107 protein-coding genes and 5 pseudogenes (1 of these 112 running past the window's edge) are annotated in these 115,343 nt (G+C 34.6%); 62 read left to right on the top strand and 50 right to left on the bottom strand.

The genetic code is table 11. The features are described 5' to 3' along the window. On the top strand, positions 1 to 2,317 hold the end of the coding sequence (locus EAH81_RS22135; protein WP_140511175.1) for a T9SS sorting signal type C domain-containing protein. The gene continues 5,228 nt to the left of window position 1, outside the view; only the last 2,317 of its 7,545 coding nucleotides appear in the window; its start codon lies off the left edge, out of view; the stop codon is at positions 2,315 to 2,317. A 78-nt stretch (positions 2,318 to 2,395) separates the two neighbouring features. Beyond that, positions 2,396 to 2,611 carry a hypothetical protein gene (locus tag EAH81_RS22130; RefSeq protein ID WP_140511174.1) on the top strand — a complete coding sequence of 72 codons (216 nt, stop codon included), beginning with the start codon at positions 2,396 to 2,398 and terminating at the stop codon, positions 2,609 to 2,611. 402 nt (positions 2,612 to 3,013) lie between these two features. Here EAH81_RS22130 and EAH81_RS22125 read toward each other — a convergent pair whose 3' ends face one another. The 5 genes from EAH81_RS22125 to EAH81_RS22105 form a co-directional block, all read right to left on the bottom strand. Further along, positions 3,014 to 3,172 carry an IS3 family transposase gene (locus EAH81_RS22125; RefSeq protein ID WP_140511194.1) on the bottom strand — a complete coding sequence of 53 codons (159 nt, stop codon included), beginning with the start codon at positions 3,170 to 3,172 and terminating at the stop codon, positions 3,014 to 3,016. Positions 3,173 to 3,548: 376 nt separating this feature from the next. After that, complete coding sequence (locus EAH81_RS22120) at positions 3,549 to 4,565, bottom strand: chemotaxis protein CheB (RefSeq protein WP_140511173.1); 1,017 nt, start codon at positions 4,563 to 4,565, stop codon at positions 3,549 to 3,551. A gap of 1,129 nt (positions 4,566 to 5,694) precedes the next feature. Next, positions 5,695 to 5,862: a chemotaxis protein CheB gene (locus EAH81_RS28165; protein WP_410501118.1), complete on the bottom strand. Its 168-nt coding sequence runs from the start codon at positions 5,860 to 5,862 to the stop codon at positions 5,695 to 5,697. Between the two features lie 129 nt (positions 5,863 to 5,991). Then, entirely contained in the window at positions 5,992 to 6,444 is a 453-nt protein-coding gene (locus EAH81_RS22110) for a response regulator (RefSeq protein WP_140511172.1), read from the bottom strand. A 313-nt stretch (positions 6,445 to 6,757) separates the two neighbouring features. Beyond that, positions 6,758 to 7,174 (bottom strand): hypothetical protein, encoded by a 417-nt coding sequence (locus EAH81_RS22105; protein ID WP_140511171.1) that lies wholly within the window; start codon positions 7,172 to 7,174, stop codon positions 6,758 to 6,760. 504 nt (positions 7,175 to 7,678) lie between these two features. Between EAH81_RS22105 and EAH81_RS22100 the strand changes: the two genes are divergently transcribed. Continuing rightward, a complete protein-coding gene (locus tag EAH81_RS22100; protein ID WP_140511170.1) occupies positions 7,679 to 8,050 on the top strand; it encodes a hypothetical protein in 372 nt (123 codons plus the stop codon). A gap of 363 nt (positions 8,051 to 8,413) precedes the next feature. Beyond that, positions 8,414 to 9,427, top strand: coding sequence for an HAD family hydrolase (locus tag EAH81_RS22095; protein ID WP_140511169.1), 1,014 nt, complete (start codon positions 8,414 to 8,416; stop codon positions 9,425 to 9,427). A 105-nt stretch (positions 9,428 to 9,532) separates the two neighbouring features. Here the strand turns inward: EAH81_RS22095 and EAH81_RS22090 are convergent, their stop codons facing one another. After that, positions 9,533 to 9,820 (bottom strand): hypothetical protein, encoded by a 288-nt coding sequence (locus EAH81_RS22090; protein WP_140511168.1) that lies wholly within the window; start codon positions 9,818 to 9,820, stop codon positions 9,533 to 9,535. An 88-nt stretch (positions 9,821 to 9,908) separates the two neighbouring features. Further along, positions 9,909 to 10,127, bottom strand: a complete 219-nt coding sequence (locus EAH81_RS22085; RefSeq protein ID WP_140511167.1) for a hypothetical protein — start codon at positions 10,125 to 10,127, stop codon at positions 9,909 to 9,911. Between the two features lie 1,279 nt (positions 10,128 to 11,406). Between EAH81_RS22085 and EAH81_RS22080 the strand changes: the two genes are divergently transcribed. The 6 genes from EAH81_RS22080 (at position 11,407) to EAH81_RS22055 (ending at position 20,788) form a co-directional block, all read left to right on the top strand. Next, positions 11,407 to 13,050, top strand: a complete 1,644-nt coding sequence (locus tag EAH81_RS22080; protein WP_140511166.1) for a DUF6377 domain-containing protein — start codon at positions 11,407 to 11,409, stop codon at positions 13,048 to 13,050. A 313-nt stretch (positions 13,051 to 13,363) separates the two neighbouring features. Further along, on the top strand, positions 13,364 to 15,646 hold the full coding sequence (gene bglX / locus EAH81_RS22075; protein WP_140511165.1) for a beta-glucosidase BglX: 2,283 nt from the start codon (positions 13,364 to 13,366) through the stop codon (positions 15,644 to 15,646). Between the two features lie 14 nt (positions 15,647 to 15,660). Further along, positions 15,661 to 17,871: a glycoside hydrolase family 3 C-terminal domain-containing protein gene (locus EAH81_RS22070; protein WP_140511164.1), complete on the top strand. Its 2,211-nt coding sequence runs from the start codon at positions 15,661 to 15,663 to the stop codon at positions 17,869 to 17,871. 32 nt (positions 17,872 to 17,903) lie between these two features. Further along, positions 17,904 to 19,040 (top strand): acyltransferase family protein, encoded by a 1,137-nt coding sequence (locus EAH81_RS22065; protein WP_140511163.1) that lies wholly within the window; start codon positions 17,904 to 17,906, stop codon positions 19,038 to 19,040. A gap of 124 nt (positions 19,041 to 19,164) precedes the next feature. After that, a complete protein-coding gene (locus tag EAH81_RS22060; RefSeq protein WP_140511162.1) occupies positions 19,165 to 20,337 on the top strand; it encodes an MFS transporter in 1,173 nt (390 codons plus the stop codon). Between the two features lie 28 nt (positions 20,338 to 20,365). After that, the gene (locus EAH81_RS22055) at positions 20,366 to 20,788 is read left to right on the top strand and encodes a VOC family protein (protein WP_140511161.1); all 423 of its coding nucleotides are present in this window, start codon (positions 20,366 to 20,368) and stop codon (positions 20,786 to 20,788) included. A gap of 71 nt (positions 20,789 to 20,859) precedes the next feature. Here EAH81_RS22055 and EAH81_RS22050 read toward each other — a convergent pair whose 3' ends face one another. Both EAH81_RS22050 and EAH81_RS22045 read right to left on the bottom strand, forming a co-directional pair. Next, a complete protein-coding gene (locus EAH81_RS22050) occupies positions 20,860 to 21,726 on the bottom strand; it encodes a DeoR/GlpR family DNA-binding transcription regulator (RefSeq protein WP_206669102.1) in 867 nt (288 codons plus the stop codon). A gap of 375 nt (positions 21,727 to 22,101) precedes the next feature. Further along, positions 22,102 to 22,275, bottom strand: coding sequence for a helix-turn-helix domain-containing protein (locus EAH81_RS22045; protein WP_241676626.1), 174 nt, complete (start codon positions 22,273 to 22,275; stop codon positions 22,102 to 22,104). Here EAH81_RS22045 and EAH81_RS27935 point away from each other — a divergent pair. The 26 genes and pseudogenes from EAH81_RS27935 to EAH81_RS28160 all read left to right on the top strand — a co-directional run bounded on the left by EAH81_RS27935 (position 22,225) and on the right by EAH81_RS28160 (position 45,742). Beyond that, on the top strand, positions 22,225 to 22,728 hold the full coding sequence (locus tag EAH81_RS27935) for a recombinase zinc beta ribbon domain-containing protein (RefSeq protein ID WP_241676625.1): 504 nt from the start codon (positions 22,225 to 22,227) through the stop codon (positions 22,726 to 22,728). The genes EAH81_RS22045 and EAH81_RS27935 overlap by 51 nt on opposite strands. Positions 22,729 to 23,425: 697 nt before the next feature. Further along, positions 23,426 to 23,896 (top strand): RNA polymerase sigma factor, encoded by a 471-nt coding sequence (locus tag EAH81_RS22035; protein WP_140511160.1) that lies wholly within the window; start codon positions 23,426 to 23,428, stop codon positions 23,894 to 23,896. 2 nt (positions 23,897 to 23,898) lie between these two features. Further along, complete coding sequence (locus EAH81_RS22030; RefSeq protein ID WP_140511159.1) at positions 23,899 to 24,444, top strand: hypothetical protein; 546 nt, start codon at positions 23,899 to 23,901, stop codon at positions 24,442 to 24,444. Positions 24,445 to 24,770: 326 nt separating this feature from the next. Beyond that, entirely contained in the window at positions 24,771 to 24,977 is a 207-nt protein-coding gene (locus EAH81_RS22020) for a PTS sugar transporter subunit IIBC (protein WP_140511158.1), read from the top strand. 585 nt (positions 24,978 to 25,562) lie between these two features. Then, positions 25,563 to 25,967: a response regulator gene (locus EAH81_RS22015; protein ID WP_140511157.1), complete on the top strand. Its 405-nt coding sequence runs from the start codon at positions 25,563 to 25,565 to the stop codon at positions 25,965 to 25,967. Positions 25,968 to 26,354: 387 nt separating this feature from the next. Beyond that, positions 26,355 to 26,789 carry a GNAT family N-acetyltransferase gene (locus EAH81_RS22010; protein ID WP_140511156.1) on the top strand — a complete coding sequence of 145 codons (435 nt, stop codon included), beginning with the start codon at positions 26,355 to 26,357 and terminating at the stop codon, positions 26,787 to 26,789. A 324-nt stretch (positions 26,790 to 27,113) separates the two neighbouring features. Further along, positions 27,114 to 27,260: pseudogene (locus EAH81_RS22005) on the top strand (DDE-type integrase/transposase/recombinase); the annotation flags it as partial. Between the two features lie 616 nt (positions 27,261 to 27,876). Further along, positions 27,877 to 28,059: a hypothetical protein gene (locus EAH81_RS22000; protein ID WP_140511155.1), complete on the top strand. Its 183-nt coding sequence runs from the start codon at positions 27,877 to 27,879 to the stop codon at positions 28,057 to 28,059. Between the two features lie 300 nt (positions 28,060 to 28,359). After that, entirely contained in the window at positions 28,360 to 29,958 is a 1,599-nt protein-coding gene (locus EAH81_RS21995; RefSeq protein WP_140511154.1) for a hypothetical protein, read from the top strand. Positions 29,959 to 30,294: 336 nt separating this feature from the next. Further along, entirely contained in the window at positions 30,295 to 30,534 is a 240-nt protein-coding gene (locus tag EAH81_RS21990) for a hypothetical protein (RefSeq protein WP_140511153.1), read from the top strand. Positions 30,535 to 30,788: 254 nt separating this feature from the next. After that, entirely contained in the window at positions 30,789 to 31,847 is a 1,059-nt protein-coding gene (locus EAH81_RS21985; protein ID WP_140511152.1) for a transporter, read from the top strand. Between the two features lie 249 nt (positions 31,848 to 32,096). Next, the gene (locus EAH81_RS21980) at positions 32,097 to 34,451 is read left to right on the top strand and encodes an arylsulfatase (RefSeq protein WP_140511151.1); all 2,355 of its coding nucleotides are present in this window, start codon (positions 32,097 to 32,099) and stop codon (positions 34,449 to 34,451) included. A gap of 67 nt (positions 34,452 to 34,518) precedes the next feature. Then, complete coding sequence (locus EAH81_RS21975) at positions 34,519 to 35,652, top strand: hypothetical protein (RefSeq protein WP_241676624.1); 1,134 nt, start codon at positions 34,519 to 34,521, stop codon at positions 35,650 to 35,652. Positions 35,653 to 35,710: 58 nt separating this feature from the next. After that, on the top strand, positions 35,711 to 36,967 hold the full coding sequence (locus tag EAH81_RS21970; protein ID WP_140511150.1) for a BamA/TamA family outer membrane protein: 1,257 nt from the start codon (positions 35,711 to 35,713) through the stop codon (positions 36,965 to 36,967). A gap of 70 nt (positions 36,968 to 37,037) precedes the next feature. Beyond that, entirely contained in the window at positions 37,038 to 37,988 is a 951-nt protein-coding gene (locus tag EAH81_RS21965; protein WP_140511149.1) for a hypothetical protein, read from the top strand. A 94-nt stretch (positions 37,989 to 38,082) separates the two neighbouring features. Next, positions 38,083 to 38,847, top strand: a complete 765-nt coding sequence (locus tag EAH81_RS21960) for a porin family protein (protein ID WP_140511148.1) — start codon at positions 38,083 to 38,085, stop codon at positions 38,845 to 38,847. A 23-nt stretch (positions 38,848 to 38,870) separates the two neighbouring features. Further along, positions 38,871 to 39,641, top strand: a complete 771-nt coding sequence (locus tag EAH81_RS21955) for a DUF2490 domain-containing protein (protein WP_140511147.1) — start codon at positions 38,871 to 38,873, stop codon at positions 39,639 to 39,641. Between the two features lie 126 nt (positions 39,642 to 39,767). Continuing rightward, positions 39,768 to 40,388, top strand: coding sequence for an outer membrane beta-barrel protein (locus EAH81_RS21950; protein WP_140511146.1), 621 nt, complete (start codon positions 39,768 to 39,770; stop codon positions 40,386 to 40,388). Positions 40,389 to 40,418: 30 nt separating this feature from the next. Continuing rightward, a complete protein-coding gene (locus EAH81_RS21945) occupies positions 40,419 to 40,901 on the top strand; it encodes a hypothetical protein (RefSeq protein ID WP_140511145.1) in 483 nt (160 codons plus the stop codon). Positions 40,902 to 40,943: 42 nt separating this feature from the next. Then, positions 40,944 to 41,690 (top strand): DUF3667 domain-containing protein, encoded by a 747-nt coding sequence (locus EAH81_RS21940; RefSeq protein ID WP_140511144.1) that lies wholly within the window; start codon positions 40,944 to 40,946, stop codon positions 41,688 to 41,690. 49 nt (positions 41,691 to 41,739) lie between these two features. Beyond that, positions 41,740 to 42,522, top strand: a complete 783-nt coding sequence (locus tag EAH81_RS21935; RefSeq protein WP_140511143.1) for a DUF4239 domain-containing protein — start codon at positions 41,740 to 41,742, stop codon at positions 42,520 to 42,522. A gap of 45 nt (positions 42,523 to 42,567) precedes the next feature. Continuing rightward, positions 42,568 to 43,584 (top strand): hypothetical protein, encoded by a 1,017-nt coding sequence (locus EAH81_RS21930; protein ID WP_140511142.1) that lies wholly within the window; start codon positions 42,568 to 42,570, stop codon positions 43,582 to 43,584. 44 nt (positions 43,585 to 43,628) lie between these two features. Then, a complete protein-coding gene (locus EAH81_RS21925; protein WP_140511141.1) occupies positions 43,629 to 44,324 on the top strand; it encodes a hypothetical protein in 696 nt (231 codons plus the stop codon). A gap of 67 nt (positions 44,325 to 44,391) precedes the next feature. Next, positions 44,392 to 44,757, top strand: coding sequence for a hypothetical protein (locus tag EAH81_RS21920; RefSeq protein WP_140511140.1), 366 nt, complete (start codon positions 44,392 to 44,394; stop codon positions 44,755 to 44,757). 479 nt (positions 44,758 to 45,236) lie between these two features. Continuing rightward, complete coding sequence (locus tag EAH81_RS21915; RefSeq protein WP_140511139.1) at positions 45,237 to 45,437, top strand: hypothetical protein; 201 nt, start codon at positions 45,237 to 45,239, stop codon at positions 45,435 to 45,437. A gap of 5 nt (positions 45,438 to 45,442) precedes the next feature. Further along, complete coding sequence (locus tag EAH81_RS28160; RefSeq protein ID WP_140511138.1) at positions 45,443 to 45,742, top strand: DDE-type integrase/transposase/recombinase; 300 nt, start codon at positions 45,443 to 45,445, stop codon at positions 45,740 to 45,742. Positions 45,743 to 46,564: 822 nt separating this feature from the next. On the opposite strand, the gene EAH81_RS21905 is transcribed toward EAH81_RS28160, so the two are convergent. Next, a complete protein-coding gene (locus EAH81_RS21905) occupies positions 46,565 to 46,957 on the bottom strand; it encodes a hypothetical protein (RefSeq protein ID WP_140511137.1) in 393 nt (130 codons plus the stop codon). Positions 46,958 to 47,172: 215 nt separating this feature from the next. Here EAH81_RS21905 and EAH81_RS21900 point away from each other — a divergent pair, with 215 nt between their 5' ends. From EAH81_RS21900 to EAH81_RS21880, 5 genes are read left to right on the top strand one after another with little or no spacing between them, the layout of a single operon-like run. Beyond that, complete coding sequence (locus EAH81_RS21900; RefSeq protein WP_140511136.1) at positions 47,173 to 48,513, top strand: TolC family protein; 1,341 nt, start codon at positions 47,173 to 47,175, stop codon at positions 48,511 to 48,513. 11 nt (positions 48,514 to 48,524) lie between these two features. Continuing rightward, positions 48,525 to 49,586, top strand: coding sequence for an HlyD family secretion protein (locus EAH81_RS21895; protein WP_140511135.1), 1,062 nt, complete (start codon positions 48,525 to 48,527; stop codon positions 49,584 to 49,586). 3 nt (positions 49,587 to 49,589) lie between these two features. Beyond that, entirely contained in the window at positions 49,590 to 51,158 is a 1,569-nt protein-coding gene (locus EAH81_RS21890) for an MFS transporter (protein ID WP_140511134.1), read from the top strand. 11 nt (positions 51,159 to 51,169) lie between these two features. Continuing rightward, entirely contained in the window at positions 51,170 to 51,859 is a 690-nt protein-coding gene (locus EAH81_RS21885; RefSeq protein ID WP_140511133.1) for an ion channel, read from the top strand. Between the two features lie 41 nt (positions 51,860 to 51,900). Next, positions 51,901 to 52,206, top strand: coding sequence for a hypothetical protein (locus tag EAH81_RS21880; RefSeq protein ID WP_140511132.1), 306 nt, complete (start codon positions 51,901 to 51,903; stop codon positions 52,204 to 52,206). A 124-nt stretch (positions 52,207 to 52,330) separates the two neighbouring features. Here the strand turns inward: EAH81_RS21880 and EAH81_RS21875 are convergent. The 11 genes and pseudogenes from EAH81_RS21875 to EAH81_RS21825 form a co-directional block, all read right to left on the bottom strand. Next, positions 52,331 to 52,696: pseudogene (locus EAH81_RS21875) on the bottom strand (response regulator); the annotation flags it as partial. A gap of 81 nt (positions 52,697 to 52,777) precedes the next feature. After that, complete coding sequence (locus EAH81_RS21870) at positions 52,778 to 54,718, bottom strand: KUP/HAK/KT family potassium transporter (RefSeq protein WP_140511130.1); 1,941 nt, start codon at positions 54,716 to 54,718, stop codon at positions 52,778 to 52,780. 35 nt (positions 54,719 to 54,753) lie between these two features. Continuing rightward, complete coding sequence (locus tag EAH81_RS21865; protein ID WP_140511129.1) at positions 54,754 to 55,440, bottom strand: response regulator; 687 nt, start codon at positions 55,438 to 55,440, stop codon at positions 54,754 to 54,756. Then, a complete protein-coding gene (locus EAH81_RS21860; RefSeq protein ID WP_140511128.1) occupies positions 55,433 to 56,545 on the bottom strand; it encodes a DUF4118 domain-containing protein in 1,113 nt (370 codons plus the stop codon). The genes EAH81_RS21865 and EAH81_RS21860 overlap by 8 nt, the downstream gene beginning before the upstream one ends. Before the next feature lie 550 nt (positions 56,546 to 57,095). After that, positions 57,096 to 58,235, bottom strand: a pseudogene (gene chrA / locus EAH81_RS21855) (chromate efflux transporter). After that, positions 58,219 to 58,596 (bottom strand): DoxX family protein, encoded by a 378-nt coding sequence (locus EAH81_RS21850; protein ID WP_241676623.1) that lies wholly within the window; start codon positions 58,594 to 58,596, stop codon positions 58,219 to 58,221. Before EAH81_RS21850 ends, chrA begins: the two are co-directional and overlap by 17 nt. 213 nt (positions 58,597 to 58,809) lie before the next feature. Continuing rightward, positions 58,810 to 59,004 carry a hypothetical protein gene (locus EAH81_RS21845; RefSeq protein WP_140511127.1) on the bottom strand — a complete coding sequence of 65 codons (195 nt, stop codon included), beginning with the start codon at positions 59,002 to 59,004 and terminating at the stop codon, positions 58,810 to 58,812. Between the two features lie 244 nt (positions 59,005 to 59,248). Beyond that, a complete protein-coding gene (locus tag EAH81_RS21840) occupies positions 59,249 to 59,971 on the bottom strand; it encodes a superoxide dismutase (protein WP_140511126.1) in 723 nt (240 codons plus the stop codon). Next, positions 59,968 to 61,137, bottom strand: a complete 1,170-nt coding sequence (locus tag EAH81_RS21835) for a chromate transporter (RefSeq protein WP_140511125.1) — start codon at positions 61,135 to 61,137, stop codon at positions 59,968 to 59,970. Before EAH81_RS21835 ends, EAH81_RS21840 begins: the two co-directional genes overlap by 4 nt. A gap of 14 nt (positions 61,138 to 61,151) precedes the next feature. Then, positions 61,152 to 61,649, bottom strand: a complete 498-nt coding sequence (locus EAH81_RS21830; protein ID WP_140511124.1) for a hypothetical protein — start codon at positions 61,647 to 61,649, stop codon at positions 61,152 to 61,154. 80 nt (positions 61,650 to 61,729) lie between these two features. Continuing rightward, entirely contained in the window at positions 61,730 to 61,867 is a 138-nt protein-coding gene (locus EAH81_RS21825) for a helix-turn-helix domain-containing protein (protein ID WP_241676630.1), read from the bottom strand. A gap of 112 nt (positions 61,868 to 61,979) precedes the next feature. On the opposite strand from EAH81_RS21825, the gene EAH81_RS21820 reads away from it, so the two are divergent. The 3 genes and pseudogenes from EAH81_RS21820 to EAH81_RS28030 all read left to right on the top strand — a co-directional run bounded on the left by EAH81_RS21820 (position 61,980) and on the right by EAH81_RS28030 (position 65,880). Beyond that, positions 61,980 to 64,481, top strand: a complete 2,502-nt coding sequence (locus tag EAH81_RS21820) for an outer membrane beta-barrel family protein (protein WP_140511123.1) — start codon at positions 61,980 to 61,982, stop codon at positions 64,479 to 64,481. Between the two features lie 249 nt (positions 64,482 to 64,730). Then, positions 64,731 to 65,397, top strand: a pseudogene (locus EAH81_RS21815) (IS6 family transposase). Between the two features lie 360 nt (positions 65,398 to 65,757). Further along, positions 65,758 to 65,880: a hypothetical protein gene (locus tag EAH81_RS28030; protein WP_262711768.1), complete on the top strand. Its 123-nt coding sequence runs from the start codon at positions 65,758 to 65,760 to the stop codon at positions 65,878 to 65,880. Between the two features lie 203 nt (positions 65,881 to 66,083). Here EAH81_RS28030 and EAH81_RS27540 read toward each other — a convergent pair whose 3' ends face one another. Beyond that, a complete protein-coding gene (locus EAH81_RS27540) occupies positions 66,084 to 66,224 on the bottom strand; it encodes a hypothetical protein (RefSeq protein WP_161595842.1) in 141 nt (46 codons plus the stop codon). A 546-nt stretch (positions 66,225 to 66,770) separates the two neighbouring features. On the opposite strand from EAH81_RS27540, the gene EAH81_RS21810 reads away from it, so the two are divergent. Both EAH81_RS21810 and EAH81_RS21805 read left to right on the top strand, forming a co-directional pair. Next, positions 66,771 to 67,223 carry a response regulator gene (locus EAH81_RS21810; RefSeq protein ID WP_140511122.1) on the top strand — a complete coding sequence of 151 codons (453 nt, stop codon included), beginning with the start codon at positions 66,771 to 66,773 and terminating at the stop codon, positions 67,221 to 67,223. A gap of 62 nt (positions 67,224 to 67,285) precedes the next feature. Then, positions 67,286 to 70,651 (top strand): CheR family methyltransferase, encoded by a 3,366-nt coding sequence (locus EAH81_RS21805; protein ID WP_140511121.1) that lies wholly within the window; start codon positions 67,286 to 67,288, stop codon positions 70,649 to 70,651. 650 nt (positions 70,652 to 71,301) lie between these two features. Here the strand turns inward: EAH81_RS21805 and EAH81_RS27930 are convergent. From EAH81_RS27930 to EAH81_RS21760, 10 genes are all read right to left on the bottom strand, one after another. Beyond that, a complete protein-coding gene (locus tag EAH81_RS27930; protein WP_241676622.1) occupies positions 71,302 to 71,577 on the bottom strand; it encodes a Fic family protein in 276 nt (91 codons plus the stop codon). Positions 71,578 to 71,596: 19 nt separating this feature from the next. Further along, complete coding sequence (locus EAH81_RS27925) at positions 71,597 to 72,031, bottom strand: hypothetical protein (protein ID WP_241676621.1); 435 nt, start codon at positions 72,029 to 72,031, stop codon at positions 71,597 to 71,599. Between the two features lie 290 nt (positions 72,032 to 72,321). Further along, positions 72,322 to 72,564 (bottom strand): chromate resistance protein ChrB domain-containing protein, encoded by a 243-nt coding sequence (locus EAH81_RS21795; protein ID WP_241676620.1) that lies wholly within the window; start codon positions 72,562 to 72,564, stop codon positions 72,322 to 72,324. A gap of 110 nt (positions 72,565 to 72,674) precedes the next feature. Next, positions 72,675 to 73,136, bottom strand: coding sequence for a hypothetical protein (locus tag EAH81_RS21790; RefSeq protein WP_140511120.1), 462 nt, complete (start codon positions 73,134 to 73,136; stop codon positions 72,675 to 72,677). 87 nt (positions 73,137 to 73,223) lie between these two features. Continuing rightward, complete coding sequence (locus EAH81_RS21785) at positions 73,224 to 74,408, bottom strand: DUF3570 domain-containing protein (RefSeq protein ID WP_140511119.1); 1,185 nt, start codon at positions 74,406 to 74,408, stop codon at positions 73,224 to 73,226. 18 nt (positions 74,409 to 74,426) lie between these two features. Continuing rightward, positions 74,427 to 74,660: a DUF4266 domain-containing protein gene (locus EAH81_RS21780; protein WP_140511118.1), complete on the bottom strand. Its 234-nt coding sequence runs from the start codon at positions 74,658 to 74,660 to the stop codon at positions 74,427 to 74,429. Beyond that, positions 74,657 to 75,550: an FAD:protein FMN transferase gene (locus EAH81_RS21775; RefSeq protein WP_140511117.1), complete on the bottom strand. Its 894-nt coding sequence runs from the start codon at positions 75,548 to 75,550 to the stop codon at positions 74,657 to 74,659. Before EAH81_RS21775 ends, EAH81_RS21780 begins: the two co-directional genes overlap by 4 nt. Positions 75,551 to 75,590: 40 nt before the next feature. After that, positions 75,591 to 76,025 carry a thioredoxin family protein gene (locus tag EAH81_RS21770; RefSeq protein WP_140511116.1) on the bottom strand — a complete coding sequence of 145 codons (435 nt, stop codon included), beginning with the start codon at positions 76,023 to 76,025 and terminating at the stop codon, positions 75,591 to 75,593. Positions 76,026 to 76,137: 112 nt separating this feature from the next. Next, positions 76,138 to 76,827 carry a VIT family protein gene (locus tag EAH81_RS21765; protein WP_140511115.1) on the bottom strand — a complete coding sequence of 230 codons (690 nt, stop codon included), beginning with the start codon at positions 76,825 to 76,827 and terminating at the stop codon, positions 76,138 to 76,140. Positions 76,828 to 76,833: 6 nt separating this feature from the next. Continuing rightward, on the bottom strand, positions 76,834 to 77,250 hold the full coding sequence (locus EAH81_RS21760; RefSeq protein ID WP_241676619.1) for a hypothetical protein: 417 nt from the start codon (positions 77,248 to 77,250) through the stop codon (positions 76,834 to 76,836). Between the two features lie 892 nt (positions 77,251 to 78,142). On the opposite strand from EAH81_RS21760, the gene EAH81_RS28080 reads away from it, so the two are divergent. The 3 genes from EAH81_RS28080 to EAH81_RS21740 all read left to right on the top strand — a co-directional run bounded on the left by EAH81_RS28080 (position 78,143) and on the right by EAH81_RS21740 (position 82,707). Next, entirely contained in the window at positions 78,143 to 78,679 is a 537-nt protein-coding gene (locus EAH81_RS28080) for a BON domain-containing protein (protein WP_317130507.1), read from the top strand. Positions 78,680 to 78,904: 225 nt separating this feature from the next. After that, positions 78,905 to 79,222, top strand: coding sequence for a response regulator (locus EAH81_RS21745; protein WP_140511113.1), 318 nt, complete (start codon positions 78,905 to 78,907; stop codon positions 79,220 to 79,222). 113 nt (positions 79,223 to 79,335) lie between these two features. Next, positions 79,336 to 82,707 (top strand): CheR family methyltransferase, encoded by a 3,372-nt coding sequence (locus EAH81_RS21740; protein WP_140511112.1) that lies wholly within the window; start codon positions 79,336 to 79,338, stop codon positions 82,705 to 82,707. Between the two features lie 47 nt (positions 82,708 to 82,754). Here EAH81_RS21740 and EAH81_RS21735 read toward each other — a convergent pair whose 3' ends face one another. The 5 genes from EAH81_RS21735 to EAH81_RS21720 form a co-directional block, all read right to left on the bottom strand. Then, entirely contained in the window at positions 82,755 to 83,153 is a 399-nt protein-coding gene (locus EAH81_RS21735) for a hypothetical protein (protein WP_140511111.1), read from the bottom strand. 34 nt (positions 83,154 to 83,187) lie between these two features. Continuing rightward, positions 83,188 to 83,655, bottom strand: coding sequence for a DUF1269 domain-containing protein (locus tag EAH81_RS21730; RefSeq protein ID WP_241676618.1), 468 nt, complete (start codon positions 83,653 to 83,655; stop codon positions 83,188 to 83,190). Between the two features lie 83 nt (positions 83,656 to 83,738). Beyond that, positions 83,739 to 84,164: a BON domain-containing protein gene (locus EAH81_RS27770; RefSeq protein ID WP_206669101.1), complete on the bottom strand. Its 426-nt coding sequence runs from the start codon at positions 84,162 to 84,164 to the stop codon at positions 83,739 to 83,741. Then, the gene (locus EAH81_RS28155; RefSeq protein WP_206669104.1) at positions 84,122 to 84,421 is read right to left on the bottom strand and encodes a BON domain-containing protein; all 300 of its coding nucleotides are present in this window, start codon (positions 84,419 to 84,421) and stop codon (positions 84,122 to 84,124) included. Before EAH81_RS28155 ends, EAH81_RS27770 begins: the two co-directional genes overlap by 43 nt. A 207-nt stretch (positions 84,422 to 84,628) precedes the next feature. Continuing rightward, a complete protein-coding gene (locus EAH81_RS21720) occupies positions 84,629 to 85,027 on the bottom strand; it encodes a hypothetical protein (RefSeq protein WP_140511109.1) in 399 nt (132 codons plus the stop codon). 285 nt (positions 85,028 to 85,312) lie between these two features. On the opposite strand from EAH81_RS21720, the gene EAH81_RS21715 reads away from it, so the two are divergent. Both EAH81_RS21715 and EAH81_RS21710 read left to right on the top strand, forming a co-directional pair. Then, positions 85,313 to 86,503, top strand: coding sequence for a PAS domain-containing sensor histidine kinase (locus EAH81_RS21715; RefSeq protein ID WP_241676617.1), 1,191 nt, complete (start codon positions 85,313 to 85,315; stop codon positions 86,501 to 86,503). Continuing rightward, positions 86,500 to 87,552, top strand: a complete 1,053-nt coding sequence (locus EAH81_RS21710; RefSeq protein ID WP_140511108.1) for a response regulator — start codon at positions 86,500 to 86,502, stop codon at positions 87,550 to 87,552. The genes EAH81_RS21715 and EAH81_RS21710 overlap by 4 nt, the downstream gene beginning before the upstream one ends. A gap of 287 nt (positions 87,553 to 87,839) precedes the next feature. Here the strand turns inward: EAH81_RS21710 and EAH81_RS21705 are convergent, their stop codons facing one another. From EAH81_RS21705 to EAH81_RS21690, 4 genes are all read right to left on the bottom strand, one after another. Continuing rightward, positions 87,840 to 89,000, bottom strand: a complete 1,161-nt coding sequence (locus EAH81_RS21705; RefSeq protein WP_140511107.1) for a glycoside hydrolase 100 family protein — start codon at positions 88,998 to 89,000, stop codon at positions 87,840 to 87,842. Between the two features lie 12 nt (positions 89,001 to 89,012). Further along, positions 89,013 to 90,155 carry a glycosyltransferase family 4 protein gene (locus tag EAH81_RS21700; protein ID WP_140511106.1) on the bottom strand — a complete coding sequence of 381 codons (1,143 nt, stop codon included), beginning with the start codon at positions 90,153 to 90,155 and terminating at the stop codon, positions 89,013 to 89,015. Continuing rightward, positions 90,152 to 90,793 carry a PIG-L deacetylase family protein gene (locus EAH81_RS21695; protein ID WP_206669100.1) on the bottom strand — a complete coding sequence of 214 codons (642 nt, stop codon included), beginning with the start codon at positions 90,791 to 90,793 and terminating at the stop codon, positions 90,152 to 90,154. The genes EAH81_RS21700 and EAH81_RS21695 overlap by 4 nt, the downstream gene beginning before the upstream one ends. A 132-nt stretch (positions 90,794 to 90,925) precedes the next feature. Then, complete coding sequence (locus EAH81_RS21690) at positions 90,926 to 91,621, bottom strand: Crp/Fnr family transcriptional regulator (RefSeq protein ID WP_140511105.1); 696 nt, start codon at positions 91,619 to 91,621, stop codon at positions 90,926 to 90,928. Between the two features lie 161 nt (positions 91,622 to 91,782). Here EAH81_RS21690 and icd point away from each other — a divergent pair, with 161 nt between their 5' ends. The 5 genes from icd (at position 91,783) to EAH81_RS21665 (ending at position 95,596) form a co-directional block, all read left to right on the top strand. Continuing rightward, a complete protein-coding gene (icd, locus tag EAH81_RS21685; RefSeq protein ID WP_410501117.1) occupies positions 91,783 to 93,015 on the top strand; it encodes an NADP-dependent isocitrate dehydrogenase in 1,233 nt (410 codons plus the stop codon). 77 nt (positions 93,016 to 93,092) lie between these two features. Next, positions 93,093 to 93,479 carry a DUF983 domain-containing protein gene (locus EAH81_RS21680; RefSeq protein WP_140511103.1) on the top strand — a complete coding sequence of 129 codons (387 nt, stop codon included), beginning with the start codon at positions 93,093 to 93,095 and terminating at the stop codon, positions 93,477 to 93,479. Between the two features lie 209 nt (positions 93,480 to 93,688). After that, on the top strand, positions 93,689 to 94,045 hold the full coding sequence (locus tag EAH81_RS21675) for a BON domain-containing protein (RefSeq protein WP_140511102.1): 357 nt from the start codon (positions 93,689 to 93,691) through the stop codon (positions 94,043 to 94,045). 431 nt (positions 94,046 to 94,476) lie between these two features. Continuing rightward, positions 94,477 to 94,944, top strand: coding sequence for a transcriptional regulator (locus EAH81_RS21670; RefSeq protein WP_140511101.1), 468 nt, complete (start codon positions 94,477 to 94,479; stop codon positions 94,942 to 94,944). A 1-nt stretch (position 94,945) separates the two neighbouring features. After that, a complete protein-coding gene (locus EAH81_RS21665; RefSeq protein ID WP_140511100.1) occupies positions 94,946 to 95,596 on the top strand; it encodes a nucleotidyl transferase AbiEii/AbiGii toxin family protein in 651 nt (216 codons plus the stop codon). A 68-nt stretch (positions 95,597 to 95,664) separates the two neighbouring features. On the opposite strand, the pseudogene EAH81_RS28150 reads toward EAH81_RS21665, so the two are convergent. Then, positions 95,665 to 95,832, bottom strand: a pseudogene (locus EAH81_RS28150) (transposase); the annotation flags it as partial. A gap of 726 nt (positions 95,833 to 96,558) precedes the next feature. Between EAH81_RS28150 and EAH81_RS21655 the strand changes: the two are divergent. Continuing rightward, positions 96,559 to 97,719, top strand: coding sequence for an alpha/beta hydrolase-fold protein (locus EAH81_RS21655; protein WP_140511098.1), 1,161 nt, complete (start codon positions 96,559 to 96,561; stop codon positions 97,717 to 97,719). 644 nt (positions 97,720 to 98,363) lie between these two features. Next, entirely contained in the window at positions 98,364 to 98,594 is a 231-nt protein-coding gene (locus EAH81_RS21650; RefSeq protein ID WP_140511097.1) for a hypothetical protein, read from the top strand. A gap of 110 nt (positions 98,595 to 98,704) precedes the next feature. Here EAH81_RS21650 and EAH81_RS21645 read toward each other — a convergent pair whose 3' ends face one another. The 4 genes from EAH81_RS21645 to EAH81_RS21635 all read right to left on the bottom strand — a co-directional run bounded on the left by EAH81_RS21645 (position 98,705) and on the right by EAH81_RS21635 (position 101,948). Continuing rightward, a complete protein-coding gene (locus EAH81_RS21645; RefSeq protein WP_140511096.1) occupies positions 98,705 to 99,049 on the bottom strand; it encodes a hypothetical protein in 345 nt (114 codons plus the stop codon). Positions 99,050 to 99,216: 167 nt separating this feature from the next. Next, complete coding sequence (locus EAH81_RS21640) at positions 99,217 to 99,705, bottom strand: aminotransferase class I/II-fold pyridoxal phosphate-dependent enzyme (RefSeq protein ID WP_140511095.1); 489 nt, start codon at positions 99,703 to 99,705, stop codon at positions 99,217 to 99,219. 363 nt (positions 99,706 to 100,068) lie between these two features. After that, positions 100,069 to 100,233, bottom strand: a complete 165-nt coding sequence (locus EAH81_RS27535) for a hypothetical protein (protein ID WP_161595840.1) — start codon at positions 100,231 to 100,233, stop codon at positions 100,069 to 100,071. Between the two features lie 206 nt (positions 100,234 to 100,439). Further along, positions 100,440 to 101,948: an ATP-binding protein gene (locus EAH81_RS21635; protein WP_140511094.1), complete on the bottom strand. Its 1,509-nt coding sequence runs from the start codon at positions 101,946 to 101,948 to the stop codon at positions 100,440 to 100,442. Positions 101,949 to 102,274: 326 nt separating this feature from the next. Between EAH81_RS21635 and EAH81_RS21630 the strand changes: the two genes are divergently transcribed. After that, a complete protein-coding gene (locus EAH81_RS21630; RefSeq protein ID WP_140511093.1) occupies positions 102,275 to 102,466 on the top strand; it encodes a cold-shock protein in 192 nt (63 codons plus the stop codon). Positions 102,467 to 102,559: 93 nt separating this feature from the next. On the opposite strand, the gene EAH81_RS21625 is transcribed toward EAH81_RS21630, so the two are convergent. Beyond that, complete coding sequence (locus EAH81_RS21625) at positions 102,560 to 103,618, bottom strand: 3-oxoacyl-ACP synthase III family protein (RefSeq protein WP_140511092.1); 1,059 nt, start codon at positions 103,616 to 103,618, stop codon at positions 102,560 to 102,562. 299 nt (positions 103,619 to 103,917) lie between these two features. Here EAH81_RS21625 and EAH81_RS21620 point away from each other — a divergent pair, with 299 nt between their 5' ends. Then, the gene (locus EAH81_RS21620; RefSeq protein ID WP_140511091.1) at positions 103,918 to 104,343 is read left to right on the top strand and encodes a response regulator; all 426 of its coding nucleotides are present in this window, start codon (positions 103,918 to 103,920) and stop codon (positions 104,341 to 104,343) included. Positions 104,344 to 104,573: 230 nt separating this feature from the next. Here the strand turns inward: EAH81_RS21620 and EAH81_RS21615 are convergent, their stop codons facing one another. Together EAH81_RS21615 and EAH81_RS21610 are read right to left on the bottom strand one after the other, a co-directional pair. Next, a complete protein-coding gene (locus EAH81_RS21615; RefSeq protein WP_140511090.1) occupies positions 104,574 to 104,861 on the bottom strand; it encodes a hypothetical protein in 288 nt (95 codons plus the stop codon). An 848-nt stretch (positions 104,862 to 105,709) separates the two neighbouring features. Further along, positions 105,710 to 105,898, bottom strand: a complete 189-nt coding sequence (locus tag EAH81_RS21610; protein WP_140511089.1) for a hypothetical protein — start codon at positions 105,896 to 105,898, stop codon at positions 105,710 to 105,712. A gap of 246 nt (positions 105,899 to 106,144) precedes the next feature. Between EAH81_RS21610 and EAH81_RS21605 the strand changes: the two genes are divergently transcribed. Beyond that, positions 106,145 to 106,811, top strand: a protein-coding gene (locus EAH81_RS21605) for an IS6 family transposase (RefSeq protein WP_410501116.1) whose coding sequence is annotated in 2 segments (ribosomal slippage) — positions 106,145 to 106,348 and positions 106,350 to 106,811 — 666 coding nt in all. Because the reading frame shifts where the segments join, the coding sequence is not laid out codon by codon here. A 237-nt stretch (positions 106,812 to 107,048) separates the two neighbouring features. Here the strand turns inward: EAH81_RS21605 and EAH81_RS27530 are convergent. Next, positions 107,049 to 107,357, bottom strand: a complete 309-nt coding sequence (locus EAH81_RS27530) for a hypothetical protein (protein WP_206669099.1) — start codon at positions 107,355 to 107,357, stop codon at positions 107,049 to 107,051. A gap of 1,868 nt (positions 107,358 to 109,225) precedes the next feature. Between EAH81_RS27530 and EAH81_RS21600 the strand changes: the two genes are divergently transcribed. Then, positions 109,226 to 115,343 (top strand): PA14 domain-containing protein (locus EAH81_RS21600; RefSeq protein ID WP_140511088.1); only part of this gene is annotated, 6,118 nt, incomplete at its 3' end.

Raw genomic sequence — 115,343 nt, 5'->3', positions numbered from 1 at the left:
AAAAATGATAATAGCTGACGGTGTTGGAGAGGTTAGAAAAATTTTAACGGAACATATTCCTTTTACGTATCCAGTTGGAGACGCAAGTGGTACAGTCGAATATTCTCCCATAACAATAACGTTGAACGATGACAATAGTGCCAGTCATTATTTTGGAGTCAAGCTGGCCAATGCCAAACATCCGGATAATGCCAGTACTTCAAATTATTTAAACAGATATTGGATGGTGAGCCAATCAGGAGGAAGTTCGCATGTGGCAACCCTAAATGCAATTTATACGAATCCGGATATTACAGGAACTGAATCTGCTATTTCAGCAGCGACATTCAATGGTATTTTTAATCAGATAAATAATCCATGGATAAAGTACAATGCCTTATCTGCAAATGCTGTTATTGTAGACAATGCTACATTGATGCCAGGCCAGGTGACAGCAGTAACAGGGATATCTGGTGCCGACCCAACGGTTAGTATAACAGGGACAGGGGATACTTGTAGTGGCTCAAATGTTCCTTTAAATACAATAGTTAATGGTGATGCCAGTTTTATTTACAGTTGGACACCCGCCACTTTTTTAAACAATGCCAGTATCGCTAATCCGGTTGTGACGAACATTACAGCTTCTACATCCTATACCGTTACCGTAAAAGATGGTAACGGTATTAGTGCAAGTGCTATAGGAACTGTAAATATAGGCCCTACTACAACCTGGAACGGAGCATGGAGCAATGGTGCACCTACCAGTACAACATCGGTTATTATTTCAAGCAATTATACGCCGGCATCTTCTTTTGAGTGTTGTTCCTTAACGGTTAACAACAATGCAGTGGTTTTGATTCCGTCAGGGATAAATGTGACATTAAACGGAATACTTACCGTAGTTTCAGGCAGCAGCTTTACGATGCAGAACAATTCTAATTTGATACAAAATAGTAATCAGGCCAATTCCGGAAATATAACTGTTATTCGCGATTCTGCCCCAATTATACGTTTAGATCATACGCTATGGAGTAGTCCGGTGACGAGTATACAGACCTTGCAGCAGTTTTCGCCTAATACGCTCTCAAATCGTTTTTATGTGTATAATATTTTAAATAATACGTATACCGCAACTCCGGCAACAGGTAATTTCCCATTAGCAAAAGCGATTGCAGTGCGTGCGCCTAATAACTGGTCCACGACACAAACGGCATGGCCGGGAAGTTTTATGGGTGTTCCTAACAACGGAACTATCACAACACCGTTGGAAATGACCGGAGCGGCCTATAACGGTCTAGGGAATCCATATCCGTCTGCAATAAGCGGGACTACATTGGTAAATGCCAATAGTACCATGATTACAGGTACGCTGTATTTTTATGCACATACTTTGGCTATTAATGCCACAACGGGTCTTTTTCCTCCGGGAACTAATTATGCAGTTTGGAACCCTGGTATGGGAGGAACACCTGCAACAGTTGGCGGTGGCGGAACAGGTAATAGTCCGGTAACCCCAAACGGAATTATACAAACTGGTCAGGGATTTTTGGTAAAGGCTGTTGCTCAGGGAAGTATGGTTTTTACCAACAGCATGAGAACAATAAATAATGCTAATCAGTTTTTCAAGGGTAAAACATTAAAGGCTAATACGGTAGAACCTGATATTGAAAGGCATCGCATTTGGTTAATCCTGGGCAGTGGCAATGCAGCCTTAAATACAATATTAGTTGGGTATGCGGCAGGCGCAACAAACGGAATCGATTATGGTTATGACGGATTAAAGTTTGGAGGCACAGGCAGTGAGTTATATTCATTAATAGGAAGCACTTCTTATACTATTCAGGGGAGGGTTCTGCCTTTTACAGCTGATGATGCTGTTCCACTGGGTTTTAAAGCTGTAGAATCCGGCATCTTTACTATTGCTATTTATAAAACAGATGGTTTATTTACCGGAGATCAGGATATACTGATCAAAGATAATCTCACAGCAACCACAAGCAGTATCAAAACCAAACCCTATACTTTCAATAGTGAAATCGGAACTTTTGACAAGCGTTTTGAATTAGTCTATACAAAAGGTACGTTGGGCATTGATCCCCAAACGGTACTTGAAAATAGCATAATAGTATACACCAAAAGCACTACATTATTTGTTCAAAGTACCCGTATGATTACTGCGGTACGGATTTTTGATATTCTCGGGAGGCTGCTTTTCGAAAATAAAAATATAAATGATACCCACTTTGAGCATAACAAAGCAAGTCTGGCCCCTCAGGTTTTTCTTGTTCAGGTCACTGACAGCGAAAACAGAAAAGTTGTCAAAAAAATAATCTTTTAAATACCCTAAGGTCTTACAGAAAAGATCCGGATTAAATCTCAGGTGCCAAAATGTTTTGGCACTAATATCTCCTGCCATATGAAAAAGATAATCCATGTCGTTTTGCTGTTTTTTTTGTGCACCATTGCATTTGCTCAAGACAGCCCTCCACCTCCGGATTTTGAAGATCCAAATGATCCTAATCCAACAGATCAGTCTTCAGTTCCTATTGACAGTCATCTGATTGCACTTTCTATTGCAGCATTATTTCTTGGTTTGTACGTAATCTGGAGAAAAAAATACAACCACTTGTAATTTTAGTGATAATTTGTATTGTGTCATTTTTTTTAAAGAGTGTGATGATCATTATTTTTTAGAGAATATGCAAATAAAAAGAAAGGAAAAGTTACGGTAGATTCTCCAGAATCATTTCCTATTTTTTTGAAAGATTTGAATTTAGAATTTTCAATGTTAAAATTTAACCATAAAATAATCTAATGAAATTAGGATTTTTTCAGGAGGAGCTTAAATTACGAGTTGTAAGGTTATAATTCGTGTCTATAAATCATTCTTAAATATTTGTAATCCATTGGCTCGATAATCTTATTGCAAAACACAAAGATTCAATTTTTTTAAGCGAATTCTATACTTTACGAACTTTAATCATTTCTCTTTCGACAGTACAAATGTAAAAATAGTGGCAATGCCCGTAAATGTTTATTTTGGAGAAATGAGATACTGATTTTGAAATTCTACTATTGCTAGATTTCCAAGAGCAGAATGCCTTCTAAGAGTGTTATAAAAATTTTCTATATACCAAAAAAAAGAATTTTTAGCTTGTTCTCTTGTTTTATATTTATTCTGATAAACTAGTATTCTAAGCTTTGTTCACCTAGCCTTTTTTATATCCCTAAATTTAGAGATTGTTAACTTTTACCCACATCAAAAAGAAGATCTATTTTTTGTAGCTTTCTTTATTCACTTCAAAATAGACAGGCTTGACTTTTTGTGGCAAAAATGGTATCCACTCCAAATTTGTCAGAAGCACAATATACCATTGTTGGGTTTGAAGGGATTTGTCAGATTGTTTGTCTATAAAATCAAAAAACTCTTTCAGTACATTTTATTCTTTCCAGAGGTGAGCATTATTATAAAACTGCCTAAACTTGTTTTACAAATATTTTTGACATTTCATGAATCGATAATCGGAAATAATCCGATTATCGAAAAACGGTAGCAGATACTTGCGCTATTATATTGGAGAATCACTGATACTCGATTTATCATCAGCCAATAAAACTGCCCTTATCCTGTCTATATGAATCTGTGACATGTTTGCCCTTTCTCTGGCCGAGACAGCCATTGCGCCTTTTTGACCATTTGCGATAGTGGTGAGAAGATTTTTTCTTTCTTCGAACATTCTAAGGGCGGTCCACATAGTTTCTTCAATTTTTTCGGTTTGTTCCGCCAGTAAAGCAGCAGCAGTATAGGCATGGCCGGTATGACAGCGATATCTCAGGCCGGGACCCTTATCCATTTTCCATAAAACACCTCCACAGCCTGGGCAATTAAAGGGAACCTGCTCGCCAAGAGAATTAACCGAAGGAAGATCGCTTAATACTCGCTGGGCTATTTTAATCTCCTTTATTATGTCTTCTGGAATTGCCGGCTGTTTACTGGTTTTTCTTGTCATCAGAATAGAAAGAACACCGCCCATCTCTGCTATAGGTATACAATAATCCGGCTTCATTTGATTCAGTGCATTTTTCGGCATATCAGGATAATCCGCATCTGCTGGATCTTGAATTATACTGATACCCCCACATCTTTGAATAGCAATAAGACCGGCAGTCCCATCATCCAAATATCCAGTTAAAAGAAGTCCTATTGTCCTGTTTCCAAAAGAAGCTGCTGCTGATCTGAATAAAGGGTCGATTGCAGGGCGTGAGCGATTTTCCTGAGCACCTTTGGTTACTAAAAGAGTGCCATTGTTTTCAACCATCAAGTGATGATCAGAAGGAGCAAGATAAATATGACCAGATTCAATCCTATTTCCGTGCTTGGCGTGGATGCATTTGAGTTTTCCAATTTTATTTAGTGAATTTAGCAGTGCATCTCCTGTTGCATCAGCAGAGATGTGTTGAACAATCAAAAGAGGCGCGGGAAAATCCTTTGGAAGCTGTTCTAACAAAGTTATCAAGGCTTTCATGCCTCCTGCTGATGTACCTACTACAACAATAAAATTATTTTCTTCTTTAATTGCTTTCATCTTATAAATGTAAGAAAATAAATTTCAAAATATTGAAAATAAAAAGGAACAGAAAATTGCTATAGTTGTAAAAGACTCTTTCGATCTAAATATAATTTTATTACTAGTTTTTCAAATTCTTAGAGTCTTTCATTTGGTAAACATTTATTAAAAAAGGTCTAAGTGAATATGCCTTCTACTTTGAAGCATCAATTTACATAAATGTAAATAGTCTTATTCAAAAAAAAATATTTAAGATAAAAAACAGCAAGGGTAAATAATTATTCACTAGATAGCTGCAAATTGCGTTTATAGGTAATCTTAACATTAAGATAAACTAAAAGAAAAAATTTAAACAAAAAATGCACATTAACCTTTGTAGGACTATTTAAAAAATTCATTATTTATTTTATAAGATTATAATAAGATTTTTTTTTAGCACGTACCAATAAAAAATAGATTCTTCACGAGCATATATTCGAATCAAATAATAAAAAGTATCCTTAGGCACCAGTAACTAATTGGATTCTTTTATTTTAGGAGATTTATGCAGTATTTAAGTCACTAAATCTCCATTAGGCTCATATTTCAATCCTGTAGTTCTGTTTCCAATAGAATGTCTGTTGATTGGATTATTTACTAGATAACGACTTGGCAATTCGTAGAGCGTATACTCCAGAAGTATTTGTCAGGTGGCGTTTGTCCTTTTGGAAAATGAATAACATATTGATAAATCCGACCATCCAGTTGATTTCCTATTGACTAAACGAAAATAGCGGATGAGTGCTCGGTCATTTTTAATAAAGGCAATTGCTAATAATTATAAACCAGATAAAATAAATATTGATAAAAGCGGATCAAATATAAGTGCTGTTAAAGTTTATAATAAACGTTCGCTTTCCCAAATAGCAATCCGACAATGTAAATATCTCAAAAAATTGTCGAACAGGGCTATCGATTTATAAAATGGGGGATACAAAACGGATTAGGCGATAGAAGTTTTGAATCGGCCACTCGAACATTGAGCGGAATTGAAGTTGTACATATTTTGAGAAATAATCAGATTGTTATGCCAGTTATAACTATGTTTAAATCATTCTGTAAATTGGCAGTTTTAACTTTTAAATTACTTAAATATTTATATTTGATTCTAACAGATGCAACAGAACCCTTTGGTAACACGAGAAAGAAGTTCTGTCAGCATAGTATCATGTAGTGGATGCAAATGCTGTACAATAACATAGGCCATTTCAGAATCATAAGGAATTGTTTCTATAAACTGCCTAAATGCTTCCAGTCCTCCTGCGGAAGCACCAATACCAGTGATCGGAAAATCCTGGCGGGTTGCTTAGGTAAGTTTTTTTTCTGCAGATGCATGATTTTAATTTTTAGGTATTAAATAAGAGAAATCAATGCATAATATTAAAAGATATTCTTTCTTTGAATACTAAAGTGTAATCACAAAAGATTCAATTTTAGCATTTGCCGACTTTTCTATCCAGTCGATTTCAATCACTTTTTTGAGCATATTTTTTTGATCAGTAAAAGAAATAGGTTTCACTATATAAGCATTTGCACCTAATTTAAAAGTATTTTTAACCCCGTCGGGTGTTGCGGAAGTTGAATAAATGGCAATTATCGGAATATTTTTAAATCTGTTATCTTCCCTAATTTTCTGTAAAGTTTCAAACCCAGATAAGATGGGCATATTAAGATCTAAAAAAATGATATCAGGGATATCCGTATTTTTATCATAAAGTCGGTCTAGAAGTTCTACTCCATTTTTACAAAACTCAACTTGATAGTTAAGATGAAGATCTGCTATTGCCTGACCAAAAAACTCTCTTTCATCTTCATCATCATCAGTAAGTAAGATTCTTATATTCTCTTTATTTTCCATTTATTTGATACATTTATATCAAATGTACTATTTATTAAAATGTTAAGAGATGAATTAGATTGGTTACTTACAATCTATTACAGAATATTCTTTTGATTAGCCGTTTATATTAGAAATATTGCACTGTACTATTGATAATTTTGCATTTAAATTAATTATTTAAATAATAATTAATTTAATAATATTGTAATACTTTTACCACATAAAAGAATTAAACATGTTTATTTTGAACCCTTGGTAGTTTGCTTTTACAAATTTTATAAAAATAGGGCAGCCTATAGTATAAAGATTTTTTATTTTTATGTATAAAAAGCTATATCTTTTGTATACAAACGGATTTACCATTAACCATTATATCAACCAGTCCTAAATTTTCATTAAAAGTTGTTCTTACATAACTTTCCTTAACAACAACAACAGCACCATAAATTTTTCCATTTTTTTCTGATACAAAATCAAATACTACTCTTTTGTTATCAGGACTAATACTCAGCACGTAACTTGTAAATTCTGTGTTTTTTATAGAAAATTCCTGTTTCGTGTCAATTATTTTATCACCGACATAAAAATTGATAACCTTTTCGCTTAAGCTTATATCTGGATAATATCCATTAACTTTTTTTAGCAATTCATATTGTGCCACATTTGCATTCTCACTTTTAGATGTAATATTTTGTGAAAATGAAGCTATAGAAAACATAAAACCTAGTATTAAAATATACTTTTTCATAATGTTGATTTTTGATTTTTAAAAAAAACAGGTTTAAATTATTAAGCAATTTACGAATATTTTTTTACAATAAACTATAAAACAAGTGGTTATGTTTTTTTTGTTATGATATTATGATGCTCTCGCGTCGCGCTCTTATTCATACAAAACTAATACCTAAAATGGTTACCTATATAGCAAAGCATTGAAATTTTCTATCACTAGAACTAAATTACTTTCTTCTATAAATGCATGTAAGCCATGCATCAATGACTTTCTTACTATTTTCATTTATTGCATTCTCGCGTTTTTTCTGGTCTGTAATTCCATAGTTTACTAACTTTGCTTTTTTTTACTTTGTTTTCGACAAAATAATCTTAGTTTGAAGTTCATTTATTTTAAAAGACACGTTTTATAAAAAAAAATAATACATTTGAAATGTTTGAAAATCAAACTACTGAATTAAATTTTAGGTTTTGTTGGTATTTTATTTTTTTTATGCAGATTAATATAATTTAAAAATAAGTGGTAACAGAATTTTGGATAGAAAAAGCTTGGGGAGAATCAATAAATAATGCTTTGATTACTGATGCTTACAACGCACTCATAGAATTAATTAATGTGGATGATGAACATGGTTTTATCTGGATCGGTCATGTTGATGAAGAGTATGTTCTTGAAATTCAAAAAGATTTACAATTGTTTTTAATTTTTGGGGAAAATCAGGATAAACGCTTAAAAATGTCTATTCTGGACTGGGATAAGGTAGTTTTATTAATTAGAAGCTATTTTGATAAAGATTTTGGTGTCCTTAAAAATGAATTTACTATGAACCTGTTAGATAATATTAGAGAGATTTATAATATCAATAAAATAAACAACTTTAGTCTTAACTAATAAAAAAGGGACTAGAATAGTCTGTTTTTGTTTGATTTAATAAATATATTATAATTGATTATTCACCTTTGCTGTTTTTTTTAAATTTATTTATTGATTAATTTTTCAAGTCATCATTTCATCTTTCTCTTCCAACGTACTCTGGTCCAGGTCAAAAGAGTGGAACTATGAATTTGGATGGAGTTATGGAAATACTCTCTAATGGCGCCACCGGCGGTGGTAAATAAGAGCCGGTATTGCAGTAATTTATAATTTTTTAAAAAAAGTAATAGCTAAGCTACACGCAGAACATAAAAACATAAAACTATCAAAATGCTTGAGTTGTTCCGAACTCAGGCATTTCAATAAATTAAAAATAATATTATGAAAAGAATATATGTATTACCCGTATTTTTATTTTTCCTTGTTTCTTTTAATAAAATAGAAAAATATACAACTTTTAATGCAAGAGAAAGTATTGCAGTTGTTGCAACTAGCCAGGATCCGCTGCCAAGCTGGAATGATGGCCCTTTGAAAAAAGATATTATTGCTTACGTAAAAAAAGTCACAACAAAAGGAAGTCCGGATTTTATTCCGGTTGAAAATAGAATTGCCACTTTTGATAATGATGGAACGCTGTGGGCCGAAAAACCATATGTTCAGGAATTGTTTGCTTTCTTCCTTGTTAAAAAGATGGTAGAAGCAAATCCCGCATTAGTCCAACAACAGCCTTTTAAGGCAGTTGTTGAAAAAGATAAAGCTTTTTTTGAGAATGGCGGTGAAAAGGCACTGATAGAATTACTTGCAGCTACTCATACCGGTATGAGTGAAGACGAATTTGAAGCTTCTGTAAAGGAGTTTTTTGGTGCAGCAAAATACCCGAGCAAAAATGTAACATTGAAACAAATCAGATACCAGCCTCAATTGGAGTTATTAAATTATCTGCGGGCGAATGGATTTACAACTTATATCGTAACCGGTGGTACAATTGAAGTAGTGAGAGCGATTTCAGAGGGTTTTTATGGTATTCCAAAAAATCAGGTTGTTGGGACTTCTTTCAAATATACATTTGATGATGCTTCTAATAGTATAAAAAGAGAAGCTGCCTTAGACCATTTAAATGATAAAGAAGGAAAGCCGGTTGGAATTCAGCTTCACATTGGTCAGCGTCCTGTTTTTGCATGCGGCAATGAAGGCGGAGCTGGCGATATTGCCATGCTAAAATATTCTCAGGGAAATAAATATCCCTCTTTTCAATTGCTGGTAAATCACGACGATGCAGTCAGAGAATATAGTTATCAGGAAAAAGATAACCTGTCCTTAAATGCAGCGGCACAAAACAAATGGCATGTCATCAGTATTAAAGATGATTGGAAAAAAGTTTTTGCAGATAAGTAATTGCTTTATAGAGTTAAAAACGAAACACAATAGTTAAACAATAACACAGGAGTTCCCAGGATTTTGGATATTAAGACAGTTCAGTACCCCTTTTTAAAAAAAAACTTAATTGAAAAATACCGTATTATTTATTTTGATTAGGCCTTTTATGGTTATTGAACTTTCATCTGTAGCCGGATTCAGGACAATATACCCCTGATCCTCCAGCAGGATTAGGGCATCTAGTATTTTTGCATGGTTGTCTCTTTGCACGGAAATATTTTCGCTAAATATTTTCATAACATTGTAAGCTGGCATTACAAGTACTGCCAGGTCTTCTAATGCGCAGGTCCCGGGGTAACTCTGGGCAAGTTTACTCAGTATCCTATCAAAATAAACGGATGATTTTTCCAAGATATAATAGTTTAAATAAAGATACGAAAATTTGATTATTATTTAAATATATTCCCTGATCCGAATTGAAATTAGTATCATCCTGCTGTTATCCGTTTATTTTATCCTTATGATACTCCCTGAGCCATTTTTCCATTCTCTGCAACAGCTGCACTTCTTTAGGATCGCCTTTTGGATTGGAAAGCCCTGTAATGGTCCTTTGATAATTAAATCTTTTATCCTCAAACTGGCAGGTAAATTTTGGAACCTCGTTGTGCACGACAAGCCATTTGTCCTGGCCTGCCTTTTTAATTTCAAACTTCTTCATTTTTCTTAATCTACTTAACAGCTGCAGATAGTCAGATATTATTGTTGTTTTACGGCTGAATTTTAAAGGGCAAAATTAGGGGATTATTGCCCTTATTTTGTTACATAATTTACAGATCAGCAATATTTTTTTTGATTTAGGAGCTGTTCCCGCTATACGTTCCAATCTTTTGTGCCAAACCCCGGCACAAAAGGATTTCAATGCACACGAGCGAAGCGAACTGGCGAAGCAATCAGGGCTAAGGGCCGCTGAAGGTCCTATTTTGTCTTTGGAAAACTGCATATTCGAAGCCAATTTTTGTACTTCTAATCAATACTCAATTTTCGTTTTTTTTTAATACCATATGCCACTATTCTTTCACAAAAATAAATAGGTTTTGCGGCTGCAGAAGGAGAAAATCGATGAAGAACCTAAACACAGGAACTTTTCTTTCAGCTTTGATATACACTCACCTTTTTATAATGATGCAATAAAAAATAGCTTACTGTGGCTCTTTAGACTAATAAATAAGGTAAGGTTATAATAAAAAAAAGCGCCAATTGTCTTCAATTGGCGCCTTTTGGCAGTGTGGTGAGCTTGACTGGACAAATTTCTATAAATTTTATGGAAGATTTAAAGAGATTGGCTAACTATTATATGTAGATCCTGTCTTTAGATGGCTTAAGGAATTTGGTTTGGATGTCCTGTTGGGGATTGATGGAAAAAATATTTGATTTCAAAAATGATTTCTTTTTAAAGTCAGTTGTGTGACGTCTATGTATTTCTGCCATCTTATTGCGATTATTCTGGATTAGTGTATCTACGCTAAAATATTAAAATAAGGTTAATAGTTGCTTTAAAGTAATGATTAAATTATATTATTATAATAAAGTTTCGAACCTAAACTCTGCAGCCCTTGTATTTACTGAATTTTGTAATTTTGAAAAACAGCATGTGCCACGATTTTACCACAAAACTTAACGTATCGTTTTCTGCCTTTAGTAATGATCTATAAATTTGTATCTTATATGTACTTCAAAAGCAGTGTATGTACCTAATCGTAGAAAACTAATTTTTGGGAAGGGGGGAAATTAACATTATTGATTTTTATTACCTTCAAGTCCATTTATAAAACGGACTTTTTTATTCTTTTTTAGCACCATAGAGTTACCTTTACTATACAAATTACAAACTATTCTAAATTTAATTATAAAAATAATAATTTAAGTAATTTGCAAATTTGCATATATTTGCAAATACCCAATAAGAATTGGAATGTAGTAATTTAAATCATTAAGTTTTGTTCAAGAAAGTTCTATACTCACTTATACTAATTTCGTGTATCAATATCTGTTCTGGAAATGTAAAAGATTCATTAAGACTCAAACTTGATTTTGCGATACAGCATAAAGCAGATTATGCTGCTCTAAAAGATAAAAGAACTTCAAAAATCAGAAAAGCTATTAAAGAAAAAAACTCACCTGAGGCCGAGTATTTGCTAAATCAAAAATTATATACAGAATACAGAAAATATAAAATAGATTCTGCTTTGTATTTTATTACAAAAAATGTAAAGCTTTCAGATTCACTTAAGCAAAGTAGTTTCAAGACAGATGCTGTCCTGCAATTAGCGAATCTTTATTCAGCAAGCGGACGTTTTCTGGAATCTGAAAAATTATTGAAATCAATTGATACCGAAACACTTTCAAACAATCAAAAAAAGACCTATTTAGAATTTTATATTGAGTTTTTTGAGCATTATGCGACTAATAATCCCAGTAAGTATTACAATGAACAAATTGGGATATATAGAGATTCACTGCTGGCCATTTTAGATCCTCAGTCTTCAGAATATAAAGTAAATTTAGCTTTGCGTTCTATTGATAATAAAGATTACGCTGCGGCAAAAAAAAATCTCGAAGACTTGTTTTACAATCAGGAACTTAAAAAATCTCAATACGCAATGTGCGCCTATCTTTTAGGAAATATTAGTATGCGCAATAAAAAATATGAACAAGGAATTGATTATTATACCCTGGCGGCAATTACTGATATAGAAACTGCAACAAAAGATCAGGGAGCCATACAGAATCTCGCAATCTATAATTACTACAATGACAAGATTGATTTAGCCTATAAATATGCAAAGTCGGCTCTGGAAGATGCGGTTTTCTGCAATGTAAAATTCAGGACCCTGATGATGTCAGAGTTTTATTCGATTATAAATGCAGCTTATCAGAAAAAAGCAGAAAAAAATAAAAAACAACTTCAAATTTATATTGTATCTGTAAGTGTGCTCAGTTGCTTTCTTATTGTTTTGATTTTTTATGTGTATCGCCAGATGAGACGTTTGTCCCGAATTAAAAAAGAACTTTCAGAGTCAGCACAAGAACTTCAGGAATTAAATTCAGAATTTCAGGCGGCTAATGATCAGCTTAAAGTATTTAACGAACAGCTCAATGAATCTAATAATATAAAAGAAGAATACATCGCCCAGTTTTTTGATATCTGCTCGTCGTATATTAATAAAATGGAAGATTACAGAATAAAACTCTACAAAAAAGCCATCAGCAGACAATTTGTTGATCTTACGAATGTTTTAAAATCAAATGATATCATAGATCAGGAACTTTATGACCTGTACAGGAAATTTGATGCTGTTTTCATTAAGCTTTATCCTGAGTTTACTACAGATTTTAATGCACTTCTTGCTGAAGGAGAAAAAATCACACTCAAAGAAGGAGAAATACTCACTACAGAACTTCGGATTTTTGCCCTTGAAAGGCTTGGTATTAAAGACAGCGAGAAAATTGCTTCATTTTTGAGACTTTCTATGAGCACCATTTATAATTACAGAACTAAAATTCGAAATAAAACGACTTATTCTAAAGAAGAATTCACAAAAAAACTCGAAAAAACCGGCAGTAGATTCCACAGTTTGTAATAAGGATAATTATCTCTCTATATCCCTGTTTTTTCTACAGGTCACAAGGTATAAAGCTAAAGCTGTATAGGGAATGATGTAGTATTTCGGGCAGATTTGCTTTCTTTTTCTAGCTACTTTTTTTGAGTCCGTCAACTACTTTTTAATAGCTAACTTATTTATTTAACTATTTGATTTATAGCGATTTGTGTTCTTTTTAGTTCTACATTTTAATTTTACAATGCCGTGCGTGTACTATATCGTTATAGTTTTACAACATCAAGGTTTATTAATTTGAAAAATAAACCTGAGGTCGATAAAATTATAAACAGATATGAAAAAAAAATTAGCAGCAGTATTGTTTCTGGCAGCAACATTTCACATGAATGCCCAGCAACAAAAAGATCAAAAAATGGATGCGTTCGTCAGCAGTTTGATGAACCGGATGACACTTGAAGAAAAAATAGGACAAATGAATCTGCCTAGTGAAGGAGATATCATAACAGGATTGGGAAGCAATACTAACATTGCAGCAAAAATTCGTAAAGGCCTTGTAGGAGGAATGTTCAATATCAAGGGCGTTCAGAAAATCAAAGAAATTCAGAAAATTGCTGTCGAAGAAAGCAGATTAAAAATTCCGCTGCTCTTTGGTATGGATGTCATTCATGGTTATGAAACTGTTTTTCCTATTCCTTTGGGCATAGCTTGTACCTGGGATATGAAAGCGATTGAAGAGTCGGCCAGAATTGCTGCCAAAGAAGCCAGTGCTGACGGTATCAGCTGGACATTCAGTCCTATGGTTGATATTGCCAGAGACCCCAGATGGGGACGGGTTTCTGAAGGAAGCGGTGAAGACCCTTATCTGGGTGGGCAGATTGCCAAAGCCATGATAAGAGGTTATCAGGGAAAGGATAATACATTTTCGGAAAAATTTAATATTCTGGCCTGTGTAAAACATTTTGCATTGTACGGAGCCGGAGAAGCCGGAAGAGATTACAATACTGCAGATATGAGTCATATTCGCATGTACAACGAATATTTTTATCCCTATAAAGCAGCAGTAGAGCAAGGAGTAGCGAGTGTTATGGCTTCTTTTAATGTTGTAGATGCCGTTCCTGCCCATGCCAATAAATGGCTGCTGACCGATGTGCTTAGAAAAGAGTGGGGTTTTGAAGGATTTACAGTAGCAGATTATGGAGGAGTAGGTGAGATTGTCAATCACGGATTGGGTAATTTGAAAGAGTCTTCTGCCGCAGCGCTTAATGCAGGACTGGACATGGATATGGTTTCAGAAGGATTTCTAAATACATTGCCTGCTTCTATAAAAGAAGGTAAAGTTGATATTGCAAAAATTGATCAGGCCTGCAGACGTGTTCTTGAAGCAAAGTATAAATTGGGATTGTTTAAATATCCTTATAAGTTTTGCGATACTAAAAGAGCGCAGAAAGAAATATATACCAATGAAAACAGGGCAGTAGCACGTAAAACAGCTGCTGAAAGTTTTGTACTTCTAAAAAATCAGGGAAATATTCTGCCTTTATCCAAAGCAAAAACCATTGCCGTAGTGGGACCTATGGGAGATACAAAGTCAAATATGGTAGGTACCTGGAGTGTTGCTGCCAAACTCGATCAACCTCTTACTCTGGTTGAAGGATTGCGTCAGACCGCCGGCAGTAAAGCCAATATTATATATGCAAAGGGTTCTAATCTTTTAAGTGACCAGATAATGCAGAAGAATGCCACAATGTTTGGCAGAGATATCCCCTGGGACAACAGAACAGAAGATGAGCTTATTGCTGAGGCATTAAATGCCGCTTCGAAAGCAGATGTGATTGTAGCCGCAATGGGAGAGTCTTCTGAAATGAGCGGAGAGTCCAGCAGCCGTACAGATATTGGAATTCCGCCAGTGCAAAAAAGAGTTTTAGAGCAACTTTTAGCAACAGGAAAACCCGTAGTTCTGGTGTTATTTGCCGGAAGACCCATGACACTTGTCTGGGAGCAGGAAAATGTGCCAGCTATTTTGAATGTATGGTTTGGTGGTAGTGAAGCCGCTCAAGCGATTGGTGATGTGGTTTTTGGAGACGTAAACCCTGGCGGAAAACTGGTGTCGACTTTCCCAAGAAGCGTGGCTCAAATTCCACTTTATTATAATCATTTAAATACAGGAAGACCCGCATCTGACAAAGGCTTTGAGAAATTTAGAAGCAATTATATGGATGAAAAGAATGCACCCCTTTATCCATTTGGTTTTGGGTTAAGTTATACTACATTTCAATATAGTCCTGTAACGTTGAGCGCAACTGAAATGAGGGGTGACCAAACAATAACAGCTTCAGTAAATATAAAAAATACAGGATCGAAAGACGGTGCAGAAACAGTACAGCTTTATGTACGGGATATGGCAGGCAGTATTTCAAGACCGGTAAAAGAACTTAAAGGTTTTGAAAAGATTTTTCTTAAAGCAGGAGAGTCAAAAACGGTAAAGTTTGTAGTCACACAGGAGATGCTTAAATTCTATAACACTGCACTGGACTTTGTAAGTGAGCCCGGAGAGTTTCAAATCATGATAGGAAGCAGTAGTAATGATGTGCAGACCGCTTCGATTAATTTAAAATAAAAAACTAAAAAATTATGTTATATAAATTATTTACCGCTTTTATAATGCTGTGCGTGTGGAATGTCTCGGCACAGAAAAGTTTACCCGTTTATCTTGATGATACAAAACCTGTAGAGCAGCGTATTGAAGATGCACTTTCGAAAATGACACTAGAAGAAAAAATTGCCATGGTGCATGCACAGTCCAAATTTAGTTCTCCCGGAGTACCTCGTTTGGGAATTCCTGAAAACTGGATGACAGATGGTCCTCACGGGATTCGTCCTGAGGTAAAATGGGATGAATGGCAGCAGGCAGAATGGACGAATGATTCCTGTATTGCCTTTCCTGCTCTTACCGCATTATCTGCTACATGGAACAAGAAAATGTCACTTTTGTACGGAAAAAGTCTTGGAGAAGAAGCGCGTTACAGAAATAAAAATGTGATACTAGGCCCCGGCATTAATATTTACCGCAGCCCGTTAAACGGACGAAATTTTGAGTATATGGGCGAGGATCCTTTTCTTGCCGGCGAAATGGTCGTGCCTTATATCGAAGGGGTACAATCAAATGGGGTAGCTGCCTGTGTGAAACATTTTGCATTAAACAATCAGGAAACTAATCGCCATGGGGTAAATGTAATTGTAGATGATCGAGCGCTTTATGAAATTTATCTTCCGGCTTTTAAAGCAGCTGTTCAAAAAGGAAATGTCTGGGCCGTTATGGGATCATACAATAAATATAAGGGATTGCAAGGTTGTCATAATAACTTTTTGTTGCAGGATATTCTTAGAAAAGAGTGGTCTTTTGATGGTGCCGTAGTAGCAGACTGGGGGGGTGTTCACAATACAAAAGAGTCTATTTATAATGGTCTTGATATGGAATTTGGAACCTGGACCGATGGTCTTACATGGGGAGCAAGTAATGCTTATGACAATTATTATCTGGCTAAGCCTTATCTTGATTTGATAAAATCAGGCGAGGTCGGTACTAAGGAACTTGATGAAAAAATAAGAAACATTTTGCGTCTGATTTTCAGGACCAATATGGAAAGAAACAGGCCGTGGGGATCTTTTGGTACACCGGAACACGCAGCCGCTGCACGCAATATAGCAGAAGAAGGCATTGTACTTTTGAAAAACAAAGGAGCGCTATTACCTCTGGATATTAAAAAATATAAAAAGATAGCAGTTATTGGAGAGAATGCTATAAAGATGATGACAGTAGGAGGGGGAAGTTCTTCTCTTAAAGCAAAATATGAGATTTCGCCCCTTCAGGGACTTCAGGAAAGAATTGGCAGCGAAGCTGAGATAATTTACGCCAGAGGCTATGTAGGAGATGCCAGCGGAAATTATAACGGAGTAGTCTCAGGACAAAACCTTACAGAAAACCGTAGTGCTCAAGAACTTAAAAACGAAGCATTAAAAGTTGCAAAAGAAGCAGATGTAGTACTATTTGTAGGAGGGCTTAATAAAAGTGATTTTCAGGATAGTGAAGGTAATGATCGTAAAGAACTTGAACTCCCATACGGGCAGAATGAACTTATAAATGCGCTGGTAAAAGTCAATATCAATTTAATCTATATTAATATTTCTGGTAATGCTGTCGCTATGCCCTGGGAGAAAGACGTTCCGGCTATTGTTCAGGGATGGTTTCTGGGATCTGAATCAGGCACCGCTCTGGCAGCAGTATTATTAGGTGATGTAAATCCATCAGGGAAACTGACCTTTACTTTTCCTGTTGCGTTAAAAGATAATGCAGCCCACGCTTTTACCTCTTTCCCGGGTGGCGATGAGGTTACTTACAAAGAAAGCATTTTTGTGGGTTACAGATGGCATGAGAAAGAAAAAATAAAACCACTTTTCCCTTTTGGATACGGACTTAGTTATACCGCATTTCAATACAGTGATATAAAAGCAGACAAAATAAGTATTAATAAGGATGATACAATTTCTTTATCCATAAAGGTGAAAAACACCGGTAAACGTGATGGTGCAGAGATCGTTCAGTTATATATAACTGATGTAAAATCTTCTCTTCCAAGACCTATAAAAGAACTTAAAGGTTTTGATAAAGTTTTTCTAAAAGCCGGAGAAGAAAAAACGGTGACTTTCACGATCGAGAAAGATGCTTTGAGTTTTTTCAATGATAAAGAACATCAATGGGTGGCAGAACCCGGCGAATTTCAGGCTTTAATAGGAGCTTCATCAGCAGATATCAGAGCCAAAATTAGTTTCCGTCTAAAATAATTCAATTATTATAAATCAAAAACACAATATAAATGGAAATTATTTCTTCGCAAGGAAAAGGAACCGTTTTCAAGGATTCTAAAAAACATTATGAAATTCTTGACGGGCTTCGCGGTGTAGCCGCTGTTCTGGTGGTTGCCTTTCATATTCTCGAAGTTTTCTCAGGAGGTGATCATACTCAACAGCTTATCAATCATGGTTATCTGGCAGTTGATTTTTTCTTTCTTCTCTCAGGTTTTGTAATCGCTCACGCATATGATGACAGGTGGAATACAATGTCTATTACAGGATTTTTCAAAAGAAGACTGATACGTCTACATCCTATGATAATTGTAGGCATGACATTGGGGGCAGTTTGTTTTTATTATGCAGCCTCTTCTATGTTTCCCGCAATAGAAGGAACCTCTTTTTGGAAACTTATTGTGGTAATGGTGCTTGGGTGGTTCTTAATACCTGTACCGGGTTCACTGGATATTAGAGGATGGAGTGAAATGTATCCTTTAAATGGTCCTGCATGGTCTTTGTTTTTTGAATATATTGCCAATATTTTCTACGCATTAATTCTACGCAAGGTTTCTAATACAGTAATGTGGATCCTGGTTTTGATTTCAGCATTTGCACTGATACAGTTAGCCGTTTTTAGTCCGCACGGAGATATTATAGGAGGGTGGTCACTGGAGCCCGAACAGCTGCGTATAGGATTTACCAGATTAACTTTCCCTTTTTTGGCGGGTATACTGCTTCGCAGATTATTTAAATCAGGAAACATTAAAAATGCATTTTTATGGAGCAGTATACTTATTGTTGCAATCATGTCATTCCCAAGAGTAGGAGGTTCTGAGTATTTATGGTGGAACGGAATTTATGATTCGCTTACTATTATATTATTATTCCCTTTAGTGGTTTATATAGGCGCCAGCGGAAGTATTAAGAGTGCTGTTTCAAAACGTCTGTGCAGTTTTTTGGGTGATATATCGTACCCGATCTACATTACACACTTTCCAATTTTGTACATCTATTATGCATGGGTATCCAATAACAATATTCAACTCGAAGATTCGCCTGGGGTTGCATTCCTTGTTTTAATTCTCTGCATTGTAATTTCTTATATTTTTCTCAAATTATATGATATTCCGGTTAGGAAATGGCTCTCAAAGAAATATCAATAATATTTAAAATTCTCAATAATAGTAATAAGCTGCCTTTTAGGCGGCTTATTTTTTGCATAAAAAATAATTTGCATTATTTTGCAAATTTGCATAAATTTGCAAAATAAAAATAAGATTATATAGTATGACTTTAAAAATTAATAAAGCAGTTTGGGCAATACGGAGTATTTTTTTTGTTTGCGGTCTGGCGTTATCGAGTTGGGCTCCTATGGTTCCTTTTGCAAAAGCACGGTTAAATTTAGATGATGCTTCACTTGGCCTGCTCCTGCTTCTTTTAGGAACAGGGGCAATTATTATGATGCCGGTCAGCGGTTATCTCAGTCAAAAATTTGGAAATAGAATTATCATCATCATTTCTGCTGTACTTATTGCTTTTACGCTGCCTCTTTTAGCTTTTTTTGACGGAATTGTATTTATGAGTCTGTCTCTTTTGCTTTTTGGTGCAGGTATTGGAACGATAGATGTTGCAATGAATGCTTTTGGTATTCATCTTCAGAACTTGTATGGCAGACCTATTATGTCATCACTGCATGGTCTTTTTAGTGTTGGCGGACTTTTTGGTTCAATGGGGCTGGGAATTCTAATAAAAATTGGGTTGTCACCTCTGGTTGCGGCCATGTGTATTTCATTATTGGTTATTGTAACACTCAGCCTTCAGTACAATAATTTATTTAGCGCTTGTGAGGAGTTTGAAAATATGCCTGCTAATGATAGCAAATCTTCAGCATGGAGCTGGTCGTGGTTGAATAGAAGTGTTTTATTTTTAGGATTTTTATGTTTTATTGTTTTTATGGTCGAAGGAGCTATGCTGGATTGGAGCGCTCTTTTTCTACATGAAAATAAAGGACTTGATGAAAGCCTGGCCGGAGTAGGTTATGCTGTTTTTTCTATTGCAATGGCAGGTATGCGCTTGTTTGGTGATGGGATTGTCGAAAAATACAATTCATCAATAGTAGTTTCGGCAGGAGCAATTTTAGCATCCGCCGGGCTTTTATTGGGGATTTTCTCGCCGCTGGTCTCCATTTCTTTAGTGGGCTTTTTTCTTTTAGGCTGCGGGGCCGCTAATATTGTTCCTGTTTTTTTTAATGAGGCAGGAAAACTTAAAAATGTTAGCACAGCAGCAGCTGTTGCCGTTATAACTACAATGGGGTATTCAGGCCAGCTGTTAGGACCTGCAGGAATTGGATTCATAGCCCATGCATCATCGCTTTCAAAGGCATTGACTGTATGTGCAATTCTGATTTTTTTGGCAGCGCCTTTGTATTTGATGAATTTCTCTTCCGGAAAAAAATCATAAAGGATTTAAAATTTTAAAACAAAATGAAATGAAAATAGGACATATAGCATTCTGGACGACTGATCTGGAAAAAATGAAGGATTTCTACATAAAGTATTTTGGAGCAGTTTCAAATGATAAGTATACAAATCCAAAAACGGGACTCGAAACTTATTTTTTAAGTTTTAAAAGCGGAGACCGGGTTGAAATTATGAGCAGACCTGATGTTATTTTAGAAAGGCCTAGTTATTTGGAGCTTCGTCAGGGATTTGCCCATTTTGCTTTCGAAATGAAAAACAGCGGAGAAGTTGATAAAATGACAGAACTGCTACGCCAAAACGGATATATGGTGCACGGAGAACCTCGTATGACAGGAGACGGTTATTATGAAAGTGTAGTATTAGATCCGGAGTATAATACTATTGAGCTTGTTTATAATCCTTCAGAAAGTAAGAATTCTGCCTTTGGCTGAATTTAATTTGGTTTTCTGATATGATTGCTGCAGATCTTTGGTCTGCAGTAAATTTTTACGGCCATAATAGATTATACGATTTTAAGACCGCTCTTCCTGTAAGAATCTAACTGAGGATCTGTACTGGGAAGTTCTGTAATTAATACTGCTATCTCTTCCATTGGACAGATTCGGAAAGTTTCTGATGTATTGAGTTTTTCTTCCACGGCAAGTGCCAGAGTCTTTCTTGAAAATTTATGCATAGCTGTTTTAACATCCGCATCACCGGCGAAAGTAGCAGTTACACCAAATGTACTGTCGATTCCGCAGGTTCCCAGAAAATAGCTGTCTGCCACATAGTTGCTGATTTCATCACAGGCTTTCGCTCCTTCGGTAGTTTGAGTCTGAGTGTTGTATGAGCCTCCTAAGAGTATGAGTTTAATATTTTTATGATTTTCTAAAACAGATAGAAGTGCTGTGTTGTTGGTTACAATAGTGAGTTTGGATTTAATTGGGAGTTTTGCAGCGATACTACAGTTGGTAGTGCCTCCGTCCATAAATATAGTCTGGTCATCCTCTATAAACTGCTGCGCCTTTAAAGCAATAACTTCTTTTTTACCTGTTAAGTAAGCGGCTCTGTCAACAAAACTCAGAGGATTTTTAATCACCGGGATAGCGCCTCCACGAACCTTTGAAAGTAATCCGTTATTATGCAGTGCTTCGATGTCCCTGCGAATCGTATCTTCAGAGACTTTCAATAATACTGCCGTAGTATCAAATTGAACCCTGCCATCTTTCGAGAGTATTTCCAGAATCTTTGCAAAACGTTCCTCTTTCAGCATAAATGATAATATATATATGGCTGCAAAGATACATTTTTTACCTAAAGATATATTGTAAAGAAAGCTCTGTAATAAAATCAAATAATCATAAGCGTGACAGCGTAGATCTTGATTCATCGAAATTTAATACATGATCTCTTGGCTTCAGGGTAGCTCTATATCAGAAGGAGATTAAAATTATTCTTTTGCATAAATAGAATAGGGGCCTAACAATTGATTCTCTTAGATTCTCTAGTAATATGTTTGACTTTGTTGTTCGGTTTTAAATCACAATGAAATTACCTGACTCAAGCAAGCTCAATTGCCAGGCAGAGGGAGACCATCACGAAAATGTTCCGAAATTTGCGGTTCATTTTAAACCAAATTTCGGCGGTCAGTCGATTTTGATACAAGTAGTAAAAAGAATAAAAATTACAATTCCAATCATCCACTTTTCTTGAATGATATCGCTTTTTATCTAGGTTTGCAAATGTGATATAAAGTCCATTTTTTTTAAATTTGTGAAGTGGTTAAGTCAAACTTTTGTTTAAATGAAGTATAAAAATGAGATAGATTTTCGAAGCCTAAATCCAAATAAAAATCAGCTGGTTTTTGTTTTTTATGTTTGATTAGATAATGTGCCTCATCCAAACGCTTAGCCGGCAACCACGGGTTAATGGACAACATGATGCCATTATTAGCGAGGGTTTATTTTATCGGGTGCAGGACGTTCTCGATAGTAAAGCACGAACATATAGACCAAAAGTTAAAACAATTGAAAATTTCCCATTGCGAGGTTTCTTTCTATGTCCCCAATGCGGTCAGAAGTTAACAGGTAGCAAATGTAAAGGAAGGAATAAATATTACTACTATTATCATTGTCATAAAGATTGTAAATGGAGAGTTAACTCGGAGATTGCTAATAAAATATTTAAAGACCATTTAAATAAATTCAAGCCTTTACCGGAGGTTAAGAAACTATATGCAGCAGTTCTGCTTGAAGGGTACAGAGAGCATGGGGTAGTCGCTAGTGAAAAGAAGAAGTCGCTTGAACAAATTGCAGTTTATGAAAAGAAATTATCAGTTGCAAGAAATTTATTAGTTACAGAGAAATCGATCCTGAAGATTACAATCTTATGAAAGTTGAGTATAATGCAATTATCAGTAAGCTGGAAAAAGACATTGGAAATGTAGAGGATGACAGGGCTAGTATATAGCACCTAACGAACTCAGGACTGGAAAACCTCTTAAAGCTCGGTGAAACCTTTGAAAATGGCACTTAGCTGATTCTAGGGAGATGATTGGTTTAATTTTTCCTGAAAATTTTACATTTCGCGAAAGTAAAATCCAAACCGCTCGAATCAATGAAATGGGCCAGCTGTATCTATTTGGTAAACAATATATTACGAGCAAAAAAAACGGGACAAAAGATGATGTTTTTCTTTTGTCCCGAGTAGTGACCCGTAAAGGACACATTTCAAACCATTTTATGGAGGATTTAAAGAGATTGGCTTACTACAAGTAGAGGCTGTCTTTATATGTCCTCAGTATTTTGGTTTAGATGTCCTGTTGGGGATTGAAGCAAAAATGGATGTAATTTTATATCTGATTTTGCAATAAAATGTAATTTGATAATTTTTACTTTATTAATTTAATGCAAGAAGAGACAGCCTTAATTTTTTGTGGCAAAAAAGGTCTTAACTTCCGTCTAAATAAGGACGTATTATTGTTTGTTTAAAATAGTGATTTCGAAAAAAAACAAGACAATTGTAAGTTTTTCAAATTTTTATCAACCAATGAATGAAATAGAAATTATGAAGAAAGTAAGCAATCAATTATGAAAGATCAATTTACAGATTTAATATTTCCTCATCAGGCATTGATTCATAAGATTTGCCGGATGTATAGGGATACACCCGAAGATCAGGAAGATCTTTTTCAAGAGATAATCTATCAACTTTGGAAATCCTATCCCAAATTTCAAGAAAAGTCTAAAATATCGACATGGATGTATCGTATAGGATTAAACACTGCCATGGCATCATTCAGAAAGAACAAAGTCAAATTATTGTATTCTCATACTGTTCCGGATAAAAATATCCTTTCGGAAACCACAGAACATTGGCGAGAGGAACTACTATTTTCGGCGATTCGCCAACTGAGTGAAGACGAAAGAGCACTTATTGGACTTTACCTAGACGATTTTAGCTATTTTGAAATTGCAGAAATCATTGGGATTTCAGAAAACCACATAGGAGTTCGTTTGAACAGAATTAAGAAAAAATTAAAAGTAATTTTAAATACATAATTATGGAATTAGAAAACTTAAAATCAGAGTATCAAAATACAGGAAAAGTAGTATTGAGTAAAACAGACATTGAAAAAATAATTTTGGAAAACAATCATCCTGTATTAAAAGGTATAAAAATACAACTGCTAATAGAAACGGTTCTTTGGGCTATTTTCCTGGCGGTATATTATAATATTTTTGATGGACACTTAAAATCCCCTCTTTGGAACTTCCTCCTTGTTGTATCTATTATTTTTATATTAATACATAATGTATTGGGATTTCAAATCATAGGCAATCCCATAAATGGAGAAACCATTCTAGAATCATTAAAAAATTACTTAATCAAAATTAAAAACTATGCTGTTATTTCTATTGCTACACGAGTATTTGCAATTCTAATGCTTTTGGGCTATTTTATTTCAACTATATCATTAACCAATGAAAAACTTGTCTCCTTAAGTTTTATTTCTCTTGTTATTCCTGTTCAAATTTACTTATTGTACCGAGTTTGGGCTAAAAGAAAAAGGAGAATAAATAAGATGTTTCAAAGGCTGAAAGAATAAACTAATAGTCGCTTAGATCGCAAATAATTATCTTAGCCCGATGAAATATATTTCAAGGAGCGGATTCGATAAAATTTCATAATAAATTTAACGTGATATTGTTGTTAAATTAAAAGCTATTGATAAAAAAATGAAATAGAAAATAAAGCATTAGTCGAAATCTTTCAAAGATTTTCTGAATTTGACGCCTCAGATAAAAGGCATTTAGTAAATCTTATTCCACCGACTGATATTGATTTTAAAACAGGAGTTCTTTCTTTAGATTTACATCAAGCATTTTTAAAAATATTATCAAAAAAATAAGTAGCCAAAAACTAATAAAAAAAATGAATTTCATTGAGAAGAATGTTTCAGTAGAAAAAGCCGTTATTATTCTTTCCAAAAACGGCATTCAGGTAAATGAGAAGGAAGCTAAAATTATTTTGGAATTACTATATTTAGTATCAAAAAATTACGATAAACCAAGAGAGAAAAAAAACACTATATCCTTAACGGGACTTCGAACCATTGTTCAGCTTCGATTAAATCTCTAATATAGCTACTTTTAGACTGTTTATTTCAAACAGACTAAGGATTCCTCATGAAAAAATCGAACCATAAAACATCACACTTTAAATACTTGATAAGTAACTGTTTACGGTTAAAAAAAAGGAGATAACTATCATGTAGTTGTCTCCTTAAGTGACGACGGGACAAATTTCTATAAATTTTATGGAAGATTTAAAGATATTGGCGTACATATCTAGTGTCTGTCTTTCATTGGCTTTATAAATTTGGTTTGGATGTCCTGTTGGGGATTGATGGAAAAATCTATTTGATTTCTCAAATGATTTTTAATAAAATGCTCTTGGATAATTTACTAAAAGTAAAATAGACAGTCTTAAAATTTTGTGGCAAAAAAGGTATCCACTACAAATCTTATGCACCACGGTTCTGCCACAAAACTGAGAAAATCAACTTTAGAGGACTGTAAGTTATTACAAAGTTTTTCAGAGTTATTACAAATTAGCATTATTGCTCTTTGATATAGTTTTATTTTGTAATAAAATTGCACTGAATTTAAATACAATAACTGGCTTAAATTAGAATTTTTTTGCTAAAAAAAAAATAGTTTGGGAATGAAATACAAAAATATATTACTAGTCAACGATATTAACGATGATGCAGAGACTTTTGTATTAGTGGTGAATGCAATTAATCATAAAATTAGATCATCAGTAGAAGGTAGTGCACTTGAAGCTTTAAAAAAGCTTCAGAATTCAAAATTATCACCCGATATAATTTTCTTGGATTATAACATGCTAGATCTTGATGGAACAGGATTTCTTAAATTACTTCGAGATATTAAAGGTCTAAAAAGAATTCCAATTGTACTTTATTCTCGAAATTCAGGATATATGCTACAGGAAGCGATGACCAAATTCAAGAAAGTACAGTTTTTGAAGAAGCGTACGAACTTTAGAAAGCTTTTTAAGTCCCTACAAGAGATAATTATGCTTGAAAAGTCTGAAAAAAAAGTATAATGACTTGAAATTATTGCTTCTAACTTCACCCCTCAGCTGGAGCGGGCGTCCCGTTTGTAAACGCAAAAACAAAAAAACTCCAAATTTCTCAAAAGCTTTTTGTCTTAGTAGCGGGTATATTTGAAAAATCTAACGAGTTTATCGATGATTTTTATAGAATTGTTAGTATGAATGATAATCTTAAAAAAAAAATCCTAATATTGAAATGAAAAGGTAAGCACAAAAAATATTATGATAAATTAAAAGTCCTTTTAATGATTTGTAAGTGTGCTTTTTTTGAGAAAATAAATAAAGAGAATCAAACGTTCTCCAATATACCCATAATTGGGTGTATAAGCGAAGGTTCGTTTCTTCTACAAACAAGTTAGTGGTAATTGTAAATCCAATATGAATCTATTTTTAAGACAAGCGGAACTAAAGGATGTTGAATTTATAGCCGAACTATCTAGTCAATTAGGTTATAAAACATCACTTGAAAAAATTCAGAATCGGATTTCTGAAATCTTAAACAATGCTGATAATTGCGTTTATGTAATTATTGATAATGAAAATATTATAGGTTGGATTCACGGCTTTTATTCCCTTAGAGTTGAATCCGATTCTTTTGTGGAGATTGGAGGTCTAGTAGTAGATGAAAACTACCGAAGAAAAGGAGTTGGGAAAATATTAGTTACGAAAGTAATCGAATGGGCTTGTTCAAAAAAGAGTAATAAAATTAGAGTAAGATGCAATACACTTCGCAAAGAAACTCATGTGTTTTATGATAGAATTGGTTTTATTGAAACAAAAGAACAAAAAATATTTGACATGGAATTAGCTTAACAAAACAACTCCCGCTAATAGCTACACGAATTTGGGCAATTGGCTTAATGGAAAGTTGGTTTAGTATCCATAACTAATCAACTAAAAACCATTCAAACTAGAGTGTTTTTGGCTTTTTATAACATCATGATATCCATGTAAAGCGTACCAAAAGACTAAATTCATGTACTCAGATTATCCTGCAATCGCTGGGAAATCCTAAAAAGAATCCAAATTAGGATTTAGATCCCTCCTTCTTCTTGAATAGGCTATTTCAATACTAAATTCCTCGATTTAATTCCTCAAATTACCTCCTAGCTATGCTATATAAATTGTGTACTAAACCGTAAATATCTCAACAATATTGTAGAACAGGATCATCGTTTTATCAAGTGGCGTATACAAAACGAATTAGGCTTTAAAAGTTTTGAATCGGCCAGACGAACATTGAGCGGAATTGAAGTTGTACATATGTTAAGAAAGAATCAGATGGTTAGACCAGGGATATCTATGTTTAAATCATTCTGTAAATTGGCTGTATGTAGGTAAGTGATTTGAAAAGATTGATTAAAATCCTTCTATTTTTTAGGAGCTGTTCCCGCTATACGCTACAATCTTTGCGCCGGACCCCGCCACAAAGGATTTCACTGCTATCGGGGCTATGGGCTGCAACGGGCCCAATTTTGTCTTTGGAGAAATGTAAATTTGAACCCAATTGTTGTATTTCTAATTTACAGGCGGTGCAAAAAATAAATAGGTTTTACGGCTCTAGAGCAACAATCAATGTAAAACCTAAACACAGGGCTGTGCCTTTTCAGCTTTGCTAGACAATCACCTTTTTAGGCTCATGAAACAATACATAGCGTACTGCGGTTCTTTAAACCAATAAAAATATTGAAGGTTATAATAAAGAAATGGCGCCAATTGTCTTCAATTGGCGCCTTTTGGCTGTGGTGACCTCGACTGGACAAATTTCTATACATTTTATGAAAGATTTGAAGAGATTGTCTTACTACAAATAGGAGCTGTCTTTAGATGTCTTCAGTATTTTGGTTTGGATGTCCTGTCGGGGATTAATGTAAAATATATCTAGTCTTAATATGTGATTTTGTCAAAAAATGTAATTAAATTAAATAAAAAGAACAGCCTTATTTTTTTGTGGCAAAAAAGGTATCAACTCCATTTTGATAATGGTGTTTTTGATGCCGATAACCTTGATCCGATTTTTAAAGATAATGGCAAACGAATTCCTCTTACAGGAGAAGAAAAAATAATCTTATTGCGTTTATGAAAAACGGTAAGTGACACTAAGTTTTTAGGAAATTAATTCTAATCATTTTACAATATTCCATAGTCATTCTGGTAAGAAGAAAAACAGTTAACAATTCTAATGTTGCAAAAAAAACAGTTTCTTACACAAACTTTTTTTTTGTTTTATTTTATAATTTTATATAATAATGATAATCAAAATGTTAAGGCTTTTAATTTTTTTAATATCTTTACCAAATTAGTTTTTTAAGATTACAAAATTATATATGTAGATAGCCAGCCTCCCCATACGTTTAGATCACAACCAATTGAAATCAATTATATGGAAACTCAGGAAGTTTTCTCCTCTGAAGAAATTAATCAAGAACTTCGGCGGGCACTAAATTTTTCATTATTTAAAAATTCGCCAACACTGTCTAGGTTTTTGGAATATATTGTTATGGAATCCCTCAACGATAGAGATAAGCACATTAAAGAATACAATATAGCGATAAATGTTCTTAAACGTCCTTCCAGTTTCAATTGTAATGATGATGCTATTGTGCGTATTCATGCTGGAAGACTAAGAAGAGCATTAAGCTTGTATTACAGTTCTGAAGGAAAAGATAATGAGATCTATATTGAAATTCCCAAAGGACGCTATGTACCACAATTTAAGCAGCGGGAAAAAATTATTGTAAATAACAGCTATACATATAAAACTTTATCTAATATTGCTGTAAACCCAACTGTAGCAATATTTCCTTTTAAATGTACATCCGAAAAAAAAGATGAAAATATATTTGCGCTGCTTTTAGGGGAAGGGGTTAGTGCTGAACTTGCCAGATTTCAGGATATTTCCGTGATAGGATACTATTCCATGGAAATGACAGCTAAGATCAATCAGAATATTTTGGAAGCAGGCAAACTTGTAAATGCAGATTATATAATAAATGGGACAATTAATTTCACTGACGAAAGAGTACGAATCAGGATAAACCTTTTAATTACTTTAACAGGCGAAATCATCATGACAAAAACATTTGATAAGGAAATTAAATATGGAATATTCGAAATACAAGATGAAATTATTCAAAGTTTTATTGCAACGGTAGGCGGGTATTATGGAACTATTTTTCAGGAAATTGCAAATGCTTCTCCTTCAAAGGCCTTAAACAATTCTAAAGTTAGAGAGGGCATATATAATTATTATCAATTACAGCGTTCATTTTCTGTCAATAATTTTAATGCTGCAGTTTCAACACTCCGTGATGCCTTGAATTTACACCCTAATAATACAGTGGTAATGGCTATGCTGAGCGAACTATACTTAGATGGAATAGTGCTGGACATACCTACTGTGCCCAATCCATTAGAATGCGGATATAATTACTGTATGGAAGCGCTAAAGATTGACCCTCTTTGCCAGTTTGCCTGGCATAGCCTTGCCTGGGTATACTTATTTAAGAAAGAAAAAGAGTCCTGTCTTCGTGCAGCCCTCAGATGTATTGAACTCAATCCTAACTGTTCAGTTATGGCCTGCGGTGCTGGATTTGTCTTAATTTGTATAGGTTATTTTGAAGAAGGTTTCCATCTCATGGACGATGCTATTAAGTTAAATCCTTATTACCCGTGGTGGGTGAACGCCGGATTTAGTTTTTATTATATACAAATTGAAAATTATAATGTGGCTTATTTCTGGGCGGAAAAAATGAATTCAGCAGAAACTTTCTGGTATCATTTGCTGAAGGCAGTATCGCTTTCGTATATGAGTGACCCTACAGCTGAAAAATATCTGTCAAATCTGCTGGAAATGATGCCAGAAGCTCCAACACAAATAAAAGAAGTGGTTTCAGGCCTTATACTGTCGGAGGAACTAGTATCACAAATCATTCTTGGACTGGAGAATGCAGGCTTACAACTTCTAAAGGCGGATTTTTAAACTCTTTCTAATAATTTTTATTTTTTTTATTCACTATCCATACAACACTTGTTATGGCTGGATTTATCGTTTGTAATCTGAAGATTTGAGTGGTTTATTCCTTTTTATTTAACGGCCGTTTAACAGTTAATAACGTAAATAAACAATTGCAATTTTATAATTTTATAAAGCTCTAATTAACAGTATTTTATGATTTGTGATTTTGCGTAATTTTGATTATCAATTCATAAACTATTGAATTATAAAAATGTGCTAATGGTAGTAATTTGATAAACTGTTAAAATAGATCTCAGTGAAATATTGTTATTAAAGTTTAACCATCTTAACTGACTAAAAATGACTATTCCAAAAGCCTTAAATAATGAGAAATTTTCGAAGTACATGGAGTCAATTATTGTCTTGTATTTAGCAGACGATGAGTTTAAGACAATCTGTGATGATTACTGTACAAGTAAAATGAATATCGAAAAGTATACTAAAAAATCAGAGGAAAACACACAGTGTAAGTCGGATTATGAGGCGTTGTCATTAGAACTGGAAGAAGAAATAATAAGATTTATAACAAAGATTAAATAATTGTAAACGTTCAGCAGTCATTAAAATGGATTAAGGCAGAAATTAAAATATAAAAATTGTTTTAATTGATATGTTTACTGTTGACGGAAGCACTTTATAGCCCAACAGCGTTAGCTAAAGTTATCATAAAACTAATTGTACTATGTACGGGCATTAAAACATACCTCGCCAAGTTAAGAACGGAAGTACTGTTTCTAGGCGTATTAAATTTTGAGTCATTTTTATTTTGGGTCTACTAAGAAAAAAGTTACAAGATGGAAAACAACAAAGAAAACAATAAGCTAAAAATAAAGGGACACCTTTTATTTTTGATGTTATTTTTAGGAATTATTTCCACGGTGGGGCAAAGTAATAATGTATCTCCGATGCTCACCGGGCATTATCTCCCAGGAATCATTAATGTAAGGGATTTTGCTAATCCAGCCCCAGCAACCGGGCTAATTGCCTTGGATTACAATGTATTTCTTTCCGGAAATAAATTTTACGGAGCAGATGGCAAGCGGGTTACACAGATTACGGGTCCTCTTGGCGCGCCGATTAATTTGAATGTTGATATCAATGGATATCTCAATTCACCATTTCTACTTTGGGTTTCGAAATTTAAGATACTGGGGGCTGCCTATATTACTGGACTGACGGCAGCTTACACCACAGTGAGTACCAGTTCGGCATACGAGCGTATTAGACTAATTGATTCCATTCATCAGAGCGGGACAGTCAATGGTAAGGTTAATGGTTTTTCAGACCTTGGTGTCATGCCTGTTTTTCTAAGCTGGGGACTAAAAATGTTTGATATCACGGCGGGTTATATGTTTTATGCCCCAACAGGTGAATATGAACCTGGAGGATCGAACAATACAGGGTTGGGGTATTGGAGCCATCTCGTTCAAGGGTTTGCCTATTATTATCCATTGAAAATTAATGGTGAGACATCAAAAGCATTAGCCTGTATGCTGGCTTCGACATACGAAATCACAAGCAAAATGGAAAAAGCAGATGTAAATCCTGGCAACAGGTTTTATCTTGATTATGGAATCAGTCAATATTTTTCAGACAAATTTTCTCTTGGCATTTTTGGAGGAAACAGCTGGCAAGTTTCACAAGATGAAGGAAATGGTGTTTATTGGAATAGTCATATAAAAGACAGAATCGGCGTACTGGGATTTGAAGCAGGATATTGGCCAGGGGCCGGGCGTGTACAAATTACAGGAAAATACGGATTCAATTACGGTGCAGTACAGAGTTTTAAAATGAACACTTTCGAAATTAATTTGCTTTTTATAACAAATGCTCTAACAGGCAATAAACTGTAAAATAGTAATAGCATAATTTGAACCGATAATGAATTCAAGGCTATTTGTGATGATTATTATATCAGTAAAATAAATATCGAACAATACAAAAAAAAATGTGAAGAAGATACTCAGTGTCAAACAGAATATGAATCCTTATCTGTGGAACTGGAAGAAGAAATTTTAAGGTTTGTAAAAAATATAAATAAAAGAGAGTAATAGTACACAAGTTAGTACAGAATAAAAATCTATTAATTAAAAAATGTAACCATGAAAAAATTAAAAACCACAGTAGTTCTATCTTTGATAGGATTTTGTTTGTTTCCTGCTGTAATAGCGGCGCAGGAACAAAGCAGCGAAAGCACCTACGACAGGACTTCGTTGCCTATAAGAGAACCTGAGAGACAGATTTATACTGAACTCGATGCCAGAAATGCCAAAGCACCTGCGCGATGGGCAGTAACAGCTCCAAAGGGCGCACCAAACATAGTTGTTGTTCTAATTGATGATATGGGATTTGGAGCATCAAGCCGTTTTGGAGGCCCAATCAATATGCCAGTATTGGAAAAATTAGGTAATGACGGTATCAGTTATAACCGTTTTCATACTACGGCTCTATGTTCTCCCACACGTACAGCACTGCTGACAGGTTATAATCATCATAGCAATAATGCCAGTTCTATCATGGAAACAGCTACAGCTTTTCCTGGAGCAACTGGTGTAAGACCCCAAACAATTACCCCAATGGCTGAAGTACTTCGCCAGAATGGTTTCAGTACAGCTGCTTTTGGTAAATATCATGAAACACCACCTTGGGAAATTTCTATATCTGGACCGCTGGATCGTTGGCCGACACATTCCGGTTTTGATAAATTTTATGGATTTATTGGAGGAGAAACCAACCAATGGTCACCTATTATTTATGATGGTACCACACTGATGGAAACTCCAAAAGATCCCAATTATCATTTCACGACAGATATGACCAATCAAGCGATCAATTGGATGCGTTTTCAACAGGCATTAACCCCAGACAAACCTTTCTTTGTGTATTTTGCTACAGGAGCAGCTCATGCACCGCATCATGCACCAAAGGAATATATTGATAAATATAAAGGCAAATTCGACCAGGGCTGGGATAAAGTAAGAGCAGAAACTCTTGAGCGTCAAAAAAAATTAGGTATTGTTCCCCAAAATGCCCAGCTGGCTCCTAAACCTCAGGACATAAAAGAATGGGAAAAATTATCAGCAGATGAGAAAAAAATGTTTGCCCGTCAAATGGAAACTTATGCCGGATTTGGTGAACATACCGATCATGAAATTGGAAGGCTCTACGCAGCAATTGAAGATCTTGGGATTGCAGACAACACTGTATTTATTTACATAGTAGGAGATAATGGGGCCAGTGCCGAAGGAACAATGAACGGCGTATTTAATGAATATACCTATTTCAACGGCGTAACTGAAACCATACAGGATATGCTCAAACATTATGATGAGTGGGGCGGTCCAAACACTTATCCACATTATGCTGCAGGATGGGCCGTTGCTATGGATGCTCCTTTTGCTTATACCAAACAGGTGGCTTCAGATTTTGGTGGTACCCGAAACGGAATGGTCATTCACTGGCCAAAAGGTATTAAAGGTAAAGGAGAAATCCGCTCACAATTTACCCATGTTACCGATATTGCCCCAACAGTCTATGAAATAACTAAAATCCCTGCACCAAAGTCAGTAAATGGCATTAAACAGGATCCTATTGAAGGAACCAGTATGGTTTACAGTTTTAATGATTCGCCGGCTAAAGAGAAACATACCGTTCAGTATTTCGAAATGTTTGGCAACAGGGCTATGTACAAAGACGGCTGGTACGCTAGAACGATACACAGAGCCGGATGGAGCAATAAGCCTATTCGTTCTCTGCAGGATGATATATGGGAGCTGTACAATTCAAACGAAGATTTCAGTTTATCGAACAATGTTGCAGCTAAAAATCCCGAAAAGCTGAAAGAACTTCAGACATTATTCATGTCAGAGGCTGAGAAATATCATGTGCTTCCTATTGATGATCGTCTGCTGGAGAGAACAAATGCAAAATTAGTTAACAGACCTGATTTAATGGGCGAAAGAACTTCTGTAACTTATGGGGAAGGAATGAAGGGAATGCAGACAGATGTTTTTATTAATACAAAAAACACATCATACACCATTACGGCCAAAGTAGATGTTGCTGCCAATTCAAATGGCGTAATTGTCTGCCAGGGAGGAAAATTTGGCGGTTTTTCATTTTACATTAAGGCTGGAAAACCGATTTTTACCTATAACTTTCTTGGACTCCAATCTTTTAATATAGCTTCAGCACAGGCTCTAAAACCTGGCAAACATACCATTGTATATGATTTTAAATACGATGGCGGTGGTCTGGGAAAAGGAGGAACAGGAACCCTGACTGTTGACGGTACCAAAGCTGGTGAAGGCCGTATTGATAAAACTGAGTTTGCTATATTTTCTGTAGACGATCTTGCCGATGTAGGCACCGATGATGGAACCCCTGTTACTAACTACGGTGGTTCTGCACACTTTAATGGAAAGCTTGATAAAGTAACTATTGAAACAAAGAAATAAAAAATCAAGTATGCTTAAAGTTAAATAATTAAAGCACTTTTTACGAACCAAATAGACATGCAAAGCAATGAAAAATAAAATGAAATATAATATGCTAATACTGTTTGCTCTTCTATTCTTCAGCATGAATATTTTTGGACAGGTATATACTGATAAAATAGTTGGAAAAAAAAATGAGGCACTAAAAGACAGTCTTGAGGTTCAGAAATATCCGTATGCATTGCCTATTTGGGGAGAAAAAGTAGCTCAAAAAGGGTATAAATTGCCTTATTCAGCAGGAATCTCAATAAATTATTTCTGGCAGGAATCTGATTTGGATATTTCTAATCTGAATGTGGGATTTAATAATGGTCCTCAGTATAATCTGGATCAGATCGTAAGGTTTAACAGTTCTGTTGCATCAGCTAATGCGGTTAATATCAGACCCGATATCTGGCTTCTGCCTTTTTTAAATGTGTATGGTATTTTGGGTAAAGCCAGTACTTCCACAACAATAAATGCAGGCATCTGGATTCCTGATGCTGACAATAACTGGTCAGAGGTAACATCCTTCAGTTCAAAAGCAAATTTTAGTGCTACTACCATGGGATTTGGAATAACCCCTACCATTGGTATTGGAGGAGGATGGCTGGCTTTGGATATGAACATGACCTGGACTGATGTAGATGCTTTGGAAAATCCTGCTTTTGCTTTTGTGTTTGGACCACGTATAGGCAAGACTTTTAAATTTAAAAAGCCCGAGAGCAATGTTGCCGTTTGGGTAGGCGCCTTTAGGGTACACTTAAAAAGTGAAACAAAGGGTTCCTTAAACCTGGCAGATGTATTGCCTTTGGAAGGTGCACAGGCTAAGGTTGACAACGGGCTTGAAAAAGTCAGCGAAAATCAGTCTGCGGTCAATAACTGGTGGAACTCCTTATCTAGTGCCCAGCAGGCCAACCCGGCAAATGCAGCCAAATATAATACTGCCAATAAAGCCCTTGAAACAGCGGGGACTTTTTTGACCGCAGTGGATGGTGCACTCAGCACAGCTGGTTCCTCTACTGTTCAGTATTCACTGGAAAAAGCTCCATCAGATATGTGGAATTTTATAGTAGGGGGGCAATATCAGTATAATAAGCATATAATGCTGAGGGCTGAGTATGGCTTTTTGGGAAGCCGTGAGCAATTTTTAACCAGTATTCAGTATCGGTTTGGTCTTTAATACTATAGAGCTAATTGAATGCACAATTCAGAGCTGATCTATTATAAACGAAAAAAAAATGAGAATTAAACATAGGGGACCTATTTTTCTTTGGAGCATTACACTAATGTGTGTTCATCTCAATTTAAAGGCACAAACTGAACTGGTGCCAGATAAGGATTGTGAAGCTAAGACATTGTTTGAACTTTTTAAGAAAAAGGATTCTGTACTGGTTGTAAAACCTGTTAAAAATAGTTTTTTTCTTGTCATTCCGGTTATAGGATCACAGCCTGCAACAGGATTTGTTTTTGGAGGTGTAGCCCAATATACTTTCAAAGGAAAGGAACTAAAGGATAAATATTCGATAGTAAATTTAGGAGTTACCTATACGACCAAAAAACAGTTACTAATAAATGCCAAGAATAGTGTGTTGTTAAAAAATAACAGAATATACCTCAACGGTGATTATCGTCTTTATCTCTTTTCGCAGGCAAATTACGGGCTTGGAACCAATATCGTACCCACTGAAAGAGAAGATCCTGATTTTGCCCTTGAAAGTATAGAACAGCCTATGGATTACAATTATTTTAAGTTTCACCAATCTATGTCATGGCAGATTAAAGAGAATTTTTATGTTGGAGCAGGAATTGATGTAGATTGGTATTCTTCTATAAAAGATAAAAACCTCGATATAGCAAATGGACAGTACACGTATCATTATAATTATAGTCAAAAATACGGATTCAATGACTGGGAATATTTTGTAAATGGGGTAAGCCTGAATTTGGTTTATGATTCGCGAGATAATCAGGTAAATGCAAGTCGCGGTACTTTTGCCAATATCAATTTCAGAATCAATCCGGATTTATTTAATAATCAACAAACGAGCCAGATTCTTTATACCGAATACAGACGATTTATTCCCCTTAGTGCCAAAAACGAACATTACATTTTAGCATTTTGGGCATACGGGCAATTTGTTACAGGAGGAAAAGTGCCGTATTTAAATCTTCCTGCAATAGGTTGGGATCAAAGAAGCCGAAGCGGGGAGGGATATACTCAAGGGCTTTTTAGAGGAAGCAATATGATTTATTTTTCTTCGGAATTCAGATTCCCTATAACCTGTAATCAATTATTGAGTGGTACCGTGTTTACGAATTTCATTACTGCCAGCAACAATGATTTAAATGTAAAACTTTTTCAATATATACAACCAGCAGTAGGGATTGGTTTGCGAATTTTAATTGATAAGGCTACTCGAACTAATCTGATAGTAGATTATGCCTGGGGCCGACATTCCAAAGGATTCTACCTCAATGCAGGAGAAACATTTTAAAAAGAATTTCAATACTCTTTAGTAAAAAAGTATTGAATTAAAGACTGTAAAAATTTAAAAAAATAAGGTCATGAATTGTAAACTTATTATTGCACGCACATTAATTCTGGGAAGCATCTTATTACCGGGAATATCTTATTGCCAAGAATTTGCAACAGTTGTTGCTCCTGCGAATTTAAAAGATAATAGTAGAGACATTTTCTCTTTAGGTAATCAAACGGATGAATTGTATTTCTACAAAAAGCCAAAACCAACACCGCCCTGGTTTGTAAGGCGTTTTAAAGCAACAGCGGGATTGTTTATTCCGGTAAATAGTACTAAAATCAAGGTGGGTAGTAATGACGATTCCTTTGGAACTGAAATTGATTTTGAAGATAATCTGGGGTTTAAAAAAACAACCACTACTTTTTTGGGCAATTTTCAATGGCGGGCTTCGCGCCGGTCGAGATTTGATTTAGGATATTTTCATCTGGATCGAACCACAACACATCAATTGCAAAAAACAATCGAGTTTGGTGATCATACGTATCCGGTTAATGCCACTGTGCATTCCTTTTTTAAAATTGATATGTATTTATTCTCGTATGGTTATGCCTTTTTTCTCAAACCAAAATATGAATTGGGCCTAATGATAGGAACACACACTTTGGCCACTGATATCGGAATTGATTTAATAGGTCAGACAGCAGAGGCCAGTTATAAGGATAAGTTCAATTTTACCGCTCCTTTGCCGGATTTAGGTATCTGGGGAGGTTATTCCTTTGCAGACAAGTTTGTTTTGAACGGCAACCTAAATTATTTTTCTCTTAAAGTAAATGATTTCAAAGGAAAAATTGTCAGTTATAATATAGCAGTTATGTATCAGGCTCTTCCTGATTTAGATGTTACTCTGGGATACAGCGGAATGAACTTTACGGTAGATGTCGTTAAAAACAGACTTGACGGCTATCTTAAATGGGGATATAATGGCCCCTTACTGACAGTATCATATGCTTTTGGAAAAAGAAAACCATTTGATTAGTAGTAATGTTATGGAATAGTAGAAGCACAGGATAAAAAAAATGTTCCGCTTCTTGTAAAAACCTGCATTTTATTGGGGCTTTAATAAAAACATTATGAAAAAATATATAATAGTACTAACGACCATTTTCTGCATTAACCATGCAAACTCACAAGTTCTGATTTCTTTGCTTTTTGGCGACAAACTTAATTCTCCGCATTTGGAATTTGGTTTAGAAGGAGGTGTAAATTTTGCTACTATTTCTAATCTGGAGACTTCAGGTTCAAACATTGGATTTAACCTCGGTTTTTATTTTGACATAAAATCAAAAAAAAATCCTGCCTGGATGCTCAGTACCGGAGTCATCGTAAAATCTCCAATGGGAGCCAAAGGATTGCCTGTTTATGAATTAGCCAATGAAGATTTAAATAAAACATTTGCCGGAGGTTCCGTAGAAAGAGAAATTAGATATTTTAATGTTCCTATTCTAGTTAAATATCAGTTTCACAATAATATTTATGTTAAGGCAGGGCCAATGCTGGGGCTGCTGTCTAAAGCCTTTGACAAGTTTAGTAAAGAAATCGATAATGAAGATGTCATTTATAAAAATAACATAAGGGATCAGATCCATGTTATTGATGCGGGACTTGCCCTTGGGTTAGGATATCATTTAAAGACAGGCAACGGTATGAACATCGGTATACAGTATTATCATGGGTTAGTTCCGGTAATGAAAGGAGATCAAAATCCGGATGAATTTAACAGGTCATTTTATATTGTAGCGGCAATACCAATCGGGAAAGGCAAAGCAGCGAAAGAAGTTCAAAAGAAAAAAGCACAACAAGAGGTTCTAATTCTGCCACAAAGTAACTCAATGTAAATCTGTTGCTAAATGATTTAAATATGAAAAGAATACGAATTCATGTTTTTCTGTTACTGGCCGGGACTTTAAAACTATATGCTCAAACGGATGAACTGAACCAATTTTGGAACGAGTATGCTTTTACAAAAGATTTAAGTCAAAAATGGGCGTTAGAATTAAATATTGGATTAACCACAAGCAGTGTATCTCATGATAATAATATTTTTTATAATCTAACACAGGTGTATGGTAGAGGATGGGCACATTACCGGCCTGACGACAGATGGAAAATTTCTTTTTTCTATGCTTATTTTTTTAATAAAAATGTTCCGGAACTAAATCAAAAAGAAGCTCCGGAAATTAGAATGGCAGTTCAGGGAATGTATCGTTTACTCAAAGAAGGAAAATGCAAAGTAAATCTTCGGGCCAGGTTTGAAGATCGTCATCTTCAAAATGAAGATGGATATTTTGAAGCTGTAATGCGATTTAGATTTCAGGTAAGGGCAGTTTATTCCTTTACAAAAAATGATGTTGATAAAAATGCATTCTATGCTTTTGTTTCAGATGAATTATTTTTTAAAACCAAAAGCCAGGTCAGCGGTCCGGATTTGTTCGATCGAAACAGGGCCACAATTGGATTAGGTTATTTTTTGACAGATGATATACAAATCGAAGTTTCGTATGCTAATGAAATTATGCCAAGAGAACCGATCAACCAGTTAGTGAACGCCTTTCAGATAAATATTGTTTTTAATGATTTTTTACCCAATTTAATAAAATCAATAACGCCTAAAAAGCCCATTATAGAATAAATATCAGTCACGAGATTAAGTAACAAAGTAATGATATAAAGAATTAATGAAACGATAAGCAGCTCATACAGCTTAGTTTCAATTGAAAAAAAACAATCAATTGTTAACCAATTAAAAATCAAAATTATGAAAATGAATCATTTATTATTCGTTGTTTTTTTATGCTCGATAGGAGCTTCTGCCCAAAGTTCAAAGTCCTTCTTGCTTAATTTGTATGGAGGTTATACCTTTTCTGACAGAGTAGACTTTGACAATTCGTATGCCACTGTTGAAGGTGGATTTGAATATGGACTTGGCCTGGAATATTTTTTTATTGAAAACAGTTCAATTGAATTAAAGTACAACAGGCTTGACACAAAACTGCCTTTATATGGACCTACAGGAACGCAGATCAATGCCGGAGATGACAAAGGTGCTATAAATTACGTTTTGGTAGATTATACACATTACTTCGAAACAGGTTCTCAAAAGGTACTGCCATATCTGGGCGCAGGTGCGGGAATAGCCATTCTTGAAACACCTCAAAGCGGCAGTGGAACTTATTTTGCGTGGGGTATTAAGGCTGGTGTTAAAATAAAAACAAATTCACCTTTGTCTATAAATCTAAATGCCTATTTACAATCGATGTCGGCTGCAGTAGGTAATGACTACTATTGGACTTATTACGGACTTGTAGGAGTGTCTGATTACGTATCTACTTATCAATTTGGCCTAGGAGCTGTGCTAAGTTATGATTTTAGTAAATAACCATTGAATGTTAATATAAAAACAATTAAGATGAAAAAATTAATTCTAATGCTGGTATTTGCTCTCTCGGCCAATGCAGGAGCACAGTCTGTAATACCTGATGATATTGCACTAATTCAGGAACTTTATGGTAAATCCAAACTAGAGGTCGTTAAAGAGTATTTACAGTTATCAGAACCTCAGGCATCTGCTTTTCAAGAAGTATATGATAAGTATGAAATGGAACGAAAAGAGTTAGGAAAGAAGAAAATCCAGATACTGGATGAGTATGCTAAAAATTACGCAATCCTTAGCGAATCAAAAGCCATAGAACTGACAGAAGCTAATTTGAAAAACAATTTGGATCTGGAAAAATTATTATCAAAAACTAATAGTAAAATGGTAAAAGCTATTGGAGGAATAAACGCAGCAAAATTTGTTCAGTTAGAACTATACCTGCAAGTCACAATCAGAGCCGAAATTCAGGATTCTATCCCTTTTATTGGGGAACTTGATAAAACTAAGACAAAATAGCACTATTTGTAATAAGTTATTATTAATTTATTAGAGAAATTTATGGATGCAAAAGCAATCAACTGCAAAAATTGCGAGGTTCTTTTTCAAGGAAAATATTGTCCTAATTGCAAACAGTCAGCAGAAACCACACGTATAACCTGGCATGAATTAGGGCATCATCTTTTGCATGCTTTCTTTCATGTAGACAGAGGGCTTTTGCATACTGTTATCGAAATGTTATTACGTCCGGGTAAGACTATTACAGAATATCTGGAAGGGAAAAGAGCCTATCATTTTAATCCATTTTTATTTCTGATTCTTTTAGGAGGTACAGCATCGCTTCTTTATGCAGCATTTCATGTTAACGTTATTGCTGATAGGATTGATACGGAATCAATAGAAAAATTTAACCCAATATTTGCACACAAACATTTTACAATTGTCGCCGGCATTGTATTGTTTTTTTTGACCCTTACGGATTTGATACTATACAGGGAAAGAAAATATACAACCCCGGAACTGCTCATCTCTAATGCATTTCAGCTGGGAGAGATACTGCTTTTATTAATATTGGTATTACCGTTTTTGTACTATCAAAACTATCTTAACGCTGAGTTTAAAATGCATATCGAGTTGAGGTACGTAATTCTAATAGGGATGTATTTATATCTTTTCTTAGTTCGGTATCATTTGTATCAGGCAAAAAGGAACTATCTGTTGATACTAAAAATTATTGTTCAACTGATCTTCATGTGTATTATAATTCAATACAGGGCAGCCAAAATGATTGTAGAGACTATACAATAAGAATATATGTGAAAATAATACAAACCAGAACCTTTTAATACTTTATCAAATGAGAGATACCAGTTTTTTGTATGTAGTGGTAATGTTCGTACTTCCGTTTCTTTGCATTTTAATACCCATTCTTGCAGGGCAGCAGTATGGATTGCATATTAAAGAAAAATCTGGTGAGGTGAACGATTCCCCTGTAGGTTCTGTAGTTGGCGCAGCGCTCGGGCTTCTTGCCTTTATGCTTGCTTTTACCTTTCAAATTGTAGACAACCGTTATAATAATAGGAAAGACCTTTTATTGGATGAAGTAACCACAATTAGAACGACTTATCTGCAGTCAGGATTAATTCCTGAGCCTTACAGAAACGCATCAAGAAAGTTATTGATTGAATATGTGGATCTTAGAAGTGATTTGACAAAAGATGTATCAGTTGCTAAAATTGAGCATTTAAAAGCCAGGTCAGAGTTTATTTTGGATTCGCTTTGGAAATTTTCAGAAGCATTAGCAGCACAGGACCGCAGTTCTGAAGCCTATTCTTTATATACCTCTTCTGTAAATGACCTGGTTGAAATTTATAATAAACGGGTAACTTTTACATTCGAGTATAGAATTCCATCGGCCATTTTATGGGTCCTGCTTCTGGTAACATTTGCCTCAATGTCAATGCTAGGCTTTCAGTTTGGTATTTCAGGAAAAAAAAATAATATTCTGGCAGTTTTCATTTCTGTAATTTTTGCATCTGTAATGTTTTTGATTCTGGCATTAGACAGACCCGAAACCGGACTGGTGCGTTTGAACCAGACACCTATTTTAACACTTCAACAGCAGTTGCATAAAAAGTAAAATGTAGCTTAAACTTATTTAGAATTAACAATAATATATCGTATTATGAAAAAAATATTTTTACCTTATTTGGTCCTTGTAATAAGTTTACTGGGCCAATGTGTTTTTTCTCAGTCTGAAAAAGATGGCAAGGAACTTGGATTACCCGGAGATAATCTGGATTTGTATGCTGTACTGACCTTATTTCAAAAATCAAAAACTATAGAAGAATTTGAAAAGTCTTTAAATGAACAAAAAACTGGTATCAACAACCTTGATTTAAATCTGGATAAAAAAGCTGATTTTATTACTGTAGCCACTAAAAAAGAAGGGGAATCTTTTACTTTTATACTCAGTACAGCTGTTAGCAAAACAGAAACACAAGACATTGCAGTGATTATAGTAGATAAAGATAAAAGCGGCAAAGTCAGCATGCAGATTGTTGGTGATCAGGAACTCTACGGAAAGAATTACGTAATTGAACCTGCCAAAACCGCCACGCCGGCAGTAACTGCAAATCCGGCCTATACTGGTCCTGAGCCTGCTACTGTAAGCACACCGGCTACTACAACTGTAATTATTGAAACAGTTCCCATAGTTCAGTATGTTTATTCTCCGGTATATGTTCCATATTACCCACCCTATCACTATGGATTTTATCCTCCTTATTTTACGGCATTTGCAGTAATTGCGGTTGGGGTTTATCGTCATAACAACTATTATCATCATGCAGGTTATTACGGCGGACATTATCATCACGGCGGCAATACGGTTGTTATACACAATACCAATGTTTATAACAATTACAACAAAACCAAAATGAAATCGACAACGGTGAATCATAATACCACAAGCGGCAAATATAATACAGCAAATGTTAATCACAATGCATCACGTACATCGGCTGCTGCGACAACAAATAAAGCAAACGCTGCGACAACAAATAAAACAAAAACAAGTTCTGGAGCCTCGCATCAGCCAGCGGCAAGCTCAACAGTGAACAGAACTAAAAAACCGACAACCACGCGCCAACCCGGCCAAAATGCAAGTCGCACCAAAAGTGCAGGAGCAAGAAGAAGGTAAATCGTATTTATGAAGAAAATCTCAATAATTAAAAATTACAGAAAATGAAAAAATTAAGTTCACTGCTAATTCTACTTTTTATTGGTGGAATTACGAGAGTTTCTGCACAAGCAGATGTGAAGGCAAACGTTGCAATAATCAAGAAAAATTTGGCTGATAGCAAGGCAAGTTTAAAAAAATATGAGTGGATTGAAACTACCACTGTCTTTTTGAAAGGAGAGCAAAAATCAGTGAAACAAAAACAGTGTTATTATGCTGTAGATGGTAAGCTCACTAAAGTAGAAACAGGAGGATCTACTCAGACAAAGCAAAAAGGAGGAATTCGCGGTAAAGTTATAGAAAATAAAAAAGAAGAGATGTCAGATTACATAAAGAAAGCGATTGCCAAGATTCAGACTTATTTACCGCCAGTTTCTGAAAAAATTCAAAAAGTATATGAAGCCGGTCAAACCACTGTTCAAATATTGGAACCCAACACCGAATTTAAACTTAGTTTTCCTAATTACAACGAGCCAGGTGATTTACTTTCGGTTTCTGTCAACAAACCCAAACAAAAGATAATCAAGGCAGATGTCAGTACTTCTGTAGATGATCCCAAAGCAAAAGTTCTGTTTGATGTTACCTACACTGATTTACCGGACGGAACACAATATGCTTCGAAAACAGTTCTTGATGCACCCGAAAAAAAAATAAAAATAGTAATAGAGAATTCCGGTTTTAAAAACGCTGCAGTTAAATAGTACCAATTAATGATAAGGAATGTGTTCTGGGATTTGGATTGCTTTAAAAATTATAAATATTTTAAAAATGAATTTATTTCTTAAAATTACAGCTATTTTTGAGGGACTTACAGGATTGTTTTTAATAATTGCTCCTCAGATTTTTATACAAATACTTTTTTTATCCAAAGTAGAAGAAGCTTCTGCAATTTTCATAGCCCGAATTGCAGGCTCCGCTTTGTTTTCACTTGCATTGTTATGCTGGTATACAAAGGATTCAATTAGACTGTTATTGAAAATCCTACTTTTTTATAATACAGCGGCGGTAATTATAGCCATCTATTCCATATTTAATTTCAGTTTAAAAGGAATAGGTGTTGAGGTAATCATTTGCTTTCATTTACTCTTTGCCTTGTGGAATATGTTGGTTCTTAAAAAGCAAAGAATAAATTAAATTATGCTCAGTTCTTGTTGGTAGCAATTTATTTGGAATAGGTCATGGTAAAAATAAAAACATTCATATCCCGTTTTTTAGCTTCAGAGATATTACCGTTGCTTGTATTATTACTTTATATGATTCCGTTATTTAAAAGTGGAAGGTTCATAATATTGATGATTACATTTTTCCTATTAGCTCTTTATCTATCCTTCTTAAATTTTATTCTTGCAATACTACTTTATTTTGTGAAAATTTCAAGAATACCAATTTTGATAACAGTAATAGGATTTCTATGCTTGATAATTTATTTGTATTATAATAAAGTGTATCTGGGAAATGATGTTTCGTCCGCATTTAATAAAAAAACACTTTTAGGAAAAAATATAGATGAAGTAATAATTCTGCTATGTTTAATTATTAATCAATTATTAGTTAAGCTTTATTATCTCGTTTGGCGATAATAAATAGCCGTAAAATTAACTTAACCCGATATTATGAAAAGTCATTTCAAGTTATTATCCAAAGAATATCTTTTATTGCTAATACTATTTATTTCTATTAATAGGACTGCTCAGGAAAGTATTTCAAAGCAAATTGAAAAACCAGAAAACAAATGGAATTTTTTGCTGGATGCTTATGCGATGTTTCCCAAAATGAATGGAACAACTAACTCTTTCGACTTTACCGGAAGTTGAAGTTGATGCAAATCCGGGAAGATATTTTCGATAAGCTAAATATGGGTAGTTGGAGAATGGACGAAACTTATATTAAAAGTAAAGGGCTATGGTGTTATTTGTATAGGGTAGTTGATAGGTCTGGAAATACAGTTGATTTCTTATTGGCTAAGAGAAGGCAGAGGAAGAGTGTCCAGTCATTTCTAATTAAAGTAATTAGTAATAACTATAGGCCAAAAGTAATAAACATTGATAAAAGCGGTTCTAATACTGCAGCGATCAAAATTTATAACAAGAGTTGGTTCTCAAAGATTAAAATCCGGTAGTGTAAATATCTCAACAATATTGTAGAACAGGACCATGGTTTTATAAAGTGGAGGATTTTAAATGGTTTAGGTTTTAAAAATTTTGAATCTCAAGGAGATTCTAAGCGGTATTGAGGTTGTTCATATGTTGTGAAAGAATCAGATGGTTAGACCAGGGATATCTATGTTTACATCATTCTGTAAATTGGCGGGCTAACTTTTAAATTACTTAAATTCTTATATTTGATCCTGACAGATGTGACAGAACCGATTTTACCAGATATAGAGCGTTTTAATAACAAGGGATATTTTTTTTCTGGGTTAAAGTATTTGAAATTCAATGAAATAAAAAAAATACTTTTGCTTTAATAATATTTCAGTAAGATGCAAAATGGCAAAGCAGTTAAAAAAAGATTGATTAACGCGAGAATAAAAAGTTTTCTTTTGTTTTGTTGTTCTGTTACAAAAAAAAGCATAAAGGATATTAGTTGTAAAATAAAAATTGGAACAAGAATCACAAGCCATAAAAGGGGCCCACTAATAGAATCATCTTTTGGGATTATATAAATAAAATACATTTGAATTATATTTAAAAATATACAAAAAACTGATAACACTTTTAGTTTTTGTTTCATGATACTAATTTAATAGTTGTAATTTATATTTTAATCGTTCAATATACACCTGTATTTTTTTAAGGAAAGAGATATTTCTTTACAATTAAAATAGTTAGCCAAACTAATTGATTATTTTAATTCAGATACGTCATAGTGTTGATATTATTTTTTAGGCGTATTACCAATTCTAATGTTGAACTTTAGGCACAAACAGGTCTTTTATTGTTTATAATCCGGCTTCCTTTTTGGCTTTTTTCAACGCCTTTTTTTCTGCTTGTTTTTTCTCGAATTCCTCGTGCGCGGCTATAATTGTTCTTCCTGCTTCCAAAACAAAAATTAAATAAACACCCACACCAATAAAGATATATATGATATTAAAAATAACGCCTATAGTTGAAAAGGTAATTTGATGATCATAAGGACTGTTCATGGAAAGTGTTCCTACAGAATAAGCAAGTGATTTTAGGAAAGGCAGACCTTCTACCAACCAAAAGAACATAGTTCCTACCAAAATAAGTACAAAAAGAAGAAAACCTAAGGTTCTAAATGTTTTATCATTTTTTAATCTTTTGGCAATATCTACAATAAATTTTCCTGTTAAAGCAAGTTCTATTAGCATAGTATCAAATTTTTATAATTAGCTCAATATTAGTGATTTATTTTTATAAAAAGAAATGTTTTTTCGTGTTTATTTTGGCTAAATTTAACATAATTTTATATGGATAATTTGTAGTATTTAATTTGATTTAATTAATCTGTTTAATATTTAGTTATTTTATTGATAAATATTTAATATTTAAAACTGTTGTTTGGCTGATCGAATAAAAATAAAAAATGATGAATCAATTCTTATATAAAATATTCCAGTTGCACCATTTGTTTTTGATGTTTGCCAGTTTTAGTTATTCTATAAGTTTTGCACAAGAAAGTATCAGTGATGCAAAAATTGTAAGACTCGAAGAAGTACTTTTATTAGGGATTCAAAATAATAGACAAATTAAAATAGCCAATGCTGATATTGCCATAGCTAATGAAAATGTAGCTCAGGCAAAAATTGCTAAAATTCCCCGTGTGAGCCTTGGTGGTGGATATACTTATATTGGTGATCCTAAATTATATGAAGGTTTTTATGAAAAAAATGTCACCGTAGATTACTACAATCATCAGGCATTTGCCAATATAGTATCATCAATGCCTATTTATAACGGCGGCGCGATTAATAATAAAATTGAGCAGCAAAAACTTCTTGCCCAAATGCAGGAATCGGTTGTTAAAATGACACAAGCTGAAGTTAAAAGTTCTATAATGACCTACTATTTTACACTGGAAAAATTATACAGGCAAATTGAAGTCACCAAACAAAATATCATTAATACAGATCTTCGTATCAGTCAATTAAAATCGCGCGTTGAAAATGGGCAAAATTTAAATAGTGATTTGCTCAGAACCGAACTGCAGCAATCTAATTTTAAGGTTTCAGTTTTTAGAAATACGAATGATATAGAAGTGGTCAGTAATTATCTGGATATACTCACTGGGCTTCCAACCAATACGATTCTAAAACCAGAAGTTACTGCAAGTATGATTCCTGTGGAAAAATTAGATTTGCAAAAGAGTTTATCAGAAGCCTATCAAAACAGAGAAGAAATAAAACGAGCTGAATTAGGTGTTAAAGTATCTGAATCCTCTTTAAGTATTACAAAAAGTGGGTTCAGGCCCAGTATAAATGCAAACCTAATTCTAAATACAGAGTATCCTGCACAATGGCCTAATTATGTCAATATAATTAATTTTTGGGCTGCCGGAGTTTCACTCAATTGGGATCTATCGAGTTTTTATACTATTAAACATCGAATCCGGGGCGATAAATTGCAAATTGATAAAAGTAACATTGCATTGGACGCCACAAAGGATCAAATTGATCGGGAGGTAAAAACAGCTTATATCAAATATGCAGAAAGCAAAGAAAATATTGCAACTTATAAAAAGGCCGTGGAATTATCGCTGAGTAATTACAAAATTGTGAAAAGCAGGTATGATAATGATTTTGCCTTAATTAGCGATATTGTTGATGCTGAACTGCAATTAAACAACTCCAAAATTTCACTTGTTAATGCCAATCTGGATTTAATTATACAATATTATTCCCTACAGTATGCAATGGGTAAACTCTAAATAAAAATAGTATGAGCGAAGAAAATAGACAAAATGAAGCCATTCAGAAAGACAAAAAGAGAAACACCATATTAACGATTCTTTCTTTTATTTTTTTAATCGCGGGAGGTTTATGGATTTTGAGTTTATTTTTTGATTTCAATACGTATGAAACTACCAACAATGCACAGGTTGAAGCCTATATTAATAATGTTTCTGCTCGGGCAACGGGTCATATTAATGAAATAAGATTTGAAACCAACCAATTTGTTCATAAGGGTGATACGCTCGTAATTCTTGACAATGCAGAATATGTTATAAAAGTAAAGCAAGCCGAAGCTGATTTGGCTATTGCCGAAGGAAATCTCCACTCGATGGAACAAACCATAATCACTTCAGCATCAAATCAGGCAGCAGGAAAAGAAAAACTGGCAGGTGACAGAGCGGGTCTTGAGAAAGCTCAAAAGGATTATGAACGTTTCAAAAAAATGTATGCAGATTCGGCTGTAACACGTAATCAGTACGATCAGGTAGTATCAAAACTAAGATCTGAAGAAGCTTATTTAAAAGCAGGTCAAAAAGGAGTAGAGGCAAGTAGTTCGATAACCAGACAAAGTAATATTAATTTGGAAGCTGCCAAGGCAACCGTAGCGAGAAAAAAAGCAGATCTGGAAGCTGCAAAATTGCAATTGTCTTACATCAATATTCTCGCTCCATCTGACGGATTTGTTGGTGAACGTAATTTATCGATTGGAGAATTGATAAATGCGAATCAAACTATTGCGACAATTGTACTGAACCAGAAATTATGGGTTTCTGCCAATTTTAAGGAAACTCAGGTTGATAAAATTAAACAGGGTCAGCAAGTTATCATTAGTATTGATGCCCTTGGTTCAAAAGAATTTAAAGGAAAAGTAGTAGGTTTTTCACCAGCAACGGGGGCCAAATTTTCAATGGTCGAGCCGGATAATTCAACAGGGAATTTTGTAAAAATCACACAACGAATCCCCGTTAAAATTGAATTTGAGGCTTCTGCCAAAGATTTAGAAGAAGTAAAACCAGGAATGAATGTAACAGTCGATGTAAAAAAATAAAAGATGTTCGCAGGAAAAAAAGGCAACGTTTTCACTCTTATAGGATTGTATATCCTGACGATTCCTTTTTTTAACGGACTCAATGTCACGGCTTATGATAATTCGCAGATTTTGGGGCATTTTGCAGAATCTACGACTGTTTTTACATATTCTATTTACATTCCCATTTTTGCCATGTTGGCATTCATGCCTTTGGGGCTGAAATTGGGCAAACAAATTCCGGTTCGTACCATGATTTTATCAGCGAGTTTTTTGTCTATAATATTCAATACTGCTTCTTTATTTGCAGACACTATTGAGTGGTTTACCTTTTGGCGTTCTCTTTTAGCAATTGTTTCTGTGATAGGAATATTTGCTTCAATGGTACCTATTCTATTAAAGTACAATCCGGCATTTAATATGGCTTTATTGTACGGAATTCTTCAGTTCATTCAAAAAGGAAGCCAGCATGTATATCAGTATTTTGGAGCACATTTTACCAGTTTTTATAATTGGACATTTGGAATTTATTTTCTGAATCTCAACTTTTTAGTCTGCATTATTTTGACTTGGTATTTTTATAAAGCCGATGTTGCGCCGATGAAAACTAAATTTGAGTTTGATTGGCGAGGATGGATCATTATGATTTTGTTTTTCGCCGTCATCCTTTTTCTCAGCGTCGAAGGGCAAAGTAGAAACTGGTTCAATGATCCTAAAATAGCACTGGCAGTGGCTTTGTTATTTATCATTTTGGCAGTTTATTTAATTCATGCCCGTTTTACTCAGTATCCTATAATTGATCCTGAAGTTTATAAGTATAAAAATGTGTGCATAGGCGCTTTTATGATGTTTTATATTGGTGTTATGAACGGAACAGGAAGCGTAGTTACCGGTTATATGACAAATATTCTGGGATTTGATTCCGTATATACATCTACAACACACCTGGCTTTACTTATTGGTTTGTGTATCTCTATCCCGTTATCGACTTATCTTTTATATAAAAGAGTGTATTTGGCAACCATCTGGATAATGGGTTTTGCGTGTTATGGATTGTATCATAATATCCTCTTTTTTAGGTTTTATCCCGGAATAGATTCTTCAGATTTCTTTCTACCGCTGATTTTTAAAGGACTCGGAATGGGGTTTCTTTTTCCCATATCCCTGCTTTACATCTCAGAAGGAGTTCCGCCAAAACTAAGTGCTTCACGAATGATGAGCGGTATTATTGCGCAGGCAATTTTTGCCTCTTTACTGGGAAATGCTATTTTAGGAACTTTTATTTCTAATTTAAATGTACAACACAAAACAGGACTTAGCCAGCAATTAACAGAGCTAAATCAGTTGGCGCAAAAACAATTGGCTAATACTAAAAGGAATTATTTATTTATGGGATTATCAGAGGCCGAAGCACAGAAAAAAGCAGAAAAAAGCCTCTCTAATAAAACGGCACAAGCATCAATGCTGTTGGCTTACAAAGATATTTATCTGGTTATGTCTGTAGTTTGTTTTCTCCCCATTTTTATTATCCTGCTTTTTAAACTTTGGCGTAGGCCATTGGGAAGAGTAGCATTAGAGCCTATACCAATTTAAAGAAAATTATCATGATGAAACCCAAAAAAGATCGGTTTTTCTATCGTTTCTGGATAAAAGAAAGCGGTCTTAGTAGCATGTTGCTATTATTGTTTATAATGCATTTTATTATTATTCCCTTGTTTGGCAGTCATGCTTATTTTATGGTAATTTTAAATATTTTCTGGATGTTATTGCTACTGGCAGGGATTTATTCATTGGCTAAAAATAAACAACAGGTAATTCACTTTTCTATTATACCATTTCTATTTATAGTTTGCCATTGGATAAGTATTTACAATAAAAGCATTTTTGTTTTATTTACAGATTTTGTTTTAACAATTGCCACAGTCTCGTTACTGATCGCGTTAGTTTTAGTTAAGGTTTTTGAGCCCGGCCCTGTTACAACACACAAAATAATAGGTTCAATTGTCGTTTATATGTTGCTGGCAAATCTTTGGTGTATTGCCTATTTATTTCTTTTTGAACAAATCCAAGGTTCTTTTCAGTTAACACCTTCTCAATTTAGGATAAATAGTGATCAGGCAAATTTTATGTATTTCAGCTATATCACTATTACTTCAACAGGGTTTGGGGAAATTGTACCACTTCATCCAATAGTCAGATCACTGGTTCAGGTTGAAGCTATTACAGGTGTTTTGTTTCCGGTAATTTTGATAGGCCGATTGGTTTCGGATGCTAATTTTTCCCAAAACAAATAATTATAACAAATCATGTTTTAAATCACTCTAAAAAAATAAAAATGAAAAATTCTAATTTGAATAACCGCAAAGAACTCTTTGAAACAATTTTACAGTTTTTTTTTATTTTCCTGATTGTTGGCTTTTGTTTTAAACTACTGTTGCCTTTTTTGATGCCAACACTTTGGGCGGTCATACTGGCTATTGCTTTTTATCCTTTTTTTAATTTTCTTCAACGGATATTAAAGGGGAGAAAAACCTTAGCGGCCGTACTGATTACGATTGCTATTATAGGGCTGATGTTATTGCCAGTCATATATTTTTTAAACGCCGCAACATCTAATTTTTTAGGATGGTTATATACATGAATGTACCAAATATAAAAGATATTCAAAATTTAACTTCGACTCGGGCTATTTAATCAAGCTAATGATAATTTTATATTTATTAGACTTAGATCAATTAAAAATTTGAATGGTACATTCAAGTATATAGATGCCTTTTTTCTAACGCTTTATATAACAATGGGATGATTTTATCATTATCATCAGCTTTAACTATGTAATCGAACGCACCATTTTTTATTGCCTGAATTTTATCTGAAATTTTACCAAACGCAGTCATTAGAATTATTTCGGAGACAGGGGAGGTAGTTTTTATTTTTTTTACAAAATCGACACCATTGCCATCAGGAAGTTTAACATCACATAAAATTACATCGATGTTAATATTTTGTATATTTTTGAACCCTGACTTTAAATCAGCAGCCTGAAAAACTTCAAAGCCTTCAAGTTTTATGAGCTTGACAAGGAGGTGGCGAAATTTCTCTTCGTCATCTATAATAAGAATGTTTTTCAAAAGCCCTTTTAATAAGTATAAACTTATTTATAATTTTAATCCCCACAAATTTTGCAGAGATTAAAATTATAGATAATAATTCTATGTTATTTTTCTAACTAGTTCAAGCTTGGTGATGGGTTGATAAACCATAGGGATTTCTTCAATTTCAACATCACTTTTATCTAATCCGAAAGCTTTTTCTTCGGAAAGAGAAAGTTGTTTTAACCAATAATATGAATAAAGCAGCCAGCCATCTTTTATGGCAAAGTCATTTTCTACTGACAAGAACTTTTCAATGATGATGAATTTAAAATCAGGTTCTGGATTGTACTTTGTAGAACCGTCTGGGCGAATATGCAAGTTGAGCTCTTTTCTTTCGACTAATTCCTGAACGATTTTTTTAAAATACAATTCTACTTTGGGCTGCACCCTAAAGCCTACATTTAATATCACCTTGATTACTTTATCATCTAAAATTTCTTCAACTTCATAGTTTAAGGTAAAGGGTTCGTTTGTTCTGTTGATATGCAAAAACCAATATACATCAGCTCTTTTTGGTTTTTTCGCAAAAATAGATTTTATAATTTTCTCCTCAATTTCATAGGTTCTGTCGGCTTTGGATAAGTAAATTAAGTGAGTTGAATATTTTGGGATACTGTCATCCTGACTTAATTCATTTAGCAAGGTTGTCTGTTCAGATAGATTAATAAACTTAAGGAAACGGTTGTTAATTTTTCGGGAATAATACCAAACGTACATTACCATAAAAATGAAAAGTTCAAAGAATAAAAACATCCATCGTTCCTTAATTTTTACAACATTGGCCACAAAAAAAGCAACTTCAATTAGAGCAAAGACCAATAAAATAATAGTGACCCAACCTTTATTCATTTTCTTAATAAATATTAAATAGTAGGATAACAGAACTGTTGTCATTAACATGGCAATTGTAATTGAAAAACCATAAGCCGCTTCCATATGTGCTGAGTTTTTGAAATATAAGATCATTAAGATACAGCCTGCCCAAAGTATTGTGTTTACCGAAGGAATATATATTTGTCCTTTTAGATTTGTTGGGTTTTTTAAGGCTACACGAGGCCAAAAATTTAATGAAATGGCCTCATTTATTAAGGTAAATGAACCACTGATTAACGCTTGTGATGCTATAATTGCGGCAAATGTAGCAATCACGACTCCAATGATTAAGAACCATTGCGGCATTATGGTATAAAATGGGTTTTTGCCTTGTAAAAAAGCATTTCCCTGATGCATCAGCCAGGCGCCCTGTCCCAAATAATTAGTAACCAAAGCAATTTTTACAAAAATCCATGTAAGTCGAATATTCTCTTTTCCGCAATGTCCTAAATCAGAATACAAGGCTTCTGCTCCTGTTGTACAAAGAAATACAGCACCCAATAACCAGAAACCATGAGGATATTCAACTAATAATCTATAGCCATACATCGGATTTAGTGCGCTCAATATATCAGGATGGTGCACAATTTGGGAAACTCCTAATATTAATAACATCGTAAACCAAATTACCATTGCAGGGCCAAAAATATAACCTACTTTTTGTGTTCCAAAGCGCTGAAAAATAAATAATCCCGAAAGTATAGCAATAACAATTGGTATCGTAGGCAGACTTGGAACAATTGCTTCGAGACCTTCCACAGCTGAAGCTACAGAAATGGGAGGGGTAATGATTCCATCGGCAAGTAAAGTGGTTGCTCCTAAAATGGTAGGAATCACTAATTTTCCTTTTCCAAAACGTTTTACTAACGCATATAGAGAAAATACACCTCCTTCTCCATGATTGTCAGCAGAGAGTGTTAAAAAAATATATTTGAATGTTGTTTGAAATGTCAATGTCCAAAATACGCACGAAATTCCACCGTATACTAATAATTGGGTTATTTCTCTATCACTAATAATAGATTTCATAACATACAAAGGACTCGTTCCAATATCACCATAAATGATACCAAGTGCCACTAGGAGTGTAGCTGCGCTTACTTTTTGGATTGTAGATTTATTCATTTTGATTTTTTAAATATTGAGTTTATTATGTTTTATTAATTGGTATTAAATCTGTAACCTACACCCGATTCGGTAAGTATATGTTTAGGACGGTTAGGGTCATTCTCTATTTTTTTACGAAGCTGTGTAATAAAAACTCGTAAATATTGAGTTTGATCTAAGTAGCTCTGACCCCAAACTTCTTTTAAAAGATACTGATGTGTTAAAACACGACCCTCATTTTGTACTAACAATGCCAGTAATCTATATTCTGTAGCAGTTAATTTTATCACTTGATGATCTACTTTTACTACACGTGCGCCAAAATTGATAGTTGTATTTCCAAAAGCAACAAGAGTATCGTTTTGATGATCAAGCCCCATTCGCAGAGCTGCCCTAATTCTGGCTAAGAGTTCCTGTGCTCGAAAAGGCTTCGACAAATAGTCATTTGCACCATTATCCAGGGCCTTAACAATTTCTTCTTCTGTGTTTTTAACGGTAAGAATAATTATGGGGTTTTTATACCATTCCCGTAATTTTTTTAAAACTTCCTGACCATCCTCATCTGGCAGGCCTAAATCTAAAATAATCAGCTGTGGTGGATAATTGGATGCGGCAATTATTCCGTCCTTTGCATTTACAGCTAAATTTACTTTATATCCATTGGCTTCCAAGGTTATTTCCAATAGTTTTCTGATTTGACTCTCATCGTCAATTATTAATATAGTCGCTGTTTTACTCATTACCGATATTTTTTGTGTTCATTGTCAGGCATGGGAAAGATAATGTAAAAATGGCTCCGCCTTTTTGTGCATTTCCTACTGCAACTTTGCCTTGTTGTGCTTCTACAAAACCTTTTACTATTGAAAGTCCTAAACCTGTTCCTCCTGTTTTGGAATGCTGTAATCTATAAAACTTATCAAAGACCTTATCGATTTCATTTTTAGGAAATCCTTTTCCGTCATCTGAGATAGTAATCAGACAGCTCATTATTTTGTTTTGGTGGTATTCGAAGCCAATATCTAATTGCTGCTCAATTTTTACTCCTATAGTAGTTCCGGCTGGAGTGTACTGGACAGCATTATAAATTAAATTATAGATAATTTGCTCCATCAATCCATAGTCTAACTTAAAAAGAGACAAACTATCATCAGCGATGACAACTGTTTTATGAAATTTCACCTCCTCAGATAAACTATTTAAAACTTTATAGGTGATTTCTTTAAGATCACACCAGTCTAATTTGGGCTGAATATATCCGCTTTCTAAACGTGACATGTTTAATAAATTTTCTACCTGATGGTTCAATCGCATTGAGGCTTTTTCCATTTCAGACAACAGATTAGATTTGTTATCTTCTGACAAATGAAGTGATTTTTGCTGTAAAGTGTCAATGGCACCAATTATTGTTGATATAGGAGTCCGTAATTCATGTGACAAGGAATCCAGTATTGTATTGTACAATTTCATGGTTTTTACTTTGGTGTCTTTAATTTGAATTTGACGTTCTACCTTTCTGATTTTGTAGGTCAAAACTCCATTGATCAAAGCAATAATAAAAAACAATAATAATAGTAAAGTATCTTCTGCACTATCGATATGCAATGTGTAGTAGGGTTTTATAAATAAGAAATTTAAAAATAAGGCACTTAAAACCGCTCCTAAAAGCACAGGGAATATGTCTAAAAAAATAGCAAGCAAAGAAACAACAACTAAAAGTAGGTATGCAACAGCTTTATATTCGATAAGATCACGTATGGACAAACAAAGCAGTGCAACAATAGTCACAGATACTATACTTGTAAGATATTGTTTTGTACGTACGGTATGTTTTAAGATACTATTCATTGTATTTAATTGTGGTGCAAATTTAATGTAACTCTGTATAAGTATTTTATAATATAATGAGATGAAAGTATAAAGATTTTATAAAGATTGATATTGTAAAAAACATTTACAGGGTCCTCAAACTTGGTTTAAATAGACTTTAATAAAGTTTCCAACTAATCTTCTTATACCTTGATTTATAGGTTATTTTATTTTTACAAAACAGCTTGTACCACGATTCTGCCAAAAATTCAAATCGTCGATTTTAAAGCGATTAACTTGTTTAAAATGAAAAGTTTAATTCTTAATTGTTTGAAAAGCAAAAAAACAGTTTTATATGAAATAACAGAAAAAAATCAAACTCTTTTAAATCGCATGAAACGGAATTGAAGAAAATACATATTAATTTTTTTTGACAAAAATGTTATCAGCTCCAATACAACTTAACTTTAAAATTTGCAATTGACACCGTTCGTTAAAGTATGTAGCTGCTTTTTTTATTACCGATGAACCGATGACTTTTTAACTTTTAGTTATTTAGAGGGACTACAATTGGAATCAATTTGAATTTTTAAAATCTAATTAAAGTCAAAAGATATCCTACTAGTGAGCCTCCTAAAACTATATAAAAGCATTATTGATTTTCTTGTAATTAAATACTACGACAACACTTAATAGAGCAATTAAAATAGTTCGCCAATCTATAATAGTATCCTTTCCCATTTCTAAACAAATAGAAATTATAATTGCTGTTGATGCAACATTTACAGCATCTAAAAATGTAGAAAACAATTTAGAATTCCGCATTTTTTTTATCATTGGATTTAATAATGCAACAAAAATAAATGATGGTAAAAAAATGGCAATTGTTGAAATTAACGCTCCTGAAAAACCATTAATTTGATAACCAATAAAAGTTACTGCTGAAAAAAACGGGACCAGGCGTAAATTGTCCGACTGCGATTGCGTCAATTAATTGTGTTCTTGACAAAAGTCCTGTTGAAACTAATTCTGCATCAAGGAAAGCGAAAAGTACATATCCGCTTCCGTATAAAACTGCACCAATTTTTAAGAAAATCAAGGATAAATTTAAGTTTGTTGCTGAAATTAAATTATTACTTGAAACCTGAAAAAATGTTAACGGAATAAAAGCATTTATACTTTTATTCGTGTTTTGTTTTAAGTAATAAATGAATAATGCAATTATTCCCGCACCAAACATTAAAATTATTTCATTATAATTTAGAAGTGAAAGGAGTAAAACAATGCATCCAATAATTCCTAGCTGAATTGTTTTTATAGATTTTTTTGCCAAGGGGACAATTGCCGAAAGTATAATGGCGATAATAGCGGGTTTTATACCATATAAAAAAGGTTCTATTTCCGGAATTTGTCCATATTCTTTATACAACCAAGCAAAAATTCCTGTAATGATTACAGCAGGAAAAATAAAACAAAATCCCGCAACAATCAATCCTTTCCAACCTGATTTTTCGTGTCCAATGTGAATAGCCATTTCCGTACTATTGGGACCGGGTATTAAGTTTGTTGCTCCAATTAAGTCAAGAAAATGTTGTTCAGTAAGCCATTTTTTTTTAACAACTACTTCATTTTGCATCATTGAAATATGTACAGCTGGACTACCACAACCAATAATGCCAAGTTTTAAAAATAATTGTGGTATTTCTTTTAAATTAGTTTTTCCTTCCATTTGGGCTAATTTTCTTATCAAGCGACCATTTTCCTGCACCTTCTATCAAAAGAAAAATTCCTCCAAGTAACATTGCCCAATCGGTTCTACTGCCGTGAAGCATTTCCCAAAAACCTTCGTTTTTTAATACTTCCGCTTTTGTTGTTGCCATTGCAACAAGCATAATTATAATAATTGGAATACTTGCTAGACGTGTAAAAAGTCCAATTAGGATTAATGCACTACAAAGGATTTCAAAGAAACTAACGAAATTGCCTAAAAATTCTGGTGCTGGTAAACCAATTTTTGCAAATCTTCCTGCTCCTAAAGTATCCGGGAACAAAAACTTCTGTATTCCTTCTGAAAAAAAATACTGTTCCAATCATCAAGGGCACCAAAATAGTTGTTTTTGAATTATCTGTATTTATTAATTTTTTCAACATAATTAATTTTTAATTTGAAAATCTTGATTAGAGAAAGGAGGTTTTTTAGGAATTACGATCACATTATATTCGTGATTTGTAGCTTGATGACAAGAATTACAAGAATTGGTTAGGTTCATCTAATTTCTCTGAAACATCTCTTTATTCTTTTTTTATATAGAATTACTCAAGCTATTCATTGATAAATTAATCATTCCAATTGATTTAGTTTCTATTCTATCGGAACAATATTTTTGAATTCCCTCTAAATTTTCTTTGATTTCATTCATTTCAAAATCAGCTAATTTCCAATTTTTATTTTCTCCTGAAAGCCAAAGTTTAGCGTGATGAATTTGAATGTTAATCATAAATTCGCCAAATCCGGGTTTGTATGTTTCGTAAAGTTTATTTTCTAAACTATCAATTCGAGTTTGTAATATAACCCTCTTGGTGATTGCAAGAAATTATAATAAAAAGTAAAAGAATTAATGGAATATTTTTTTTTCATATAAGTCGAATATTTTTTACGCAACAAATAATTTGAAGTAAATATAATAGTTTTCTAAATTAATTACAGAACTTGAAATTATAGTTTTATCAGCAATAATTCTATTATATTAATTTTTCGGCATCATTCAATCTTTGGGCGACATTATCCCAGTTTATAATATTAAATAATGCATCAACAAAATCGGTACGTTTGTTTTTATATTTCAGATAGTAAGCATGTTCCCATACGTCAATTACTAAAACAGGAATCGCACCCCATTGTGTTAGTTTTTCATGATTTTCACATTGCAGTACCACTAGGCTGTCACTATAAGGCTGGTAAGCTAGAATTCCCCAGCCGTTGCCATCCACATTTTTTGAGGTAGCTGCAATTAAGATTTTTAACTTGTCAAAACTTCCAAAATTTTTTTCTATTCGTTTTAGCAAGTTACCTGTAGGCAAATTGGCCTTATTGGTAAGATTTGTCCAGAATATGGAATGCAGAATATGTGAAGAGAAATGATAAGATAATTTTTTAGTCCAGAAGTCAATGGTTTCCAAATTGTTTTCATCTATGGCCTTTTTGATCATTTGCAAATCCTTATTGGCTCCTTTTACAGCACCGCCATGATGAAAAGTATAATGTAAATGAAGAGTTTCTGCATCCATATAGGGTTCGAGAAAATTCTCATTATAGGGCAAGGTCTGCTGAATGTAATTTCCGTTAACATCCACTAATTTATCAATGGAATTATCAGCTAAATTTTTCGAAAATGCATTGGTTGTAGGAAGGACAATTGCAGCGCCTAAGAGGCTGCCTGATTTTAAAAAGTCTTTTCTGTTCATAATATTACTAGTTTGATGATGAGACCTAAAACAGCAGCTATAACAATAATATAAGGTTCTTGTATTTTCTTTATATAAAGTAAAGCAAAAATACTGAGAATAGCGATAAGAGCTGTTGGAATGTCAATTATGCTTCTCTTGACAATTACAATAACAGATCCTACCAGCGCACCTACTACTGCTGCAGTAATACCATCGACAAAGGCTTTGACAGGTTTATTTTGTGCAATTTTTTTGAAGTATGGAGCCATTGCAATGGTAAATAAATAACAAGGTAAAAATGTTGCCATTGCTGCTACCAGAGCGCCAAGGAATCCATCAACCAAGTAGCCAATAAACCCTACTGTTATCACAACAGGACCTGGCGTAATCATGGCTACGGCTACCGAATCGAGAAACTGCTGTTCCGTGAGCCATTGATTTTCTATAACAACACCGGAATGCAGGAAAGGGACAATTGCCAGTCCACTGCCAAAGACAAAGGTTCCTGCTGTAGCAAAGAAAACAGCTATTTTGGTAAGTGTTGTGCTTTCATAATCCCAAAAGGCAATTGTAAAAAGAACCAGTGTGTTTATAGTTTTAAGGTTCCACCATTTAGGGGGAGCTTTTATAATCATATAGAGAAGCCCCGCGGCGACAAAAAGCAAAACCTGCTCCTGCTCGGTAGCGTAAGTTATAATTATGGCAAGTATAAAAAATAACCACAACAGCCATTTTGATTTAAAGGATTCCGGATTGAATTTACCGATGGATTTTAAGGTAAGTTTATATGAACTAAGTGCAATAATTCCAATTACAGCTGCTCCAACACCATAAAATACAGCCTGTATCCATGATAGGCCGCCATATACTTTGTAGACCATTCCCAGTAATACCACCATAATAAAAGAAGGAAGTACAAAAGCAAACCCGATCAACGTAGCACCAAGAAATCTATAATGAACAAATCCCAGATAAATTCCCAATTGGGCTGCTAAAGGCCCCGGAGCTAATTGCGCCAGTGCCAATCCTTCTCTGTATTCTTCTTCAGAGATCCACTGACGATCCTCTACCAGATCTTTATGCATATAGCCCACCAAGGCAACGGGGCCTCCAAAGCCTATGGTGCCTAGTTTTAAAAAATAGAGCATCAATTCTTTTAAACTATATTTTGGGTTATCGATCATAGTCCTATTTTATTTTAAAAAGCGATTCCAAATTGAAAGCCTAGTGTAAAAGTAGCGGGGTGGTCATCACCAAAACGAAGAGGAAGTGGCACAGCTATAAAGTAGCTGCTATTACTGCTCTTAATTATCGTTTTATTAAATATGGGTGTTATCCCGTATCTGCCGCTTGATTCGAAAGCAGCCCTTCCTGCAAAAGTATAACCATTGCCCAGTCCTATCAGAACTCCTGGGTGAAATACTATATTGGTTACTTTGCTTGTACCCTGGTCATCTTTTATATTTGGAACTATTTCAAATGAAAATCCAATTTTTTCATTTTTCCAGATGTTTATTCCAGTGGGAAAACCAACGGTATAATAATCCCTGAAATTTACATTGGTCTCATCTTTACTTACAGTTACAATAGGATGCAGTATTCCAAAATATCCGGTTATTTTTGGATATACCGTTTGTGCAAAAGAGCTAAGTCCCGATAGTAATAAAGTAAATAGGATGGAATATCTAAATAACATTGTTTTGTTTTTATAATAAAAACAAAATTATAATTAACAGACTCCTATAAATAGTATCCTATTTACCTTTTGTATATGGATTACTTTTTTTGCGTTTTTTTACGATAAGAAGACGGTTTTTTACCCGTGTGTTGTTTGAAGATTTTTGTAAAATGACTTTGGTCTGAGAAACCGGTCATATAAGCTATTTCGGTTAGTGTATATTCTGTATTTCCAATAAGGTGGATTGCTTTTTCAATTCTTAATTTTCTAACATAATCACTGATTTTCTAGATTCGAAAATATAATACTATATTTGATCTATATAATTAATAGGTATAATTAAACACTATGAGGTCTAGAATACAATTTTCTTTTTTTACAATAACATTCAGGCAGTTCTTTTTAATCCAAATAATATCAATATCCTTTTTATATAGTGCTAGTGCACAAAATGCCTCCGTTAAAGGATTTGTTACAGAAAATGAAACAAAGCTGCCTGTTGAATTTGCCAGTGCATCAGTACTTAAAAAAGAAGATGCTACAATTGTAAAAGGAGATTTAACAAAAAGCAATGGAGAATTTATTATAACAGATTTAAATATTGGCAATTACATTCTCAAAATAATTTCAATTGAGTATGAAACTACAGAAGTTAATTTTGTGATTGCAGGTAAAACTGATAAAATTATTTTGGATATAAAAATGAATTTATCAAGTAAACTTTTGAACGAAGTAGTTGTAAAAGGAGAAAAAAATAACATCAGAAACAAAATAGATAAACAAACCTACAAAGCAAATCAATTTGAATCTGCAAAGGGTGGAAATGCGATAGATGTTCTTAAAAATTTACCGTCAGTAGCAGTAGATGGTAATGGAGATATAAGTGTTAGAGGCTCTTCCGGATTTTTAGTCTTAATAAATGGCAAGCCCGTTTTGACTGATGCACAAACGATATTAAGTCAGTTACCTGCTAATACCATAGAAAATATTGAATTAATAACTGCACCCTCTGCAAAATATGAAGCAGATGGAAAAGCGGGAATTATCAATATCACTACAAAAAAAGGAGTTACTGATGGTATTTCTTTACAAGCCAATATTTTATCAGGCTTACCAAGTACCACCGATTATAATAACTTAGAAGATCCGTTGCGTTTTGGAGGCGATTTTACACTTAACTACAAAAAAAACAAATGGGATTTATCTGTAAGCAGTAATTATACAAGAAATGATGCGAATGGAAAAAGAGAAGGCGATGTATATACCAAAGACTTTACCAACAATACAATAACAAAATTTCCATCTGTTGGTGAGAGAAGTTTTGACAGGTATAATTATGGTGCAAGGACATCAATATCATATACTGCCGATAAAAATAATATATTCAACTTTGGTTTTTCTGCCAGTAAAAAATACCAGCAAAGAAGAGCAGATATTGTCTATAATAATTCCACTGAAGATCTAACAACAGGAGAAGTACTTGATCAACTTACTTATTTTAATTCGAACGTACAGGAAAAAGAGGGTACTTTTATACTCGGCAGTTTTGATTACACTCATATCTTTAAAAACAATTCAAAAATTTATAGTTCTGCCATTTATGAATACGCCAATTTATTTGGAAATACGCACAACCAAAATTTAGATTTTCCCGCAAAGAACGACCTTTTGCAAGAAGTAAATAATCCGTATACCAATCCTTTAAGCGGTTTTCGTTTCAAATTGGATTACAGCACAAAAATTGGTGAAGGAATATTCGAAACGGGTTATCAAATCAGAAATGACAAACAGGATGGAAAATTTGATTATATCGTAAATCCAATAACAACACCCGAAGAAGATGAAAAATTTAGGGGGACTGCAAAATCATCAAACTTGATAAATGCCATATACAGCCAGTATTCAGGACAATATTCTAAATTAAAATACATAGCAGGGTTAAGATACGAATATTCAGAAAGAGAAGTTATTCTATCAACTGATAGTGAAAAACATCTTCAATATTTGAGTAAATTATTTCCATCTGCCAATTTACTATATACTTTTAATGATAATTGGAATGCGAAGGCGGGATATAGCAAAAGGATTCAAAGAAATAATAATTACGAATTAAACCCAATACCGGAAAGAGAGCATTCCGAAACCTTAGAACAAGGAGATCCTGATTTATTACCTCAATTTATAGACTTGGTTGAACTGGGAATTAACCATACTTTCAAAAAAGGATCTTTCTTCTCTACCTTCTATTACCAAAACATAAACAATCCGGTACAAAGAGTCAATAGTGTATATTCTGTAACCATTTTGAATAGGCTTTTTACTAATGCTGACAAGGCACGACTTATTGGATTGGAAATAGGTACAACATATAAACCTATAAATTGGTTTTCTACTTATGTAGGTGCTAACCTGTATAATTACAAAATTACCAGTGGTTCAAAAATTGCAGAATTGGGTACAACAGGCAGTAATTCCGATTTTGTATATTCATTAAATATGAACTCCACATTTGATTTGGGAAAAGATTGGAGTTTGCAGGCCAATGTAAATTATTTGTCATCTAAACCTACAGCCCAAGGCGAAGATTCAAGCTTTTTATCTCCAAATACTTCGATCAAAAAGTCGTTTATAAATGGAAGAATGACTATTGGACTACAATGGCAAAATATGAATCTTGGCTTTATGAACTCAAACCAGCAGCGTATAACTACTTCTGGCCCCGATTTTTATACTACAACAAACTATATTTATGAAACAGATGTTTTTCTATTAAACTTTAGTTATAACCTTAATAAATTAAATAGTAAGACTAAACTGCCGTCCAGTGAATTAGGAGAGAAGGAATTTTAGAACTAATCTAAAAATATTTCGAATTTTTAAAAAAATCATAGACAGTTCATAACAATCTAACCCTGAAATCATTGACATTTTATTAGAATCATGGAGGAAAATCACGACTGAATAAAAGAATACAAGATGTATCTTATATTTTATTCTACATATTCAATCAATATTTAAAAGATAAGAATAAGCTATTTCGAACGGTTCTGTCGCATCTGGGAATAACTTTTATCTTTATAATTTTAAACCCATTGAAAAATGAATACTAAAGGTCATTGTTATTCAAAAGATATAATTCTTCAGGCAGTATATTTCAAATTAAGATTTACACTTAGTTATCGTGATGTTGAAGAAATAATGAAAATTAGGGGAGTGCTTGTGGATCATGCCACGATCCAACGCTGGGTTTATAAGTTTGCACCTTTCATTGAGTTAGAGATGAAGAAGAGAAAAGGCAGAGTGGGGACGAGCTGGAGATTGGATGAAACCTATATCAAAGTAAAAGGTATTTGGTGTTATTTATATAGAGCAGTAGATAAATTAGGCAATAAGGTTGACTTTCTTTTGACCAGAAAAAGACAGAGAATGAGTGCTCCGTCATTTCTAATTAAAGCAATTGGTAATAACTGCCGGCCAAGAGTAATAAACATTGATAAAAGCGGTTTCTAATACTGCAGCTATCAAAGTCTATAGCAAGCGTTCGTTCTCAAAGATTAAAATCCGGCAGTGTAAATATCTCAACAATATTGTCGAACAGGATCATCGTTTTATCAAGTGGCAAATACAAAACGGATTAGGCTTTAAAGGTTTTGAATCGGCCAGACGAACATTGAGCGGAATTGAAATTGTACATATGCTCAGGAAGAATCAGATGGTTAGACCAGGGGTAACTATGTTTAAATCATTCTGTAAATTGGCGAGCTGACTTTTAAATTACTTAAATTCTTATATTTGATTCTGACAGATGCGACAGAGCCTAAAAAAACACTTTTATGAAAAAATATAGATGAAGTAATAATTCTGCTATGTTTAATTATTAATCAATTATTAGTTAAGCTTTATTATCTCGTTTGGCGATAATAAATAGCCGTAAAATTAACTTGACTCCATATTATGAAAAGTCATTTCAAGTTATTATCCCACGTTATTATCCAAAGAATATCTTTTATTGCTAATACTGTTTATTTCTATAAATATGAGCGCTCAGGAAAGTATTTCAAAGCAAATTGAAAAACCAGAAAACTAATGAAATTTTTTGCTGGATGCTTATGCGATGTTTTCCAAAATGAATGGAACAACTACTCTTTCGACTTTAGCGGAAGTTGATGTTGATGCAAATCCGGTAGATATTTTCGATAAGCTAAATATGGGTGCTATGCTTTATTTAGAAGCTTCTTATGATCGCTAGATATTTTCATATGATCTTCTGTATATGAGTCTTAAACAATGGGCTAAGTCAGGACCAGGCGAATAGGTATTGGATTTGTGAGCGTTTTTAAATAACCAATTAGAAAAGTGTAATTCGAAGAAATTTCATCTTGAAGAGAGCGAAAATCATTGTCCTGTCCTCTTTTCTCAGTTTAATATTGGAGCATACTTTAGTAAGGAATTTCAATATTCACCCCAACATAAAAGTTGTTCTTTGATGGATTTTTCAGGAGCTGTTGGTGTTTCAGCGTTGTTTTTAGGAGATACTTTCTTAACTGAATTTGGACATATACTGCTGCTATTTTTATAGTTTGTAATTTTCATGAGATATAATTTTAGTAGATGAAAAAATAACTTTCTAAGTCCGAAGTTGAAGTACAAAATTAAAAGATAGATTTTTAAAACACTTACATAATTTTTGATTTTAGTTGTTTAATCACCATTACGTTTGTTGCACTAAGATCAAAAAAACACTGTCATTCAAAGATTACGACTTAAGGGCTATAAACAGATAATTCACAGATACAAATTACTTTAAGAACATGGTAACCTAAAAGGTGCCTCAGAAATTTAAAAACTTATTTGAATATAAATTTCGGAAAATTTTGAGAATTTCCAGGAATAAAACATCTAATCTCAAGGGGAGCTTTAATGAGGCTTCTTTGCAGTTGAACTTTATGTAGCCAAAAGACTGTTATTGTATAACGTAACAAAAGATTTTTTTTTTAAATAAAAGCAACAATCATCATTGATATGGTCATTTTCTGTATAGTTAAAGCTTTTGATTGTGAATAAGTGTGAAGTATATACTTTGATTAATCAGTAGTCGCTTATTTAAGCGTACATTTGGATTAAACGTTAAACAAACTAATGAAAAATAAAGAGAATATAAGAATTTTACTTACTGATGATGATGTAGATGATAGGGAATTTTTTGCTGATGCAACAACGGATATTCATCTTAATTTTCCTGTTGAATTTTGTAAAAATGGGCAAGAACTTTTAAATCGTCTTTATGATAAAAATCTTGATGTTCCTGATATCATTTTTTTAGATTTGAACATGCCTGTAATGTCAGGATTTGAAAGTTTAAAACAAATTCGCGATAATGCTAAATTTAAGGATATCCCTATAATAGCGATATATTCTACATCGGCAACAGAAGATGGTATAAAGAATACTTTTGGATTGGGTGCCAATGCTTATATTGTAAAACCAACTGATTTTAATGATTTAAAGAAATTAATAAAAAAGGTTATCGAAATGGATTGGGAAGAAAGGTTAAAGCATTTAGAAATTGGATCTTTCATTATTACTGTTTAAGTTTTATAAAATTCTACAACAGTCTCTTATAATGCTAAGCTTAGAAAATAATACAAGAAATCATGAATACTCACAAAGATAATTTACCTAAGGCTACACGCCAGGATTTTCCTATTGTAGGTATTGGGGCTTCAGCAGGTGGACTTGAGGCTTTTACCAAGTTTATTGATGCTGTCCCTGATGATTCTGAAATGGCATATGTTATTGTACAGCATTTACATCCTACGCATGACAGTATGCTTACGGAACTTCTTTCCCGTGTGTCAAAAATTCCTATTAATGAAATTACAGATGATATTCATTTAGCTCCAAATAATATCTATGTTATTCCCGAGAACAAAATGCTTACCTCTTTTGATGGAGTTCTTAAGCTAAGTCCCCGTGAAAAAGACACCAAAAATCAGGCAATAGATATTTTTTTTACTTCATTAGCCGAAGTCCATCTTGACTTGGCCTATGGCATATTGCTTTCCGGGAATGGATCTGACGGAACAATCGGATTAAGAGCTATAAAAAAACATGGAGGTATTACTTTTGCGCAGGATATTGATGCTCTTTATATTGAAATGCCTCAAAATGCAATTAATGCCGGAGTGGTTGATTATGTGATGTCACCATCAAAAATAGTGGAGAAATTGATAAAGATTTCAAAATCGAAATATATAATTAGTGAAGAAAATGATTCAAATGATGAAGCATTATTTCAGGAAATTATTAACATATTACATCAGCAAAGCGGAGTCGATTTTACATATTATAAACAAACCACTATTCATCGTCGCATTGCCAGAAGGATGGCATTAAGCAAAATTGTTAGCCTTAGGGATTATCTTAAATTATTACGAGGAGACAAATTGGCATCAGAAGATTTGTTTAACGATATGCTTATACCGGTGACAGAATTTTTTAGAGATAGTAAAATATTTCAAGTCATAAAGGAAAAAGTTTTCCCAATAATAACCAGCAGAATACCTGAAGGTAATACAATACGAGTTTGGATAGCGGGCTGTTCTACCGGCGAAGAAGCTTATACGTTAGCTATTGCAATTCATGAATTTTTAGGCGAAAATCTTCAGGGAAAAGAAATCCAGATTTTTGCTTCTGATATTTCAGAAGTGGCTATTGTAAAAGCAAGAATAGGATTTTACAGGAAATCCCAAATGCGGAATGTTTCTGAAACTACTCTTTCAAAGTATTTTACCTCAAATACTAATGGCTATACTATTAAAAGACAAATTAGGGATTTGTGTGTTTTCGCAGTTCATAATTTTTTAAATGATCCTCCTTTTGCTAAAATGGATTTAATTACCTGTAGAAATGTCTTTATTTATATGGACTCATTTTTACAAAAAAAATCACTTACAACCTTTCATTATGCCTTAAAAGAAAACGGCTTTTTATTGTTAGGAAAATCAGAAACAGCTGTTCCTGCCGCTGAGCTTTTTCAGTCATTTGATAAAGCAGGCAAAATTTATATCCGTAAACAGGTTTCGGGTAGATTTGTACATTCTGGTTCAGGAGCCAATGGCAAGTTAAAAAGTTTTAAATCTGATATTCAAAGAAAAGAGATTATCAAAGAAGATTTTAGAAAAAGTGCTGAGTCATTATTGCTTTCCAAATACACTCCGGCCAGTGTTATTGTTAATGAGCAAATGGATATTGTACATATTAACGGATCAATAGCTGAATTTATTGAGCTTTCTACTGGAAAACCCACTTTCAATTTATTGAAAATGGCAAGGGAAGGATTGGCTTTCGAGCTTCGTAATGCCTGGCATAAAGTCAAAGAAGCAGATTTACCTATAAAAAAGGAAAGAATTCAGATTAAAAGTAAAGGTGTTACAGAAGAAATTACCATAGAATTACAGCGATTAGAGGATACGGAAGAGCCTTATTTTTTAGTGTTATTTTACAAAAGTATAATTGATAAAGATAATTTACCCTCAAACAAATTCACGTCTGAAGAATTGCAGGACAATATCTACTTAAAAAGAATAGCACAGCTTGAAAAAGAATTGGCCAAAATACATGATGACGTTAACGCTATCAGTGAAGACCACGAGGCATTTAACGAAGAATTGCAGAGCGCCAATGAAGAATTATTGAGTGGCAGTGAAGAGTTACAAAGTTTGAACGAGGAACTGGAAACTTCCAAAGAAGAATTACAGTCTAGTAATGAAGAGCTTTTACAAATCAATCAGGAACTTTTAAATAAGCAACAAGAGATTAATATTTCCAAAAATTATACAGAGGCCATAGTAGCTACTCTTAGGGAACCTATAGTAGTGTTAGACACCAATTTAAGAATAAAAAATATCAACAGGGCTTTCTCTAAAAAATATAATATTGCCAAGGATGAAGCTACAGGCAAGCTGATTTATGAAATTCAGAATCATCTTTTTGATAATGTTCCTATGCGGGCCATGCTTGAAAAAGTACTTCCCGAGAAAACCCAGCTGGACGATTATCAAATATCGGTTAATCTTTTACCTTACGGAGAGAGTATCATGCTGCTTAATGCCAGACAAGTAACTAATGAAACTAGCAAAGAACAATTAATTCTGTTGGCTATTGAAGATATAACAGAACGAAGAATCATAGAAAAAAGACTGCAGGTGCTGTCGGATGGTTTTGAGACCAAAGTTCAGGAACGTACTGCCGATTTACTAAATGCCAATACAGAACTTGAAAGTTCTGTTAAAAATTTGCACGGTGCCAATGTTCAATTACAGGAATACGCTTATGTGGCGAGTCATGATTTACAGGAGCCATTGCGTAAGATATTAATGTTTATCAGCAGGCTTTTAGGAATGAACGAAAAAATTTCTGATGAAGCCCTAATTTTACTGGAAAAAATCAGTAAATCATCTACAAGGATGAATACACTTATTAAAGATTTATTAACTTATTCCTATCTCAATAATCCTGAAAAACAATTTGTAAAAACAGATTTAAATGTCATTGTAGCAAACATTCTTGTCGATTTTGAGCTCTTCATAGAAGATAATAAGGTTGAAATAAAAATGGGGAAATTACCAATTGTTACAGCTGTTGCATTACAAATGAATCAGCTTTTTTATAATCTTATAAGTAATGCTCTTAAGTTTTGCAAAACAGATGATTCAATTTGTAAAATAGAAATTACTTCACGCAAACTTACTTTAGCACAAATTAAAAAATATCCAACCCTGAATTCAAGTTTAGGTTATTATAAAATTGTCATTAAAGACAATGGAATCGGTTTTGATAAGCAATATGAAAATAAAATTTTTACTATTTTCCAAAGACTACATACTAGTGAAATCTACAGTGGTACCGGTATTGGACTTTCGATTGGAAAAAAAATTGTAGAAAACCATAAGGGGATTATTTTTTCGAAAGCAGAAGAAAATGTTGGCGCTGAATTTCATATTATATTGGCTATCTAAATATATTTTTATATTTAGATACTGAAAGAATTTCTGTAATGGAAAAATCTTCTTGATATTTTTACGAAGGTTATAAACTTTATAAATACGATTTATTCGAAAATCATTGTTAATACTGGATATTTCTTCATTAGTTAATAATCTTCCCTTGTATCTCAAATCAATTGTACGTTTACCATACTGAAAAGTTAATTTCTGGAAGTGAAAGTAACATTTGGCTGTAATTCACATTTTATGTTTGAAATCTACTTAAGCAAAGCTAGCTTGTGTCATGTCAAAAACTACGAAAAATGTATGGGTGTAATTTTGGAAATGTTTTAAGTTATTGATTCGGGAAATTATATAAAGTTTCGAACCTAAATTTCTTAGATCTTGATTTTGCTGACTTTCTAATTTTTAGAAACAAAATGTGCTACGATTTTGCCACAAAACTAAAAATACTAATTTTTTTAATATTTCTAGTTGAATTTTACATTTTAACTCGTTTAAAATGAATGCTATAGTTTGTTTTTTTTAATAAAATTCAAAAAAATTATTGATAAATCGAAAAACGTATTTTACTTATATTCTATCTCAAAATAATTTAGGATTGATTTGTAATTATCCTGTGCAGTAAGACAGGTATCCATCAAATATTCCTTTATATTATTTCATTCCTGTAAACCTCTGTAATAAAAAAGTTCAAGTTGCTCATCAATGATAAATGGAACAATATTGTTTGCAAGACATTCTTTGAAAATAATTAACCGACCCACACGACCATTTCCATCTTGAAAGGGGTGAACGATTTCGAATTTATAATGAAAATCGATGATGTCTTCGATAGTTTTATTTTTAGTAGTATGATAATGAGTGAGAAGTTCTTTCATTTTTTGAGCAACTTGCTTAAGGTGACAAGTCTCATTCCCTCCAACTTCATTAGGCATTTTTTTGTATTCACCAACATTAAACCAGTCTTTTTACGCTATCGGAAGTACTAGACTTTAATAAAAAATGGAGCTCTTTAATAGTGGATTCGGTAAGCTTAGTATTTGCTTTTTCAATAATAAAATCTATACAACTAAAGTGATTAGAAGTTTCAATAATGTCATCTACGTTTACGCTTTCTTGAGAAGCACCAATTGTATTGGTTTCAAAAATATATCTTGTTTGATCGTGAGTAAGCCTGCTTCCTTCAATTTTATTTGAATTGTAAGTTAAATCAATCTGCGTACGGTGGTAGATACCACCTTTCAGTTTGATATTCTTTTGTTCTTTCAGACTGTTCAGTAAAATATTCTTACTTGCTTTTTTATTTCCTTTTCGAGGAATTACGGCATCTTTAGGAATACTCCAAGTTTTACCACTAGGAAAGCTCCTTTTAATTTTCCTGAAGCACAATAATTGCGAAACGTCCTTTCGGATAGTTCCAGCTTTTTTGCAAATTATACTACTGAAAGGTATTTCATGTTTTATACAAGTTCCGTTATAGGCAAATGTATGGTAAAATATAATGTAAATAACATTGAATTTTTGCCGATAACTGAAATATTGAAAAACATAATCTAGCTAAAAACTAAGTTAAAAAAAATGAAATGAGGATTTTAACCGTCTTAACTATTCATGGCAAAAAAGGTATCCACTCATATTAAGTCTGTCTGTATCTACACGACAAACAATTCCTGCTATAATTAAGATAGCAGGATCATCAATGCTGTATTTTTAACGATATAGTGAAAAGTACTCTGCTCGTTATAATGCATAAATTCTACATTTGGAATATCAAAAGGAATAGCTTCAATTTCTTTTGCCTTGGCCACGACCTCACTATAAGGAACGTAAAAAAACTCTGCCTCTTTGTCCACAAATTTTCTAATGAGCCAGGGACAGGCAATTCGATCTATATTAGGTCCTTCTCTAGTAATCCATCTCATTATATTGGGAATGTTAAATGTTTTTTCCTAGCTAAACTACATTTTTTTCATCTAATTTAAAAAGAGAATTATTTTAGCAGATTATGCTGTTCGAAATTGTAATTTTTAGATTAATGTTTCCCATTTCCATTATGTTTCCCATTATCATGGTGTCCATTGCCTTTTCCTTGTTTATTATTTCCTTTTCCGGGCTTTTGACCAATCGTTTTTTGAGGTTGACCTTTATAGCCTTTTCCATATTTTACTTTATGGTTTTTAAAATTGTCATAAGGTCTGTCTCCTCTGTAATCACTTAAAACTACTTTATATTCACCATAAAGATCATAGTTTCTGTAAGCAGAAGGCAATGATCTTGTTCTGACCCATCTTCCGTTATTCAAATAAACATAATTTGAAGTACTGACATCGTAATAAGTTTCCAGATCCGGCAAGTAATAATAGCGAACATCTGTATAACCTGCTGGTCCCCAAGAAGGAGGAGTGCCAATATTAACATTTACGGATACCTGAGCTTGTGAGTAGCTAAATGAAAAGAACATAATTCCGATCAAAAAATATTTTAAAGTTTTCATGATTTTATTCTTTATTAATTAATTTGTGAATGTTAAAACAAAAAATGTGCCTAAAATTTAAACTTGCTTTAAGTCGTTGATTATATTTTACTTATATTTAATATTGATACTGATAATATCCGAAGTCATATTGGTCGTTCTGGTATAATGACCATAACGAATCTCTAATGTATTCCAGTGTTTAAGTCCAAAAACTCCATTAAGTGGTGTGAATTTCATTCCCATTCCGAAGAAACTGCTATCGAATTTAGACAAATCATAGTTACTGGTGTAATATTCATCGGCTGCAGTATGTTCTCCGTAAGGTTTAAAATACTTCGTTCCTGTCTGGGTATAATATCTGTAAAACGGACTTATTGAAAAAGCCTGTGTTAGTTTTACAGGAATTTCAAGATCAGCGGTATGTGCTTTTAAACTCCAGTCATCAGTATAGTATCTGTAATAAGCCCTAATGATTACATTGTCTCCCAAGAAATAACTCGCTCTGATTCCGAGTGGAATTTTTAACCTTGTATCTGGAATTTTTTCCTGATGAACAGACCCGTCAGTAAAATAAACTCTGTGAAAAGGAAGACTTAAATATCCGTTTTGGCTGATAACATCTCCCACAAGCAGTACCTGAAGGTTTTTGTTTACCACCTGAGAATAGCTTAAGGTTCCTGCAAAAGTATTTCTATTGGCACTATCATAATCTTCGCTTCCCGGAGCACGAAGCTCAATTGGTTCAATTAATTTTAACTGATCTATAAAGGTTTGGAATTTTGCGGTAAATTCTCCATTGCGGTCTCTGGTTTTTTGAGAGAAACTAATATTTCCTCCAAAAGATTGATAGTCAAATTCTGTCGATGATGAAACTCCAATTCCAATAGTTCTTCCCGTTGCTTCGTTCTCCCTAATATAAGTCAAAGAAGGGTAGAAGCGATTGTCTGAAGAAGATGCAGATGAATTTGCACTTAAATCAATCATATCTGATGATGCCGAGGTATAATGGTCAATACCGGCTTCGATATCAAAAGTATGTTTGATTCCGGTTTCTCCGTATTTTACTAATTTAACATCAATGGTATTTGCAATATCGGTAAGATGTTCAGAACCAATTCCACCTGTAACGGCTGAATTGTCTCCGTTTTGTTTATAATAGCTCGAAACTAAATTTACTTCTTCCAGTTTTAATTTTTTGCTTTTATAGCTGGTAGAATCAGTAGGAACATTTTGTGCTCTTAATTGAAACAATCCCAATAAAGCAAGGCCTGTTATGAATGTTCTTTTCATTTTATAATAGGATGAAAATTAGTTACAGCCGCAGCCACCGCCGCTTTTTCCTGAGTTTGCCCCGGAAGCTCCTTCTCGGTAGGATTGAAAACTGAGTTCTGTTTTTTCGATTTTCCTGTTCGAAAGCACCATTTCAGAATCGTTGATTTTTCCTTTTTGGTACTCTTTTACCGATGTACAAGAGGAGAGTAGAATGCCCGTAAAAGCAATGCTGCATAAGAGTACAAGCGCTTTTTGTTTTGGCTTTTTCATTTCAGGTTGATGTTTTTTGAAGTGTAAATTTTGTTGTTGTCATCTATTATTATGCAATATAGATCTGGTATCTGATCTATTAAAAACAAGCCTGCTTTAATTCCCATAACGGCGATTGGAGTTGCCATTGCATCAGCAAATTCAGCATTTGGAGCGATAATGGTCACGCTTTTTATTCCGGTTATTGGGAGTCCTGTTTTTGGGTCAATGGTATGCGAATATTTTTTTCCGTTAATGATTACGAACTTTTCATAATTTCCTGATGTTGTCACCGCTTTATTGGATATTTCCATGTAAGAGAATGCTGCATTTGGAGCATCAGGATCTGCTACTCCAATAGTCCATTTTTTGCCATTGGGCTGTAGTCCCCAAGCACAAAGATCTCCGCTTGCATTGATGATCCCGCTTTGAACATTATTTTTAATTAGTATTTGTTTTGCCATTTCAGCAGCATAACCTTTTCCGATTCCGCCAAAACCAATTCGCATTCCTTTTTCTTTTAGAAATACGGTTGTATTTTCTTTGTCTAAAATGATATTTCTATAATCAATAAGATGTACCATTTTTAATGCTGTTTCAGCATCTGGTAATTTGATCATGGCCTTGTCAAAATTCCAAAGACTTTTATCGATACTTCCGTACGAGATATCAAAAGCACCTTGCGTAATTCTTGAAATTCCAGAACTTCTTTCGATAAGATTAAAAACTTCAGGATCTACTTTAACCGCTTTAATTCCGGCATTTTCATTAATAAGATTGGTTTGACTATCATCTTTATAAGTAGTCAAAAGTTTTTCAATCCGTCTGATTTCCTCAATGGCAAGATTTATATTCTCATTTCCAATTTTCTCATTTTCAGCAACAACTGTAATTGTAAAGTTGTTTCCCATGAGTTTTAGGGATTGCGAATATTTTTGATTTTTCGGGATGTTATTTTTTGCTATCACAGATCGCTTTTATTTCGGCAGTCCATTCTTCAGGAGTAGTTTCTGGTTTTCCGTGCCAGGTTTTAAGTACTTTACCGTTGGCATCCAGAAGTAATGTTAGAGGGAAACTTCCTTCTTTATTGTAAATTTCGGCTAGATCTTCGTTTCGTTTTATTTGTTCGGGAGTTCCAATGTTTTTCTTTTTCCTTGGAAAATCGGCATTTACTAATATTAAATTTTCATTTGCCATATCTGTGAATGTTTGACTTTCAAAATAGTCTCTGCGCGTGACGATACAAGGCCCGCACCAGTCTGAACCGGAGAAGTTCAATAGAATTAATTCGTGCTTTTCCTTTGCAATTTTTTTTGCATTATTAAAGTCGGGTTCCCAGTTTATAGGAAGCACCGTTAATAATAGAAACAATGTAATTAGTTTCATTTTACGGATTTGTTTTTAGGTACATACGAAATAACGAATTGTTAGGAGTCTTATTTTTTTTAATAGCTTAAGATTCGATTAAATTTTAAATTAAACAAAACTTTATTTCTTTCTAAGCAGTCTGAATACCAAAAATATAACCGACCAATGCCGACATTGCCATCGCAAAAGTACCCCAGATGCAGATACGAAATACTGCTTTTAGTGTTTTTGATCCGCCTGCTTTGGCTGCTAATACTCCTGAGAAAGCCAGAAAGAGTATTGAAAAGCCATATTGATAGAAAACCATTTCTTTGATAGGAGCAAAGATAGCTACCAGAAGTGGTAATAAACCTCCAAAAATAAACGAAATGGCCGACGCAAAGGCTGCAGTTAAGGGATTTGCCTGCGTGATTTCATTAATCCCGAGTTCATCTCGGGCATGGGCTTCAAGAGCATCATGAGCCGTTAATTCGATAGCAACCTGTCTCGCTAGTTGATTATTTAGTCCTCTTTGAATGTAAATGTCTGTTAGTTCTTCCAGTTCTTCTTCCGGCAGGGTTTCAAGAGCAAGTTTTTCTCTTTTTAAATCAGCAGTTTCTACATCAGACTGGGAACTTACCGATACATATTCACCCGCTGCCATAGAAAGTGCACCGGCAACTAAACCGGCTACAGCCGCCAGTAAGATAGGTTCTCTGGTAACACTTGCTGCAGCCACGCCAATTGCTAGACTGGTAGTAGATAAAATGCCGTCGTTTGCTCCCAGAACAGCTGCTCTCAGCCATCCGCTTCTATTGATGTAATGGTTTTCACTGTTCATAGTTCGTTATATTAATTTAATCCAGTCAGGATCTTCAGAGATTTTTAGGGTACCTCCAAAATTAGTTTTTAGAAATTCCCTAATTTGAAATTGGGTTTTATTCTGGGTACTTTTTTTCCAATCGCTATAATCGTAAATATGAATCTGCTTTGCATTTGGGTTCGTAACAAAAGAAATTCGTGATATTGAATTCTTATATTTCTTTAATTCATCTAAAATACTGCGACTAGGTATAACGATAAGTATGCTTTCCCAATTTAGATAATCTTTAGGAATATCATCTCTTTCATGCAATCCCAAAGATTCAAATAAAGCGGTTATTTTTTGATCGTTTAATTGATCAATTTTTCCATCTATGTTTTTAAGAACAACCTGTAAGGTATTTTTATCTGCAACACTCATTTTCATCGTTTGTAATTCCAAATAAAATTACTTTAAAATACCTTCAGTTATAAAAGGAATACCAGTAGAATGATTCTAAATGTGATAAACGATTATTTATTAGTATTAAATTACAGTAAGTTAGTAGTAGAAATGTAAGATTTTGATTAAATAACTATTATAAATCAGTTTGATTAATGTACAGTGTAAATACGCAACTTGATGACAAGTACTAAAGAGGGCTGGCACAAGATTGGGGAGACCACAGTTAATTTCAAAAAGGATACAGATGAAATTTTAGTAATAGGGGAGAACAAATTTACAGAACTTAAATTTGTGGTAAAAGAAACACCAATAGATAATAAGCCTGAAACTTCATTTTACCGACGGAACTGACCAAAGTGTAACAGTAAATAACCCAATCCAAGCCAATGGCGAAAGCCACAAAATCTCTTTAACAGGAGGTGAGCGCAAAATTGTAAAAATTGTTTTTGTATATAAAACGCTGCCTAATCGCCAGGATAACAAGGCACATGTTGAAATTTGGGGGTATAAAAATAAAAAGTAAAACAGCTTTAATTCCCTCAAAAAGGTAGATTCCTAAAGGGGACTTTAGAACCTAATTTAAATTTAGTCATTACAATACGCTAATCTGGGTCTCGCTTCAATGTATTAAATGTTTCTTATCACTTTTTTGATTGATAGAAATCATTTTTTTTCGGATCAATATGTTTCAATTTTACCTATCGATATAGGGATTATTATATTTGCAAAGACAAGTATATCAATGCTTACTGTTGAAATATAATAATGAAAAAAACTAATGAAAAAAAGTAACGATGTTTTTAGGTGAAGAAGTTATGGAAGCTATAAAATAGGAACCTATTTTAGAATCTAATAAAATAGAAGTTAGTGTTCAGCAAGGGATTTTACTCTGGCAGGAACTGTCGATAATTATAATCAAAAAAAGGAAGCTGAACATATTGTTAAGGATATCTCAGGGGTCAAGGCTACTATAGATGATATAAAGGTAAACCTTTTTTTTTCATCAATAAGAAACGATAAAGATATTGCCAGTTCAGTTATTAAAGCATTAGAAGAAAAATGGGGTGTACCCAACCACAGGTTAAAAGTTACAGTTGAAGACGGATGGGTAACCCTTGAGGGAATTTTACATTGGAATTTCCAAAGGAAGACTGCAGATAATGTTATCCGTTATATGAGAGGTGTAAAAGGTGTTATTGATAAAATAGTGATTGAAGCTGAAATAAAAAACCAGCTGGAGAAGGAGATTGTGGAGAAAGCACTAAAACGCAGCTGGATTATGGATATTGATAATATTAAAGTTAGAGTTGATGGCAAAACGATATTCCTTAGTGGTATTGTAAGTTCTCTTTTTCATAAGGAAGAAGCAGAAAGGATAGCCTGGCATACAGCTGGAGTCTGGCAAGTTGAAAATGAATTTTTGTAGAGTTTGATTAATAAGCATTTATATTTACGGTAGGTGAGAGACGAAGCAATACGATATGTGGCATTTGCTGCTTACTTTAAACAATAATAAATCAGTTAACGTTTATTAAAGTGTACATTTGAAATAAATGAGAGATAACTAATGAATAATAAGGAGAACATACGTATTTTGCTCACTGATGATGATCAGGATGACAGGGATTTTTTTGATGAAGCAGTTTAGGATATTCACCTTAATTTTCCCGTTGAATTTTGTCAAAATGGATTGGAATTATTAAAACGTCTTTATGACAGTACTCTTTTTATCCCTGATATTATTTTTTTAGATCTTAATATGCCGGTAATGTCAGGTTTTGAAACATTGCAGCAAATTAGGGAAGATATTTTATTTAAGCATATTCTGGTGATAGCTATTTATTCCACTTCAGCCACTGAAGATGGGGTGAAAAACACTTTTAGACTGGATGCAAATGCCTATGTCGTTAAACCTATTGATTTTAATGATTTGAAAAAGGTTATCCAAATGGATTGGAAAGAAGGTTGAAACATTCGAAATTCGAATCCTTTATCATTGCCCTTTAGGTTTGAAAAGAATTCTTTACTCAAATTCCTATTCTTTGAGGACAACCTCTTTACAACAAAATTAAATTACAAGTCATGTACCATAAAAAAAACATTCTGCCTAAGGCTACACGCCAGGATTTTCCTATTGTTGGCATTGGAGCTTCGGCAGGAGGGCTTGAAGCTTTTACCCAGTTTATTGATACTATTCCTGATGACTCCCAGATGGCTTATGTAATTGTACAGCATTTACATCCACTGCATGACAGTATACTTACAGAACTGCTTTCTCGTGTGGCCAGAATACCAATTATTGAAATTACAGATGATGTTCACTTGGCTCCCAATATTATTTATGTTATTCCGGAAAATAAAATATTGACTTCTTTTGATGGAGTACTCAAACTGAGTCCACGTATTAAGGACACAAAAAATCAGGCAATAGATATATTTTTTAATTCATTGGCCGAAGTTCACCTTAATCTGGCCTGTGGCGTATTGCTCTCCGGAAATGGATCTGACGGAACAATTGGCCTGGGATTGATCAAAGAACACGGAGGCATAACTTTTGCCCAGGATATGGATGCCTCTTATAATGAAATGCCGCAAAATGCAATTAATGCCGGAGTTGTTGATTACGTATTATCACCAGTGAAAATAGTGGCCAAATTAATTGAGCTTTGTAAAGCAAAAGCGATTTCTGGCGAAGATAATGAGCTTAATGATGAAGCAGTATTTCATGAAATTATTAAAATTCTACATCATCACAGCGGGGTTGATTTTGCCTATTATAAACAAACTACCATACGCCGACGTATTGCCAGAAGAATGGCATTAAATAAAATCATTAATCTTAGGGATTACCTTAAAGTTTTGAGAGGTGATAAATTGGCCTCTGAAGACTTATTTAATGATCTGCTTATACCAGTAACGGAGTTTTTCAGGGATGTTAAAATTTTTCAGATGATGAAGGAAAAAGTTTTCCCTTTATTAGTGGCCAGGGTACCGGAAGGAAATGCAATACGGATCTGGATTGCAGGATGTTCTACCGGTGAAGAAGCGTACACTCTGGCGATTGCGCTTCATGAGTTTTTGGGAGAAAACCTTCAGGGAAAAGAAATCCAGATTTTTGCCTCAGATATTTCAGAAGTTGCTATTGCAAAGGCAAGGGCTGGATTTTACAGAAAATCTCAAATGCGTAATGTTTCTGAAGCTACCCTTTCCAAATATTTTACATCCAGTACCAATGGTTATACTATTAATCGGCAAATTAGGGATTTATGCGTTTTTGCCGTTCATAATTTCCTCACGGATCCTCCATTTGTCAGAATGGACTTGATTACCTGTAGGAATGTTTTTATTTACATGGATACATTTTTACAGAAAAAATCTTTGAGTACATTTCATTATGCCTTAAAAGAAAACGGTTTTTTACTTTTAGGAAAATCTGAAACTGCAATTCCAGCCGGTGAACTTTTTCAGCCTTTTGATAAAGCCGGAAAAATATACACCAGAAAAGAGGTTTCAGCAAGATCCGCACATTCTCGCTGGGGATCGGGAGCGACTGACAAGTTGAAAAGTTTTAAATCAGAACTTCCTAAAAAAGAAATTATCAAAGAAGATTTTATAAAAAGTGCAGAATCAATTTTGCTATCTGATTACAGACCAGCGAGTATCATAGTAAATGAACAGGTGGATATTTTGCATATTATTGGAGATATTACTGATTTTATTAAATTTTCACAGGGCAAACCCACTTTTAATTTGCTGAAAATGGTTCGTGAAGGATTGGCTTTTGAACTTCGTAATGCTTTGCACAAATCTAAAGAAACAGGATCTCTTGTGATAAAAGAAGGAATACAGGTTAAAAAGAAAGAAGTTATAAGTGAAGTTACAATTGAAGTACAGCCGCTTCCTGATACATCCGAGCCCTATTTTCTAATATTGTTTTATAAAACCAACACTATCCAACCAGAAGTATCCTTAAACAATATGACGGCTGAGGAAATCCGCAATGATGTTAATTTAAAAAGGATCGCACAGCTTGAAAAAGAATTGGAAAAAATACACAATGACGTAAATGCGATTAGTGAAGAACAGGAAGCTTCTAACGAAGAACTGCAGAGTGCCAATGAGGAATTATTAAGTGGAAGCGAAGAATTGCAAAGCCTGAATGAAGAATTGGAAACTTCTAAAGAAGAATTACAATCCAGCAATGAAGAACTATCGCAGATTAATCAGGAACTTTTAAACAAGCAGCAGGAAATTAATATTGCAAAAAATTATACAGATGCAATAGTTGCAACGCTTCGTGAACCGATAGTAGTTTTGGATAGCAAGCTTAGAATAAAAAACATTAACAGGGCATTTTCTAAAAAATATAATATTACCAAAGAAGAAGCCGCAGACAGGCTGATATATGAAATCCAAAATCATCTTTTTGGAGATATTCAAATGCGTGCAATGCTTGAAAAAATACTTCAGCAAAAAACGCAGCTTGACGATTATGAGATATCAGTAAATCTTTTGCCTTATGGCGAAAGTATCCTACTATTAAATGCCAGACAAGTCACGTACGAAACTAGTAAAAAACAATTAATTCTGCTGGCTATTGAAGATATTACCGAACGCAGGAATATTGAAAAGAAATTACAGGCAATGTCTGATGGTTTAGAGGTTAAAGTTCAGCAGCGTACAGTAGACCTGCTCACATCCAACAAAGAATTAGAAAACTCTGTCAAAAATCTGCGCACTGCCAATGATCAATTACAGGAATACGCATATGTGGCCAGCCACGATCTTCAGGAACCGCTGCGTAAAATCCTGATGTTTATCAGCAGGCTTTTGCAAATGGAGGAAAAAATTTCTGATCCGGCTCATTTGCTGCTTGAAAAAATCAGTAAATCATCCATAAGGATGAATACGCTTATTAAAGATTTACTGGCTTATTCATACCTTGATAATCCCGACAGGCAATTTGCAGCGACTGATTTGAATATGGTTATCGACAATATTTTAATTGATTTTGAGCTGCTGATTCAGGAACGCAATTTTAAAATAAAAGTGGGGCATTTGCCGGTTATAAATGCAATTTCGCTGCAAATGAATCAGCTTTTTTATAATTTAATCAGTAACGCTATTAAGTTTTATAAAAAAGACAATTCAATTTCTAAAATAGAGATAAGCTCCAAAAAACTGACTTTAAAACAAGTTAAAACACATCCGGATCTGGATCCAGGTTTAGCATATTGTGAGATCATAGTTAAAGATAATGGAATAGGATTTAATCAGGAATATGAAAATAAAATTTTCACTATTTTTCAAAGGCTTCACAATAATGAAATCTATATCGGTACAGGTATTGGATTATCAATTGGAAAAAAAATTGTAGAAAATCATAAGGGAATTATTTTTTCTAAAGCCGAAGAAAATATTGGCGCAGAATTTCATATCATATTGCCAATTTAGAGATTTGTGGCTGATAGCAGTTTATTTTAAAAAGTATATTTTCCATCTCAACTATTTTTAGAGTCAAACTTTTTAAAATGTTCGCGAACAAAAACCTCTTGCTCCTGAAGGTTCATTTTAGCGGTATTTTCGGCTTCTATTTTAATTTTTCCAAAACTGTTGTCTTTTTGCAAAAAGTGCAGTAATTCCGTTTTTGCCGTAGTGGGACCAAATAAGACGAGTTCATTATAGCCAATGGCGAGAGTCGCAATTTTCTTAAAGTATGCCCTTTGTTTATCCTGTTCTTTATGGTGCATTTCACTTTCGCTTCTTTGTAGGGTTTCATGTTTGTCCTGAATATCAAATTCAGAGACTATAGTTTGAGGCTCTTTATCATTACCTGTAAAATCGATTAAATTGGCGGAGGCATGATCTAAGTAAATGCCTAATTGATTTATAGTTTTCATTTTTTTTAAGGTATAAGTTTTAATGTTTTCTTACTTATTGCACTGCAGCGGCTTCAATCTGCTCAACAGAAAGAAAGTGTTCTTCTTTCATACCGTTTTCTTTAGGGATATGAAGCCCCAGCATTTTTCGGGTATTTTCAATGCTGATTTTGTTTCCGTGTGCCAAGAGCATAAATTTGCCCGCTTTAATTTCTGTTTCATATTTTAGCACTTCATCGTTTGGAATGCCCAAACTAACTAAGGCAGCTGCAATAACACTGGTACCACCCAGTAAGGTTGCACCTTCGAGCGCCCCAATAATAGGTGAAACAAGCGGCCCGGCAACAAGCAGCGGTCCAAGTCTGGGAATAAAAAAGAAAGCAGATCCAAATAGTAAACCCCAGAAGCCTCCCCAATAGGCTCCAAAACTTCCCCATTTTTTCATGCGATCTCCCACCGTGTAGTAACCTGTTACAGTTTCATCACTATGGTAGTCTGTTCCTATGATTGATAGCTTTTTCATATCGTAACCGCTTTTTTCGAGCTTTTTAATAGCAGGTAGCATAAAAGGCGACTAACGTATTTGTGTTTTTCATATTGATAGTTTTAATGAGTCATTTTATAAAAAACATCCAGTGTTTTCTCTGCATGTTCTTGAATTACTTTGAGATTGTTTTTTATATCTCGCACTCCGGGAGCTTTCCATGTGATTTTTTCAGCCAGTTCTTTTTGATATCGGGAATCCACTGCGCCTTCAAGAGTTACCTCATTTCTGGAAACTTCTACTGTAATGCTTACCGTATCAATTTCGACATGGTTTTTTAGCGCCCGTTGGATAATTTCTTTATTTATAGGGGGACTAAGTCTTGAATCAATAACAATATTATTGTCCACTCCTTTTACTCCAATTAAATTGGTTACAGCTTTTATGGCAGCCTCTTTCTGGTAATGCCATTCTAATTCTCCGCTAAGGGTTACGTGTCCATTTTCTACCTTACCTCTATACTGTCGTTTAATGTGTTCCAGTTCCATCTAAAAGTATTTAGGACTGCCTGGGCGATATCAAAGTCATTTTTTTGTTCCCGGCTACTGATTTTTACCTGAATGTTTTCCAAAACTTCCAAAACCCCGGGAACCTGTTTTGCCGTATTTTTGGCTTTTATTTTTTTTGCAGGTAAATCAACAATACCTTTTAAAGTAATGATGCCATTATTTGCAGTGACTTCAATTTGGGCTGCATTTAAGTGGGGTTCCCATTTTATGGCATCTAGAACATCTCTTTGTAAAATTTCATTATTGTTCCTTTAAGTTTAAATTCACCTGAAAGCTTAAATTGTATTCTTTTTTACTGGTACAAAGTTGAGGCGGAAGCAAGGAACTGGAAATGACAGGCATCAGCAATAAAAATGATGTAGGGCACTTTTATAATAAAAAATAAACTGCAATTAAACTGATACGAAAAAGGTCTCCCTATTAAATTTACCTGACTCGCAATGCTAGTCCATATTAATTACTTTTTTTAGCACTTTTTTGAGCGTTGTAGCATCGCCTGATTTTTTAATATAGATATTGGCGCCTGCTATGAAGGTATCTTCATCACATAGTGCTGCTTTAGGATCGTATACCACAATGGAAAGATTCTTATTTTGTTTATCATTTCTGATTGATACTATTTCGCTTAAAGATTTGTATCCGTCATCATTTAAATTAAAAAATACCATTGGCGTAGCCAGACTCGATCCTTCTTTTAATTGTTCCATACATAACTTGCTATCTTTGAATACGGTCATAGAATGTTTAGATTCTAAATTGCTCAAAGCGGTCTGAAATGCATCTGTTGTTTTAGATTCCTCTTTAATAAGCAGCATGCATAGTTGTCTTGAGTTGTATTGCATCAAATTTGTTTTAGGTTTTCATAGCAAAGAAGCGATATAATGACTTAAGCCGAAATGAGCCAAAATAGTATAAAGAATGATGTATATCATTTTGCGACTGCCATTGAGTAGGGGTAATTTAAATTCCTTGAATAGTATATAAAGCAGTCAAAATCGGCTTAATAGTGTTTTTTGTTGTTAAATGATTGGTAATGTGTTAATTATACTGTGAAATTCAGGCAGAATGTAACTTCCCATTTTTAAATAGCCGACCTTTATAAGGATCATCATAATTTGATCGATTTGATGATGGACAATGCCGCACTGTTATACGCTCTTGTACAAAATGCTTTGGATGGCATCATTACCATAGACGATATTGGTACTATCGAAACTATTAATCCGGCAGGCTGTATACTTTTTGGTTATCAGCAAGAGGAAGTTATAGGTAAAAACATTTCCATGCTTATGCCATCACCGGATAGGGAAAGGCATAATAACTATTTGAGTAAGTACAAAATAACAAGAAAAGCCAGTATAATTGGTGTAGGTCGTGACCTGATAGGAATGCGTAAAGGCGGTGATCTGTTTCCAATGAAACTTGGGGTTAGTGAGGTAAAATATTCAGGCAGGACTATTTATGCCGGTTTTATTCATGATCTGTCCAAGCAGAAAATAGATGAGGAAAAGTATAAGGATTATGCATCTCATCTGGAAGAACTTGTCGAGGAGCGGACAAAATCGCTCAACGATACTATTTTTGCTTTAGAAAAAGCAAAAGAAAAAGTGAGTATTTCCCTGGAAAAGGAAAAAGAGCTCAGTAAATTAAAAAACCGGTTTTTATCGATGGCTTCCCATGAATTTCGCACGCCGCTCAGTACCGTGCAATTATCAGCCTCACTCATTGAAAAATACGCTATACCTTTTGAAAGTGAACCTATCGGTAAACATATTGCCAAGATTAAAAATTCGGTAAAGAGTCTAACGGCGATACTCAATGACTTTCTGTATGTTGAAAAATTGGAAATAGGCAAGATGAAGCCTGAATTCACTTGTTTTGACCTGGTTAAATTCGGTGAAGAAATAACTGAAGAAATGCAGCTTTTGGCCAAACCCAGCCAAAATATCGTCTTCAAACATATTGGCGTGCCAACGATGATATACCTCGATGCTAATTTGTTAAAGAATTGTGCCATTAATTTAATTGGTAATGCCATAAAGTATTCCGGAGACAGCTGCTGTATTGATTTTACAACAGAAATTAATGATGCAGATTATATTATTTCAGTTCACGATGATGGAATTGGTATTCCTTTGGAAGAACAAAAACATTTGTTTCAGGCTTTTTTCAGGGCACACAACACCGGCAGTATCCCCGGGACCGGGCTTGGTCTGAATATAGTGAGCCGTTACGTTTCACTTATGAAGGGAACAGCAGATTTTAAAAGCAATGAACAAGAAGGAACATTATTCACCCTAACATTTCCCATATCATGAGCAAAGTACTAATTATTGAAGACCATAATGACATTAGGGAAAACATTTCTGAAATCCTTACTTTGGCAGGTTATACCGTTTATCAGGCCAATAATGGTAAAGTAGGCGTTGAATCTGCTGTTATCAACCTGCCCGATATTATTTTATGTGATATTATGATGCCCGAGCTGGACGGTTACGGTGTATTGTATATGCTTAATAAAAATCCAAAAACAAGTACCATTCCCTTTATTTTTATCACTGCAAAATCCGAAAGGCCGGATCTGCGTAAAGCCATGGAGATGGGAGCGGACGATTACCTGACCAAGCCTTTTGATGATATGGAACTTTTACACGCCATTGAAAGCAGGCTCAACAAAAAGAATTCAGAAAGGGATTTTTACAGTCAGTCCCTGGGACAGCTTGGGAGTTTAGTAGGGGACAGGGAAGGTCTTTCTGAGTTGAAAAAGATGATAGACGAGCATATTTACAGGCCCTTTAAGAAAAACCAGATTATTCACTATGAAGGGGATCGCGCTATTGGTCTTTATTTGGTAATCTCAGGTAAGATCAAAACGGTCAAGATGTCTGAAGACGGGCGTGAACTGATGACCGGTATGTATCATGCCAATGATTTTTTAGGGGTAAGTACAATTCTCTCTGATGAAACTTATACCGATACTGCAACAGCACTGGAAGACAGTCAGGTCTGTTTTTTTCCAAAAGAACAGCTCGAAGAATTACTCAAATTATATCCTGATGTAGCGGAAAAATTTATTAAAATCCTCTCGAATGAAATCAGGAACAAAGACACACATTTGCTGCAATTGGCCTATCAGTCGGTCAGAAAGCGTATTGCAGAATCCCTGCTCAGACTCTTTCGTCAGGAAGAAGCCGCAAAAGGGGATAGTATCAATGTAACGAGGGATAATCTGGCGGCGATGTCAGGAACTGCTTCCGAAACCGTGAGCAGGACCTTAACCGAGTTTAGAAATGAAGGATTAATAGAGAAAAAAGGCAGCCAACTGAAAATTCTGGATTACATGAAAATAAGCAAGATGAAAAATTAATGTAAAAGCAAAAATCCCAATGGGCTCTCCATTTGGATTTTTTAAATTGACAGGACATAAAATTTAATTCTCAAAAAGCACTTTGGCCAGTGGATTGTCCCGATTATAAAGGTCATCGTAAAAGAAAAGCTATAAAAGTCATTGAGATGGGTAGGGATAACTGCTTGGCAGCAAAAGCCGTAACAACACTCCTTACCCTGGAACCTAATATTATTGTACAGTCCAGAGCAGCGGTACAAAACTGTCTGTTGTCTTTTTCTTAAAATAATATTTTTTAAGGCTCAAAATCACACCACAAAATAAGGTGTAGTATTGGTCTCTACACAGGTCACTGCATAGAGGTATAGGGAAGCCGACCAGCTCTGCCAGTCCTGGCCCATAGGCTCGCCGTCCTGGGCTTTGTACCATTCATTAAAACCATAATCGAGATCTTTGTTTCTTGATTTTTTAATCAAATCAGTAAGCAGGAATAGTTTTTCCCTTGCCAGTTCAGGTTTTCCCGCCCGAACCAGAGCCGCTATGTGAAGCGCTGAAATGAAAGGCCATATACCTCCATTGTGATAATCCCCGGGAAGATTATACTGCTCATATCTGGGGATCCAGTCGGGATCTTCAGGCAGAATATAAGGGAAGAAATTCGGGGCCAGTTTTAAGGCCAGATCTTTATTCTTTATCATAATCTCACATTGATTTTCTACCCATTTCACAATATGATCTGCTCTCTGCTCAGAAGCGAGACCTGAGAGAACAGCCAGGCTGTTGCCTAAGAGGTCAAATCTTTCACTGTTGTATATTTTGTAGGACCATAAGGCATAATAGGGTTTTTGTTTTATCAGCATCCCTTCATGCAGATGTGTAGGATTTGTGGGGGTGGTAATGGTAAAATGTTCCATTGCGTTTTGCAGTCCGACTGCTCTTTCTGTATGCCCTAGTATCTGAAGGTAACTATAGGTTAAGGTGTTAACATACAGTCCATAGCCCAATACCCATTGCTCGTCGCGCCAGTCACTTGTAGGCTGCTGGGCCACAAGATAATCATCAGAAGGACTCTGGTATTCCATCCAGGTTAATGCTTTTTGGACTGCCTCTTGCAGAAAATCCTTTTCCCCGGTTAATTTTCTGAAAATGCCCACTGCCAGTAAAAATAAGGGTGTGGTATCACTTGCTCCTCTATTGTCAGGGTCATGGACTAATGAAGGAATGTTTCCCCTTAGGGACTGATTTTCAGAAAGCACCTGAAGTGTTTTCTGCATCGCACTTATTAATTCTTCATTTTCGGATACGGCAACACCAAGGATACTGATCATTAAATCGCGCGTATAAGGCTCGGGATATCCCCATGCTGCAGTTCTGGGAAGCCCTTCAAAGGGACCTTTTACATTGTGTAGCAGTACTTGCAGTGCCGCACTTTTTGCTTGTTCTATTTCTGTCCAGTTTCTGTTGTCCATGAGCTGTGGAATTTAATATATTTGGAGTCTTTCATTGATGATTTTTATAAATTTCGCTGCCACAATCCTGTAGTCGAAATTTTCAACTGCACGTTTTCGCCCAGCGGTTCCCATCTGCCCGCGCAGGTCCTTACTGTTCATTAACCTGATAAGAGCATCTTTGATATCCGCTACATTGGCGCGGTAGTCTACTGTTCTTGGTTCATCAAAGACAACACGCCTGTTTTCCTCAAAGCCTGATTCAGAGCCCAGGGTTACTTCATTGACTACTATTTTTTGTCCGATACCCGCCAGGCACGCAGTCTGGTTGTCTATAAGGGTGTCGAGCATTCCCATTGCCTTTATTCCAATTACAGGTTTACCGCAGGCGCCTGCTTCCACCTGAGGCATTCCAAATCCTTCGAGCCTTGATGGGGCTGCATAGATATCGCAGGCATTTAACATATAGGGGATGAAATTTCTGGATATGATACTGGTTTGGAATATCACGTTATTGCTAATCCCGAGCTGTTCGGCAAGCTTTTGATCCAGATTGCTCTGAAGGGCAGTTCTGGGCTGGGGCCAGACCTTGCAGACATATTTCCAGGGTGGCAGCTCTTTCCCCGCTATAGCTAAAGCTTCCATGACCTCGCGGGCACCTTTGGAGGCAGCATCCCCGCCAATGGTCAGCAGAAGCTGCTCCTCAGGGGCTATTGCAAGAGCTTTGCGCGCTGCGAGTACTTTTGGATCATTTTCATCATAAGGCCTAAAGGCATCGGTATCACAGCCTACTGGAAGAACTTCAATGTTATCACTGCTAATGCCGTCCCTTACATACATTTCCTTTACCCAGTTGGAAGTTACCAGTATCAGTGGCAAGCCGTTCAGGACATTTTGGTAATTGGCAATATAGCCGTCGGCCACCAGCCAAGGTACAGCGGTGATACCGAATTTTTGAGGATGCAGCACCAGTTGTGGCGTGTGTCCCCAGTAGCCGGTACCTACCACAACATCAGGTTTAAACCAGTCGTAGTACCATTGTTTTTCAAGTGCTGATTCAACATGAACCGCATGGGCTTCAACGCCATTGGCCAAAAGGCCTTCATAGAGAAGGTGCCCCTGGGTCGCAAGACCTCCGGGTGTGGGTGGATAATCATATAATACAAGTACTTTCATAGTTTTGTTTCTTTAAGCCAGTTACGGGCGTCTTTTTTGCTGGAAACTCTCCAGAATGCTTCTGTCTTTGGAGTTGTTTGTACTTCCCAGCTATCGGGGGCAAAGCCGTATATTCGGGTCATAATTTCATATTTCTTTTGCCAGAGTTCAGCCCGAAGTGTTAATTGAATATCAGCCAGAGGGATGGCCTTGGGATAATACTGTTTATTGTGGTCTTCGTAAGCAAATACGAGAAGCTCACCGGATGAAATTTTTCCGTCATCCCAGAGACTTATTACAGAGCGGCCTGTTTCTTCATGTCTGAGATGTCTTGTATATTCTCCCAGCGGATTATGGGTAAGGATGAGATCATAGTGACCTTCAGGTAATAATTGCAGTACAAGAGGGGCGATTTCTGATTTATCGCGTGGTATCTGGTCAGGTCCGTCGTCCAGATTTCCCATCGTACCTGTGCATTGCAGCACTTCGAGCGCTTTATAAAATTTAGGAGCCCTATCAGGGTCGTGTTTTCTGCAAAGGCATACTATAAAGCACTCCCAATGGGGATTACTGAGCAGCATTCCTCCGGCCCATAGGGTTTCATCATCAGGATGGGCCACAATAAGAGCTACTTTTTTTTTCTTTACTTGCATCTCCATTTAGTGGGCGTTAGGTATCAGAGAGCAAGTTAAGGGGAAGTAAAAAAAACAAAAATGACGAAGATTACCTTTTGGGGTGATCTTCGTCATTTTTTAAAACAGGCGGCCGGTCTATTTTTACAGCGTTAAAAATCAGTCTATTTTGACCTGCAGGAGCTGCTCGAGCTGTAGGCTGTCTTTTATATAAATATTTCTTTTGTCAGTTTCAATGCAGCCTTGTTCCTTGAATTGTTTGAGGCTTCTGCCCAGGCTTTCTTGTGATGTCCCGATAAGGTTCGCCAGATCATCACGTGTCAGGTCGATACCTTTTACTGTTGGGGAGTTTCGATTGAATCTGTTTTCTAAAAGCAGTAAAAACAATGCCAGGCGTGCATTCTGGTTCTTTTGTGCCAGTACAGCAATGATGTTGGCCAGAACACCAAATTCGTGGCCGATGTTTTTAATGAGTTTTTGCTGCAAGGCCGGAATTTCCCTAAGCAGTCTGAGGAAATCTTCCTTAGCTATAAAATTTACTTTTAAATCTTCGAGAGCCTCACAGGAATCCTGATATCGTTCCTGTCCAAGCAGGGCATGATAACCTAATACATCCTGGGGCGTATAAATGTAAAATATTTGTTCATCACCGGTAAAACCGCGTTTGAATTTTTTGGCTTTACCCTGTTTTATCTGATAGATACCAGTAGGGATACCACCTTCATAAAAAAGCATACTGCCTTTTTTTATAGCAAGGGATTCCATAGTGTTTTCAACGGCCTGATTTTCTGACTCCGTTAGGTCTTCAAAGAGCAGGTCACTCTGGAAATCAAATTGGGAAAAGAAATCTCTCATAAAACAAATATAACACTTATTAATTAAATATATAACAAATGTTATATATTTGTAAAAATTAGCTGTACTTCTTACGTTTAATTAAGTAAGTCAATAGCGAAGGTTAAATAACTAAAATAAAGTTGAATCAAGGAAAGTCTGCGTGGAACTTTTTTTCAAAAATTTACAATATGATGAATGAGAATAAAATAAGTATTCAAAACGGAAGGCTCGTTGTGCCTTCCCATCCTATAATTCCTTTTATTGAGGGAGACGGTATAGGGGCGGATATTTGGAAAGCTTCAAGATTGGTTTTCGATGCTGCAGTTCAAAAAGCGTACGGGAGCAGCAGAAAGATCCAGTGGAAGGAAATATATGCCGGTGAAAAAGCTTTTAAAAAAACAGGAAACTGGCTTCCGGACCAGACTGTTAGAGATATTGAGGAATTTCTGGTGGCCATTAAAGGCCCTTTAACTACACCGGTTGGTGGCGGCATGCGATCACTTAATGTTGCCCTGAGACAAAAACTGGATTTATATGCCTGCGTAAGACCGGTAAAATGGTTCAAAGGAGTACCTTCTCCGGTAAAAGCGCCTGAGAAAGTAGATATGATTATTTTTAGGGAAAATACCGAAGATATATACGCTGGTATCGAATGGATGGCAGGAACACCGGAACTGGAAAAGGTGAAGAACTTTCTTATTGATGAGATGGGTGTTAAGAACATTAGGTTTCCCAATACGGTATCCATTGGAATAAAACCCGTATCCAAAGAAGGAAGTGAGCGCCTGATAAGAGCGGCTCTCAAGCATGCCATTGATTTCAGGAAGGATTCTGTGACCATCGTGCATAAAGGAAATATTATGAAATTTACCGAAGGGCAATTTAAAGAATGGGGCTATCAGCTGGCCAGAGAGGAGTTTGGGGCAAAAGAGTACGAGGGAGGCCCGTGGCTTATTATGGAAAAGTATGGACATAAAGTAATTATAAAAGATGTAATAGCCGATGCGTTTTTACAACAAATTATCTTAAGGCCTGAGCAGTATGATGTGATTGCTACGCTGAATCTGAACGGGGATTACATTTCAGATGCCCTGGCTGCCATAGTGGGAGGAATAGGCATAGCGCCCGGAGCCAATATTAATTATACCACAGGGGTATCTATTTTTGAGGCAACACACGGAACAGCCCCTAAGTATAAGGATCTTGATAAGGTAAATCCGTCTTCTGAAATCCTTTCCGGGGTAATGATGCTCGAATATATGGGATGGCAGGATGCTGCAGATCTTATTGTAAAGGGATTAAAAGGAGCTATCGGTAATAAAATCGTTACGTATGATTTTGAGCGTTTGATGCAAGGGGCAACTCTGATCAAATGTTCTGAATTCGGCCAGGCAGTTGTCGATAATATGTAGTATGTTTCATTAGCTGCTTAATCCGGGCAGCGCCGTCTGGGGCTGTCTGGATTAAATTATAAAAATTTACCTGACCGATGAAAGTAACAACAAAACTATACAACATTTTTGCATTAAAATGTCCGCGATGTTACAAAGGTAATTTATTTACCAGGCCGGGACTTTTTGTTTTTAAATCCATTTTAAAAATGCCCGAGAGATGTGAGCACTGCAATCAGGATTTCAGGATTGAACCCGGATTTTATTCCGCTGCGTTATGGATTAGTTATCCCATAGTTTTAATCCTTTTTGTACCCATGATTTTTTTTGGTTTCATTTTAAAAGAGACTTACTCTCTTTCTTTGGAAATGATGCTGGGATTCTTTATCATCATTTGTTTTGGCCTGCAAATACCAATAATGCGTATATCCAGGGCTCTTTTACTTCATTTTACCATCTATTATGTAGCCAGCGGTAACAAATGAGTTTCCCTGATGTCTTTGTCATTATTACAATTTATAGTAACTATTAAAGGGATCTTAGAAAGAAATTATAATTAGGTTTCATTTTATAGATTGCAACTAATTTTTTGATTTTTGGATTTGAAATTTTCTTAAATTAGTTATAATAAGATAAATGCCGGAAATATGTCAATCCCTAAAGAATTGTATAATTTAAAATTTGCTGAATACTATTGAGTCTTCTTTCTAATTATGTATTCTCACACAATGACACATTAATTTTAAACAACAAAGACCGAATAGTAGGTGAAATCAAAGGCATGATTAAAGGTGTGTTAATAGTCCAATCTACACTTCATGATACTATTGAACAAAGGGACGTTGAGCAGGCTCTTGAACGAAACTGGTCAATAAGGAAAGATATAATTGTAAAAGTTGAGGGGGCTACTGTCAGGTTATCAGGCATTGTTTCATCATTATATAAAAAGGAAGAAGCTGGACATATTGCCTCTAAAGCTCCGGGGATAACATTAGTAGACAACAGATTGATTATTCATTTCAATTACAAAAAAAATAACTTAAAAAATTAAATTGATTTGGTATTTTTAATTCCATATTTTAATTTGGAATACAAAACATTTCTATCTTTAATTTCTTGTTTTTTAGGCGGCGCTCTTGCTTTGGTGACTTATCTTTTTAAGAAAATATAACTTGCCAATTATAAAGTACATTTCATAATTATTCTATGTCATTTATTTCAAATTCTTTCTCATGAGGGTATGAATATCTATCTAAATCCTTTTGGTATGCTTTTCTGGTCTTTGCATTCTCTCTGAATATAAAGACTATCATTTCTAAATCATTTATTGAGATATAACGCTGTCTTTTTGTAGAGCAGCATACTAAGACATCTATGTTGTAAGGCCAATGATGAAGGGCTTTTGCAATCTATCTACGAAATAGAATTTAAACTTTGCATTTTTAATGTTTTTGTGTAAACAAAATTGTTTATTTTTGTATTATGAAAACTTCATTTGATATCATAAAAGGAATACATCCTGGATTTGTTCTGGAGCGTGAACTTCAAAAGCGCAGATTAGGAAAAGGGCAGTTTGCGATTGCGGTTGGAGAATTTCCGCAAACCCTCACGGCAATTACTAAAGGTAAGCGTAGAATGAACACATCATTGTCGATGAAAATAGAAAAGATGCTTGCCATGGAGGAAGGTTATTTTATGATATTGCAGGTATATTATGATATCGAGCAGGAGAAAAAGAAAACAAGACAGGATAGCAAAAATGATAAACCGGATGTAAGTCTTCTCAGAAAAATCTTGTTTTGGGATACAGATATCAATAAAATAGACTGGCAAAAACAAAAAAAAGCAGTTGTTAAAAGAATTTTTGAGCGTGGAAATGAAGATGAGAAAAATGAAATCAGGCGTTTTTACGGTTCTCAGACTGTTAATGCGATTCTAAACCAAAATTAATATGCCTTTACATTTTAATACAGTTACCCCGTTGCTTAAAACTATTTTGGAAGACCTTATGCAGGCTCGGGAATTTGAAGCTTTTCGTCTTGTAGGTGGAACTGCACTTAGTCTTTATGATGGGCACAGGATGTCGGTAGATATCGATTTGTTTAGTGATGCTGATTATGGAAGTTTGGATTTCAATACTATGGATAATTATCTTAAGGCCCATTATTTTTATGTGGATAGTATGGATATTTCTCCAGTTGGTATGGGTAAATCATATTATGTCGGCAGGAGTGTTGAGGAAAGCGTTAAACTTGATCTTTACTACACGGATCCATTTATAGATGAGATACAGAAATTCAATGGACTCAGATTGGCGAGTAAAGCAGAAATAACCGCTATGAAGCTCGATGTTATTCAGCGAACCGGTCGGAAAAAAGATTTTTGGGATATTGACATGCTTAAGGAAGATTTTACAATTAATGAGATGTTTGCTCTTCACGAAAAAAGATATCCTTACACGCACGATAGGGAACTTCTTATAGAAAAATTTACTGACTTTTCACAGGCTGATGATGATTTTGAACCCTTGTGTTTAAGGGGAAAACATTGGGAACTTATTAAGCTTAATATGCTTGATTTCATAGAAATGCTCGAGGGTTAGTATTATAATGGTCATAAATAAACGTCGTTTTATTTTTTTCTGAGAAATTTTAATATAGTCTGTTATCCCTAATCTATTGCCAAAAGGATCATTGAATTCAACGCTGATTCCTTATAAAGTTTCTTCCAATGCTGTAGACTATGTTTGCTAATCTCAAGCTCCTGTGCTACACGGAGTACACTTTTGTACTGGTTGCTGATTGTGACCGCACAGATTTTAAATTCCAAGGGCCACCTTTTTCTGGTTTTCTGCGTGTTTTCAAGGTTATATAGTGTTGATTTATTTCAGAATTACTCTTCTTATAAATTATCTAACTCCGACCTTTCTTTAATATTTCTAAAAACCGCCTTAAGTTTTTGTGGCAAAAAAGGTATCCACTCCACCATTTTCTTTCCGGCGAATCGCCCCAGCGGCTTATTATAACTATTATAGCGATGCCTGAAATTTCATTCTTGCAAATGAAATTTCCCGATGCAACATCAGGAAATTAGAATAACGGAAACAGGGTAGTGGGGTTGTGTCTCTGGATCTCCTGTTATAAAGTATTTGTCGGCGTGAGCCTTGTAAAGCAATACTTCACTCTTGTTAAATCATTTTAGCCTTCCTTGTGAAATCCTGACTTTAAAGTAAGCCTGCACAAATAAGAGGAAAAAATGTAAATTCAGATATGAGTTTTAGATTCCAATTAAAATGAAAATAACAACTGTCAACGCACGGTTCTAGCCATTTGCAAATGTAGTGGAATTACCGTTTTTTATCGTATTTTCGCTTAGCCGAAAATACTCGTTCATAACATACAAACCTCTAGAAGCGCGAGAACGTCAGACTGTAAAAAACCTCTTCAAATTTAGAAAGTATTCAGTGAGGTCCAAAGAGAAATCTCAAATAGGGATTCTCATGAGGGTGATTTTAGTTTTTTCACAGACTGACGTTGGCAGGTATTAAAAGAAAAAGAATCGAATATGAAGCAAATAATTTTATTATTAGTATTATCAATTACAAAAATTTGTTTTGGTCAAACAATTGATACTTTATCAATACAATCTAAAGTTTTTGACGAAAAAAGAAAATTATATATTTATTTACCCGAACAATATTCAACTCAACCTGAAAAGAAATATGAAGTAGTTTATGTATTCGATTCGCAAGCGAGACAATATTTTGATTTAGTTCATTCTACTATACAATTTGTAAATAATGGAATTCCTGTAATTGTAATTGGAATTGTATCTAATTTTTCAGAAGAGAAAAAGCAGAATAGAAATTCTGATTTTTTACCAAAACCAATTAATGAAGAAACCTCAAAAAAATATGGTGGATATTTAGGAAATGCAGACAAATTTTTGGATTTTTTTCAAAATGAAGTTGTGAAATTTATTGACAATAAATACAGGACTTTCCCTTATCGAGTTGGAATTGCACATTCAAATGGAGCTAGTTTTCTATCACATTGTTTTTTGAAAAGTCCAGAAATCTTCAATTCTTATCTTTTAATATCACCAAACTATGAATATGATAAAGAGCAATTTGTTGAAGAATTTCAAAAATTCAATCCTGAATTATTGAAAGAGAATAAATTTGTGTTTATGTGTAATTCAAATGAAGATGAAAATTGGGCAAAAGCAAGAAATAAAATCATTCCATTATTTGAAAACAATAATTTCAGTAAAAAAATAAAATTCATCAATAGAGATTACTCACAAACAGAAAATCATAGAACAGTTTTCCCGATTGGAGCATTTTACGGTTTAAAAGAATTTTTTAATTATAAATATCTAACAGCGGAAAATATAATTAGCTATAATGACGAATTAGAAACTAAGAAATTATTAAAACTAGATTCTGATTATATAAATCAATTAGCATATACTTGCTTTTGGAATGAAAAACCAAATGAAGCAATCAAAATTATTCAATGGGCAATTTTAAAATTTCCAAATGAACCTAATCTTTTCGATAGTCAAGGAGAATTTCTTGAAAAGATAAGTGACATCAAAGGAGCAAAAAAATCATATGAAAATGCATTAAAAGTGCTAGAAATTCAAAAATTAAAATTGGACAAAAAAACATATGAAGAAAAGTATAGTTATTATAAAGGAAACTTTGATAGACTGAAAAATTAACACCTGCCAGCACTTGCTAGAATTGATTTGGGCAATTGGCTTAATGAAAAAATGGTTTTGTATTTGCCAAAATTAAAGCAAGATGCAGATTAGTTCTTTTTATCTTAGTTTAAAATTTCTTTATGAATACATCTTTTAATATTCTTGTTGAGATACTTAAAATCCCCACACAAAATTATAATAAGAGTTATACTTTAGTTGAATTGACGAATGCTGTTACACCTTGCTTTTATTTGTCAGATGAAAGAAGAAACCAAGCAAGGGTATTAAAAACATTGATATTGCTTAATGATATAAACTAGGTGGTTCTAGATTCAAATACTGACGAAAGTTCCTTTAATATAAAACAGTATAAACTAACCTTAAAAGCCAATAATTTTTTCTATATATTTGATGGTGTGTTGTTTATATTTACAAAAAAGATGAATCATTCTAGTTTATAAGCCATCTACAAAAACAAACACATCTTTAAAAAAGAACCAGACAACCAACTTCCAGTTTTTTTTGGTTTTTAAAGGGTAAATATTACTATTTGCCCTTTTTCTTTTAGTATATCCAAAATATATATATAATGAAAATACAATACGCCAGGATATAAGTGAAAACAGGGAATTTCCTATGTCCGATACGTTTCAGTTAACGGAATGTACATAAAAGTAAGCTCAACGTTTAATTATTTTAATGGCAAATATCACTTGTTGCGAATTTATAAGGATGCCCGAACAAATGAAGTTTATTTGTTGGCAAATAATAGTGAATCCGCAGGCGTTTATGTTCCTTTTGATTTTACCACATTAAAAACGGTTGATGGAGGATTTTATATTTCGTGTCCTGTATTCAATTTGAAAGTAGAGATCAGAAATAAATTTTTCTAGTTTTTTATTAACAGCCCGATGTAGTTGCATTAAAAAAGACTCAATTGGAATAGCTTTTGAGTCTCGTCATCAAAATAAAAACTCGCATTTGATTTTTTCAGCACAACTTTTTAAGATTCAAATTTTGACTCGATAGTTTCAAATTTTATGTCAGTCTTTTTTAAGTAATTTATAAATTCTTCCAAGTTTGTCTTTTCATTTAATACAATTTCCATTTCTCCAACACTGAAGAAATTTGATTTTTCACTTTCATATGAAAAGTCAAATTGAATTCCCACAACCACTTCATTAGCTACTATGATCTCAAAGAAAAAATCGTGGATATAATAGTCCAATGTGCCAGGTATGTCACCATCTTCTTCTGTTATGATTTCTAAATACTGAGATTCATTTATGCTTTCGCCAATTTTTATGTCGAAAATTTTTCTTTCTAGAATTAGTTCAGATAAGTTCATTCTTGTATAGTTGTCTGGCAAATCACCGCTAACGTTCGTTCCGCGGCTTCACGCAGTTGCGGCAACTTACCGCTTTGTTGTAAAGATATGTAAATTTCCGGCTGAGTATTTTCCGGCTAAGGAAAATAAAAACAGCCATTGCGCAACCCGCTGTTGGTGGCAGTTTTTTATTGTATTGCTTTAATAAATTTTTTCATTTCGCCCATTTTGCCCACTGTAATCCTTGTCCATTTACCTTGCTCTTCATATATTCTTCCCCCTTGAATATTATTGTTTTGTAATTGCTTGAAATAGTCCTTGTTGTATTTTGCAAGTGAAAAACAGATAAAATTTGTATTAGAAGAAATGCACTCACAATTTAATTTTTTGAGTTCGCTGATAGTATATTGTCTTACATTTTCATTTAGCAAGTAGCAATTTGAAACAAATTTATCATCTTTCAACGAAGCTATAGCAGCAAGTTTTGATAATACACTAACGCTATTATTAGTATTGGATTGCAAATTTGCCAAATTATCAATTATTGTTTTGTTCGCAATTGCATACCCAATCCGTGCTCCAGCCAAACCATATATTTTGGAAAATGTTTTGGCAATAATAATATTTTTGTGGTCATTTACGATATTGCTAAGGGATTGCTGTTTAGTAAAGTCCAAATATGCCTCAACAAAACGAGTTAGTTTTTAATAAAATTATCTAATAATCTGGAGATTGTTCAAATCAAAATTTGGTAAGTATATAAGAGTTTTTAAACGGCTTTAATATAATCAGAAAATTTTTGTGTTATGCATTTACTAGCTATGAGGAGAGCAGGATTCAAACTTAATCGTCTAAACCCTTGCCTATACTGCATTTGTTATTTTTTTAATCATTGATTTGGTATTTTTAATTCCATATTTTAATTTGGAATACAAACATTTCTATCTTTAATTTCTTGTTTTTTTTAGGCGGCGCTCTTGCTTTGGTGACTTATCTTTTTAAGAAAATATAACTTGCCAATTATAAAGTACATTTCATAATTATTCTATGTCATTTATTTCAAATTCTTTCTGATGAGGGTCTGAATATCTATCTAAATCCTTTTGGTATGCTTTTCTGGTCTTTGCATTCTCTCTGAATATAAAGACTATCATTACTAATATTACAATCCCTGTAATGGATAAAGCGATCCAGATTTCTTGCATGATTTTATTTTTTTAAGTATGTTTTTTTTATGTGATATTTATTGTGACAGAAATTTGTTCGATATTTATTAATTGTAGTAAATTGGATTAACTTTTGAATTTAAGAGCGCTTTTAGCAAATTCGTTTAAATTCCATAAGTTTTTATAGAACAAATCGTACAAAGGTTAATGATGAGCGACCTGAAAAGCTTGGTGGGGAATTAGCGTTATATCGTTGCTGTATTTTGTCTTAAAGGCAAGCTAACAATGAATTCTGCTCCATTATCTTTTTCACCCGTGGCAGTAATGTTACCGCCATGTCTTTTGGCTATTTTTCTGCAAAGTGCCAGACCAAGCCCGTTACCTTCGTACTGGTCTTTGGAATGTAGTCTTTCAAAGGCATTAAAGATCTTCTCTGCATGAATAACATCCAGTCCAATCCCATTGTCCTTAATTGTTATTTGAACAAGGTCAATGCCCTGATTATTTACCCCAGCAAATGATATAATAACCCTCGGGGGCTCGTCTGCTTTTGAGAATTTTAAGGCATTATGGATCAGGTTGTAGAAAAGCTGCTGGATCAGTATAGGCGCCCCTTCTATATCGGGAAGCTGGCTTGTGATCAGTATAGCCCCCTTTTCCTTTATGATGAGTTCTAGATCTGTTTTGATACTTTCCACTACTTCATCAAGATTTATCTTTTCAATAGGCTGTGTTTTTTTATCCAGGGTGGAGTACGCGAGAATTCCCTCTATGATGTTCTGCATTCTTTGCGCGGACTGTTCGATCTTTTGGATGAATTTTTTAGAGTTTTCATTAAAACCAGTTTTATATTCATTTATTAAAAGACTATTGAAAGTTTTGATTTTTCTAATAGGTTCTTTCAGGTCATGGCTGACAACATTAGCAAAATGCAACAGATCATCATTGGATCTGCGAAGCTCCTGTGTACTTTCGGCGACCTGTTTTTTTAATTCCTCTTCAAATTGTTTCTGCTCGTGAATATCCTCTATGATTCCAATAATAGTCATGGGATTTCCTTTTTCATCCTTAACAATCTTTCCGTTTATCTTCACCCATTTAATTGATCCGTCATCGTTTATAATTCGGGCCTGATATGACATTTTTCCGGTAAGTAGGGATTCCTGATATGCTTTCTCGCGCAGGGCCTGATCCTCGGGATGGAGTTTGGCTATCAGCCCTTCATCGGCAATTTCCCTGTCGATGGACCAGATCGCATTGAAATTTCCTGAAGTCTTGATTTTCTTTGTGGCAAGATCTATTTCATAGGTACCCATTCCCGAGGATTCAATAGCCATTCTAAGCCTTTCTTCGGCACTTCGGGTCTGTTGTTTTGCCAGATGCAGGTCAGTGACGTCAGAGCCTGTATTCATAACCGCATAGATTTTTCCCTGCTGATCAAAAAGAGGGATAAAGCTATAATTATAATAGTAGGTTCTTAAAACCCCGTCAATCATTAAATCGACCTGTTTGTCTTTTGCGTGGAAAGCAGTTCCGGATTTAAGTACGCCTAATGCCTGCTGAAAAAACGGCTGGTTTTGAATTTCAGGCAGGACATCCAGATAGTTTTTTCCAATTACCTGACTGCCTTTGCCCCAGGCCTGTACCATAGCGGGGTTGGCTAATTCTATTTTTAATTCCTCTCCGGTGTAAACAGCGGTAGGCAAAGGGGTATTATCCACAATGTCCTTCAAAAGCAATAGATTATCATACATTAGTGGCGGGTTTTATTTTAGCGAATGTATTATAGAATCTAACTTTTTCAGTTACAATATTTTAACTGAATATTTCATTATTCTAATATAGAATTTTTATTGTCCTTGGTGTATAATTAAAATTTAGTAAGAATGATTTATTTATTTATTGTAATAATTATGCCTCGATTTCAAACAAGTCCTTGTTGCATCATAGAATGAGCAGGATAGATTAATAAAGTAAACCCCGGCGCACAGTCCTATCAAATATAAAAAAAATAAAAAACTCAAATTCAGTCAGTTCTAATTTAATAAAGCTACCTTTGTGCCATTAAATATATTATAAAATGCAAGAAGGTACAGTAAAATTTTTCAATGAAGAAAAAGGATTCGGATTCATAACTCCTAATAACGGAGGAGCCGAAGTTTTTGTTCATGCTTCAGGTCTATCAGAAAACATTCGTGAAAACGATGAAGTACGTTATGACGTGGAAGAAGGCCGTAAAGGTCCAAACGCAGTAAACGTAGTCGTAGCATAACCATACTATCACAGTTAGCTTATAAAGGCACCTCTAATAAGGTGCCTTTATTATTTGTATTGGGTACATTATTTCCAGGGAATATGAAATTGCCTAAACTTTGTAAACAAAGGTATTAATATTCATACCTGCACCAACAGAAGCAAACAAAATGATATCTCCGTTTTTTATTTCATGCAAGGGAAGTTCCCCTTTGGAAATTAAATCGTACAAGGTAGGGATTGTTGCAACACTGCTGTTTCCAAGAAACTTAATAATCATTGGCATAACATCTTTGGGTGGTATTTTTCCATATAGCTTATAAAATCTGTTAACGATTGCTTCATCCATCTTCTCATTGGCCTGATGTATCAATATTTTTTTGATCTGATCGATCTCAATTCCTGCTTTTTCAATGCAGCTTTTCATTGCCTCAGGCACCTGCTTTAATGCAAACTCATATATTTTTCTTCCATGCATCTTGATGTATCTTATATCCTGATTTTGGGCAGGGTCAAAGGAGCTGCCAAAGTAGAGATAGCCCGCTTGCTCATGGGTAAAACTGGCACTGTGATGAGAAAGTAAACCTTTATCCGTGTTTGATAATTCGACAATTGTCGCTCCGGCGCCATCTGCGTATATCATTGAATCTCTGTCGTGCGGGTCTACAACACGCGAAAGGCATTCGGCGCCGATAACCAGACATCGTTTGGCTATTGCTGCCTGCATGTAAGCATTGGCATGAATTATACCCTGAATCCAGCCCGGGCATCCAAAAATGATATCCAAGGCGATACATGCAGGATTTTTAATGTTTAACTTATTTTTGACCCGTGACGCTAAGCTGGGCAGGATATCGGACTGTATGGTATTATAACGCACATCCCCAAAATTATGCGACACTATAATATAGTCAATACTCTCCCCATCAATTCCAGCGTCATCAATAGCCCTTTGGGCAGCTAGAAAAGCCAAATCTGATGTAACATAATGGTCCGGCGCATAACGGCGCTCTTCAATTCCTGTAATAGCAGAAAATTTCTCGATAATGCGTTCTCTGGAATAATTCAAAGAGTTGCCATTTTCATCTAGAAAACAGTGGTTCTCAAAGTATTTATTAGAGATTTTGATTTCGGGAATATAACTTCCGGAACCTATAATTCTCATATTCATATTTCCAAAATTTAGTTTGCGAATTTATTAAATCGGCCTATTTTTTAAATTTTTTTTTCCTTTTTTTTGAGTGAGATTTCTGCTAAAGTCTTGTAAGATTTGACCATGTAGAATTGTAAGCAGATATTGATGAAAAATGACATTATTTTTAAATTATTCTCTTTTTTGCAGTTTTTATAGCTGCGGGGCTGTTTATGTTTTATTGAATATAGAGCAGTACCAATGGTATCTTTGAGATGAAGAACTTCAAAGTATGGTTTTATTTATATACCTTGCCATCAACATTTATTATTAAACTTATGAATAAAAGCGGGCCGATCATAATTATAGAAGACGACCAGGATGATCAGGAAGTATTGGGAGAGGTTTTTAAAAAGCTTCAGTATCCCAATGAAATTATTTTTTTCGGTGACGGGGAGCAGGCGCTTGAATACCTGACCCAGACCACTATCGAGCCTTTTATTATATTCTCTGATATTAATATGCCAAGGCTCAATGGAATAGAGCTTCGCGCAAAAGTTCATGAAAATGAAGATTTGAGAATGAAATCAATTCCATATTTGTTTTTCTCGACCGTTGCCGAACAGCAGCATGTCATCGATGCTTATTCCAAATCGGTTCAGGGATTTTTTGTCAAGCCGTCTGATTTTAATAAAATGACAACCATGATAAAAAACATAGTGGAATACTGGCAGAATTGTGTGTCACCCAATTACATAAAATAGCCGATTTAAGGAATTTATTCTTTGGAAAAGCTTATCTAAGGTGCTTCTTGATTCATTTTATACGATCAAGGGGCAGTTTTCTGGGTGAGATATAAAGTAAAAGTACTATGGAGGTGCTTTTTAATATAGTCGAATCTTGATTCGGCAGGCCATATCATTACTCAGTTTTTATTTTTACAAAAAGAAATGCCTTATTCAGTTCCCATTTTATCAAGAATTTTTTAAAAAAGTTAATTGCACAATACAGTATTATTTATTTTGATCAGGCCTTTTATGGTTATGAAACTTTCATCTGTAGCCGGATTCAGAACGATATACCCCTGATCATCCAGCAGGATGAGAGCATCTAATACTTTTGCCTGGTTTTCCCTTTGGGCAGAAATATTTTCTCTAAATTTTTTCTGAACATTATAAGGGGGGATTACAAGTGCTGCCAGCTCTTCTAATGCGCAGGTCCCGGGGTAACTTTGGGCAAGTTTACTCAGTATCCTATCAAAATAAACGGATGATTTTTTCAAGATATAATAGTTTAAATAATAACATAATAGCTTTGAATAAAGATACGAAGATTTGATTATTATTTAAATATTTTCCCTGACATCTGAGTTGAAATTGGTATCATCTCGCTTTACCTGCATCTTAAAGCTGGTTTAATATATTTGAACCTGACTGCAGCAGGCCTTAGCATTTGTGAGTTTCCAGTTTTCAAAAACACCATGGGAGGCAATTTTGCCACAAACTAAAAGTGGTAATTTCAGAGTATTTTTTTAAAAAAAATCGGTTCTTAGAGATATCTTATCGTTTTGGGCTGATGCGTGTCAAGTTTTGCATTCATTTTAATTATTGAATTTGTTGCTATAGTAAATGCTTTGAGTTAATGATCGGTCTCCTTTGTCTTATAAATTATTAAAACTAGTATTTCTAAATTAGATAGACATTAATGTTTTTAATATATTCGAACCTAAAGTGGGTAGGTCTTGATTTTGCTGGTTTTCTAGTTAACAAAAATACTATTTGCCACGATTTTGCCACAAAATATGGACATGTGAAATATCTTTAAAACCGCCTTAATTTTTTGTGGCAAAAAAGGTATCCACTCCAAAAATCCACTGCCATACTTAGGCTGTAAATCTTCTGAGATATTTAATTAATTAAGCTCCATAATCAGTTCTCTTTTTTTTCTGCTGTTAAAGAAAATGGAAGCTGAAGGTTTTATAACAAAACCGACGGACTATTATTAACTTGTTAATATTCTAAAAACATACTTGTTGTAATTCCCTGCCATAAGTTAAAAATCAATTTGTAAATCTTGGATGGAGAATCTAGAGATTTATAATTTCGTTATTCGAAAAATAAAGATGCTTGATTATTGTACAATTGCTTTCGCTTTCAAGGAACGAACAAGGCTTCTTTTATTCATGTAAGAGCGTCCCGGAATATCAAGCTTAATTGCTTCCTGATACAATTCTTCTTTTGTCCATTCTTCATATGGTCTAATTCTTTCTCCTTTATCAGTAAAAGAATTATAGTAATGAGTGTTAATTTGATTTAACATATCTTAATAGTTTAATGAATTTTTTATGATAAATTAAAATTCTGTAAAAATACAGTTTTTTTGTTATATAATTCCTATAAATTTTCAGAGCCAGTATCATACAGAACCTATCCTTTAAACATAATCATGGCGGATTTTCACAGTCCTCTCAAAAAAGGTAATACACTACGGTGTATGCAGAAAATTGATGGTTCTGTCGCATTTAGAGCTAAGTTCTATCTTTGCCTTTTTTAAATTCTAAAAGTCATGAATACGAAAGGCCATTGCTATCCGAAATCTATTATACTGCAAGCAGTATATTTTAAGCTTAGGTTTACATTAAGCTATCGGGATGTTGAAGAGATCATGAAAATTCGAGGAGTTTATGTTGATCATGCCACGATCCAACGCTGGGTTTACAAGTTCACACCTTTCATTGAGTCAGAGATGAAGAATAGAAAGGTGAGAGTAGGGGGCAAGTTGGAGATTGGATGAAACCTATATAAAAGTAAAAGGTATATGGTGTTATTTATATAGGGCAGTAGATAAATTAGGCAATACAGTAGACTTTCTTTTGACCAGAAAAAGACAGAGAATGAGCGCTCAGTCTTTTCTAATTAAGGCAATTAGTAATAATTGCCGACCAAGCGTAATAAACATTGATAAAAGTGGTTCTAATACTGCAGCAATCAAAGTCTATAACAAGTGTTCGTTCTCAAAGATTAAAATCCGGCAATGTAAGTATCTCAACAATATTATAGAACAGGATCATCGTTTTATCAAGTGGCGCATCCAAAACGGATTAGGCTTTAAAAGCTTTGAATCAGCCAGACGAACATTGAGCGGGATTGAAGTTGTCCACATGCTCAGGAAGAATCAGATGGTTAGTCCAGGGGTAACTATGTTTAAATCATTCTGTAAATTGGCAGTTTAATTTCTAAATTACTTAAATTCTTATATTTGATTTTGACAGATGCGACAGAATCGTCCAATGAATTAAGAATGTTCCAAATAATGCCAGAATTTTCAAAAAGTATGAAGTATCATATTGAAAAAATAATCCAATAAATATAGTGGTAACCCAAGAAAATAATAGAGCAGAAAAGATCAACCACAAGGCCTTTAGCCATCTTTTTTCTGATATTTTTTTTGAATATTTTATAAACTTATATTAATAGAGCAGCTGCATAGGAATGAATGTGAAGACAAAAAGATATTCAATCTGGTCAAGTATATCAATTATTCTATTTCCAAAATTTGAAATCTTAAAAAGCCCCAAAACAACATCAAGGTCATGAGTTATATTAAGGATAACTGAATAGCCAAAGGGAATAAACAGCAATATCCTTTTTGTATTATTTTTTATAGTATGCTCAACACGACGTAAAATAAAAAGAAAAAGAAAAACTGGGAGGAGAAATGCCCATTCAACGTCGTCAAGAAGGCGTAGGAAAGATACTGACCGGTGTGCTCCGCTCATATCAAGCACAAGATTTAATAAAAGTATTGAAAGAGTAAATATCGCGTAAGCTAAATATTTATTTGATGAACTAGTGAATAATGGCGATCTTAAAATAATTAAGCCTAAAATTATTCCTTGGAAAATCGCAATGTTTATTAGTGTTAAGTAAATCAAAGTTAAATAGGCAGCTAATATTTTAGAGGTTTTTGTCTGGATTTCCGGAACGAATTTAAATTAACTCTGAAAATTTCCTTACCTAATTAAGAAATGATTCACTTTTATATCATAGAAATGAAATATTTTAATTTCTTGAATTTATAAATAGATTAAAATAAAAAAGCTCCAGATTTCTCTGAAGCTTTTTTCTCTTAGTAGCGGGAACGGGACTCGAACCTGTTAGCAAAATAAAATAACTAAAATAAAAACAGCGTAATACAATTTCGAACCTAAACTTCTTAGGTATTGATTTTGCTGGGTTTCTAGTTTTCAAAATACCCATGTGTCACGATTCTGCCACAAAATATAAAACACTAAATTTTATAATACTTATTGTTGTTTAATTGGTTGTTTCATAGGGTTTTATATTTTAAGGACTGTTGCTGTTTGGTAGGGTTGAAGACTTTCTAAATCTAAAAATTAACGAAGTGGTGACTTAAACTGTATTTCGGAATTCAGTCATTAAATCTACTAGTAATTTAATTTCCAATACAGAAATTAACAGTCCAGTATTACTGGGGGTTGACAGATGTCGAGGTACAATAAAGATACGAATCTGAACAAAATATAACGAAACAAAAACAAACAAACCTTATCCTTTTTTTAGTAGAATGTGGAATTTTGTTAAACCGTAATAACATCTTTTTTTAAGAACATATTAATGCAGTGGTTGAAGCAAATTTATAAAAAATATCATTTGAAGGATTGACATTTTAAAGCTTTTTCGTTTTCAGAGTTTACAGTTTAGATTGAATTTGCATACATTGGAGATACTTGTGAACCGAACTTTAAAAAACAACTTTAACACAAAAGCTCTATTTATATTTCGTCTTTTGGATTGCTGCAGATTCTAACACAAATTATGCAGTGCTTATCAACATTGAATTTCTATTTTTCAAAAACTCTTGTGCCATGATTCTGCCACAAAACTTAGACTTGTGGAATATGTTTAAAACCGCCTTAACTTTTTGTGGCAAAAAAGATATCCACTCCAAATGCAATGTGCCACGATTCTGCCACAAAACTTTAGACTGGTGCATAGCGTTAAAAATCGCCTTAACCTTTTGGGGCAAAAAAGTTATCCACTGCAATTTTTAATATTATAGATCCTTCCAAAATTGTAACAAGTGCATAAAACCAAAAACCAAAGATATTCTATTAAAAAAAACAAAAGAATAAAAAATATTGCCAAAATACTTCTGAAAAACGTAGGTTAGTCGAATTTTCAGATTGAAGAAAAACTATAAAATTTGAGAAAGCATGGTTATTGATAATTTTCTAAATTTTTAAGGCTATTATACTGGAGCTAATGATATGTCATTGTTTTGAATTTATAATAGCAAATAATTAACAAAAATGTTAATTATCTGTTAAAAAAAATATTTTTAATTTTAGATAAGTATCCTAATTTTGTGGCTTTTTGCAAAATGTATAAATATTTATTATTTAATTATGTTAATTCCTATAAAAGATTGCTATATTTATATTGTTAAACCTTAGTGATTTAGTAAATAATTAACAAGTGTTTATTTTCACTCTACCCAAAGTGATGATTTTTGAAATGATTTTCTTATGTCTTAATTCATAAATTAGATATAATAATTGGCAAATGCCCCTTAAAGCTATGCTCAAATTATAAATGTTCATTTTTTTAATTAATTACTTATTCTATGGGAAACAAATACTTTTTTTTTGTCATTGTTTTTTCAGTAATTTTAATATCTCCACAGAGATTATATGCGCAAGCCCCAGGGGGTATAAACACTAATCTTAAACTTTGGCTCAAAGCCAGTACCGGGGTAACCACTAGTGGTACAAATGTCACTACATGGAACGACCAAAGCGGTGGCGGCATGAATTTTTTGCAGCCGACAACAGCTTCACAACCGGTATTAGTTAATAATTCCATTAACAATAATCCTGCAATAAAATTTACAGCAGATGTAATGAATAAAACGGGAGGTATTACCGGAGTTGGTAGTATTAGCGATATCAATATATATTCGGTTGTACGGATAAATAATTCATCAGGCAATACTTCCTTGTTACAACAACCAATATCTGGTGGGGAATTAGGAGTCTACATGCCTTTTAGTAATACAGTGTATTGGAGACCAAAAACACCTGATGTTACAATTCCTTTTGCCAATATTCCTAATAATACACAGCCTAATCTTTACAGTTTCACTGCTAGCACGATCCTTGGGCAAACTTATCCGGGAATTAAAAATGCAATAGTTGTAAATGGAAAAATTAACGCGTCAGGTGCGACCATGACTAGTTTTACTGGAGCTGCAAGCAATATGACTCTCGGTAATAATATGGTAAATGATGACATAGCTGAAGTAATTGTTTATACAGGCCCATTAAATGCAGCACAAAATAATCAAATTCAAAGCTACCTCGCCCTTAAATATGGTATAACATTAGATCAAACCCTTGCGTCAAATTATGTTAACAGTACCGGAACAGTGTTATATCCATCAGCGACTTCCCATAGCGGTTATGTGAAAGACGTAGTTGGGATCGCTAAAGACGATGGAGCGGGACTTAATCAAGTAAGTTCAAAAAGTGTTAATAACGGCGCTGTATTGACTGTTGAAAGTCCTGCAGTGCTTAATAATGGAGAATATTTTATAACAGGTGATAACGGATTGAGCCTTGCTTTACGTTCTACAGATGCTCCGGCAGGATATGGTCAGCGACTGCAAAGGATTTGGCGTGTAAGTAAATCGTCTAATCCAGGTACGGTTACTCTGAGAATGTTTGTAGGTGACATACCGGAACTAATGGCTAACCCAAATTTGGCTACAGTAGCTTTACTAAAAAATAACACTAACAGTTTTGCCTCAGCTGTTCCTATTACTGGTGGAACCCTTATAGGACCGTATAATGACATGATTGAATTTACAGGTGTAAGCCTTAACGATGGGGATTATTTTACTTTAAGCGTAGGTACCTGGGTTTTGCCTCCAACTGATTTTGAATTTTGGTTTGGGGTGCCTCGTTGGGCTGTTGGCTACAGAATCCCTCAAAAGTTGCATTTTACTGGTGCATCTGAGACTCAATATGCGACGTATATTATTGATATGCCGGCTGACTCTGGGTTTGCACCTATAATTGGAACGGTAGCACCTCAAGGTTCAGATATTATTGATCTCACATCTTTTATAAATAATATTACTGTAGAACCTGCAAATGTTATTTTAAATCGCGGACTCAGAATACGTGTAAGCGGGCAAATGGGAGCTTATTATGCTAATGAACAAGGTAATAATTACGGAACAATGCCACTGCGTGGTCCCAACGCCCTTGGTACGTCTTTTATAATTCCGGGACAGAATACTTTTAATAACGGTGGATCCTATCCCAATGCAAGAGCACTTTTCGTAGTTACAGCTACTCAGGATGGTACCCAAGTAACCATAACACCTTCACAGGCTATCGTAGGTCACGGCGCCAACGTCCCTTTTAACATAACCCTGAATAAAGGGCAGAGTTATTCAGCAGATGCAGTCCTTACAACAGGTAATCATTTAGGGGGCAGTTTAGTGACAAGTAATAATCCGGTGGTGGTTACTTATAGCGATGACTTATTAGGTTTTGGTACGGCTGCAGACAATGCCGGGGACCAATTAGTGCCAGTCAGCAAATTAGGTTTAGAGTATGCACACATAAGAGCCAATTTGAATAATAGTGGCGAACGCGCTTATATTTTTGGTTCTGAAAATGGGACTACCGTAACTATATTTGATGGTACAACGACCACTACACAGGTCGTTAATAAAGGAACTTTTGTCCAGCATTTATTACCAGTAGGTGTTATAGCAGCCAGTATTAAAGCCGACAAACCTATTATGGTATATAAAATGGGCGGTTATAGCGACGAATTAGGAGGAGGTATACTCACGCCAATTGCCGACTGTAAAGGTACTCAGTTGATAGCTTTTCAATATGCCACTACTGCATCCAATGCTGTTTTTAGTTTTGTGGCTCCAGATGCTATTGTTGGTAATTTCTTGCTTAACGGAAATTCTTCGATAGTTACAGCAACTGATTTCGTACCCATTCCGGGAATTCCCGGTTGGAAATACTGCAGGAAAACTGTAACCGGTGTTTTCGCGCAGGGACAGGTCGTAAAGATTGAAAATACGGCAGGTAAATTCTATTTTTATCAAAATTTATATTCATCTGCTGGTGGTGGTGGTGGTGATTACAGTAATTTCTCTGATTTTGGTAATGTGGTATTATTTCCTAAAGCTACAAATGTTTGCGGTTCTGATCCTATTGTCTTGAACAGTGGTGCTATTGCGTTTAATACAATTATTACAAGTTACAGCTGGACAGGCCCTAATGGATTTACCAGTACAGTGGCCAATCCGGTTATAACAAGTCTTACTCCAACTAATATTGGCACATATGTACTGACTGTTACAGATGAAAATAACTGTCCTTTTACCGAGAATGTGATTGTGGATTTTCCGGTAAAGAGTATAACGGTTACCCCGACACCTTCAGCTCCTTGTGTAGGCTCCACTTTACAATTTACTTCTGCGCCGACACCTGCGGAAGCGGTTCCTGCCAGCATAAGCTGGACAGGGCCTAACGGTTTTACCAGTACCCAGGCTAATTTTGAGATTACAAGTGTTACCGCTGCAAATGCAGGTACTTATACGTGTACTTATACGGATAAATACGGATGTACAATTAGCACCAGCACCACTATAGCGGTTAGTCCATCAGTGGTTGCCAGCTTTACCATAGCAGGCAACAACAAGCTCAGCTGCACCAGCAGTCCTATTACCCTTAGCGTTACCGGATTCACGCAGGGCATTAACTATGAAACCTTTCAGCCCTATAATGCACTTTCACTTTTCGCCAGTTCTGATTTTACTCAGGTATCCAAAGGCTTTTATAATGAACAACCAACTAATAACGGCGTGGCTGCACAGATAAACCTTTTAGGCCTTACAGGCATCACGGCGTCCTCAAGCGGTTATGGGGTGAAGTACTATGGTTTTATCAATATTGTCACTGTGGGAAGCTATACTTTTTATACCAATAGTGTAGACGGCAGCAATTTATACATAGATGGTTCCCTTGTGGTAAGCAATGACGGTGGACATGCAGCTACCGAAGTGACTTCAAGCCCAATTGCATTATCTGTTGGTAACCATGCTATTGAAGTCAATTATTTTGTTGCACCAACAAGCGCGGATGCGCTGACAGTTTCTTATGCAGGGCCTTCGATTGCTAAACAGGTAATACCGGCAGCGAGACTTTTTTACGCGGCAGGTGCAGCACCCGCCCTTACCTATAATTGGAGTACCGGAGCAACTAATACCCCAACTATAAATGTTACCACTCCGGGCACTTATACCGTAACGGGTTCTAACGGAGGCTGTAGCTCTATTGCCAGTTTTACTGTAACAAGTATAGACAGTTACGATTACAGCGACTCCGATACACCATGGTCGGTAGCACAGGCAAAAGTAAAAAGCTGCGTTGTAGCTGGCGTGCCATCAGGTTCCAATGGAGCAGTATGGGCAGGTGAGGGTATAAGTACAGAATCAACTGCACTGAAAAATGCAAGTGCCACGGCAGATATTTTTGATGACGGACTTATCTCACCAACCAGTACCAGTGGACCTTTCACTATAAATTTAAGCAGTAACACCCCCGGCACAATAGTATATTACGGGGTGTGGTACGATTGGAACAACAACGGTGACTTTGTAGATGATGTAGACTTGAACGGAAACCCTGCTTTTTACAGCGGAAGTGGTATTGCCGGCTCAACGGCACCCATTACCGTACTACCGCCAACAGGAGCAGCAACCTTATACAGGTCAAGGCTTATAGTGGCGGATATCCCCGTAGTATTTACGGCTTTTAACGATATATTCGAAAATGGCGAGATAGAAGATTACAGCTCGATTCTATCGCTGAGCGGAACTGTATTTACAGATAGCAATGGCTTAATAGGTACACCGTCTAACACTGTAAATGGTGTTGGTACCAATGCAGGGGGCCTAACGGCAATATTGGTTAATAGTGCAGGCAATGTTGTAGCAAATGCTACAGTAGCCGCAAACGGAACCTATAGTTTTGTATCACTTGCGGCCAATACTTATAGTATTGTGTTAAGTACGACAACGGGAACTATTGGTGCAGTTGCACCGGCAGCATCCCTGCCAACAGGCTGGGTAAATACAGGAGAAAACCTTGGATTAACCGCTGGAAATGACGGAACAGTAAATGGTATTTTAACAGGGATTGTCCTGAGCAGCGCCAGTGTAGCCAATGCCAACTTTGGTATAAATACCCCACCTGTGGCCAACCCATTAATAGCCTGTTTGGTAGATTCGGGAGGGCAGATAATTGTGCCTACTCTAACGGGTTCCGATACACAGGATGGGATTTATACCGGTATCAGCAATACCAACAGTATAACAATCGTGACCTTACCAGCAGCAGTTGACGGAGTATTGTATTACAATGGTATAATTGTAACTACTGGACAGATAATTCTAAATTACAATCCAAGTTTGTTGACTTTGGATTTTAATCCAAATTTTTATTCTGCGTCCTTTACTTTCAATGAAATAGATGCAGCAGGAACGGTAAGTTCACCAGCTACGGTAAACTTATCTACGGCTTTTGCTGGACCTGACACATCCACTGATCAAAATGTTCCTATCACGATGGCCGCAACAGGAACTGGGGTATGGACAGCACAAGTAGGTAACCCTGTATCTGTACCACCAGTAAACATCGTAAGTCCAAATAGCCCGACGACTCAAATTTCCGATTTTCACACTGATGGAATATATGGTTTTATTTGGACAAATAGCAATGGTTGCAGCGATACCGTTTTGGTCACCGTCCCAACGGTACCGCCAATTGTAGCCAATGACGACGCTGGAAATTCGGTAAATGGATTTACTGGAGGGACTTCCTTGGTTAATGTACTGACAAATGACACCTTAAATAACGTAGCTGTGGTAGGTTCAAATGTCACCACTACTTTTGTGAGTTCTACTAACGCTGGAATTACATTGTCGGGAACCACAGTAAATGTTGCTCCAGGAACACCTTCGGGTAGTTATACTTTAGTATATCGAATCTGCGAAATTATCAGACCAACCAATTGCGATGATGCAACTGTTAATATAACAGTAACTGCTCCAGTCATCGATGCTGTAGCAGATGATTATACCACAACACCTGTTAACGGAATCGGTGGAGGAACAACCACTTCCGTTCTTGCCAATGACACTCTTAACGGGGTTATTTTAATACCGTCTGCTGTTACTTTAACTCCTGTTGATGTTCCAACAGGACTAACCCTAAATGCAAATGGTACTATTACCGTAGCACCTGGAACATCTGCAGGTACATATGTAGTTACATACAGAATTTGTGAAAATCTGAATCCTGGAAACTGTGATACAGCTACCGCTACAGTATTTGTAATGGTTCCAAGCATTGCTGTTGTGAAAACAGCCGCAGTTGGTGGCACGGGCGCTGTTGGCGATCAGATCACTTATACTTTTACGGTTAGCAATACAGGTAATGTAAGCCTGAGCGGCGTGGTGGTAAACGATGCCCTTACAGGCAGCGTGAACCTGGCGGTTACCCCAGCAGTTCTGGCCCCTGGTGACACGGGCACGGCTACGGCTGCTTATACTATTACACAATCAGACCTTAATACAGGTAATGTGACCAATACGGCTACTGCCACAGGTACAGCTCCGGATGCGAGCACGGTGAGCGATACCTCAGGAA

Source organism: Flavobacterium pectinovorum (genome assembly GCF_006438875.1).
In the GTDB taxonomy this organism is placed as follows: domain Bacteria; phylum Bacteroidota; class Bacteroidia; order Flavobacteriales; family Flavobacteriaceae; genus Flavobacterium; species Flavobacterium pectinovorum_A.
The sequence above is the reverse complement of the archived record's forward strand: the minus strand, read 5'-3'. Positions and strand labels throughout refer to the sequence as shown.

Coding starts and splice junctions, on each gene's coding strand:
- EAH81_RS22120 (WP_140511173.1), bottom strand. CDS start 4,565: ATGAAAGCAATTAAAGAAGAAAATAATTTTATTGTTGTAGTAGGTACA.
- EAH81_RS21975 (WP_241676624.1), top strand. CDS start 34,519: ATGAAAAATAAAATGAAATATAATATGCTAATACTGTTTGCTCTTCTA.
- EAH81_RS27530 (WP_206669099.1), bottom strand. CDS start 107,357: ATGAGCGGAGCACACCGGTCAGTATCTTTCCTACGCCTTCTTGACGAC.
- EAH81_RS21790 (WP_140511120.1), bottom strand. CDS start 73,136: ATGAAAACTTTAAAATATTTTTTGATCGGAATTATGTTCTTTTCATTT.
- EAH81_RS21770 (WP_140511116.1), bottom strand. CDS start 76,025: ATGAAACTAATTACATTGTTTCTATTATTAACGGTGCTTCCTATAAAC.
- EAH81_RS22045 (WP_241676626.1), bottom strand. CDS start 22,275: ATGTTGTCCATTAACCCGTGGTTGCCGGCTAAGCGTTTGGATGAGGCA.
- EAH81_RS21775 (WP_140511117.1), bottom strand. CDS start 75,550: ATGGGAAACAACTTTACAATTACAGTTGTTGCTGAAAATGAGAAAATT.
- EAH81_RS21785 (WP_140511119.1), bottom strand. CDS start 74,408: ATGAAAAGAACATTCATAACAGGCCTTGCTTTATTGGGATTGTTTCAA.
- EAH81_RS21840 (WP_140511126.1), bottom strand. CDS start 59,971: ATGAACAGAAAAGACTTTTTAAAATCAGGCAGCCTCTTAGGCGCTGCA.
- EAH81_RS21695 (WP_206669100.1), bottom strand. CDS start 90,793: ATGGAGATGCAAGTAAAGAAAAAAAAAGTAGCTCTTATTGTGGCCCAT.
- EAH81_RS22020 (WP_140511158.1), top strand. CDS start 24,771: ATGAATTTCATTGAGAAGAATGTTTCAGTAGAAAAAGCCGTTATTATT.
- EAH81_RS21860 (WP_140511128.1), bottom strand. CDS start 56,545: ATGAATAGTATCTTAAAACATACCGTACGTACAAAACAATATCTTACA.
- EAH81_RS21950 (WP_140511146.1), top strand. CDS start 39,768: ATGAAAATGAATCATTTATTATTCGTTGTTTTTTTATGCTCGATAGGA.
- EAH81_RS21705 (WP_140511107.1), bottom strand. CDS start 89,000: ATGGACAACAGAAACTGGACAGAAATAGAACAAGCAAAAAGTGCGGCA.
- EAH81_RS27540 (WP_161595842.1), bottom strand. CDS start 66,224: ATGAAAATTACAAACTATAAAAATAGCAGCAGTATATGTCCAAATTCA.
- EAH81_RS21955 (WP_140511147.1), top strand. CDS start 38,871: ATGAAAAGAATACGAATTCATGTTTTTCTGTTACTGGCCGGGACTTTA.
- EAH81_RS21715 (WP_241676617.1), top strand. CDS start 85,313: ATGATGGACAATGCCGCACTGTTATACGCTCTTGTACAAAATGCTTTG.
- EAH81_RS21670 (WP_140511101.1), top strand. CDS start 94,477: ATGAAAACTTCATTTGATATCATAAAAGGAATACATCCTGGATTTGTT.
- EAH81_RS22110 (WP_140511172.1), bottom strand. CDS start 6,444: ATGGAAAATAAAGAGAATATAAGAATCTTACTTACTGATGATGATGAA.
- EAH81_RS21960 (WP_140511148.1), top strand. CDS start 38,083: ATGAAAAAATATATAATAGTACTAACGACCATTTTCTGCATTAACCAT.
- EAH81_RS21885 (WP_140511133.1), top strand. CDS start 51,170: ATGATGAAACCCAAAAAAGATCGGTTTTTCTATCGTTTCTGGATAAAA.
- EAH81_RS22070 (WP_140511164.1), top strand. CDS start 15,661: ATGTTATATAAATTATTTACCGCTTTTATAATGCTGTGCGTGTGGAAT.
- EAH81_RS21720 (WP_140511109.1), bottom strand. CDS start 85,027: ATGCAATACAACTCAAGACAACTATGCATGCTGCTTATTAAAGAGGAA.
- EAH81_RS21665 (WP_140511100.1), top strand. CDS start 94,946: ATGCCTTTACATTTTAATACAGTTACCCCGTTGCTTAAAACTATTTTG.
- EAH81_RS21845 (WP_140511127.1), bottom strand. CDS start 59,004: ATGATTAACATTCAAATTCATCACGCTAAACTTTGGCTTTCAGGAGAA.
- EAH81_RS21690 (WP_140511105.1), bottom strand. CDS start 91,621: ATGAGAGATTTCTTTTCCCAATTTGATTTCCAGAGTGACCTGCTCTTT.
- EAH81_RS21780 (WP_140511118.1), bottom strand. CDS start 74,660: ATGAAAAAGCCAAAACAAAAAGCGCTTGTACTCTTATGCAGCATTGCT.
- EAH81_RS21935 (WP_140511143.1), top strand. CDS start 41,740: ATGAGAGATACCAGTTTTTTGTATGTAGTGGTAATGTTCGTACTTCCG.
- EAH81_RS21655 (WP_140511098.1), top strand. CDS start 96,559: ATGAAGCAAATAATTTTATTATTAGTATTATCAATTACAAAAATTTGT.
- EAH81_RS21970 (WP_140511150.1), top strand. CDS start 35,711: ATGAGAATTAAACATAGGGGACCTATTTTTCTTTGGAGCATTACACTA.
- EAH81_RS21880 (WP_140511132.1), top strand. CDS start 51,901: ATGAAAAATTCTAATTTGAATAACCGCAAAGAACTCTTTGAAACAATT.
- EAH81_RS22015 (WP_140511157.1), top strand. CDS start 25,563: ATGAAATACAAAAATATATTACTAGTCAACGATATTAACGATGATGCA.
- EAH81_RS22065 (WP_140511163.1), top strand. CDS start 17,904: ATGGAAATTATTTCTTCGCAAGGAAAAGGAACCGTTTTCAAGGATTCT.
- EAH81_RS21915 (WP_140511139.1), top strand. CDS start 45,237: ATGAAAAGTCATTTCAAGTTATTATCCAAAGAATATCTTTTATTGCTA.
- EAH81_RS21650 (WP_140511097.1), top strand. CDS start 98,364: ATGTACATAAAAGTAAGCTCAACGTTTAATTATTTTAATGGCAAATAT.
- EAH81_RS21765 (WP_140511115.1), bottom strand. CDS start 76,827: ATGAACAGTGAAAACCATTACATCAATAGAAGCGGATGGCTGAGAGCA.
- EAH81_RS21980 (WP_140511151.1), top strand. CDS start 32,097: ATGAAAAAATTAAAAACCACAGTAGTTCTATCTTTGATAGGATTTTGT.
- EAH81_RS21905 (WP_140511137.1), bottom strand. CDS start 46,957: ATGCTAATAGAACTTGCTTTAACAGGAAAATTTATTGTAGATATTGCC.
- EAH81_RS22050 (WP_206669102.1), bottom strand. CDS start 21,726: ATGAATCAAGATCTACGCTGTCACGCTTATGATTATTTGATTTTATTA.
- EAH81_RS21620 (WP_140511091.1), top strand. CDS start 103,918: ATGAATAAAAGCGGGCCGATCATAATTATAGAAGACGACCAGGATGAT.
- EAH81_RS21635 (WP_140511094.1), bottom strand. CDS start 101,948: ATGTATGATAATCTATTGCTTTTGAAGGACATTGTGGATAATACCCCT.
- EAH81_RS22105 (WP_140511171.1), bottom strand. CDS start 7,174: ATGAAAAAGTATATTTTAATACTAGGTTTTATGTTTTCTATAGCTTCA.
- EAH81_RS27930 (WP_241676622.1), bottom strand. CDS start 71,577: ATGCCTAATGAAGTTGGAGGGAATGAGACTTGTCACCTTAAGCAAGTT.
- EAH81_RS27770 (WP_206669101.1), bottom strand. CDS start 84,164: ATGGAACTGGAACACATTAAACGACAGTATAGAGGTAAGGTAGAAAAT.
- EAH81_RS21795 (WP_241676620.1), bottom strand. CDS start 72,564: ATGAGATGGATTACTAGAGAAGGACCTAATATAGATCGAATTGCCTGT.
- EAH81_RS21820 (WP_140511123.1), top strand. CDS start 61,980: ATGAGGTCTAGAATACAATTTTCTTTTTTTACAATAACATTCAGGCAG.
- EAH81_RS22060 (WP_140511162.1), top strand. CDS start 19,165: ATGACTTTAAAAATTAATAAAGCAGTTTGGGCAATACGGAGTATTTTT.
- EAH81_RS27935 (WP_241676625.1), top strand. CDS start 22,225: ATGTGCCTCATCCAAACGCTTAGCCGGCAACCACGGGTTAATGGACAA.
- EAH81_RS21945 (WP_140511145.1), top strand. CDS start 40,419: ATGAAAAAATTAATTCTAATGCTGGTATTTGCTCTCTCGGCCAATGCA.
- EAH81_RS21870 (WP_140511130.1), bottom strand. CDS start 54,718: ATGAATAAATCTACAATCCAAAAAGTAAGCGCAGCTACACTCCTAGTG.
- EAH81_RS21890 (WP_140511134.1), top strand. CDS start 49,590: ATGTTCGCAGGAAAAAAAGGCAACGTTTTCACTCTTATAGGATTGTAT.
- EAH81_RS21965 (WP_140511149.1), top strand. CDS start 37,038: ATGAATTGTAAACTTATTATTGCACGCACATTAATTCTGGGAAGCATC.
- EAH81_RS21630 (WP_140511093.1), top strand. CDS start 102,275: ATGCAAGAAGGTACAGTAAAATTTTTCAATGAAGAAAAAGGATTCGGA.
- EAH81_RS21810 (WP_140511122.1), top strand. CDS start 66,771: ATGAAAAATAAAGAGAATATAAGAATTTTACTTACTGATGATGATGTA.
- EAH81_RS28030 (WP_262711768.1), top strand. CDS start 65,758: ATGAATGGAACAACTACTCTTTCGACTTTAGCGGAAGTTGATGTTGAT.
- EAH81_RS21740 (WP_140511112.1), top strand. CDS start 79,336: ATGTACCATAAAAAAAACATTCTGCCTAAGGCTACACGCCAGGATTTT.
- EAH81_RS21680 (WP_140511103.1), top strand. CDS start 93,093: ATGAAAGTAACAACAAAACTATACAACATTTTTGCATTAAAATGTCCG.
- EAH81_RS21730 (WP_241676618.1), bottom strand. CDS start 83,655: ATGAAAAAGCTATCAATCATAGGAACAGACTACCATAGTGATGAAACT.
- EAH81_RS22030 (WP_140511159.1), top strand. CDS start 23,899: ATGGAATTAGAAAACTTAAAATCAGAGTATCAAAATACAGGAAAAGTA.
- EAH81_RS21900 (WP_140511136.1), top strand. CDS start 47,173: ATGATGAATCAATTCTTATATAAAATATTCCAGTTGCACCATTTGTTT.
- EAH81_RS22055 (WP_140511161.1), top strand. CDS start 20,366: ATGAAAATAGGACATATAGCATTCTGGACGACTGATCTGGAAAAAATG.
- EAH81_RS22010 (WP_140511156.1), top strand. CDS start 26,355: ATGAATCTATTTTTAAGACAAGCGGAACTAAAGGATGTTGAATTTATA.
- EAH81_RS21610 (WP_140511089.1), bottom strand. CDS start 105,898: ATGTTAAATCAAATTAACACTCATTACTATAATTCTTTTACTGATAAA.
- EAH81_RS21940 (WP_140511144.1), top strand. CDS start 40,944: ATGGATGCAAAAGCAATCAACTGCAAAAATTGCGAGGTTCTTTTTCAA.
- EAH81_RS22085 (WP_140511167.1), bottom strand. CDS start 10,127: ATGAAGAAGTTTGAAATTAAAAAGGCAGGCCAGGACAAATGGCTTGTC.
- EAH81_RS27535 (WP_161595840.1), bottom strand. CDS start 100,233: ATGCAAGAAATCTGGATCGCTTTATCCATTACAGGGATTGTAATATTA.
- EAH81_RS21830 (WP_140511124.1), bottom strand. CDS start 61,649: ATGTTATTTAGATATTCCATCCTATTTACTTTATTACTATCGGGACTT.
- bglX (WP_140511165.1), top strand. CDS start 13,364: ATGAAAAAAAAATTAGCAGCAGTATTGTTTCTGGCAGCAACATTTCAC.
- EAH81_RS21710 (WP_140511108.1), top strand. CDS start 86,500: ATGAGCAAAGTACTAATTATTGAAGACCATAATGACATTAGGGAAAAC.
- EAH81_RS21700 (WP_140511106.1), bottom strand. CDS start 90,155: ATGAAAGTACTTGTATTATATGATTATCCACCCACACCCGGAGGTCTT.
- EAH81_RS21920 (WP_140511140.1), top strand. CDS start 44,392: ATGAATTTATTTCTTAAAATTACAGCTATTTTTGAGGGACTTACAGGA.
- EAH81_RS21895 (WP_140511135.1), top strand. CDS start 48,525: ATGAGCGAAGAAAATAGACAAAATGAAGCCATTCAGAAAGACAAAAAG.
- EAH81_RS21735 (WP_140511111.1), bottom strand. CDS start 83,153: ATGAAAACTATAAATCAATTAGGCATTTACTTAGATCATGCCTCCGCC.
- EAH81_RS21995 (WP_140511154.1), top strand. CDS start 28,360: ATGGAAACTCAGGAAGTTTTCTCCTCTGAAGAAATTAATCAAGAACTT.
- EAH81_RS21835 (WP_140511125.1), bottom strand. CDS start 61,137: ATGATCGATAACCCAAAATATAGTTTAAAAGAATTGATGCTCTATTTT.
- EAH81_RS22035 (WP_140511160.1), top strand. CDS start 23,426: ATGAAAGATCAATTTACAGATTTAATATTTCCTCATCAGGCATTGATT.
- EAH81_RS21625 (WP_140511092.1), bottom strand. CDS start 103,618: ATGAATATGAGAATTATAGGTTCCGGAAGTTATATTCCCGAAATCAAA.
- EAH81_RS21990 (WP_140511153.1), top strand. CDS start 30,295: ATGACTATTCCAAAAGCCTTAAATAATGAGAAATTTTCGAAGTACATG.
- EAH81_RS22095 (WP_140511169.1), top strand. CDS start 8,414: ATGAAAAGAATATATGTATTACCCGTATTTTTATTTTTCCTTGTTTCT.
- EAH81_RS22130 (WP_140511174.1), top strand. CDS start 2,396: ATGAAAAAGATAATCCATGTCGTTTTGCTGTTTTTTTTGTGCACCATT.
- EAH81_RS21805 (WP_140511121.1), top strand. CDS start 67,286: ATGAATACTCACAAAGATAATTTACCTAAGGCTACACGCCAGGATTTT.
- EAH81_RS21930 (WP_140511142.1), top strand. CDS start 42,568: ATGAAAAAAATATTTTTACCTTATTTGGTCCTTGTAATAAGTTTACTG.
- EAH81_RS21925 (WP_140511141.1), top strand. CDS start 43,629: ATGAAAAAATTAAGTTCACTGCTAATTCTACTTTTTATTGGTGGAATT.
- EAH81_RS28160 (WP_140511138.1), top strand. CDS start 45,443: ATGCAAATCCGGGAAGATATTTTCGATAAGCTAAATATGGGTAGTTGG.
- EAH81_RS21985 (WP_140511152.1), top strand. CDS start 30,789: ATGGAAAACAACAAAGAAAACAATAAGCTAAAAATAAAGGGACACCTT.
- EAH81_RS21645 (WP_140511096.1), bottom strand. CDS start 99,049: ATGAACTTATCTGAACTAATTCTAGAAAGAAAAATTTTCGACATAAAA.
- EAH81_RS21865 (WP_140511129.1), bottom strand. CDS start 55,440: ATGAGTAAAACAGCGACTATATTAATAATTGACGATGAGAGTCAAATC.